The organism is Sphingobacterium sp. MYb388, from assembly GCF_037479535.1.
Taxonomy (GTDB): Bacteria; Bacteroidota; Bacteroidia; order Sphingobacteriales; family Sphingobacteriaceae; genus Sphingobacterium; species Sphingobacterium anhuiense.
In genome coordinates, this window is sequence record NZ_JBBGYV010000003.1 from 115,343 (window position 1) to 230,685 (window position 115,343).

Sequence of the window (115,343 nt, forward strand, 5' to 3'; positions counted from 1 at the left end):
CACGATAATTCTTGCCATCAGCACCTTTAACAGTTAAGATTTCTTTTTTCGCAGATTCTTCTGCTACTACAATTCGCTCTCTTGTTAATGAGACTATTTTCGGGTGAGATCCAACCGGCTGACCAGCAGGTAGAATTTTTAAACGAACAATTGTTCCTGCAGGACCTTTGATTTTAGCTACTGCTGCATCTAATCTCCAGCCAATGATATCCTCAAATTCGCCATCTTTCCCTTGTGCCACACCAACGATTTTGTCATCAATGGCTAAGCTTTTATCTTTAAATATCGGTCCGCCAGGAATGATTTCACTAATAGTCACCATTTCATTGTCTATTGTCAATCGTGCACCGATACCTTCAAATGTATTAGCCATACCTTCATTGAAAGCCTGTGCAAATGATGGGTTGAAATACGATGTATGTGGATCAACCGCATCAGTTAATGAAGTCATGATTACTTGGAATGCATCATTTGAATTTATTTTCTTTCCCTGAGAAATTAAATTGTTATATCTTTTGCGAAGGGTTTCCTTCTGTTTAGTTTCTGTACTATCTGTTTTTTTAACAGTTGTCATTTCCAGATTCAGCAAATCATATTTCACACGGTGTTTCCATTGTGTATCAGCTTCTGCTGTGTTTTTGAACCAGCCTAACTTCTCACGGCTTGGTAAATAGCTTTCATCGATCGTGAAGTCTTGTTTTACATCTACTTGCTTCAACGCATATTGCATGCGTTCTAAGTAGCGTTTAGAGTATACATTGAAAATATGAAAAGGAGCAGATAGGTCACCATTACGGAAATCCTGTGCGATTGAATTTCGGTATTGCTGAAACTCGTCGATATCAGATTGCAACAAGTAGTTTTTCCCCTGATCTAAAGATTTAATTAAGTTATCAAATACGATTTTAGATATGGAATCATTCAGCTGTACTTTTTTATAACTGGTCGATTCTAAAAGTCCAGCAACTTCTTTTGCTATGACTTCGTGTTGCGCGCTAGGCTTTAGACCTCCCTCTACTTCGCTTAAATTAACACGGGGCTTCGAGCCACAGGAGACAATTGAAATAACAAAAAGGGTGAATATTAGCTTTTTAAACATATTTTCTATAATTTTAATAGTCATTTTTATATATTGAGATAGCGCTTTAAATCCAAAGAGCTAAATTTAAATAATTTCAGTTCATAAATTTCAACAAATCAACAAATTTATTTGATATTTTAATTGAAAAATATGTACTATTTTATATTTCTTTTAATAATAACTCATTTTAATGAAGTTAAGTATGTTTTCTGAAAAACCAACCGTTCCTGTAATAATAATGTTATCTAATCAATCATTCCTAAGATAGCATCATTATATCTTGCGAATGATCGATTCAGTCTATACATAAAACTGTTTAGGAAGGCCCATTTATAAAACTGAAAACTAACACTAATAAATAACCGAGTGCAACGAGCTCATTTATACCATTGAAAACTAACACTAATAAATAACCGAGTACAACGAGCTCATTTATACCATTGAAAACTAACACTAATAAATAACCGAGTACAACGAGCTCATTTATACCATTGAAAACTAACACTAATAAATAATTTTTTCTTATGAAAGCCTTAATAATGACAATCATATGTTTTTGTGCCACAGAAACGAGTTTCGGTCAGCTTAAGCCTGTGCGTTACTCCGACGGAGACCAGGCATTAGCTGGTTTAGTAAATACAGATGCAGGCGAGGGTGCTCCTGGAGTTTTGATTCTCCCTGCTTGGATGGGTATTGACGATGAAGCGACACAGGCGGCAGTACAGCTCAGCAAGGAAGGTTATATTACATTTGTTGCAGACATCTACGGAGAAGGAAATAAACCCACTACTGGTGCTGAAGCGGGGCAACAGGCTGGAAAGTATAAGAACGATCCTGAAGCATATCAGAGAAGGATCCGTTTAGCACTAGAACAACTTGTAAAAGCTGGAGCAAGTCCACGTCGTTTGGCTGTGATCGGCTATTGTTTCGGTGGTACGGGAGCGCTTGAGGCGGCTAGGGCCGGTATGGAAGTGCAAGGTGTTGTTTCCATACATGGCAACCTTGGTAAAGGTAACCGTCCAGATGGCCCCATCAAAACCAAAATACTGGTTCTACATGGCGCTGCAGATCCTCATGTATCTCCGGAAGAGATCGCTAATTTCAGAAAAGAGGTGGAGCATGCAGGAGCAGATTGGCAAATGATCTATTATGCGGCCGCAAAACATGCCTTTACCAATCCTGCCAGTAGTGATTTCGAACCTTTAGCAGCGCAGCGTTCGTGGAAACATCTACTCATATTCTTACAGGAAATATTGAAATAAAAGCTTGAAATCTATTCAGATCATTCAAGCAGGTTACAGCTTCATTTATAAATCTTTAACCTGCTTGAATGTCGCTTTTAAGGTTGTGAAGTTTTGATAAGTTTTATCAGCCTCTTCAAAGTCTTTTAGATGTATGTACACTTCACCAAGTTTATCTAATACAGCGAGCTCAAGGGGTACATTTTTCCTTTCGCGGGCTAGTAGAAGCGTAGATAAAAATTCTTTTTTGGCTATTTTAAAGTTTTTATCTAACAATTTTGATGAAGCCAGCAGATATTCAATTGCCGGTAACTCATTTGTGATCTTTTTATTTTCTGCTAGTTGCTGTGCCTGAAGTAGAAACCATTGTGCCTCCGTGTATTTATTTTGCTCAAAATAAACCTGTGCTAATTGCTCCCAGGCAATTATTTTATCTTCATAAGCTTTCGCTTTATTATAGAGCGGTATCGCTTTTCTGATGATATTTTGTTCGGCTTCATGATAATTTCTCTTGCCACTTTTGGCTAATGCTATTTGCATCCAGGCATTTGCTTGGTCATGATAGTCTTTAGATTGAACTGCCAGATTTAAATTTTCCTGAGCTACAACACTAGCTTTTTCAAAATTACCGGAATAAAGTAGCACTGCCGCTAAGTTTTGATGTAAGACAATACGATCCAGTTTATTGCTTTCTTTTGCCGCAATCAGGATTGCATTTTCAAAATAGGAAATTGCTTGATCGGGTAAATTATTATTGATTGCAAATAGCCCTGCTTCATTTACTAGCGCGAGGTTTACTTGATCATCGTAATTTTGTCTGATGCGGTTCAAGAGTTCATTCCATGTTGCTAAGTCCGTAGGTTCTGGATTCATTAAATATTGAAACCGTCCTATATTCGGTAGACTATTAACTTGGGTGAGTAACGTTTTATAGCGAAGTTCTTGAGCAATCTTTTTCGCATAATCTTTTCTCATATTGCTATCAAATATGTCAATCAATTGCTCCGTTCTTGACTTAGGTGGCGGGACAAAATATACCTTTGGACCTATTCCTTTGAAATTACTGTTATACTTTGTTATTGAACCAGTATAATCTTTGGTTAATTCCTGCGCATAAGACACGAAGCATAATGCCACTATATAAGCACTACTGAGAAAGGCTATTTTCCAAAATTTCTTTTTAATCATGTATAATACCTGCTGTTGGTGAGGATATTGCAAATATGACGAAAAAATATGTGAAATATTGTTAAAGTGTTGTTCAGAATAGGTTTCAGTTTCTTTTTAAAGATACTCCAAACGATCTTTAGCTTGTTTTAGTTATAATAATGAAAAAGTCCTTAAGTACAATTTAATATGATTTGAGAAAAAATCATATTAAATTGTAACTTTTTGATGGATAACCGCAATTTGTAACGATCAAATTTTAAGCTTTCAAATGTGTTCTTTAATTTCGAATCCGGATCACCCATATGAACTATTAATCTGTATTGATGATTTGCAATCTAGGCGAGCAGTATGGCTTTTGCTCCACCATTTATCTATGTCTAAGATGTCCTCTTTTTTTCTGTATTAAACTAAGGACATGAATTATAAAAAACCACTAAAATGAAAAAACCAGCACTATTTGCGTTATTTTTTGCACTGAGTAGTATCGCAATAGCACAAAAGAAAACCGATCGCCCCAATATTGTATTTATAATGGCAGATGACCTGGGTTATGGTGATTTAGGAGCTTATGGACAGCAGATTATTGAAACGAAACATCTGGATGCTTTAGCAAAGGAGGGGATGCGTTTTGATAATTTCTATGCAGGAACTTCGGTCTGTGCTCCATCCCGATCTGCACTGATGACGGGCCAACATACTGGCCATACGCCTGTGAGAGGTAATAAGGAATTGGAACCAGAAGGACAGCAACCTTTAGCCGATTCGGTACAGACTATTGCTATGTTACTGCAAAAAGCAGGTTACGCGACTGGTGCATTCGGAAAATGGGGTCTTGGTATGGTGGATACTTATGGATCGCCTCGTAATAAAGGTTTTGATGAGTTTTATGGCTACAACTGCCAGCGTCAATCGCACCGTTATTATCCGACACACCTGTGGCATAATCAAGAGCGTATTGAGCTTGAGGGTAACGGTTTATTGGCAAAAGGGCAGTATGCTCCTGAATTGATCCAAGAAAAAGCATTGGAATTTATTGATAACAATAAGGATAAACCATTTTTCTTATATGTTCCCACCGTACTTCCTCATGCCGAGTTGTCTGGTCCTGATGATCAATATTATGAACAATATGCCAACAAGTTTGAAGAAAAAGCGCATAAAGGAAATGACTACGGACCAAAAGCTACGATTCCAGGATATGCTTCTGTTGCTAAGCCAAGAGCTACTTACGCCAGTATGGTAAGTCGTATGGATGCACAGGTTGGACAGATTGTTGCGAAGCTGAAGGACTTAAATTTGTCAGATAATACGATTATCGTTTTTACAAGTGATAATGGTGCGCATCGTGAAGGTGGTGCAGATCCCGATTTTTTCAACAGTTCGGCAGGTTTACGGGGTTATAAACGTGATCTATATGAGGGTGGTGTAAAAACTCCTTTCATTGTTTATTGGCAAGGAAAAGTTGCTCCTGGCACTACCTCCAATTATTTAGGAGCATTCTGGGATGTCCTGCCGACTTTAGCTGAAGTGGCAAAAGCAGGTAAACCACAATATACAGATGGTCTTTCTTTTGTTCCGACATTATTGGGAAAACCTAAAAAGCAAAAGCAGCATGATTACCTATATTGGGAATTTCATGAAGATGGCGGCCGTCAAGCAGTGCGTCAAGGTGACTGGAAATTGATTTTGCAAAAAGTGAGAAGTGGAAATCCTGTTGCTGAACTGTATAATCTAAAACTAGACCCGAAAGAACAAAATAACTTAGCGACAAGTAATGTGAAAAAAGTTGAAGAATTACGTAAAATGATTGCAAAAGCACATGTGGAAACGCGTGATTTTCCTTTAGTTTCGAAGTAACGAAGTAAATCGTGAAGTAGTAACGAAGCAATTATCTACTTCGTTACTACTTTACTTGTCACCTCTTTACTATCTAATCATCACATGTGGCTGTTGATGATAGGTTTCGCTTTTATAGAAACGGATCAGAAAATCAATCGTTTCACTGTTTAGTGGATAGAAAAACTGCTCATTGATTTCCTTTTCGTATAATTCGTAATAATGTTGTACAAGCCCAACGGAGTAAAATTTCTGAACCAGGAGCTGCAATAGATTTTGCGCATAACTGATCGGTTCGTTTTCATTTTCTACATAGTATGGATTATTCTGTAGCGGGAATAGCGTTTCTATTCCGCCGAAAAATTCTAGACCTATTTTCGAATTATAGAATGCTGTAACTGGAATAGCTCTTGCCTCATTCGGATTTGCAACCTCTTCGATTGGCGGTAATCCCACCTGCTCGCGGTACGTATTGGTCAGATCGCGGATATAGTTGCTGATTTCAGATTCTTCCATAAATGCCAGCTGACCCTGATGTTTTTTAACAAACAGCTCCTTCAGGTCTGCAACTTGTTGTGCCGCCTTTTCGATAAGTGTTGTTTTTCCGTGCAATGCTTCGACAACATATGCTTGATCCATTTCCTGATCGGAAGTTAGGTCAATCTGATCCCTTTCGACAGCAGACATCATACCCGATAGGTTCCAGGTTCCTTCCCATGGTACAATCTCCATATAAAAGAGTTGATCAGCAGTAGGTTCCTGAAAGTTCTGAATCGAATTTTGATTGACCAAGAAAATTTCTCCAGTTGTCAGGTGTTTCAATTCTAAACGGCCCTCTTCCACTTTTTTAAATTCAAAAAAGCTATCAATTCTGTTGCCGATGGTTCTTAGATTCTCATGTTGCGGATGGTTAGTATCTACAGTCGAAGCAACAAATTCACAGGATCTCAGCGCTAATAAGTGCAGGCGGAAAAAAGTGAAATGATTGTCTCGAACACGGAAAGTCATTTGATTTAAGTAGGCCGGGTCGTGCTGATAGCGTCCTAAGTCAGCGATATCCATATGCTGCATCAAACTGTTATAATAATAGCCACCGGTGATGTAATTGGTCGCAATTACCTTCTCAGCATAGTTGCGTACTTCAAGATAATTGGCATCTGTAGCTAGCGTATACTCTTTTTGTAACAGCGTATTTTCAGGTGCAGTCTCATAATATTCTTCCAAAACAGCATAAGCAAGATCGGTCACCAAAGCTAGTAAACGGCCTTCTTTATCCAAGAAAAGGTGCGGGTTACGCTCACTGAAAAACAACCATGAAAGGACCAATACATCTTGCGGATTGATATCTTCCGGGTAATAGTCTGTCAATGCTGCATCTTCGAAAAAAGGGAGCATTTTTCCATAAAGTGCCTGGTGTTCTTTTCTGAAAGCATCGAAAAGTTTTGTTCCGGAAACCACATCCTCCAGATAGCAGGTCAAATAAACACTGAGTGTTTTAATCATTTCAGGTCTTATCAGGGCATCGGTTTCTTCTTCATCAAACCAGAGTGTATTTAAGGCATCCTGTATATCATTGGCTACTTCTAAATAAAAACGATCGGCATCCGATCTTCCTTGATAAGGGTGCTGTCCCAGCCAATCCTGTATATAAATGCGGTTTTTTTTCATTTAATTATTTGTTTTAATAATGCGTGTTAGCACTTTATTGTATTATTGAGCTCGTTTTACTCGGTTTAATGGTAATGAGGCTATCATGAGCAGCGATTTAGAAATTTTGAAGCTCATGATGGTTTCATTAAATAATTTGTTTTAATAATGCGTGTTAGCTCTTCATTGTATTATTGAGCTCGTTTCACTCGGTTTTAATGGCAATGAAGCTAACCTAAGCCAAGTATTAAAGATTGCTTCAGCTCATGTGGGTCATATCGATTCAATGCTCATTCAAAAATAACCAAATTTTTGAATTCCATAAATTGATTGTGAAGTAAATGGACATTTGGCAATATCTTCTTACTTTTGATGTATGGCTACACGAATTCCACTGGCAGAGCGCATGCGTCCCAAGAAATTGGAAGATTATGTTGGACAGCAACATATTATCGGTCACGATGCGGTATTATATCATGCCATCCAGCAAAAAAATATTCCATCCATGTTACTTTGGGGTCCTCCGGGAGTTGGGAAGACCAGCCTTGCACTCTTGATGGCCAAAGAATTGGGGCGGCCCTTCTTTTCCTTAAGTGCTATTCAGGCCGGTGTGAAAGACATTCGTGAAGTTATTGATAAAGCAGAGCGACTGATGAATTTAAATCAGGAACAAGCAGCTATGAATTTTAATCAGGAGCAACCCATTCTGTTTATTGATGAGATTCACCGTTTTTCTAAATCACAGCAGGATTCTTTATTAGGTGCTGTTGAACGGGGTTTAGTGACGCTTATCGGGGCAACGACAGAAAATCCTTCTTTCGAAGTTATATCTGCACTATTATCGCGCTGTCAAGTTTATGTTCTTGAACACTTAAGTTCCGAAGACCTGATCGGCCTAGTGGAGAAATCATTGCATGAAGACGAATACCTGAAAGCATTAAATATTGAGATTGAAGAGTATGAGGCTATTTTACGTCTTTCCGGTGGCGATGCCCGTAAGCTCTTAAATGTGCTCGAACTGGTCAGTAATGCTGCAGTACTTCATCATGAACCGATTACGAATGCATTTGTGCTGAAGCAGGTACAGCAGAATATGGCTATTTATGATAAGACAGGTGAGCAACATTACGATATCATATCTGCTTTTATCAAATCGATCCGTGGATCAGATCCCAATGCAGCCATTTATTGGCTGGCACGTATGATCGAAGGGGGGGAAGATCCTTCTTTCATTGCTCGTCGTCTCCTGATATTGGCTTCTGAAGATATCGGCAATGCCAATCCCAATGCTCTACTGTTAGCGAATACGTGTTTCCAAGCTGTTAATGTCATCGGATGGCCCGAATCGAGGATTATTTTGGCGCAGGCCGTGACTTACTTGGCCAGCTCTCCTAAAAGCAATGCCTCTTACGAAGCAATCAATAAGGCACAAGCTATCGTGAAGCAAACGGGAGACCTTTCCGTACCCCTTCATTTGCGAAATGCGCCGACTAAATTGATGAAAGAGCTTAACTATGGAGCCGAATATAAATATGCGCACGCCTATCCTGGAAATTTTGTGTTGCAGGAGTTTTTGCCCGATCAACTGAGCGGTATGACTTTATACGATCCAGGTAAAAATCCACAGGAAGAAAAGTTAAGACAGGGATTACGCGATAAGTGGAAGGAAAAATATCGGTATTAATTAGGGCGTTATCGGAGTAAGTTGAAACTGTTTGTTTTCCTTAAGGAGTCTTTTGTAGTATTTCTGTCCACATTTTAAATCTCAGTGGATATTGTTTACCTTTGCTCGGATAGGAATATAGCATGACATCAGATTTAACATTTACAGCGATAGATTTTGAAACAGCAACAGGGCATCAAAATAGTGCCTGTGCAGTTGGTATCGTGACAGTGGAATCGGGTATCATTACAAATGAATTTTACTCCTTGATTCAGCCACCCCGCAATGAGTATATGTGGCAGACGACCCGTGTGCATGGCATCAAACCCCGTGATACGCAACATTCCCCAACTTTTAAGGAGTTATTTCCTTCCATTCAATCGCTTCTGACGAATAAATTGATGATCGCACACAACGAGTTGTTCGATCGCAATGTTTTACGCAAGACGATGTTACATTATGGTTTGTCTTACGAGGAACTGCAGCTTGCCGAAATGTGGGAGTGTACTTATAAGATCTATCGTAACAAAGGTTTTAAACCAGCCCGCTTAAATGCCTGCTGTGAAGTGTTGGGAATCAATCTCAATCACCATGAGGCTTTATCCGACGCGAAGGCCTGTGCCGAATTATATTTGCGCCATCCTTTTGTAGCGACATTGGTGGAGGGGTAGTAATTAGTACTTAGAAGTTAATAATTAGATTTGAGAAAATTACTTCGTTACTCCGTCACTACTTTACTTAATCACTGTTTCACTCCGTTACTGATCACTTCGTTACTTTATATTAGTATCACATCGATTTTAATTTGTTATTATTTATTTTATTGATAATAAGCTTGTTGTGTGTTTTGTCGTGCGATGTCTCCCTATTTGTCCCCTCTTTGTCCCCCCTTTAAAATCGTTCTAGGAGCAGTTCAGAATTATCTTTGCCTTTGTCATTTCAAAAATGCTTAAAAATTGCCTTTTTGAAAAGATTTGTCGCAAATGGATCTTATTTTTTAATAATATGTTTTACGTCTATCTTCTACTTACTGCTTTAATTTTAGTATCTGGTTTTTATTACTGGCGCAGGTCGCGCTTGTCAAATGAGTTTGTGAATCGTGCTACTTTACAGGTACACTATCGCTTTCACCATTTAGAAAATGATGATCGGGAATACGGTAAATCAAAAAATGGGGCACTCCTGCTTAAAGTAGAAAGGTTGGATGCGGATACACGTAATATTGTTGTGAAAGATGTGATCATGGATCATGCTTGTCTCAGTGTAAGTTTAGATCAGATCATTATGATCACTTTTCCTGCTGATTCGAACCAGGCCTATGAGGCTTCCGTACGTTTTAGAATACGGGGTGCGGTGCGTAAACCTGATTTCCTAAGCCACCATCATGCGACCGTCATCGGTTATATTACTTCCGAAAAATCAGGACGTGTGCCTTTCCGCATTAAAGTTGGAATGCTTGAGGCGGAGCAGGTTAGTCAAGTTTGATTTTAGTAGTTAGATTTTAGCAAGTGAGTGGGTTAGAAAGTTAGATTGTTAATGCGTTAGACTGTTCGTATCGCCTCCGTTGCTTCAGTAACTACTTTATAGGTTCGTTTTTTTTGTTACATTCATACTTAAGAAGGGGAGACACACGGTAATGCACGTGCTCCCCACTCTTATTATTTATGGATTGGAAAGTTAGAAATAGTTATTGGGTGAGCATGTTAGTGAGTTAGATTGTTCATATCACCCTTGTAACTCTGTTACTTCCCTCACTTGTCACTTCGTTACTGGTTACTCCGTCACTTCTTCACTCCGTTACTCAATCACTTCATTAGCCAATTAAATAATTGTATTATAATCAGCATCATGTTATTGTTTATGAGATACTATTTATCTAAGTTTGTTTAATATTATATTAAAAAATATGAAGATAGCGCTACAGCAACCTTTCGGAAAGTGGGTTGTTTTTATTCTGGTTGCATTTTTTTTCGTTAGCTGTAAAAAAAATACACCAGATCCAGAACCGGAGCCTGAACCAATTGTACGAACCACGGATCAAAAGATCCGGGATAGTATCTATTATTATTATAAACTGTACTCCATATGGGAAGAGAAATCCATTCCAAAATATGAGCTTCCATCCGAATTTACAGATAAGTACAATTCTGCTAGTAGTGTTCTCAATGCCCTGAAAGGTATGACTCCTGCCTATGCGAACTATGCACAGTATGGTGGTGTGTATGATCGCTTTTCTTTTATCGATGGACTTAACGGTTATAATATCAATGCTACAGCTAAGTTAAAAATGGATCGCAATGATGGTTATGGTTTATATATTTCCATGGGTACGGTTGATTCTAAAGTTGCAAGACCTGTTATCTATTTTATTGAAGGAGGTTCACCTGCAGATAAGGCCGGTTTAAAACGTTCGGATATGGTAACGGCTATCAATGGCGAGACCGACTTTACTGTTGCGATCAATTGTGATGCTTCAGGCTGTAAGCCTGTAGATCCCAATGCGCTTAATAATATGAGAAACCGTGTAGCCAATGCACTGGAAGGTGGCGGTCTTCAGCTCGCGCTCTTGCGTCAGGATGGGACGACTTATAATGTAAGTCTTTCTTATGGATCATATACCATCGATCCAATTTATCACGAAGAGGTTTACGAATATCCAAGTAAAAATGTCGGCTATTTTGCTCTTTCTTCATTTGAAGAGATAGAGCGCAATAATTATAACCAGCAGCGCGTAGATGCTTCTTTTAAAACGTTTGAAGATAAGCATATTGAGGATTTGATCGTAGATTTACGCTATAATACAGGTGGTTATGTTGATGCTGCGGTATATATTGCAAACAAGATTGCAGGAACAAAAGTTTCAGATAAGAACCTTATGGTGACCTATATCTGTAACGCTTATATGGAGCGCACTCAGAAAGGTGCCAATGGTATGTTCAGAGATACTTACTTCAGTCAGACAAGTACGTTGAATCTGCGTAAAGTATATTTTTTGGTAAGTGAAAAAACGGCTTCAGCTGCAGAGATGCTGATTAATGTCTTAAAACCTTATATGAACGTGCAGATTATCGCGACAGGAACACATACTTACGGTAAACCTGTTGGTTTTTTTGAACAGATTATTGAAGACCGTGTTTCCTTCTGGCCAGCATCTTTCCAGTTGAAAAACGCTGATGATTTCGCAGATTACTGGGATGGATTAGTGGCAGATAAACCTAATGTAAATGATTATATCTTTTTGCCGACAGGTGATACGCAAGAGACGATGTTAGAGACGGCTCTGGAAGATGCAGTACCGGGAAGTACAAAGAAAACGTCGGCCCGTGTTCGTGCAAGCCAACATGCCCGTATGTCACTTGGTGGTGCTGTCAATGCTCTACCTGAAAGAGGTCTTTTGAAAAACTAGTCGTGCTGTAACATATAGGGAGTGATCGATTGATCATTCCGATTTTATAAATGAAAAGCGGGATCGATATCGATCCCGCTTTTCATTTATAGGGGTGAAGCAGATCACCTCATTCAATGTTCAATCATGATACAGCAAGCTGGTACTAGTGTGAGGCATTATGACTTATGACGGCGTCTCAAAAATACGTTGATGACAGAGTTCTGCAGCCGCTTCATCCGGTAAGCATTTTAGAAAACCAACAGGAACCTGGCTGATTACTTTTTCCAATGTACTGTTCATCATTGCAAAAAGATCTTTATTCCATCTAATAGCTGTACAACTTGGCAATACAGCAATGAAGCCTTTCACGCCAGATAATTGTTCAAATATATTTTCTGGTCCCTGTTGCAGACGTACAAATGCTTTTAATGGTATCGCTTCATTTTTATAACAAGGCGTTTTACCGCTCCAAGGAGTACCATATATAATCACGCCGTTATCTGTAATCCGGATCGCCGGATTATCATCATTGAGCAATGATGTATTTGGGATATGTTTTAACCAAAGGCGGCTATGCGTACTTTTTCCTGTACCGCTTTTACCCAGGAATGCTATGCCCTGACCATTTCGGTTGATGACCGATCCGTGGATCATAATGACATCGTGTAGCAGGGCGGCCTGACCAAAAAGCATCATCAGCATCCAGCAGATAACTGCACTCTGTTCTGTTTCGGTACTTTCTGGGATATAAATGGTCGACTGAGCAAAATCTCTTTCACTGTACAGATACCAAAAGTCGTTACCCCGATCATTGGCTATTGTCGTGATAAATGTGTTTTCTTTTTCATAAAAACAGAAGCGGTCTCCCCATGATATGGACTGATCACTTAAGAGTTGCCCGAGGTCTTCACCTTGCGCAGCTTGCTCCATACTCAGGTTCACCTGGATGGTCCTGTTTTCTTTTGTTGTATTGTATTTAAAATCACGGAAAGAGGGTAATAATTTTTCCAGATCTAGGCTAGCCGGATAGTTGATCTCCAGTATTAGATCTGCTATTTTATAGCATTTTTTCGATATTTCAGTAGGGTTTGTTAAAGTCATAGCGCGTTCATTAGTCGAGATAGATACGCTGTACGCATGTATCGGCCAAGTTTAAGTCATGTGTTACAAAAAGGCATAATTTATCTTGCCCAAATTCTAAAAGTCTTTTGATCAGTGTGTCGGCCGTATTTCTGTCCAGTGCCGAAGTCACTTCATCAAATAACCAGATATCACCATTATGCATCAGCGCTCGGGCAATCGCAATGCGTTGTGCCTGTCCTTCGGATAGGCCCATTCCCGATTCACCGACCACGGTATCGACACCATCAGGCAGTTCCATTACAAATTCTGCACAAGCAATCCATAGGGCTTTTTCTAAAGCAATATGCTCGCCTTCTTTAACATGGAGCATCAGGTTTTCCCGAATAGTTCCACTGAAGAGTGAATTTCCCTGTGGAATATAGGCAAAATTGATGCGGTGTGCAGCAGTTAAGGGTCTGGTACCCTCGTGGTCCGTGAGTAATATCTGGCCTTTTTCTGCTTTGATCAGCGATAGCAATAAGCGTATCAGGGTTGTTTTTCCTTTACCGCTGGGACCTACGATCGCGGTAGGCTGACCCGCCATCAGGTTTAAATTCAGGTTATTTAACACCCATTTATCTTCATATCTAAAAGATAGATCCTGGATCTGTAGCGCTGTTGTTTGCAGTAACCTTTGCTGTTCGATCTGCGGTTCTATCTCACCTTCTTTAAGTTCTAAGAGGCGGTCGGCAGAAACTCTGAACCGTACAAAACCCGGTATATAGGTGATCAGTGCGAGAATCGGTGTTTGTATCCTTGCCACCAATTGCAAAAACGCTGTCATGGTACCAAATGAGATCTGTCCACTATGCAGTCTATAGATTCCCCAGATAAAGGTGAGCAGATAGCCCGCATTGATACAGATTTTCATGGCACTCTGGGTATAGGTCGAAAAATTGAGCTGTTTCATTTTCAAAATGAAAAGCTCCTGCTGGCTGGCGGTGAGTTTTTGCCTTCTTTTTGGAAAGATACCCATAGCCCGGATCAAGAGTCGAAAGCGAAGATTTTCTTGCAGAATGTTAGAGAAATTACTCTCTTCACTTTTTACTTCCCTGCTCAGCTTGCGCATTTTTTGGAAGTATATTTTCGAAAATAGGAATAGGGGCGATATGGCCAATATCATGAGTGCCAGCATCGGATCCATATACCATAAAAACGCCAGTGAAGCAAGTAATTGTATTACGGTAAGCAGAAATGAAAGTGCCGATTTTGCGATCATAGTGGCCACTTCTTCGCAATCCGTTTGGATTCGGATCTGGATATCACCTGTATGCCAGTTTTTGATCAGTTTCCAGACCGAGAGCATCTGTGCATCGAGCATATTCCGTTGCAGCTGAAAGGTCATCATCATTTTGATCCTTTCATTAAGCCAGCTGGTATATGCCCGTATTCCGATGCCAATAGCAACACTTGTCACAATTCCGATCAGTGTCCACTTCAACGGAAGGTCTTCCGGAGAAATGGCCATGTCTACCGCTTTTTTGGAGAGATACACAAAAAGTAGGGAGAGCACAATAGCAATAAGCTCCAATATAAAATACAGGAGCAGTTTCGATCGGTATCCCTGGCTTATCGACCAGGCCCAGCGGATATGCTGTTTCAAGTTATTATTATTGGTCACAGCTAGTGGTTCTTTTGGGCATTTATTTTTGCAGCAAACCTTGTTTTTCGAAATCCTGAATTAAAATTTCAGCATCAGCTTGTGCCTGTGTTTCCGTTACATCATAGTGTTCGCAGAGTAGCTCAACTACAGTAGCACTTGAGAATTCTATTCCTTTCAACTGCTCCCAAAGCCATGCTGCAGAATCATTTAATGTATATACTGTAGAAAGATCGACCATATCTTGACTAGGATCCACAATCATGTGATCCGAACCTATTGTTCTTAAAACTAAATCTGTTCTTAATTTCATTTATGTTAAAGTTAAAAAATTAGTAAAGTCAAAGTTAATCAATCCTTCGCATTCTAAGAAATTAGGTCAGATACCTTCTTTTTAGTGCACTGATTACCCTCCTAACGATCCTTAGTCGGTACCAGCTCATACCCCTAAACCGTGGCCAGGTGCTGTTGATATCTTTTGCTAGATCACTGTCTTGTGAATAATGTTTTGTAGCAATCGCTATAATATCGGATGATGTTACATACTCGTGCAATGCGATATTTCCATCCCCGGCAAGAACAATGTTTCCATTCTTTTTACCCACATAGCGATGAAAAACAAACTTTCCTTCATGCTTAGCCAGGATGTTTGCTCCTGAGGGTAAAGGAGTTCCATGATAAGCTTCAAGCAATACTCGGTCTCCATTCTTGATAAAAGGTAACATGCTATTGCCCTTTATGCGGATGCAAACTTCTTTTCCTTCGTGGAGTAAACGTTGTACTTCTTCAAAATACAGCTCATTCGTGATGATACGTGGTTCTGTTTTATCCATCTTTCCTAACTTAGGTGAGCTGGACGAAATATTGGAGAGCCTGTTGCAGTTCGGTATCTTTTAATATCACCTTTTTGTCCGCATCTAATAGATAGATTGTCGGCGAAGCTTTGGTATCGTAAAGTCGTTTTTTCTGAATGACAGATTCGGTATCAAAACCATTGATCCAATTTTCTGCCAGATGCGTTTGAAAGTTTTTCCATTTAGTACGGTCACCCCAAGGTTCGATGGTTACCATCTGGATCTGTTTCTTTTCAAAAAGATCGACAACTTGTGGTGTATCTTTAAGGGCAGCAATCATTTCCTTGCAGTGCGGACATTCCGTATCGTACAAGAACAGTAGTGTATATTTTGACTTCACATCCGACAACTTTTGGGTTTTGCCATCGCTGGTTTCGAAACTAAAATCTTCGGCTACTTGACCTACTTTATTCCGCTGTACCAATTTATAAACCGGGCGGTAGGCCTCTTTTTCAAGGTCTGTGAGCTGATCGGTTTTTATAAGGTAGCGCAGTACAGATTCATAGCGGTTATCATTACGCATAGGCGAATTACCTTCGTAAAGATAGTGTTCGTATAATTTAATAAAATGATCGAAAGTTACTTTGTTTACTTTTGCTTTATCCAACATGCGTGCTACAGCATGATCCGCTACAGTATCCGAAACCGAGTTGAGTGCCGAGATAAAGTCCGCTAATTTCTGCTCCCCAATATTCGGATCTTTTATTTTTGAGGTATCTTGCATATCAATTTTATCCCAGTAGCTTAATACAGCACTGTCCGCCCCGTTATAGGCTATATCTTTGTTGACCGTAGTTGCCTTGTCCTGTTGATCAGACTTTGGATTGTGGTTGCATGCTATGGACAACAAAGTGATTGCTATGCCTAGACACAGCACATTAAAGGGTACACATTTCATTATAATTAGCTTAATGATAACAAACTTAGCGATATTGTGATTGATATACAATATAATTGAGGTGAAGTTAAAAACAATTGCTTGATTTTTTTCATCTTTAGAATTAAATTTTAACACAGGTTTAGGGTATGACCGTAAAGGCTTAATGTTTGATGTTTTCTTAATGAATTAATAAAGAACTTGTTAATTGTATAGGCTGGAATATGGATAATCCGATGTTTTGTGTTAGCATAATTCAATATTAAATTTTTATGAACTTTTCGGAATGGCTTTTGTATTACAAATAATCTCTATCTTTGAGATAGTAATAAAACTGTACTTAATTCATGTTATTATAATTTTAAATATGATTACAATACCTGCTAAAGAAATGCGTATCGGCATTACTTTCAGTGCGTTTGATCTGTTGCATGCAGGTCATATCAAGATGCTGGAAGATGCCAAACGTCAGTGTGACTATTTAATTTGTGGCCTACAAACTGACCCAACCTTGGACCGACCTGAGAAAAATAAACCTACACAAACTGTTGTGGAGCGTTATATTCAGCTCAAAGGCTGTAAATATGTGGATCAGATTGTACCTTATGCGACAGAACAGGATCTGCAGGACGTGTTGCGTTCGTTCAAGATCGATGTGCGTATTGTTGGTGATGAATATCGCGAGCGTGATTTTACGGGACGCCAGTATTGTGAAGAGTCTGGTATCGAGTTGTATTTCAACAGCCGCGATCATCGTTTTTCAAGTTCAGGTCTGCGCCGTATCGTTGCCGAACATGAGGTGGAAAAAGGTTAGAAAGTATAAGAGTAAAGCAGTAACAGAGTAACGAAGTAACAAAGGTAATGAATTAACAGATAGCTCATAACACGTCACTAGTTCACTATAGTTACTACGTCACTAAAAAAAGAAAGAACACATTACATGAAGATAGGAATTACATTTGGCGTATTTGATTTATTACACGCCGGGCATATCATGATGTTGGAAGAAGCACGTCGCAATTGCGATTACCTCATTGTTGGACTCAATACGGATCCTTCGGAAGTTTCTCCTGAAAAATCAGCGCCGACACAAACTGTTGTGGAGCGTTATATTCAGTTAGAAGGTTGCCGTTATGTGGACGAGATTATTCCTTACGAAACAGAGCAGGACTTGATCGATATGATTAAAGCCTTGCCTATTCAGGTTAGGATCATTGGAGAAGAATACCGCGATATGGATTTTACAGGAAAGAAATATTGTGTTGAAGAAGCTATCGATATCTATTACAACAAACGCAGCCATCGTTTTTCAAGTACAGGCCTACGTAAAGAGGTTGCGGCAAAGGAAGCGGAGAAAGTCAGGTAATCGAGTAACGAAGGTAGCAGATAACTCGTCACGGGTTCACTATCGTCACTACGTTACTAAGAAAGTACTACTTTACTAGTCACTACGCCAATAACAAAAAAGATATATAAAAAATAGAATGAGCAATATAGTACATGTGATTTTATCGGGTGGAGTGGGGAGCCGCTTATGGCCGCTGTCTCGTAAAAGTTTTCCTAAGCAGTATCTTTCTCTATTTAAAGAAGGATCTTTGTTTGAGATGACTGTCAATCGTAATCGGGATTTATGCAACCAGGTTATTGTTGTGGGGAATAAAGATAACAATCAACTGAGTCGCGAGGTCATGGAGAGCAGCGGGGTGGAGTATATTGACATCGTGGAGTCTACTCCACGTAATACAGCTGCGGCGATTGCATTTGCGGCATTTGCGGCGAACGCTGATGATATTTTGGTTGTTACGCCCTCAGATCATGTTATCGTGGGTGATGAAAGTTATAATAAGGCCATTCAAGAAGGAATAGAAAAGGCAAATCAAGGCTATATTGTTACTTTTGGGATCCAGGCAACCAAACCGGAGACCGGGTATGGTTATATTGAGTATAAAGGTGATCAGGTACTCTCATTTCGCGAGAAGCCGAATAAAGAAACAGCGGAAGATTTTATAGAAAGAGGCAATTTCCTGTGGAACTCGGGTATGTTCTGTTTTCGGGCAGACACCTTATTGCAGGAACTACAGCAGTTTGAGCCACGTGTTTATGCCACCGCTTTGGCCGCTTGGCAACATAAGAAAGATGGTATTTTGGATGAGGCATTATCCAAAGAGATTCCCTCGATCAGTATTGATTATGCTGTGATGGAACGATCCAAAAAAATTCGCGTTGTTGCAACATATTTTAACTGGTCCGATCTGGGTTCATTTGAGTCGATGTATGATTATCTGAAGCATACCGGTCATCCTACGGATGAAAATGGAAACATGGTGATCGGAACGGATGTTTACAGTGCATTCGTTGGTTTAAGAAATACGATCCTGGTTTATACAAAAGATGCCTTCCTGATCTTACAAAAAGAAAGTTCTCAGGATGTTAAGAAAATATACAATACACTGGAACGACACCAGTCCAAACTGATCGATTAAAAATATACAACAAACTGAAAAGCGTTACGTGTTTTTTTGTAAGATTACGTTTTATTAAAAAACATACGGCTTTTTATATTTTATGCATTAATGGGAATTCTACTTGTATGTGGATTCCCATTTTTTTTAGCGATAAAGTACCTATATATGCTTGTGGTGATTTTGTGGATCGCTGATTATCAGTTGTCTGCAAAAATCAAAAATATCAATTTCGATCTGTAACTACAACAGGGACCGGATATCTTTTTTGACGTGGATATTATGAAACGAATACTCCGAAATCTGTTGATCAATGCGGTTAAATGCAGCCATGAACATTCTGTTGTTAAACTGACTTTACATCAAGATGGGAATTGGTCTGTTTTAGAGGTTATCAATTTTTATGTAAAAGGTGCCCGGTATTTCAAAAGAAAAACGGTGCAATCATATTTAAGACAGATTTTTAAAATAAGCAATGGTCTTTATAAGTCCTTCTTCCAGTTGGATTTTAGGTTCCCAGTTTAATTTTGCTTTTGCCAGATCAATATCCGGTTTCCTTTGTTTAGGATCATCAGAAGGCAAAGGCTGAAAGATAATTTTAGACTTGGAACCTGTCAGCGTGATCACCTTTTCTGCCAGTTCACGAATGCTGAATTCATTGGGGTTTCCCATATTAATGGGACCTATCGTTTCAACAGGGCTTTCCATCATTTTAATCATACCATCGATAAGATCATCTACATACTGGAAGCTTCGGGTCTGCGAACCGTCACCATCAATTGTAATATCTTTATTATTTAGCGCCTGAGTGATAAAGTTCGATACCACCCTTCCGTCATTCGGATGCATATTTGGTCCATAGGTATTAAATATTCTAATGATCTTTATTTTAACATCATTCATGCGGTGATAGTCCATAAACAATGTTTCTGCGCATCTTTTTCCTTCATCATAACAAGATCGGATACCGATGGGGTTGACATTACCCCAGTATGATTCCGTTTGCGGATGGATGATCGGATCACCATATACCTCACTTGTAGAAGCCTGCAAAATTTTTACGTTAAGCCGTTTTGCCAATCCCAGCATATTGATCGCACCCATCACCGAAGTTTTGACTGTTTTGATCGCATTAAACTGGTAATGTATCGGCGACGCAGGGCAAGCGAGATTATAAATTTCATCCACTTCAATAAAATAAGGCATGGTCACATCATGCCTGATCGCTTCAAAATATGGGTTTGATAATAGTGGAGCTATATTTTCTTTCGATCCTGTAAAATAATTATCCAAAGAAATCACCTCGTTTCCAGCGTCGAGCAATCTTCTGCATAAGTGCGATCCTATAAAACCTGCCCCACCCGTTATCAATATTTTTTTTTTCATGGATCTCTTTTTTATAAAAAGTTGAACATTACGAAGATATAGATCTCACAGTTGTCTGACAAATTTATTCCTCTTCGTATTGAATTGTAGCAAATAAATAAATAATTTCGGCATCCATATAGCTGCTTTAACTTCCTTATATTTTGTTGGTTAAGACTTATATGTCGTTGTATGCTATATTCAATCAATGCAATTTTCGGATATGTGAAGTGGTAGGTTCGAATGTTGATGAAGTGTCGCGTGCCATTGGTTATGACTCCCGGGTTGGATCTAAGTTCCTGAAAGCATCTGTGGGGTTTGGTGGTTTCTGTTTTCAGAGATATATTTTAAATCTCGTTTATATCGCCCGTTCCTACAACTTAACTGTTGTGGCCGATTATTGGGAGCAGGTCATTTTGTTAAATGATCATCAGAAAGAACGATTTGCACAGCATATTATTAAGACCATGTACAATACGGTCAATGGTAAGAAAATCGTATTTTTAGGCTGGGCCTTTAAAAAAGATACCGATGATACTCGGGAGTCTGCAGCCATTTATGTGGTCGATCACGAGGAGGCGAGTAATCGTTGTAGTAACCAATGTAATCACAGTATTAAGGCCCCATTTATCTCGTTTTTTTGTTTATAAGCATTTTGGTCTTGCTAGTTTCATCGAAACTTAATTTTAAAAGAAAGTACAGTTCACTTTTTAGGTCTAAATTTGTGCTATCGAAATGGCGCATGCGTAATTTTATGAGTGTATCCAAAACAGATCTAATTAATCTGCTTACATTCATACGATGTGGCTTTTCATTACGTTAATATATGCAAATCATGTTTACTATATGCAAAACCATTTTGAGCATTACAATGTTACTGTTTATCAGTTGAGATGGTTAGAAAGTTAGATTGCCACTACGTTACTTTTTACTACAGTCACTAGTTGCCGGTCACAACGTTACTCATCATTATAAATGCTCTTTTATTTTACAACCCTTAACCTTTACCCACAATGATTATTGTAATTATTTTAATTGTATTATTTTTATTTGGCAGTTATTATTTTTGGACAGCACAGCATTCGAAGCAACGATTAGCGGCTCATGGCACATTATCGGTCAGTTACCTTTTTCAAGAGCGTGCGGGACAGTATAGTGGCGATCGTAGTGTGAAGAGCGGTGTAATTGTGATCCATGGCAGCAGCAGTGATCAAAAATTAAAGCATGCTACACTAAAAAGTGTAAATTTAAAACACCCTGATGTCAATATACAGCTTGATCAGTCTTTATCACTTCCTTTTCAATACAATAGTTTAACACATCCTGAGGTATCCATCCGTTATAAGGTATTGAATAGAGACTTGACAACATTAGATTTAACTGGAGTACTTACCACTATTTCCGGGAAATTGCATTTTGAAGGTGGCAAGACTAAACCTTTTCGAGTTGCTGTACCGATATCTGGACTATACCAAGAGCAAGTAGAAAAATAGATTTTTGGCAAAGAATAAGCTGAAAACCTCATTTTAGCTTGTTTTGCTCGCTTGTAGTGATTGATTGTTCATAAAATCTTATTACTTTTGATGCTAATCCCTTAATTATCGTTAAGGGGCTTTAAGCTGTTAAGAAATATTTTACTCATATTATGAATAAAACAATCCTAATTACAGGTGGAGCAGGTTTTATAGGTTCCCATGTAGTACGAAATTTTGTTACTAAATACCCTGACTACCATGTTGTCAATCTAGATGCTTTGACGTATGCTGGTAATCTCGAAAATTTACGAGATATCGAAGAAGAGCCGAATTACACCTTTGTTAAGGCCGATATTACCGATGCCTTGGATATGTTCCGTGTTTTTGAAGAATATAAACCCGACGGTGTCATACATTTAGCCGCAGAGTCCCATGTCGACCGTTCCATTGCCGATCCTACCGCATTTGTGATGACGAATGTGATCGGAACGGTTAATTTATTGAATGCCGCACGCCAGATCTGGAAAGACGATTTTACAGGTAAGCGTTTTCATCATGTTTCTACCGATGAGGTATTTGGTGCGTTAGGAGCAGAAGGTTTGTTCACTGAAGAGACTGCTTATGATCCACATTCTCCATATTCAGCATCGAAGGCGAGTTCCGATCATTTTGTTCGAGCTTACCATGATACTTATGGTTTGCCTATCGTACTGACCAATTGTTCTAATAATTATGGTCCTAACCATTTCCCGGAGAAATTGATTCCATTATGTATTCATAATATCTTGAACGGTCAGCCACTACCCATCTACGGAGATGGAAAATACACCCGCGATTGGTTATTTGTAATTGATCATGCCACAGCGATAGATCTTGTCTTTCATGAAGGTAAGAATGGTGATTCTTATAATGTTGGCGGCTTTAACGAGTGGCAGAATATTGATTTGGTCAAAGAATTATGTAAACAGGTAGATGAAAAATTAGGTCGTCCAGCTGGTACAGCGGAACAGTTGATTACTTTCGTTAAAGACCGCCCAGGGCATGATTTGCGTTATGCTATTGATGCCTCCAAGATAAATAAAGAGTTAGGCTGGTATCCTTCAGTAACGTTTGAAGAAGGTCTTTCCAAAACAATCGATTGGTTCTTGAACAACAAGGACTGGCTAGAAAGTGTCACTTCCGGAGATTACCAAAAATATTACGATAAGCAGTATAAAGGTTAGTTAGTTAGTTAGTTAGTTAGTTAGTTAGTTAGTTAGACCATTCTCACTTACTAACCTTCTCACCATCATCTAACCGTCTAACTTTAAAAAGTTAATTATGATAGAATCTCACAAAGACTTAAAGGTCTGGCAGGAATCGATGATTCTTGTGGAGATGTGTATAAAATAACAGCTACATTTCCGAAAGAAGAGCTATTTGGTCTGACGAGTCAGTTAAAACGATCTTCAGCATCAGTACCTTCTAATATTGCTGAAGGAGCTGGACGTAGGGGTAAAACTGAATTTATGCGTTTTCTATATATTGCGATGGGTTCTTTAAGTGAATTGGATACACAACGTGAACTAGCAGAAAGACTTTCTTTTTGGAAACGAGACGAAGAAATATTTAAAAGAGTATATTATATAAAAAGTATGTTAGCGAAGTTGATTAAGAGTTTAGATAGTTAGACCGTTCTAGCCTACTAACTTCTTCACCTTCTAACCATAATAAAAAAATGAAATTTAACGAAACAAAATTAAAAGGCTGCTTTATTTTAGAACCGACAGTCTTTGAAGACGAAAGAGGTTACTTTTTTGAAGCCTTTAATGATCAGAAATTTGAGCAGATTGTAGGGTCGAAACCAGCATTTGTCCAAGATAACCAATCCCAATCGCAATATGGCGTGGTACGTGGTTTGCATATGCAAGCAGACGAGTATGCTCAGGCTAAGCTGGTTCGTGTTTTGGAAGGAAAAGTTTTGGATGTTGCTGTCGATGTACGTTCAGGGTCTGCAACATATGGTCAGTATGTAGCAGTGGAGTTATCTGCCGAAAATAAGAAGCAGCTCTATGTTCCACGTGGATTTTTACATGGATTTAGCGTATTGTCTGAAACTGCGGTTTTCTTTTATAAATGTGATAACCAGTATCATCAAGCTTCGGAAGATGGTGTTTTTCCTTTAGATCAAGAGTTTGACATTGACTGGGGTATTCCAGAGGCAGATATGATCTTGTCGCAGAAAGATCAAACAGCACAGACATTCGCATCATTTAAAGAGAAACATGGCATCGGTTAATCAGAAGCAACGTGTAGTTGTTACAGGTGCTACTGGTCAGTTAGGTAGCGAGTTGAAAGTGATTTTGGAGCAGGACCTAAGTAAGGAATGTTACTTTTTGGACCGTAAACAGCTTCCATTGGATCAAACAATGCTGATTCAAGATATCTTGGCGATGTATCAACCTGATGTGATTGTTCATGCCGGAGCGTACACAGCTGTGGATTTAGCCGAATCAGAACCGGTTCTTGCCGATCAGGTGAACCACCTTGCTTCAGACGAGATTGCGCAGTATTGTCGCTTGCATGGTGTGCAATTGATTGCGATTTCAACGGACTATGTATTTGATGGAAATTCCAGTACACCTTTAACGGAAGATGCTGCTGTAAGCCCAATTAATGTATATGGTGAGACCAAGTTAAAAGGAGAACAGGCGATACAGAAATGGTGTCCCGAGGCTATTATTATCCGTACATCATGGGTGTATGCTACTCATGGGAAAAATTTCGTCAAAACCATGTTGCGTTTGATGTCCGAGCGGGATTCCATCTCGGTTATTAACGATCAGATCGGTTCGCCTACATCTGCACATGATCTAGCCATGGCTATTGTGACGATCATCAACTCAGATAAATGGGAGGGAGGCCTGTATCATTATAGCAATGAAGGTGAGATCAGCTGGTATGATTTTGCCCTTGCCATTCGCGAACTGAAACAGCTGGCTTGTGATATTAATGACATACCAACCACGTCATATCCTACTCCAGCAAAAAGACCGAGCTATTCTTTGTTAGATAAAACCAAAATCAAAACCGTTTATGGTGTAGACGTACCATTTTGGAGAGATAGCTTAGCTGCTTGTTTGGATAGTTTGTAAGGAAAGTTAGTTAGAAAATTAGAAAGTTAAGAAGTTAGATCGTTAAGAGATTAGTTCGTTAGAAAAATTCTAACCTTCTCACCATCATCTAACCTTCTCACCATATAGAAAAAAAATTATGAAAGGAATTATTTTAGCAGGTGGTTCAGGTACACGTTTGCATCCGATGACACTTGCTGTGAGTAAGCAATTAATGCCAGTGTATGATAAGCCGATGATCTATTATCCGTTATCGACTTTAATGTTGGCGGGGATCAATGAGATCTTAATTATTTCGACTCCACAAGATCTACCGCAATTTCAAAGGCTATTGGGCGATGGTTCGCAGCTTGGCTGTCGATTTGAATATAAAGAGCAACCAAGCCCAGATGGATTGGCACAAGCTTTTATACTAGGAGAAGACTTTATCGGTGATGATAAAGTGGCATTGATTTTAGGCGATAACATTTTTTACGGCTCGGGTATGTCCCAGTTATTACAATCTTGTGTTGATATTGAAGGCGGAATGGTGTTTGCTTACCAAGTTACAGATCCTCAGCGATATGGCGTCGTGGAATTTGATGAAGATAAAAAGGCGATTTCAATAGAGGAAAAACCTGTAATACCAAAATCAAATTTTGCTATTCCAGGCTTATATTTCTACGATAATGATGTTGTAGGGATTGCGAAGCAGATTAAACCATCGCCAAGAGGCGAATTGGAAATAACCGATATCAATAAAGTGTACTTGGAACGCCAGAGGCTGAAGGTTGCTGTTTTTGATAGGGGTACAGCTTGGTTGGATACAGGTACAGTACAATCGCTTATGCAAGCGGCTCAGTTTGTTCAGGTAATTGAAGAACGCCAAGGGATGAAGATCGGAGCGATCGAAGAAGTAGCTTATCGTATGGGCTATATTGATAAAGAGCAATTATTAAAAATTGCTGAACCGTTGCGTAAATCAGGTTATGGAGAATACCTGTGCCTATCAATTAAATAAATTTACCTATTTTTGTGAAAATTTCAGGGGATATAATGAAAAGAGTATTATTGTGGTTGTTTGTTATGAGTCTGATTGTAGGAAGCATTTGTGCTAATCAATCGGTATTTGCCCAAGCTGTTGATTATAGCAAAATCAAGGTGGAGCAATTGAGCAGTGAACAGATTCTACAGATGATGACCCGTGCGCAGAGCCAAGGGATGTCCAATGTGGAATTTTACAATACTTTGCAGCAGCAAGGTATGCCTCAGGCTGAGCTTGTTAAGTTAAAGGCACGTATGTCCAAATTAAAGTCCAATGATGTCGGTGATCAAAATTTAACTGTTTTGGTTGATCCGGGTGAGCAGGGGCGTAGCATCGGTAATACTAGCGATTTATTAGAGACTTCTGTGGGTGAAGTTCAAGATGACGGAAAGCCTAAAATATTTGGTTCTTCTTTATTCAACCACGGTAATATCAAGTTTGAACCCAACATGAATATGGCCACTCCTGCCAATTATAGTATAGGTACTGGCGATCAGCTATTGCTGGATATCACTGGAGAGAATGAAGTGAGTTATAAGCTAAAGGTTAGCCCTGAAGGCACGATTAAGGTGGATTATGTTGGTATTATTCCCGTAGCGGGCCTAAGTATTGAAGCTGCAAAATCAAAATTGAGCAATCGATTGTCAAGTACCTATCCAGCACTTCGTACTGGGAGGACCACTTTGGATCTCAATTTGGGAAATATCCGTAGTATCAAAGTTACGTTAACCGGTTTCGTTAGACAGCCAGGGACCTATACCTTGCCATCTGTAGCTACGGTTTTCAATGCTTTATATGCTGCAGGGGGTCCTTCCGATCAAGGAAGCTATCGTGATATTCAAGTTATTCGTAACAATATTGTTATCGGGCATATTGATGCGTACAACTTCTTAGTCAATGGTATCCAATCTGGCAATGTTAGATTAGAAGATCAAGACGTCATCCATATCCCTGTGTATCAAACACGGGTTGAATTTCAGGGCTTAGTAAAGCGGCCTGGATTTTTTGAAGCCAAGCAGGGGGAGCATTTCTCTGATTTACTTAAATATGCAGGAGGTTTTGCGCCGAATGCTTATACCGCTAAAGTAAAAGTATTTAAGGTCACGCGCAGAGATCGTGAACTCCGTGATATTTATGCCGATGAGTTTACGGCATATGAAGCAAGTAATGGCGATCAGTATATTGTAGAAGAAATTTTGGATCGCTATGAAAATCGGGTTCAGGTTGATGGCGCTGTATTCCGTTCGGGTTTTTATGAATTGACTCCCGGTATGACTGTGATGCAATTGCTGGACAAAGCGGATGGCATTAAAGAAGATGCCTTTATGACTCGTGCTTATATCAACCGTCTAAATCCCGACAACACCCAACGATTGATTTCTTTCGATCTGCAGAAATTATTGAATGGTGAGATCGAAGATATCGTATTGCGACGCGAGGATAAAGTAATCGTGACCTCTATTTTTGATTTGCGAGATGAAATTAATATCAATATTGATGGCGAAGTCCGTAATCCCGGTAAATTTCAATTTGCCGATGATATGACCTTGGGCAATGCCATCCATATGGCTGGCGGATTGACCGATGCTGCCAATATAGAGCGCGTAGAGATTGCGCGACGTATCCGTAAGAATACCAATGAACGTGATTCTGTTCTTTCCGAATTGTTGCTGGTTAAATTTAATAGCAAAGAAGAAGCTTTAGAATCAGATTTCGAATTAAAACCTTTTGATATTATCAATATTAGAACAAGTACAGGATATCAATTTCAGCGACAGGTTCGTGTCGAAGGAGAGGTCAAGTATCCCGGGGTCTATACCTTAGTGACAAAAGGTGAGAAGATTTCCGATTTAATTAAAAGAGCAGGTGGTTTTACAGAGTTTGCTTATTTAGAAGGAGCTTCTTTACAACGTGTAGCTACGAGTTCGGAGATTGCGGTACAAACTTCACAAGCGAGCAAGACCGATACTTTGACCGATGAAATGGAAATACAAAGTGAAGAGATAAGAAACTCCATTTTGAACAAAGTAAAAGAAGGTAGCTCTAAAACTAATCTATATTTTAACAATCATATTGGGATTGAATTGGCTAGAATTGTGAAAAAATCCGACTCAAAATATAATATTTTATTACAACAAGGTGATATTCTAACTGTACCCCGTCAATTGCAAACGGTGAAAGTCGTGGGCGAAGTTTTAAGTCCTATTTCTGTTGTTTATGTAAAAGGTAAGAGCCTTAAATATTATGTCAATCAGGCCGGAGGATATACAGCCAAAGCACATAAATCAAAGACCTTTATCCAATACGCCAATGGTGCTGTTAAAGGTACCCAAAGAGGTATCGGTCGTATTTACCCAGAAGTAATGCCTGGTGCAGAGATTGTCGTTCCGCAAGAACCTGCTAAACAAAAAATGTCTACACAAGCTATCGTAGGACTATCGTCTGGTGTGGTATCCATGCTTGCTATTATCGTTTCTTTATTAAAATAATATGACGACATTAAAAAATAATCAAGACGATGAAATGTCCTTGAAAGAGTTGTTTCTTCAAGTACAGTATTATTGCCTTATTGTCTTAAAGAAATGGTGGCTTATCACCATAGTTGGAGGATTAGGCTTTGGTATCGCGTATTATTTTGAAAGTAAAAAACCAATACTCTATACCGCTACCACTACATTTGTGTTGGAAACGGGTAATGCAGGTGCACGTTCAAATGTATCTAATTTATCCAGCATGTTTGGTCTTGATGTTGGAGGTACCACCAACGACCTCTTTCAAGGAGAAAGTTTATTGGAGTTATATCGTTCGAATTCCATCATAAAGGAAGTTTTATTATCACAACTCGTTCAGGACTCCAGTACATTACTTATCCAAAAGTTATTTATGATTAATGAGGAGTTGAAAGAAGAAATCACAGCAGATGATCAATTATTAATTGCTAACAGCCATTTTTTGCTTCATCCAGAAAGCGAAGAAATGAGGCAACGCGATAGTATTTTGAATAATGCTGCTAAGGTTGTTCGTAATAATTACTTTAAAGTATTTTATCCCAATGCAAAGGCTAATATTATTCGAGTAGATGTCAATGCTGAAGATGAAGCTTTTGCTAAATCTTTCAATACCTATCTGGTTTCTAAAGTCAATGATCTGTATATGGAGATAAAAGCAGGAAAATCCTACCTCAATATTAAGACACTACAATTTAAAGTAGACTCGGTCCGGGCAGTTGTGAATAGTGCGATTTCTTCATCTGCCGTTTCGATAGACATGACTCCCAATTTAAATCCGACCAGAGGCGCATTGAGAGTTATTCCAACACAGGAAGCTCAAATGAAAGTCGAGACAAATAAAAGCTTATTAGCGGAGTTAAACCGCAATTTGGAAATGACCAAACTCAGTTTGAGTAAAGAAACTCCGTTAATCAAAGTTATCGACGAATCTTTTTATCCTTTAGATAAAACTTACCCTAAAGAAATACGCCAAGGCATCATTGGTTGCATTGCCGGAGTTATGATTACCATGGTGTTGATTTTATGTTTTTCCTTTTACCAAAAGGTAATGAAAGAAGAATAACTCATGAGAGTGATTTTTGATATTGGGGGTTAAATAATATAAGTAAAGTAGTATAGTAGCGTTGGTTTTTAAAAATGGCACAATTGGAGAAAAATATTATCGATAAGAAGTCGGATTGGGATGAGGTAATCACGTCTAAGACAGGACTTTTTGATCTAAAATTAAAGGAAGTATGGAAATATCGTGATTTAGTTGGTCTTTTGGTCAAGCGTGACTTTGTGACCTCCTTTAAACAAACCGTTTTAGGGCCTATTTGGTTTTTTATCAGTCCTATGTTGACTTCGGCAATATATATGATTATTTTCACGGTTATTGCACGTATTTCTACAGACGGAATTCCACCGATTTTATTTTATCTTTCAGGGATTACCTTATGGAATTATTTTTCATCTGCATTATCATTGACCTCCAATGTATTCACCTCTAATGCCAATGTTTTTGGTAAGGTATACTTTCCACGTTTAGTAATGCCCTTATCCATTATTGTTTCGCGTTTGATGCAATTTGGGGTACAGCTCTTATTGTTTATATGCTTTTGGTTTTACTATTGGTCGAAAGGTGCAGTTGAACCCAATATTTGGTTACTTGCAGTACCTTATTTTGTAATACTATGTTCAGTTATTGCTATGGGGTTGGGTTTGATTTTTTCTAGCCTAACGACCAAGTATAAAGACGTTGCGATGCTTTTGAGTTTTTGTATCCAATTGTGGATGTATGGTACCCCTGTGATTTATCCATCCTCTATTATGCCGGAATCTGTTAGGGTCTATTTGCAGTATAATCCAATGATTGGAATCTTTGAAGGTTTTAAATATGCCTTTTTAGGAAAAGGGAATTTTGAACCCAGTATGTTGATTTATCCGACAATCTTTGCTGCAGTTATTTTGGCTTTAGGGGTTTTGATATTTAATAAGGTTGAAAAATCTTTTATGGACACCGTTTAAAGGGAGGAGATTATTATCATGAGTAAAAATATAGTATTAGATATTGAAAATGTATCAAAACAATATCGCTTAGGTAAAGTAGGTACAGGCACCTTGTCCCATGATTTGAATCGTTGGTGGGCTTCTATCCGAGGGAAGGAGGATCCCTATTTAAAGATTGGGGAAACCAATGACCGGAGTAAAAAAGGGAGCTCCGAATATGTTTGGGCATTAAAGGATGTCAATTTTCAGATTGAACAAGGTGATGCTGTAGGTATCATTGGTCGCAATGGAGCAGGGAAATCTACTTTATTAAAGTTATTGAGCCGAGTTACAAAACCAACTTCTGGAAGTATTAAGTATAAAGGACGTATTGCTTCGCTTCTTGAAGTAGGTACTGGCTTTCATCCAGAGATGACAGGAAGGGAGAATATTTATTTGAACGGTGCTATTTTGGGTATGACCAAAAAAGAGATCACGCGTAAGTTTGATGAAATAGTAGATTTTTCGGGAGTCGAGCGCTATATTGATACGCCAGTAAAGCGTTATTCTTCAGGTATGTATGTCCGTTTAGCCTTCGCAGTCGCCGCCCATTTGGAGTCAGAAATTCTGATTGTAGATGAAGTATTAGCGGTAGGTGATGCTGAATTTCAAAAAAAGTGTCTAGGTAAAATGGGAGAAATATCGAAAGGAGAAGGACGTACTGTAATTTTTGTTTCCCATCATATGGCGAGTATCCAAAATCTTTGTAATACTGCTGTATATATGGAACATGGTACGGTAAAATTTTCTGGAAATTTGGAAGAAGCGGTTAATAGGTATTTAATTGGTAATGTAAATGTTAAATCATCTAAAAACCTTGCTAAAAAATTTAATTCGCCCTTTTCTAGCCACGTTTCTTCCATTAGTCTTCATGATGTATCTTCAAACGAAGAAAAATATTCATTTAGAATGGGGGAAGAAATTAAGGTAAGAGTTGAATGTAATATTCTCGACCCATTGGACAATATAGGGTTAAATGTGCGCCTTAATGATGCTTATGGTCAAGGAATAGCAGGTTGGAGAACTAGTGAGAGTAATATCCATGTGCCGTTTAGAAAAAATTTAATTGCAGAAATAGTAATAAAGGATTTGAATATTTTTGATGGAAATTATTACTTAACTGTAGCAATAACTAATGGAAAAGAGGCCGTTGATGTTGTTGAAAATGTATTGAATATAGAGATTGTACCTGAGCGCATTTTGAATTATCCATCAATAATTTCAAAGAAGTTTAATTTGATTTATACACCTTCATCTTGGTGTTTCCCTTCTTAATGAGTTTTTTGTAAAGACATTTGTAATGATAGTAAGAAAGTTTAAGAGTTTATTTTTACGCATAAAATGCAAGGTTAGAAAACTTGTTATTTTCTATAAATCAATTTATTGTCAACATGGAAACGAAATCCTTCTGATTCCACCAACGTTGCTGAATGGAAGTTTTGGCGATGAACTTATGGTGGTTTCTTTCTTAGAGAAGTATAAAGATAGACCAGTTACACTGTATACACAGAAAGTCATTATTCGTTCAGATTTATTCAAATCATATAGTAATTTGAGTTATCTTCCATGGTCGGTTACACCAAATTATTATAAATACAACTCATGTTATGTTTTAGGAGCTGACAACATGAGCGGTACTTATGGAAATGAGGAAGTGCTTGAAAAAACTTCAATTTTAAAGGAGGCCAATCGTCATAAGTTGTCAACAAGTATTTTGGGTTTTAGTTTGAGTTCTAAAACTACGGATATTGTGAAAAAAGAATTTAAAGAAATTAGCTCTTTTACGTCCTTTTACCTACGAGAAAGTGATTCATATGCTAGAGCATCAGAATTTCTACCTGAAGATAAGATTTCTTTAGTTGCAGATTTAGCTTTTAATTGTCCTCTAGTACCATGTGAAAATTTAGCATATACAGAATGGATTAAACATCAAAAGTTCGAAGGGAAACTTATTGTAGCTATTTGTCCCAATTCTATTCATATGCGTGGTTATCAAGATGAGGCCTATGTTGATCAGTATATTGATTGTTTAAAGATATTTGCAAAGATTGTTCCTACCGCTTTCGTTTTGCTTTATCATGACATAAGAGACTTAAATAAAGGGTGGGATGATAAGAAGATTTCAAATGCGATTTTTAAAAAAATAGGTAATTCCCTTAGTGTTTTCTTTCCGGAAGAAATCCAAAATGGAATTGAACTCAAGGCTTTTTTACCTTTTGTTGATATGACTTTAACATCACGTATGCATTTTGGCATCTCTGGAATATCTTTAGGCAAGCCCATGTTTGGAATTACGTATGAAAATAAATTTTCTGGATTACAAAGGTTTTTTGAAATCGATCCAGATCGGTCACTTGTAGATTATAAGAATCTGGAACAAGTTGAGCATGTATTACCATTATTCTTACAGGATTTGGAGCAAAATAGAATTAAGTTGCAAAATCATCTTTTGCGAGTACGTGAGCTTTCAAATCGAAATTTCCAACATTAAAAATATTGATGAAATCTATCTATTCTCTCTATCAGAGAGAATAGTCTTTTATGAACAAAAAGATGAAGCTTCTTGTATTAACATCCCATTTACCCTATCCTTTGGATGAGGGTGGGAAAATTTCCCAATATGCATTTGCTGAAAAGCTGCAAGATTTATTGGATTTACATTATATTGTCGTAGCGGGTAATTTATCGGAATTGGCACATGCAAATGCATTTAAAGATTCGCTAAAAAATGCAAAGGTGCATATTTTGGATATCAGTAAAATTGTAATTACAACTCCTACCTTAGGGAAAACACGAATTAAGAACTTAATTAAGGCATTCCTGCGTATTTTTAAACCGAGAAAAGATACGGTAATAAAGCCTTCATTGGTGAGAGATGATTATCAAAAGAAGTTTAATATTTTTAGAGAAATAGATGAGCGTTTCGTCAATGGGATTATGGATATTACAGCTCATTTAGCGCCTGACATCATACAAGTAGAGCATAGCGGCTTTTTGAGTATCGTAGAAGTATTGCCCGATGATATAAAAAAAATTTTTGTACATCATGAGATTCAATACGCTCGTCTTGAATCCTACAGAACACCTCAGACGGCCTATGAAATTTATAAAAGAAATTTTCTCAGAGATATTGAGTTAAATCTTCTGAGTAAATACGATCATGTACTGACCTTTAGTCAAGATGATAAATTGAAACTTTCATGCGTATTGGATATTCCAGTTATTTCTTCACCTTTTCCCGTTTTGGATGATTTTTTTGAAGAAAAAAAAATAGAAGATTTCGCAATCAATAAAATTGTTTTTATAGGACCAGAGGTTCATGAACCCAATTATGATGCTGTATTATGGTATCATGATACCATTGCAGAGCAAGTATATCTTGCCACTGGTTTGATTACTCATATAGTAGGAAAATGGAGTGAAGAAACTATCGTTAATTTAACAAAACCCTATCTTGTGTTTGATGGTTTTGTTTCTGATATTAAAATGCATAATAGAAATAGTCTTGTCATTGTTCCATTACGAATGGGAAGTGGTATAAGAACGAAAATTATTTATGCTATGGCACAATCTCTACCCGTAATCTCTACCTCTATTGGCTGTGAAGGCCTTGGCGCTCAGGACGGCTGCCAGCTTATCATTAGGGATGAAATCATGGATTTTAAGAACGCAATTGTTGATTTGGTTCAAAATATGGAATACGCATTTAAAATTTCTCAAGAGGGATATAAACTTACGAAGTTTAATTTTTCTCAAGATTCATTAGTGCAAAATAGGTTAAATATATATAAAGAAATTATTGAAAGTGAAGAAAAATAAAGTTAGACCTATTGCTATACACCTTCCTCAGTTTCATCCTTTTGAAGAGAATGATGCTTGGTGGGGAAAAGGGTTTACCGAATGGACGAATGTGACAAAGTCTAAGCCCTTATTTGAAGGTCACTATCAACCACATCTACCTGCAGATCTTGGTTTTTATGATTTACGTTTAGAGGAATCTCGCTTGGAACAAATTGCTTTAGCGAAGGAATATGGTATTTATGGCTTCTGTTATTATCATTATTGGTTTAATGGTAAACTATTGATGCAAGATCCTATAGAACGTATGATGGCAAATCCCAAAGAGGATTTTCCTTTTATGTTTTGTTGGGCCAATGAAAATTGGACGAGAGCATGGGATGGTGCTGATAGAGAGATTCTAATTCAGCAAAATTACAGTTTAGAAGACGATTTAGCTCATATTCAGTATTTCATTCCATTTTTTAAAGATAAGCGTTATATCTGTATCGATGGTAAGCCAGTTATTGCTATTTATAAGTCAGCGGATCTTCCAGAACCTCGAGAAACCATTCGTATTTGGCGTGAGGAAGCATTAAAACATGGGTTGGAATTATATATCTGTCGTATGGACAGGTGGAATACGCCTAATGGTCAGGAAATATTAGATTTGGGTTTTGATTCTGCGATTGATTTTCAACCATTAAGTAGTAATCTTTCAGGGTACCTGAGAGGTAAGGACCAAAAAATTAGGGAAGAAAAGGCCGCTGCTATTGCTTATATAAATCAATCTCTTTTTAGAAGAGCAAAGCGTAAAGTAAATACAATAGTACAAAAATTTGTCCCTGAAAAGTCTGAAAAAGATAGTTCAATTGATTTGAGACTCATTGATTATAATGAGTATGTCGAATATGATTTGGCACATTTAAATATTGGATATAAGCGGTTTCCATGTGTGACACCTTCCTGGGATAATGCAGCTAGAAGAAAAAATAATGCAACAATATTTTTAAACAGTACGCCAAGCATTTTTGAAAAATGGGTGAAAGGGAAAAAAAGGAACTTTGATCATTTTGAATCATCTGAAGAAAATCTGTTTTTTATTAACGCATGGAATGAATGGGCAGAAGGTAATCATTTAGAACCTTGCAAAAAATTTGGTTTAGAATATTTATCCTCATTAAAGAGGGGACTCGAAGATGTTTAATTTATTATATTTTAGTGAATTAAGTCGAATCTTTACAAATGTATAGTAATACTGAAATGGAAAAAAGACAAAAGAAAATATTGTTTTTAGGGAATGAAGCAAATTTAGATGGTGCTCCTTTGAGACTGGTAGAACTATTGGATTATTATAACGATAACAATAAAGATATCCTTCTGGATTTGCAGCTTCTTTCCAAAGGGAGTCATCCGGAGATGTATATCGGTAAAGTTAGGAAACTAAAAATTAAAGGAATCGGTATTGTCCAATTTCTAGATAGGCTGGCGAAACGTTTTTTACGGTATAATATATATGATTTTTTTGTAAAGAGGGAAAAATACACCTTATTTTATGCTAATTCTATCGTTTGTCTACCCGATGCGGTACATTATAAATCACTTACGCCAGGGTCCCGTGTTATTTTGCATTTACGTGAACTGGAGACTATTTGTCGTCGTGTCAAAGATATAGAAGAGCTCCTTAAGCAAGTTGATGAGTTTAATGTGATATCTGTTACTGTTGGCGATATGTTGATTAATCGTTTTGGTATTGACCGATCCAGGATAAACTTGACTTACAGCGGCACATATTTGAAACAAGTTGACTATACAAGTAAAGCTATTTTATCTCAACTTACCATTGGTACTTGTGGTGGTGTTTTTTGGCGTAAAGGGATTGAGCAATTTATTCAAGTAGCAAACATTATTGTAAAAAAATATCCCAATGTCAAATTTGAATGGTTAGGTCCTATTGGAGGGAATGAAAAAATTATCTACGGAGCTGATCTTAAAAAATTAGAATTAGTAGATCATTTTAAGTTTTTAGGCAGTAGTGGGGATGTATTGAATGTAATGAAAGATTGGTTTCTTTTTTTGAGTACAGCTAAAGAGGAAGCGTTAGGAGTATCTATCATAGAAGCAGGAAGTTTAGGTATACCCATTATTTGTTTTGAGAAAAGCGGCGGACCAGGGGAAATATTAGCACATGGAGGAGGAGTTGTGGTTCCTTATTTGGATGTTTCAGCTATGGTAGCTGCTATTGAAATGTATATCCATGACCAGGAAAAATACTTCCAAGATTCGCAGATTATATTAAGAGAGGTTCAAAAGTATGATATTTCATTGTCTTTGCCTAAAATAGAGGTTGTTATCAATAGAAATGTATAAAATGAGAAAAGTTTTTGCCATTATAGTGATTTATAATGGGATGAAGAATGACTGGATTCAGAAGTGTTTTGATTCGATTTTGAATTCATCTGTATCATGTGAGATTGTAGCTATCGATAATCATTCATCAGATGATAGTGTACAGTTCATTAAATCAAATTATAAAGAAGTTAGCTTAATAGAGTCCGATATTAACCTTGGTTTTGGCGGGGCAAATAATAAAGGTCTAGAAGAAGCTTTGCGAAAAGGAGGCGAGTATTTTCTTTTATTGAATCAGGATGCTCAAGTGTCAGAGGATACGATTGAGGTTTTGATTGAACAAGCACAAAATAATCCTGAATACGGTATTATTAGTCCTATGCATTTAAATGGTAGGGGTGATGCTTTGGACTTTAATTTTTCAGTTCAGATAGAACCAAAGAGATGCAAGCAGCTCTATTCTGATATCTTTTTAAAGAAAGATCTGAATAAGCTCTATGAAGCAAAATTTATTTGTGCAGCCTGTTGGTTGTTACCCAAAAGTACGCTTAAGCTCGTAGGGGGGTTCAATCCTACCTTTTTTCATTATGGTGAAGATGATAACTATTGCCATCGTATCATATATCATAAGCTTAAAATTGGTGTATATCCTTGTTCAAATATTTTTCACGATCGTGAAGATAGAGCTGCTAGCAAGTATGATGATAATTTTGAAATGTTGAAAAGACAATATTTGAGAGAATTGTCCGATCCAAACACGGCCAGAATTAACGAACGTAAACAAGTGTTAATGAGCAAGAAGATTATTTATGCCGTTTTGAGAAATGAAAGTCAAGTACAACTAATTGATTATAAATTACAATTAATAAAAAATGGATACATGAGGCAGGCTTTGGAACATAGAGCTGTTTCACAATCCTCCACTGCGTTCAATTTTTTGGCTTATTGATTGATGAAACGTATAATATGAGCAATAACATAACTTCTCTCGTTTCTATTCTCATTCCGTTGTACAATAGGGGGGAGATGATAGTCAAGACTCTTGACTCCATCAAGCAACAGACCCATAGGCATTGGGAATGTATTATTGTAGATGATGACTCTACTGACGATTCGTATGCTGTGGTTGAAGCCTATATTGCAGATGATACACGTTTCCGACTGTATCGGAGGCCGAGCCATCTGCAAAAAGGCGCAAATAATTGCCGAAACTATGGTTTCGAACAATCTAAAGGCTACTATATCAATTGGTTTGACAGTGACGATGTCATGCTGCCCGAATTTTTAGCTACCAAACTCAAGCATATCGAAGGGTTCAACTTAAATCTGTGTGGATATTATTTAAGTGATGAGCATTTCACGGTTATGAGCCGCTATGATGTCGAACCGGTAGCTGATATTCTACGGGAACATATTTTGTGGAAATTAAAGATCATCACCAACTGTGTATTCTTTAGACGGTCTTTTTTAATCGGTAAACCGTTATTCGACGAGAAGATCAGTAGAGGGCAAGAGACCGAGCTGTTTACGCGGTTGTTTCAGGGATTGGATCCATGTGAGGTCGGTTTTATAACAGAACCGCTATTTTATTACGTGCAACATGAAGGGTCGATCAGTAATGGTATGAGCAGCAATAGTGCCCGTCATATTGAATCGCGGTTATTTGTTTACCGAAAAGCGTTGAGCCTTTACCCTGGCGACAAAGAGATTTTACAAAAATTATATCATGGTGTCTTTATTTTAGCAGTGTACAGCAAAAAGCATGCACATCCAGCGCTATTGGAGGCTTGCTTTGATCTATTGGACCAGATTTTGGGTCACCTGCCAGGTCTGAAATACCGTGTACCATTGCTTATTATCAAATCAGCAATACCAAAAAGTACATCATTAGCCTACCGTCTTAAAGATCTGTTTAAAATCTAAATGAACATTTTTTTTATTCCATTCTTTTTTGGCTTACTTTTGTATGTCCATTTAAGGACAATTTTTCATTCTTTTCTATTCCGATTCGCCTTAACAGGCAGTCGGTTTAACCTAGAAAAATCAATATCTTAATATATCAATATGAGTAAGGTAGTTTATGTAATCGGTGTATTCGATTTGTTTCATCGTGGACATGTAGAACTGTTGCGTCGATCCAAAGCATTGGGCGACAAGTTAGTTGTAGCCATTAATGGCGACGAAATGGTAGCTTCTTATAAGCGTTTACCTTATCTGGACGAGCAAGACCGTTTGGCCGTTGTAGCAGCTTGTCGTTATGTAGACGAAGCCTTTATTATTCGTCAATACGACAATAAGGAATATATAGAAAAATACAAGGTCAATAAGATCGTTCACGGCGACGATTGGGAAGAAGATAGTTATATCGAGCAAATTAGGGTATCACACGCTTACCTAGAAGAGCACGATTGCGAGTTGGTTTTATTACCCTACACCGAGGGTATCAGTACTTCGGGTTTGATCCAGAAAATAAAAGGTAACTAACATGATCTACAAGCAACTTTCTTACTTACCTATCATATTTCAGGTCGACGAGGGTATTATTTTGGATGTCCAAGATTATCTGGTGCGCAATAAATTGTTATTCAGCAAGGTGCTGGTGGTGAGTGGACTTTCCCATTCCCATCGTATTGCTGTCGAGCTGGTCGCTAAAAATAATTGGGAGCTGTATACGCTTCCCAACAATACGATGGAAGACGTTGATGCTCTGAAAAACTATTGTTTACAGCATCATGTCGATTTGATCGTTGCATTAGGAGGGGGGAAAGTGTTAGATTCGGTTAAACGTGTTGGTTACCTCATTAATGTAAATAATCTAGCTGTGCCCACCATCATCTCCAATGACGGATTGATTTCACCTATCGCTGTTATTAAAAATGATCGGGGAAAGACCGAGAGCCTACCCGGTATGATGCCTATGGGGGTTATCATTGATATTGATGTGATCAAAAATTCACCGATCGATTATATTCGAGCGGCAGCTGGAGACATTCTTTCTAACATTTCTGCGACTCATGATTGGGTGCTTGCTTTTCAATCGGGGCATGAAACCATGAATGATATTGCCTTTCATCTCTCCAAAAGTGCCTCAAGCGCGCTCGTACATTATCACAATGTCGATCTGCAATCGAAAGAGTTTTTGCGATTGGTGGTACAGGGACAGATCAATTCCGGACTTGCTATGTCATTGGCAGGGACCTCCAGACCTTGTTCTGGTAGTGAGCATCTGATCAGTCATGCGATCGATTATTACGGACTTTCTCATAACGTGCTGCATGGTACACAAGTAGCCTCTATCAGCCTATTTACGTTATTTCTACAGGGTAAGCTAAAGTCTAGGTATATCAAATATGCCCAAGCAACGGCCATCCCTTTGGATTTCACCCGTTTCTTGAGCGATAGTTCTATTGAAACGCTGTGCAAAATCTATGAAAAGGCCAAAGAAATGCGCCCTGGACGCGTCACTATTCTCGATACGATAAGTCAGGATGAATTTATCACGAAAATTAAACAATTTCAACAATTAGAAATTACTTATGAAAAATGATCTTTTAATCAGACTTACAGTCTTTAAGGTCTATATCATGCACCTGCTCTTTTCTTTTCTTCGGGTATTTGTTCCCAAAAAGGAGAAAGAGCTGTTGTTTATTCCTTCCCATCAAGTAGATCGCTTTTCGGGCAATTTGAAGTCATTTTATGATTACATCGCTATCCATCAACCTGATTATAGCAGTTACATTTTTTTAACCAAGGAGGGTTCTAAGCAAGTAGCATACCCCACTGTCAGTGGAACTCTGTCCTTATTATGGCGACTTGTAAGAGCCGACTATGTCATTATAGATGGATCGAATCCTTATTTGATTTCAAAGCAGCTCTCGGTCATTCAATTGTGGCATGGATGCGGATTGAAAAATGTAGGATTATCCAATCAAAATACCGATAAAAATTTACTTCGTCTGTTTGAGCGACATTTTGCTACTTATCGATTGGTTACTGCACTTTCGGAGTACGATGCCAATAAGCATAATCATGATTTTAAGACCGATAAAGCTCAAGTAACCGGTATTGCTCGAAATGATGTTTTTTTCCAGTCAGAGTCCGGTTTAGAAGCGTTACGTGCCGCATTAGGAATCGTCGGGTTTAGACGGATCATTACTTATGCACCTACGTTCCGCGATCATTTTACGGTTGCTAATTTTACGGAACCGTTTTGGCAAGAGCTCAATTCGCTATTAGCCACTAATAACGATTGTTTGCTGATCAAAAAACATCCCTGGGATCGATTTTTAATCGTACCCGAAGGCTTGTCTCATATTCGGGATATTAGTTCAGTGGTGGATGATGTGCAGCAGCTGTTGATCGTGACCGATCTACTGATTTCCGATTACAGCTCTATCGTTACCGATTATGTCATTACCAAAAGACCTGTATTGTATTATTTGTTTGATCATGCGCTTTATTTAAGCACATGTAGGTCCATGAGCGATCCGATTGAAGAGCTACTCCCAGGTCCATTTATTTACGATGAACGTATGCTATTGGATTATTTGGCACAGGACACTTGGATGGAAGATCCTGAATTGAAATTAAGATCGACAGATTTTATATACAAGTTCCATCACTATTTTGACGGTCATTCTTGTGCACGTATTTTTGAAGCAATGGCTAAATTAAAGTAATTAGAACATGGTCAATTTATCAATTATAGTACCCGTCTATAATGTCGAAGATTTTGTCGAACGCGCATTGTTATCCATTGTCGCTAAGCAGCAAGGATTAAACGATTACGAGCTTATCTGTGTAGACGACGGTTCGACAGATCGATCAGCAGCGCTTATCCGAAAACTGGCGGAGCAATATCCCATGATCAAATTGATTCAACAACAGAATCAAGGCGTTAGTGTCGCCCGGAATACCGGGATCGACCATGCACGAGGGATTTATATGATGTTTATGGACCCCGACGATTTCTATGTTCCAGACAGTATCGTGTCCTTGCTCAATTGTATGGAGGAACATGACTTGGATCTGTTAGCTTTTGATATCCAGCGTACCACAGCAGATCACTTGGAGCGTGTGGACAAGATTCACTGTCAGGTATATTCACAAAAGTCATTCTATCAAAAAACAATTGCCCTACCCTTCTGTGTTGCCTATATCTATCGAAAAGCACTCATTGGATTCATACGTTTTCCGAAAGGTTTGATTGCTGCCGAAGATTTTGTTTTTGTTGAAAGTGTTAGTCTTCATGCTAAGCAGATTGGTGTTGTTGAACAGCGCTTATACGGTTATTTCAGCAATCAACATTCGGTGATGAACAAGAAAGATGATCAGGCGCGCAATCAACGGTTTGCGCAAGATTATTTAACGGCTATACAGTTGTTCAAGGAGTTGGTGGACGATAATAGAAATACAGAATTAGCACCTTATTTACGCTTTAGGCTGGAATTTCGCCTTTTTCATTTTTTGAAAAGAATGAAAGATCGAAATGTTCCTTTTCCGGAGGTCAATGCCTACCTCAAAATGCTTAAAATAGGGCCATTTGAAGCTATTGGAAAGGTTCAGTTGCAAACCAAATCATGGTTTTTTAGAACAATGATTTTAAATCATCCCCTGTTATTTGCGCTAGCCTATCGGATACCCAGTCGCATTCTTATTTAAAGTGAGAAGTTATCATTGGAGTGAATTGGCCGATCGACCTTCTTAACTGCAATTTTTAGCAATATTTAACGCTAAAATTAGCTGTTTTTTCTGAAGGTATAATTTGTTATTTTTGTTGCGTTGTATATAAAACCTATCTAGTTATCAATGAAATTAATAAACATATTTTTAGGGCTATCCTTACTCTTTATTTTCAGCTCCTGTCGGAAAGAAAATTTAATGGATAAAAAAGAAAAAGAGCTGGTCAGTAAGTTATTGCTTGAGCCTCGAGATTTTAAAGGAATGGAAATCTATGCCCACCGAGGCCACTGGAATACTGCCGGTAGTTATGAAAATACGCTAACTTCCATTCGAAAAGCCGCCAATATAGGTGTACACGGTGTTGAGCTTGACGTACGTATCTCTGCCGATAGTGTGCTGTATTTACACCATAATCCCGATGTGTTTGAAAATATCTCATTTTCAAGTGTATCCAGTAAGGATATTGATCGGGTCATATTGCCTAATGACGATCATATTCCGCGCTTGGATGCCACGTTGGACTTGTTAAAACAATATCCAAAACTCAAAGTGAATTTTGAACTAAAAGGAGATATACCAGCCAAATTTTTAACGATTTATGTCCGACGAATCAATGATTTGGTGATGCGTTCCGGTATTCATGAACGGATTTTCTTCTCCTCTTTAAGTTTACCCCTATTAGTCGCATCTAAAAACTACAATGCTAAGATCAAGACGCAATCCATCAATTACGCTGATTTCGATATGAGCAAATTGGTAGCTGCTAAGGTTGACATGATCAATTTTAGTTATGCGATGTCAATGAAGCGATCAGAACTGATCCAGAGAGCAAAAGAAAATAAAATAGTTGTTTGCTCAGGAGCAGGTAAATTTGTAGATGTGATGAGCCTTTTGGATAGAAATCCAGATGTACAGATGATCAATACAGACGAGCCCGATTTGGTGATGCAAGTATATATTAAAAGTGACGTAAAAGAGGGAAATGATTAATTTTATCCGCCAATTTTTTAGTTTATTAAATTATCTATTTCCGAAGCACCATCAGCGTGTGGTATTGCTTCCTTTTCCAAATACCGAACCAGGAAGCATCAATATTGCCAATTATTTAGCGGATTATTCTGATTTCAAGGTATATTTTATAGTTGAAAAAGAAGGAAATATCATCCCGCGTACGCTTCTTCGACCGCAGGTGCATATTGTTGTAAAAACCAATCGTTGGGACTACCGTTATTTGTGGCAGGTATACCGGTCCAAATTTGTTTTTTTGACCCACGGTTGTATCTTGGATCGTTTTCCAAAGCGTCAGGTGGTCATTAATTTGTGGCATGGGTTGCTTTATAAGCGAGTCGGTCTTTTAGCCGATGGAGTTGGCTTGGATGCAACATATACTATCGGGACCTCAGCTTTGACTGGCCCCATGTTGAGTGCAGCGTTTGGAGTTCCACAATCCAGCGTATTACGTACAGGCTATCCGCGTAATGACAATTTGTTAAAGGGGCTCGCCAATCGGATAGAAATCATACGCCAACTAGATCTTAAGCAGGACTATGATCGTATTATACTTTGGATGCCGACCTATAGACAGAGTATAAAAGGAGATATCCGCTTAGACGGGGTCGACGTTGGGAATCCATTTTATATCCAAGATTTTGATATCAAGCGCTTCAATACACTTTTAAAAGAACAACGGACCTTATGTCTTGTCAAGCCACATCCGATGGCTCCGAAATATACATTGGATATCGATTCTTCACATGTTCATTTTATAGATGACCAATGGGTATACGACCGAGGACTTGACCTATACAGTTTAGTTGGAGCCACAGATCTTTTGATCTCAGATGTATCTTCTATCATGATTGACTACCTGCTTTTGGATAAGCCAATCGTTTGTATCAGTGAAGATTTTGAAGCATATGGACAAACGAGGGGGTTTTATTTTGAGGATATTGAAGCTAAGATTCCGACGCAAGTCTTACGGAATCAACATGAGTTCTTTGCGTTTTTAACGCAATTATTGAGCACTGGAGTAGACCCATACGAGCAGAAGAGAATGGCGCTCAAAGGTTTGTTTTTTCAATATCAAGATGATCGAGCAACGGAGCGAGTCGTGGCTAGTACGATTGGATTTGAGACTAAAAGATAGGGTGTGAATGCGGCCATGCCTTCTCGTATTTGGAGGTGACAAAAGAATAAATTAGAGACATGCGTATCAATTTAAATAAATTATTTTCCTTTTCCTTTGCTTTACTTGCATTCTTGCTCAGTCTGTTTTTGTTGCATTTTTATACCAAAGGAGATCAGGTCCATTATACAGCCTTTTATAATGGTGTGCACAACTTTAATTTTTTCACAGGTTTTCTGTATTATAATCGTGCATTGGGGGCTTCCGAGCCGATCTATTATATTATTATCTATGTCTTCGGGGCCTTTCTAAAGAAAAACTTTTTGATTGCCCTGGTTAATGCCATTTTGGCCTACAACGTAAGTTTGCTATTGACCCGGCTTCAAGTTAACAAATTGTTGATCTTAAGTTTATTGTTGAACTTTTATATGATCGTGCTTTTTACAGGAGCAGAGCGATTAAAATTTTCATTAGCCATATTGTCTTTTTATTTTTTAGCTTCCGGTAGTATCAAGCAGAATTCACTCCTATTCCTGTCTGTATTTACCCATTTTCAAACGTCGCTTTTAGCCGTCGGTATCAAGTTTAAAGATATCTTGTACTTCATTCGCAGTATCTTCTTATTGCGGATGTCCTTTAAAAAAGTATTCCTGATGACGCTGTTTGTTATCGGCTGTTTAGGGACATTGGTGGCTCTTTATCTCTTGCAAAAACAGCTGATGCAAAAGTGGAATTATTACTCTTCCTCGCAATCTTTAATGAATATCATTAAGCCCAGTGTTTTTTTAATATTAACTTTATGTTATAGAAAAAAAATTAGTTTGTTGGAAATCTTTGGATTGTTCTTACCTTTGTTGATAATTTCGATGCTTTTAGGTCCTGAACGAATTGTGATTTTTTGTTATTTTATTTTCTTTTATTATGCATCCAGAGTTAATCATGGTGTTAATATTGGAATATTATTGTCGCAAAGTTACTTTATTTATAAGGGCGTTGATTTTATCATAAACATACTAAAACACAATACGGGTTTTATTTAAAAAAAGATTATGAAAAATATTTATTTAGTTGCTTTTTTAATTTTTTCTAGCGTTTTCGCATTCGCGCAGAAGAAAGATTTTAAGATTTATAATGCAATTCTTTTTGATGAAACGCCAAGTCTGGAGCAATATGGGATTCTAGATTTTAATATGATTTATGAAGATGGATTGATTACCACAAATTATAAAGTTAAAGAAGCCAAGGCGCCTACCCGCAGGTTTGTTGATGAACAAAAAGTCATCAAAGCTGCAAGTAAATCATTAGCACAAGATGTTCCTGTTTGTCTCGATGTCGAACATTGGGATTTAAATAAGAAAACTGAGAAAGCGTATTCTACAGCACGTTATCTGGAGCTGATCAATAACTATAGACAGATTGATTCCAAAAACTTGGTGTCAGTTTTTCATTATGGAGCAGTTGCCAAGCCTATTTATGATGCCTCCAATGTGATATACCCAGCGTTCTATATGCAGACGGATCAGATGAAAGACTGGTATGATAAAGTGAATTATTTTTTAAGGAATACTAAAAAATTTGGTGGAAACAAACCTGTTTATGCCTTAGTATGGCCACAATATAATACGACTAAGAAAAATGCAAATAAGCCTTTTTCGATGCTCGAGAAAAAGGTCTGGAGAGCACAATTGGAATATCTTTACCAGCGTTGTGATGGTCTAGTTATTTGGACACATTATCGCGATGAAAATGGCAAGCGTATTCAGTTTGACGAAAAATCACCTTGGTTTCAAGAGACACTTGCCTTTATTAAAGCAAAAAAATTAAATCGCTAATAACTCATTTCACGACATAATTAGACTATGATATTAATTGATGCTGTCTTTATAAATGATGGAGGGGGGAAAGTCTTATTGGACTATTTGATTCATTCACTTGAGTTAAAAAAAACGGATTGTTTTTACTTATTAGATGAGCGCATTATTGAAAATCATCCTGTTATTACCAATGATCGTCAGGTTGTCTATGTAAAAGCCACATTACGAAACAGGCTCAATTTCTACAAAGAAAATTACGATCGTTTTGGTCAAGTTTTATGTTTTGGTAACATTCCGCCGCCAATTAAACTGGCGCGTGCGACTGTTTACACTTATTTTCATCAGCCTTTATTTTTAAACATTCCTGCAGACCATGGTTTTAAGTTGAAACTGTTGTATTCTCTTAAAATGTTTTATTTGAACAGAAAAAAATTAAACACATCTTATTGGCTCGTTCAGAATGTAATCGTGAGAGATAAATTATTATCTAAGTACCGTTTAAAACCAGAAAAGGTGCTGGTTCTTCCTTTTTATCCACCTTTCCATGAAGATACTTTGATAGCTTATAAAAGAAAATCGTGTTCATTTATTTATGTCAGTAATGATACTCCGCATAAGAATCACCTGCGTTTAATTTCGAGCTTTTGTCAGTTTTTTGACCAAACTCGTCAAGGGAGTTTAACGCTAACCCTTCCAGATTCAGCTGTTGGCCTGCTTGAAATGATCAAACAGAAACAAGATTTGGGTTATCCGATTATTAATCTAGGCTTTATTCCTAGAGCAGCGTTATATAAAGCATATAAGAGCCACGAATACTTAATCTTTCCTTCTCTAGCAGAAAGTTTTGGATTAGGATTGGTCGAAGCTATCACATGTGGTTGTAAAGTCATTGGAGCAGATTTACCTTATACCTATGCAGTATGCGAACCGAGTATCGTCTTTGATCCATTCGATGGAGCCAGTATGGTAGCAGCGATGCTTAAAGCCACACATTATGATGATGTACCCTTTTCAAATCAGAAGATTAAAAATGAAATCGACGGATTGATTTCGTTATTAAATACTTCACCTCAAATGCAGATTAATTAAATGCTTATTTCAATGAACAATAAGCAAATGATGAATCGATAGACAAAAAATTATGCAAATAAAAGATAAAATACTTTTAATAACAGGAGGTACCGGTTCCTTCGGTACAGCAGTTTTGGAGCGTTTTTTAGAAACGGACCATTTTAAAGAGATTCGTATATTTTCACGTGACGAGAAAAAGCAAGATGATATGCGTAATCTTTATCGCAATGATAAGGTGACGTATTATATTGGCGATGTACGCGATTATCGTTCCGTAGAGCCCGCAACAAGGGGTGTAGATTATATATTTCACGCTGCCGCACTTAAGCAGGTTCCCTCTTGCGAGTTTTTTCCCATGCAAGCTGTAAAAACCAATGTAGAAGGAACCCAAAATGTTATTCGTGCCGCCGCATACAATAAAGTTAAGAAAGTTATCTGTCTCTCTACCGATAAGGCAGCATACCCGATCAATGCCATGGGTATCTCCAAGGCTATGATGGAGAAAGTTGCTGTAGCAGAATCTAGAAATCTGACCGATACCATTGTTTGTTTGACACGGTATGGCAATGTAATGGCATCACGTGGTTCTGTTATTCCGCTGTTTCTAAGACAGATTCAAAATGGCGAACCCATTACCATCACAGACCCCAATATGTCTCGTTTTTTCATGTCGCTCGATGATGCCGTTAATTTGGTTTTATTTGCTTTTGAGCATGCTCATGCCGGAGATTTATTTGTTAACAAGGCACCAGCAGGCAAAATCGGTGATTTAGCCCAAGCACTTATTGAATTAACAGGCAAACCAGTACCTATTAAGGTAATCGGAACGCGACACGGCGAAAAGCTTTACGAAACATTATGCACCCGTGAAGAGATGATGAAAGCGGAAGATTTAGGCGATTTTTATCGTATACCTGCAGATAATCGTGATCTTAATTATGCTAAATATTTTTCAGTTGGCGAAAAAGATATCGCAGAAATTGAAGACTATCATTCGCATAATGCCGAACAACAAGGTATATCAGGGTTGAAGGCACTGGTTTCGACCTTGCCATTGATTCGGAAGTCTGTGTTTGGAGAACATATCAAAGCGTACTCGTACTAATTTTTTTTAGCATTTTGTGATAATTAGGACATGAAAAAGATTGGAATTACCGGTCAATTTGGATTTGTAGGACGTCATTTAAGTAATAACTTAGGGTTATTCCCAACTGAATTTCAGCAGATCCATTTTGATCGGAGTTATTTTGACGACTCGAATCAACTGGATGCATTTGTCAGTGATTGTGATGTTATCGTACATTTGGCGGCATTGAATCGTCATGATGATGAACAGGTAATCTACGATACGAATATTTCGCTATCAGAAAAGCTCGTTGCAGCTTTCATCCGAACAGGAGCGAAGCCGCATGTGTTGGTTTCGTCTTCGACACAAGAAGAGCGCGATAATGTCTATGGTAGGTCAAAAAAAATAGGTCGTGAATTGCTCGTTAATTGGGCAGAAAAAGTCGACACACAAGTAACTGGCTTTATAATTCCCAATGTTTTTGGTGCATTTGGAAAACCTTTTTATAATTCGTTTATTGCTACGTTTTGCCACCAATTGACGCATGGTGAGCAACCCACTATTGCGCAAGATGGTCAGGTACAGTTAATTTATGTGCAAGAACTCGTTGAGCAGATGCTGGTCGAAATCCGTCAAGCTACTTTTCAGGCAAGTTTATATATTCAAGCCACAGCCGTCAAACAGGTCAGTACTGTTCTGGCTTTATTGCAAAGCTTTCAAAAGAGCTATTTCGAACAGGGTATTGTCCCAGTTCTTGCGGATAAATTTGAGTTGGATTTATTTAATACTTTTTGTACATTTATAGATCATCGAACCTATTTTCCAGTCAAGTTTCAGCAGCACATCGATCCAAGAGGCATGTTTGTGGAAGTCATCCGTATGGGAGTACGTGGACAATCATCTTATTCAACAACCGTGCCAGGGATCACTAGAGGCAACCACTTTCATACCAGAAAGATTGAGCGTTTTGCAGTTATTAAAGGGAAGGCTTTGATACAGCTTCGGAAAATAGATAGCGATGTGGTGTTGGATTTCTATTTAGATGGAACCGAACCCGCTTATGTAGATATGCCGATATGGTATACCCATAATATTAAAAATATTGGTGATGATGAATTGATCACTTTATTTTGGATCAATGAGCCTTATAATCCTGTTGATCCAGACACTTATTTTGTAACCGTTTAAGAAAAAAAGAACGTATCAGGAATGAAGAAATTAAAAGTAATGACGGTAGTCGGTACACGGCCCGAGATTATTCGACTTTCACGTGTGTTGGAGGCATTGGATCGTTCAAGTGCGATAGAGCATATTATTGTGCATACAGGTCAAAATTATGACTACGAACTGAACCAGATTTTTTTTGACGATCTAGCCTTGCGCAAGCCAGACTATTTTTTGGAAGCTGCAGGTAAAACCGCTACAGAAACCGTTGGTAATATTTTGATTAAGATAGACCCCTTATTGGAGTCGGTTCAGCCCGATGCCTTTTTAATTCTTGGCGATACCAATTCGTGTCTATGTGCTATTCCGGCAAAGAAACGACATATCCCTATTTTCCATATGGAAGCCGGTAACCGTTGTTTTGATCAGCGGGTGCCCGAGGAGACGAACCGGAAGATTGTCGACCATACGGCCGACATCAACCTAACCTATTCCGATATTGCACGAGAATACCTGCTGCGAGAGGGACTTCCTGCAGATCGGATCATCAAGACCGGTTCGCCTATGTTTGAAGTTCTTCACCATTATTTACCGCAGATCATCGCCTCTGATGTGTTGACGAAGTTGGATTTAACTGCAGGTCAGTTTTTTGTTGTTTCTGCACATCGAGAAGAGAATATCAATTCGGAGCGTAATTTCAAAGGGCTCATTGATTCGCTCAATGCGATTGCCGAACGTTATCAGATGCCGATCATTGTGTCTACCCATCCACGTACACAAAATATGATCGATAAGATGCAAGTAGAAGTGCGTTCCGAAGTTCAATTTTTGAAACCTTTGGGCTTTCATGATTACAATGCGTTGCAGATGCATTCTTATGCAGTTTTATCCGATTCGGGTACGATTTCAGAAGAATCATCCATCTTAAATTTTCGTGCCTTGAATCTCCGTCAGGCACATGAACGCCCCGAAGCGATGGAAGAAGCATCCGTGATGATGGTTGGCCTATCGCCAGAGCGTATTCTACAAGGGTTGGTACAGGTACAAAGCCAAGCAATTGGTGAAACACGTAATTTTAGAACGGTTGCCGATTATTCGATGCCCAATGTATCCGATAAAATGGTGCGCATCATCCTTTCCTATACCGATTATATCAAAAGAGTTGTCTGGTCAGAAGAAGTTTAGTGCGGTGGTAAAAAGAAAAAAAATTCTCATACATAGTATTGTATTCAGTCCAGATGCGGTGTCAACGGCCTATCTCTATAATGATATTGCGCGACGATTTAAGCAAGAAGGCTACGAGGTGGCTGTACTGACTACTACGCCACATTACAATAAGGTCAATCATGAATTGAAAAAGCAAGTTTTGACCAAACATTGGGGGGGCTTGTATTACACCAGTGATTTTGAAGGCATCCCGGTCACACATATATACCAAAAGAAGTCTACCAACGTTTTTTTGCGTTTGCTCGGGTTTGTCTATTGGCATATCATGTCCTTTTTTTTAGGTCTATTTGAGCGCCGTGTTTCGGTCATCCTATCGCCTTCACCACCCTTGACAATTGGTTTTGTCAATATTCTGTTGGGTAAGTTGAAAGGCTGTAAAGTGATCTATAATGTACAAGAGATCTATCCTGATATTTTGGTGGATCATACCAACTTGCGTTCAAAGCCTATTATTTATATATTAAAGCAATTGGAGCGTTTTGTATACAACCGCTCTTCAGCTGTCACCACGATTGATCAGGTTTTTTACGACACGATTTCGACACGTTTTGATCAGCCTGAAAAGCTCCATATCATCCCTAATTTTGTCGATACCAGTTTGTATCGGCCCTTAGCGAAAAGTGAAATCAACTTAGATTCCACTCTATTTCCGGATGACAACCGTTTGAAAGTGATGTATGCCGGTAATATTGGCCATGCTCAGGATTGGGCGCCATTGATTGAGGTCGCAAAACGTCTACTTGGGCAGCCTATCGTATTTTTTGTAATTGGTGAAGGTGTGCTAAAAGAAAAGCTCGAAGCCGATGTAGAGGCTTATGATTTGACCAATGTCATTGTATTACCTTACCAACCTCGGAGTTTGATGCCGCAGCTATTGGCTTATGCCGATCTGCAATTTATTTTCATGACCAAAGGAATGGACGGGAGTGGATTTCCCTCCAAAGTATACACTATTATGGCGGCTTCAAAGCCCCTTTTAGTTGCGTCGGGAGCACATACTCCTATATGTCGTTTTTTAAAGGATGTCGGTTGTGCGCAATTGATTGATGAGCATTCGTTTGCAAAGCAAGTGGTTGGTATCGAGCGTTTCTTGCTGCAATCAGATAAGCAGCAATTTCAAGATATGGGTGCCAAAGGCCGCCTATTGATAGAAGCACAGTACAACAAAGATATCGTTACGCAATCTTATGTTTCTTTGGTGGATACTGTACTACATGTTAACAATACTGCATTATGATAAACAAATTGACGCGTCGGTTATTGGGGTTCTTGTTATTTTCTTGCCTTTCGTTATCGGTTATCGGTCAGGAGCGGCTATTTGATATGCATATCGTCAGATTAAATGCGCTGCCCTTGGCTATCGGCAGTTACAATGTAAGTTATGAAACTCCTTTCAGCTCACAATGGTCGGCTGTGATGAGCGCCAATTTTCGTCCTATGGGCAGCATACCCTTTGAGAAACGAGTGAGCAACTATTATACCGACAATGAAGTCCGTTTCAACACTATTAAGGGCTCTAATTTTTCCATCACGCCAGAGATACGTTATTATTTTTTACCATCTTCTGCTTTACGCGGTTTTTACTTCGGTACATTTATGCAATATGCACAATATGGACTGGATATACAGCTGGATTATGTCGGCGGAAAGTATAAACATAATCCATCTAAGTTTGATTTAGACGGCACTATTAATACCATTACGGTAGGAGCAGCTGTTGGGCATCAATGGCGGATCAGTGAGCTTTTTTATCTGGATTGGCAAATTATTGGCCCCAACTTTGGGCTGAATAAAGGTCATGCTCAAGCCGTTAATACCAATGGAAGGCCATTGGATTCGGGTCAAGAGCAGGATATTCATGATAAATTTAAAGAATTCAATATTCCAATGCTAGATCTCGATATTCAGACGAGCAGTACACAGGTCGATATCAAGACAAGTGGCGCATGGGCAGGAGCACGGATAGGTTTATCATTAGGTTATCGATTTTAATATGACAGGAATCAACTTGAGTCAAGCTGACTAGATCATGCTAAGAAAGGGAGCAATTATAGCATGTGTAAACGATGAACTCAAAAAAAATTGTAAGCTACAGCATACCAGACATATATCGCTAAACACCTTTTTGTTGAATATTTTGGGGACACAGGCTGCATATGCATTCTTCCCAAAAAAAACTTCACTAAAGATTAAGTTTGAAAAACAAGATCACCAATTATTCTTGACCGCTTAAACCGAAATTACGTTAATTAATAAATTTTAAAATTAATTTGAGATTATAATAGAATGAGAGAAATTAAGAAAATAACCTGTATCGGGGCAGGTTGCGTAGGTAGTCCTGCCATGTCGGTCATTGCGCAGAAAATAAGAATGTCACGATTACAGTTGTTGATTTAAATCAATAACTCTTTTCATTTTACATTGATTTGTTTTTTAGACAATTGTTCATCTATTATTGCCAGTACAAATAACAGCTTTTGGCCCATGCACTATTATGCAAATGTTCTCGGAAATTTCTCTTGATATTTTTGTGTATGCCGTTTTGAAGCCTGCTGAATACCACTCCACTTATTATCGTAATAATAACCAAACAATAAACTAGGAAACGACGTGTATAGCTGCAGTTCTATTCGGTATATTAAGGAAACAAATAGGCGATTTAGCATTGCCAGGTAATTGCCCTCAACCGGTAAAGAGCTAGCCTTGAAAAACCAAATTTGATAAAACATTTACACGAAGCTTTCAGTATTTCTTTTTATTCTCCGTGATTTGTGCTCCTATTGTACTGGACTATACATCTTTTTTCACGTTTTCAGAAGTGTTAATGTATGTTAAACCATAAAAGTAGGCATATTTATTGCGATTAGCGAATCAGCCTTTTACTTTATATCAATGAAATTGTTACATTTCAATATGAAACTGTTTCAGCCAAGTTTATAAGTAACGGGATCATCAATTTAATATTAGCATCGCAATGACGCTAATTTTAAAGCAGTAATAACATAATAATTTGAAAAACGATGAATGATAATAATACAGGTACCTTACAATCCGTAGTTGCAGATACTCATATCGCTGTCATTGGCTTAGGCTATGTTGGATTGCCATTGGCTATAGAGCTTTCAAAAAAGTACGATGTTTTGGGTTTCGATATCAATGAGGCGCGCATCAGCGAGCTTCGCCAAGGAAAAGATAGTACAAAAGAAGCTGATTTAGCAGATCTAGCCGCAGTTATGGAATTGCAGAAAAGTGCTACCATCGGATTATCATTTTCTAGTCAAGTAGAAGATCTCCGTCGCTATAATACCTTTATTATTACGGTGCCTACACCAATAGATAAATTTAAAACACCCGATCTGCGGTTATTGCTTCGTGCTTCTGACATGATCGGTAGTGTATTAAAGGTAGGCGATATTGTCATTTATGAGTCTACCGTTTATCCGGGCTGTACCGAAGAGGACTGTGTCCCTGTTTTAGAAAAAACCTCTGGATTGGTTTTTAATCAAGATTTTTATGTAGGTTATTCTCCAGAACGTATCAATCCTGGAGATAAAGTCAATACATTGACCAAAATCAAAAAAGTAACTTCTGGTTCCACACCTGCTATTGCTACGCGGGTCGATCAATTGTATGGATCTATTATCGTTGCAGGCACACATATGGCACCCAATATAAAAGTTGCAGAGGCATCCAAGGCTATTGAAAATGCACAGCGCGATGTAAATATTTCGTTTGTCAATGAGCTATCACTTATTTTTGATCGGATCGGTATCGATACCCATGATGTAATAGAAGCCGCGAGTACCAAATGGAATTTTTTAAAATACAAACCCGGATTAGTAGGAGGGCATTGTATCGGTGTAGATCCCTATTATCTTGCACATAAAGCTCAGGAACTCGGTTATGATCCACAGGTTATCCTTTCAGGACGAAGAGTCAATGACAATATGGGAGCATTCGTTGCCGATAAAGTTATTAAATTGATGATTCAAAAAGATCTAAAGATCAAGGGCTCCCGTACACTGATCTTGGGCATCACTTTTAAGGAAAACTGTACCGATGTGCGCAACACCAAAGTGGTCGATATTTATCACGAATTGCGATCGTTTGGTGTTGAGGTCGATATTTATGATCCTTGGGCTAATGTTGCCGAAGTCAAGAAAGAGTATGATTTGGATTTACTTCATGACCTCGAAGCAGCTAAGACCTATGCTGCAGTCATAATTGCTGTTGCACATGATCAATTTATCGAACTTGATTATGAAACCATAAAACAGAAAAACGGAATTATTTTCGATACCAAAGCATGTGTAGACCGTTCAATAGTAGATGGTAGATTATAGGTCAACCATGACCTATAATTGCAGTACTATAATGGATATGCTTTTATTAAAAGAAAAGCATATCCAATCAATTATTTTCAATACAACATGAAAATGGATGACACTTATTTAATAAAATGTGTCATATCTAATAAACCTACTCTATAAAGTTATTATTTCTTAACAAAATTTTAATTTGTGCATTTAAATTAGATTGAGTACTTTTGTTACTCAATATCTAATCAACTTCATGCTAGATTCGCTGATCACTTCAAAAACAAGACTCAAATTACTGATCAAATTTTTTGTATCAGCCAGCAACCGTGGCTATTTGCGAGGTATGGCAGATGAATTTAAAGAGTCAACCAATTCCATTCGTAAAGAGCTCAATCAATTGACCGAAGCCGGTTATCTGCTTCGGGAAGATAGCGAACACAAAGTTTATTATCGTGCCAATATTGCTCATTCCCTGTTTTCCTCACTTCAAGGTTTAATCCACAATTTTTTGGGTATCGAAGTTTTTGTAGATCAAGTATTAGCACGTGCTGGCGATGTACATGAAGTGGCTCTGCTGGGCGATTATGCTCAAGGTTTGGATTCTGGACATATTGAGGTTTTGGTCCTAGGGTTGGAACTCAATATGGACTATTTAGAGCGGGCAGCTTTAAAAGCTGGCACAATCCTTGGTAAGGAGGTCTCGATTTATACCGAGTCTTTAGACCAAGTCAATGGTAAGATTATACTCTATCAAAAAGCTTAGAAGCTTTACTATAAGAAAAACATAATTAACAGATTTTAAAATTAATTTGAGGTTATAAAAATGAGAGAAATTAAGAAAATAGCCTGTATTGGAGCAGGTTATGTAGGCGGGCCTACCATGTCGGTTATTGCTCAAAAAAATCCGAATGTTACGATCACTGTAGTCGATTTAAATCAGGTGCGTATTGATGCCTGGAATGATGCCGATCTAAGCAAACTGCCTGTTTACGAGCCGGGTTTAGATGCTGTGGTTGGTGAAGCAAGAGGACGCAATCTGTTTTTTTCTACCGATGTAGACAAAGCGATTGATGAAGCAGACATGATCTTTATTTCGGTCAATACCCCAACCAAGACTTACGGAAAAGGTAAAGGACAGGCAGCAGATCTAAAATATATCGAGCTATGTGCCCGTCAGATAGCCCGTGTGGCCAAAGATGATAAAATTGTCGTCGAGAAGTCTACCTTGCCCGTACGTACGGCCGATGCCTTAAAAAGTATTTTGGGTAATACTGGAAATAACGTCAATTTTCACATTCTTTCCAATCCCGAGTTTTTAGCTGAGGGAACAGCTGTTACCGATTTACATAACCCAGATCGTGTTTTGATCGGTGGTGAAGATGCAGAAGCAATCGAAGCCTTGGTGCAGATATACGAAGCTTGGGTACCACGCGAGCGTATTTTGACGACCAATTTATGGTCATCCGAACTGTCCAAATTAGTAGCCAATGCATTTCTTGCGCAACGTGTTTCTTCTATCAATGCCATTTCAGAGCTCTGTGAAGTAACAGGAGCCAATGTCGATGAAGTTTCACGAGCTATAGGTTACGATTCAAGAATTGGATCCAAATTCTTAAAAGCATCCGTTGGTTTTGGTGGATCATGTTTTCAAAAAGATATTTTAAATCTGGTTTATATAGCACGTTCATATGGCCTTACTGCTGTAGCAGATTATTGGGAGCAGGTTATTATTTTAAATGATCACCAAAAATCAAGATTTGCGCAGAACATCATTAAGACCATGTACAATACCGTCAATGGTAAGAAGATTGCATTTTTAGGTTGGGCTTTTAAGAAAGATACCAATGACACGCGTGAGTCTGCCGCTATTTATGTTGCAGATCATCTGTTAGAAGAAGAGGCTGAGATCGTTGTTTACGATCCGAAAGTACCAGCAGAGCAAATTTATAGAGATTTAGATTACTTAGGAACACGTTCACCAGAAGATAACCGTCGTTTGGTAACTGTGGTGAGCGATCCTTATTTAGCGTTAGATGAAGCACATGCGGCAGCAGTACTGACCGAATGGGATGAATTTAAGCAATACGACTGGTCTAAAATTAAGGCAACAATGAAAAAACCTGCATTTGTGTTCGACGGTCGCAAGCTATTGGACAGAAAAGAATTAGAGGGTTTAGGGTTTGATTATTACGCGATTGGCGAGTAGATAGTAAAATTAAGATTTATTTAGCAGTAATAGTTTAATGGACAAGAATAAGGAAAATATAATTCATGTTGTTTTATCTGGGGGTATTGGAAGTAGGTTGTGGCCATTATCTCGAAAGCATAGTCCAAAGCAGTACTTAGGTTTATTTGACGGACAATCTTTGTTTGAAATGACAGTTCAAAGAAATCAGCAAATTGCTGATCAGGTTATTGTGGTTGGAAATAAAGATAATACACATTTAAGCCATAAAGCCATGGTAGCTTGTGGTTTACCTTATAAGAATATCGTTGAGGCAACTCCTCGTAACACAGCAGCTGCTATAGCTTTTGCAGCATTTAGTGTTGATCCAAGTGATATACTTATTGTAACGCCTTCCGATCACATGATTTCAGGTGAAGAAGGATATAAGGATGCTATGGAAAATGGCATTCAAAAGGCAAAAGATGGTTATATTGTGACTTTTGGGATTCGACCCACTCGTCCAGAGACAGGTTACGGATATATTGAATACGTAGAAGATGCAGTAAAATCTTTTCGTGAAAAGCCAAATCAAGATACAGCAGAAGATTTTATTGAAAGGGGAAATTTCTTGTGGAATTCGGGAATGTTTTGTTTCCAAGCTTCAGTTTTTTTAGAAGAATTAAAAAATTATGAACCACTTGTCTATGAAAAAGCATTATTGGCTTGGACATCTGCAAATGAAGGATTTTTAGATGAATCTTTATCCTTAAATATTCCGTCGATTTCTGTTGATTATGCCGTTATGGAACGGTCAAAAAAGATCCGTGTGGTTCCTACTACTTTTGAATGGTCTGACTTAGGCTCTTTTGAGTCTTTATATGATTATTTTATTTCAAATGGTTATCCCAAAGATGAGTATGGAAACATTGTTATTGGTACAGATGTTTTTACCGGCTTTGTTGGTTTGAAAAGAGCAATTTTTATTTCTACAAAAGATGCATTTTTAATTGTTCAAAAAGAGAAATCGCAAGACGTAAAAAAAATCTATAATATGCTTGAAAAGCATCAATCTAAATTATTAGACTAACTATATGCAGTATAAAAAAGTACTTGTAACCGGAGCCGCAGGATTTATCGGCTTTTACTTATGTAAAGCCTTACTTGATCAGGGAGTCGAAGTTGTTGGTATTGATAATATCAATGACTATTACGATATCAACTTAAAATATGCCCGTTTAAATGAGCTCGGTATTATGCGCTCATCAGCCGAGAGATTTGGTGAAAAGGTAATTTCCAGCACATATTCGAATTTTCATTTTATTCGCATGAATTTAGAAGATCGTACATCACTGCCGGCGCTTTTTGCCAATGAAGGGTTTGATGCCGTAGTCAATTTAGCTGCACAGGCAGGAGTGCGTTACAGTTTGGAGAATCCAATGGCTTATGTAGATAGCAATGTCGTCGGTTTTGTAAATATTTTGGAATGCTGCCGTCATCATAAGATCCAGCATTTGGTCTATGCTTCCAGCTCTTCTGTTTATGGTGAAAATGCAAAAGTACCATTTTCCGAAGATGATCGTGTAGATTATCCCGTAAGTCTATATGCGGCGACTAAGAAAGCAAATGAGTTGATGGCACATACATATAGCCATTTATATCAGATCCCGACTTCAGGTCTTCGTTTTTTTACGGTTTATGGACCTTGGGGACGACCAGATATGGCGCCCATCTTATTTGCGTCGGCTATTACTGAAGGGCGTTCCATTAAAGTGTTCAATAATGGAGAGATGAGTCGTGACTTTACCTATGTCGATGATATTGTAAGTGGGATTATTATCACATTAAATAATCCACCAAAATTAGAAAAAGAACAACCAAATTATCAGGTGTTGAATATTGGCAATGGATCTCCGGTTTCTTTAATGGAATTTATCGGAACTTTGGAGAAGCACTTAGGTCAGGTAGCAGAGAAAGATATGCTACCTATGCAGCCAGGCGATGTACCACGTACTTGGGCAGATACTAAATATTTAGAAAGTCTAGGATATGAAAGTTCTACAACAGTTGACGTGGGAGTTCAGCGATTTGTAAACTGGTTTATAAATTATAAAAATTAATTTTAGTTAATAAGTATTGATGAAAAAATCGATCATGTTAATGGGATCTTTTTCTGGAGGTAATTATGGAGATTCTATTGTCTTAACATCATTGTTATCCTACCTAGAAGAAAAATCTTTTACTGAAGTATATATTCCTTCTGCTAGTCCTGTAAATACTGAAAAGTTACTGACTAATTATTCAGGAATTTTGAAAGTGAACTATATTGATATTAATATGAGAAGAACCTACGGTTACAGGTTTTTTAATACTAAGGTTATCAAATCACTGAAAAATATTGACTATTTAGCTTTTACAGCTGGAACTATTTTCTTTCGTGATTTGTTCAATCCTAGAAAGAATTTTGTCTTTTCTGTATTTTTATTGTTATTGTTTTTAAGAAATTATAAGATCAAATTAGTGGGTTTATTTGTTGGAATTAATGAACCAATACTTGAATATAAAGGATTTAGAGCTACAGTCGCGAAAATTTTCTTTAATTCATTCAGCCACATTATAAGTAGAGATTATGAATCTTTTATAAATGTTAAAAATAGCTATCCTGATGTAAAAATATCACGTTCTTACGATATTGCATTTTATGATCTCCTGAAAAGAAATAAGAATAAGTTGAATAATGATTTGATTAGCATATCTAATCATGAAGATTCATCCGTTATTGGTTTAAATATTTGTGAGTATTTAGGAAAGCAAGTTGGAAAAGAAGTCAATATTTTAGATCTTAAAATTTTTTTAGAGACTGCAAGTAAGGATTTCAATAAAGTTGTATGGTTTCATACCACAAAAATGGATGAGGAGTTTGTAAAAAATAATCTTTTAAGTGAGGGACAAGATCTTAGTAAGAAAAGCATTCATCTTGCTTTATATGAGGACCTAAGCCATGAAGAAGAGTATGAAAACATTCACTATTTTATTGGCATGAGAATGCATAGCATTATTCCGGCACTAGCCTTTAAAGTTCCGTGTATAGCATTGAATTATAATGACAAAGTAAGATCGCTTTTTCGTCAATTGGATGGTGAAATGTTTGCACTGGATTTGGATTTGATTAAAAGCATTAATGTATCAGAACTTGTAAAAAATGGTTTTGTCCTAGATGATGACCAAAGAGCTCAAATTATTCAAAATGTTGAAGATATCGAAATTTAAATCATTACTATCTGGTAATTTTGGTTTTACGGCTCTAGCAAAAGCGTCGGATCTTGTCCTAAAATTTGGAATTCTTCTTTTTTTTATGACATTTCGTGGAAATGAAGATTTAGTTCAATACACTTATTTTTTATCTTTAGGTGGTATAATGGGGGCAATATTTGATTGGGGTGGAGCTCGATATAATGTTAGGCAAATGATTGATAAGGGAGTTCTACCTTTGAATTTTTTATCTGTTGTTTTATCTGCAGTATCTTTTCTTATAATCTATAAATTTCAATTTATAAAAATATATAATTTATCATTTTTAATACACTGTATAGTATATGGTGTAACGCTAGGATGGATAAATACATTTGTTAAGTATTATGAATATATAAATAAGAATAAAGTTCTATACAAGTTTCAGGTCTTTATAAATTTAACCTGTTCCGTGTTAATATCAATATTAATTATATTGGGTCTAGACTTATTGTATGCATTCGAAATTCTAATTATTGGAAATATAGCTATTATTGTTATATGTTTTACTATTAATAAAGGAAATGTAAAATTTATATTTTCTCCAACGTTACTATATAATGGTTTACCTTTTTTGATAAATACATTAGCGGTAATGGCATTTTCTCAGATTAATATTGTTATAATAAATCAGTTTGGTACAGATTATGAAATTAGTAATTTTGTTCTTGCGCAACGCATAATGGAAGTTACTTTGATGCTTCCAAATTCATATACTAGTAGTGTTATTGGTAAATTCTTTAAAGGAGAGGTGATAATGAAAGAAATTCAAGGAAAAACTCTAAAGCTTTGGTTGGGATCATCTTGTTTGTGTTTTATTATTACTTTGGCTGTTATGTATTTATATCCAAAGTATAACATTGTAGTATATTTATTTGTTCTGCTCCTACCACTTGGATTTGTCCGTTCGATGAGTATGTCTTACAGTGTTATACTCGATTACACTAAATATTATTTAGTTCGCACAGTTAGTATTTGTTTTATTCTAATATTAAATCTATTACTTGCTAAATATATTATTCAACTTCCGTATGGCCTTTATTGGTTTTCTATTTATATTGGTGTGTTGATATCTTTACTAATAATTGTATATAAAGTAACTTTTAAAAAGTATAATATTTATGAAATGTTTCATAGTTGATTTTAAGTCGGTTTCATTTTCGAAATTTAAGGCTCATGGTGGAGGTGATTTTGCATTGAGGATTATTGACTATTTCTTGATGAATAATGTTTCTTTTTTTATTCTAAATAATACAACAGAATATTATCAAGAATATTCAATAAAGAATCTTAAAGAGCAAGTAAAAATTAGTGAAACTTACTCTGATTTTCAGTATTTCAACCCTTTGTATCACGGAGGGGATAATAATGATTTCATCTATTCATGTAAATTTCTTTATGTCCATGGAGTGAGGATGTTGGAAATGCCATATGATAAGTATTCATATAAATATTATACATTCCCTAATAATTTTGTTAATTTTATTAAAAATGCTTTTTTAAATAAATATTATAAATCGAAGGCGACAGATTTATTAAATAGTACTGAGAAACTAGTCGGGAATGTTAAATTATTAACGCCAAGTGAGCATTCTAAATATATCTTTCTCAGTCAAAAGAATTTTAATAGAGAAATTTCCGTACTTCCTCCATTTCTTAATAAACCTATACATCCTGAAGAATTGAGATTAGATTTTAATGAGCCTTTTATTCTTTTTTTAAATGCTGATAGATGGGTGAAGAATTCTTATCGATTTTTAAGAGCTTATGATGAATTAATTAAACAAGGTAAAATTAAGAATATTAAGTTAGTAATGGTAGGAAAACCTATTTTCCATGAAGACTTTTCAGATGAAGTAGTTTATTTTGATTATTTGAATAGGGGTAATTTAGAATGGTTAATGAAAAATGCGCTTTTTCTTGCGTACCCTTCTCTAAATGAGGGGTTTGGGTATCCGCCTGTTGATTGTCTGAAATATAATACCCCTGTGCTTTGTACGGCTATATCAGCGACAAATATAGTCTACAACGGGAGTGTTGTTTTTGTTAATCCATTTAATATAGATGAGATAAAGTCCCGTATTCTTTATATGATCGATAATTTAGATCATTTGAAATCACAAAGCTTAGAAAGTAAATATTTTCAAATTGAACAAGAAATCAATAATAAATGGATGAAATTAATATCATAACAACTTGTTTTTCCATTGTTTACGGACTAATTATACTCAGTGGGATTCAATATTTATTATTTAAGAATATTTATAGATCTGTTAATAAAACATTTTTATTTTATGTTTTATTATCGATCGTTTATTATTTTCTTAACTTATTGGTAGTTCCAGATTTTTATGGATTTACCGGTGGTTTTAAAGTTGGGACTGATGATTTGAAATATTTTACCCAAATAAAGGATGAATCTGTATTACTTAAGAATACTCTTTCATATGGAGTGTTGAGTCATACTCATCAATTTAGTATATTTTTAAAAATATTATATCCTTTTCCAATCTATAGTCCACTTCAAATAATAACTTTTAACTGTTTGGGAATTACTTTAATTCCAATACTAGGGAAAAGAATTTTTGATATATATTTTACTGATGAATTTTATAGGACAAAGATCTTATTTATTTTATTGCTTCTTTGTCCTACTTTATTAATGAATGGACTTATCTTAATTAGAGATGGGTGGACAACTCAATTTTTTATGATTTTTTGTTACTTGTTATTAACAAAAAGATATAACTTTTTAATGTTTTTGTCTGCTGGTTTGCTAATTTTTTTACGTCCTTCATTTATCGTATTTCCTTTTTTGTTTGCTTTTATTGAGCTAAACTTTCATAAGAAGTTCTTTTGGTCAAGGAGTATAGCTTTGTTATTAATTCTGTTACCAATCGCAGCTATTTTTTTAAAACAAATTGAAGGAGTAGATTTAAGTGAAGGTGTAACTAGAGATGGATATGTAGATAGTTTCTTAGGGAAATTTGAGGATGAGTCTATCTTCTATAAAATCATGAAGCTTCCCTTTCCTTTAAATATTTTGGTTAGTTATATCTTCTTTTTAACGAGTCCTTTTTTAAAGTTTAGATTTTTTTATGAGGATACATTTATTATAAGAAATGTTTTTTCAATTTTAGAAGCAGTAATGATGATTATTTTAATGCCTGTTTTTTTTAAAAATCTCAAATCTAATGTTTCAAATTTATCATTTCAAAAATTATTAACTTTTGTCAGTGTATCAATTTTAGTGCTTTCCACTATTAGTCTTCAATTTAGACATAAAATTATATTACTGCCATTTATATATATGCTATTAGTTTTTTCATTTAAGAAAAGTTCATTAAATTTTATACTCATAACAATTTATCTGCTATTGCAATTGATGATAGTACTGTAAAATATTTAGAAATGAAAGGAAGAGACAAATTTAAAGCGCTGAAACCCATTTTTACGATATTAATTTTATTCTTTAAAATTTTACCAAAAGTTATTTGTGAAATTTTTTGGTCTATAATTATGCCTTTCAATGGCCTTTTAGCGAAGGGAATAAGATATTCCATACTGAAAGCAAATGCTAAGGAAGTTGGAGATAATCTATCGGTTGGTGCTAATACTATTATTAAAAATTGGCAGAATTTTTCTTGTGGAAATAATGTTAGTATTCACGAAAACTGTGTTGTAGATTGTGATGGTGAAGTGAAGATAGGAAATAATGTTTCCATCGCTCATGCTTCGTCACTTGTAGCAGCAAATCATACATGGAGTGATTATAGTGTTCCTATAAAATATAATCCACTTACGGTAATCGGTATTATTATTTACGATGACGTATGGATTGGTTGTGGAGTTAGAATTCTAGATGGTGTTAGAATACATAGTCGCTCGATTATTGCTGCAGGCGCTGTAGTAAATAGAATTGTGGAAAGTAATTCACTTGTTGGCGGAGTACCTGCCAAGTTAATTAAAAAAATATAGATGAAAGCATTATTTGTACATGATCATATTTTCTATAAAAAGAGTAATGACTTTTATAGTCCCGGTGGATTGCCAGTAGTGGCATGGGATCGTTATCTTGCCAGTGTCGATCAATTATTTGTTGTTTCAAGGGGGAATGTAGATGATCACAAAGAAGGTCTTGTAAAGTCTTCTAGACCTAATGTTGAGTTTGATTTGCTTTATAAAGTAAAAGGTGGATTAGATTATTATAGATTTCGGAAAGAAATTGAAGCTAAACTTCGATATTATATTCAAAAAGTCGATTTTGTAATTATTAGATTACCATCAACAATAGGTTATTTTGCGTATCTTTTATGCAAGGAGTTAAAAGTCCCATTTGTAAGTGAGGTAGTTGGCTGTGCTTGGGATAGTACATGGAACTACGGAACGTTTTTAATTAAATTACAAGCTCCCATCAGATACTTTCAAATGAGGAAAGTTGTTAAGGAGAGTTTTGCTGTTACGTACGTAACTGAATTTTTTCTTCAAAATAGATATCCTACTCAATCTAATATAGTAATATCGGCTTCCAATGTGCAAATTCCGGAAATATTAGAAGAAACTAAATTAAGCCATATTAATTTTTTGAAAAGAAGTGAGGATGAACGCATAATAAAAATTGGCATTATAGGGAATTTAAATGTAAAGTATAAGGGCTTTGATGTTGCTATGCGTGCGCTTCATGAATTGAAAGTAAAAATGCCTGAATTGAAATTTGAATTTTATTTAGTTGGCGGAGGAGTTCAGGATTATATCCTTTCGTTAATTGAGAAATTTAATTTGAATGAGGAATGTAAGATTGTCGGTCGATTAAAAGCTGGCTCCGAAATTTTTCAATTTCTCGATGGTTTAGACCTTTATATTCATCCTTCAAAACAAGAAGGGTTACCTAGATCGGTAATTGAAGCAATGAGTAGAGCCTGTCCTGTTTTGGCATCTAGTGTAGCAGGAATTCCAGAATTAATTGCGGATAAATATTTACATCATCCAGGTGACTATCGTAAATTATTGCAAGACTTAATTTACGTCCTTACAGATTTAGAAGTCAGAGTTTCTATGTCCAATAGTAATTTTAAGAAATCTAAAGATTATGTTCAGTCTAGATTAGAAAGTATAAGGAAAGATTTCTTTCAACGAATAGTTGATCAGGTCAAATTAATTAAAGAATCTGAAATTAGTAATAGATGAAAATCGCTTTAGTAGAAAATTTTGGATCAGATTTTTTTGGTGCAAGATTAAGATATGCTCAATTTCTTAAAGATAACGGGCATCATGTAGTTGCAGTTGTTCCTGATGACGGTTATGCTGATAAAATAGTAGGAGCTGGTATTGAAACGATAAGTATTAAAGTTAACATTCGAAGCAGAGATGTGAAGACAATGTTTGCTTATGGCAGTAAATTAGGAGAAATATTTAAAAAAGAAAAATTTGATATTATCCATTTTTATCGTATGCAACCGAATATAATAGGAAGCCCGATAGCTTATTTTGCTTCAAGAAAAAGTAAGATTATAAATCATATTACTGGACTAGGTGTTGCTTTCACAAAATCATCCTTTAAGTACAATGTTATTAGATTTATAATAAAAAGTGCTTATAATTTAAACAGTCGAATTTTTAATGCACAATTAATTTTGCAGAATAATGAGGATAAGATAGAACTTGGAAATCTTCAAGAATTTTTGGTTGTTAAAGGGAGTGCTGTAAATGAAGATAGGTTTAGACTTGGATTACCTAAAAATATTGAGCTTATAGATGAATTGAAGAATACCTATGGTATGACGGAGGGCATAACTTTAATATTTGTTTCTCGTTTATTAAAGCAAAAAGGACTTTCTTATTTAGTCGAAGCTGTAAGGGTTCACAATTTGAATCATATAAATAATAAAGTTAATTTACTAATAGCAGGGTGGTTAGATTTTAATAATCCTGATTCCTTCACTAAAGAAGATATTGAGAAATTTAGTGATGTAGATGGCGTTATATTTTTAGGAAAGAGAAATGATATTGATCAATTGATCAATATATCTGATATAGCTGTCCTGCCTACATATTATAGGGAGGGTACGCCGCGCTTTCTTCTTGAAGCAATGGCCATGGGAAAACCGATATTAACAACAGATATGCCAGGTTGTAATCATCTTGTTAAAGATAATGAAAACGGTATTTTAGTTCAACCTATGGACCAAAGTGCATTAACAGCTGCGATAGAAATATTATCTAAAAGAGATCTGAATAATTTAGGTTCAGTAAGTCGAAAAATATATGAAAACGAGTTTTCTGAAAACGTAGTGTATAATAAATTGTTGGAGACCTATTTAAAGAAGTAGATCAAGCAAGGATATACAAACAGTATAATTTGTTTTTTGTTATAGTATAAGTAATCTTATCTATAATAAAAGGTAAGATTAAAGTAAAATCATTTACGAACACATTATTTATTAATTATTATATAGCATGTTAAAATTCAGTTTGATATTATTGATAATTTTTGGTGCTTCACTGAAAAATAATGCATTAGAAAATAGAAGAGAGAATGGTCCTGATTTACAAAAATATATCGGTAAACAAAAGAAATCTATTGATACAATTGACATTCGTACATTTGGTGTTTTAGGAAACGGTGGGGACGAAACAAAAAAGATACAAGAGGCATTAAATAAGTCTGTGGGGAAAACATTGTATATCCCAAAACAAAAGGGTAGCTTTTACCTTAGTGGCCAATTGATAGTACCAAGCAATTTAGAAATTATATGTCACAAAGAAGTTGTTTTTAAAGCTAAAAATAATTTGAAGCAAGATATAGAGAATTTTGAAGTATTATTTCGGTTTGAAAATTCAAAAAATGTAGTTTTTAATGGAAATGGGGCTAAATTCTTTATGGAAAGAAAATTTTATAAAAGTGAATTTAATCATTTGTTTATGATAAATGGTGCATCAAATATAACTCTAAAAAATATTTTAGCTGAAAATTCTGGAGGTGATGGTATCTATGTAGGTGCGTACAAAACTAGAAGCAATTATTCACAAAATATTAATATCATAAATTGTAAATCAAAGTATAACAGACGACAAGGGCTTAGTATTACAAGTGTATCGAGTTTTAAAGCAGAAAACTCTGAATTTTCATATAGTAGGGGAAGTGCTCCGTGCTCAGGCGTTGATATAGAGCCTAATAGTAGTAATTCTGTTTTAAAAAATATTCATTTTAAAAACTGTTTGGCTCAAGGAAATGAGCGAAGAGGATTTTTAGTTACTTTAAGTCGTCTAAACAATAAAAGCCAAAGTGTTGATATTACTTTTGAAAATTGTAGAGCCCTTAATAACTATAATGGTTTCACCTCTATGTATTTTTCACCCACTTCTTCTGGAGAAGTTCGCTTTATTAAATGTATTGCTGAAAATTCTGCTAATTCTGGTTTTACAGAGCTCTCAAGCTCTGGTTTAGGTGCAAAAAAAATATATGATAGTTGCATCTCAAAAAATAGTTCAAAAAATAGTATTAATTCTAATGAAGTTAATAACTCTGGGTTTTCTATTTACAATGTTAGAAATCGTAAAGAAAAATATCTAGGAAATTCGCAATTTATAAATTGTGAAGTTATTAGTGAAACAAAGGGAGTTAAGTGCGGTTTTTTTGTTGAGTCAGGAGGTAAAGTAATTAATGTTGATGTGAAGAATTTGCAGTTTAAAGGTGGTATAATAAAAAAAACCAACTTATTAATTAAAGACAATTTGAAATCAACAAGGAGTTTATCCGTTGCTCGAAATGATTTTTAATTTAATTACAATTAGGATAAATAAAATATCGAATATTTTAAAAAAATGAAGATAACTATTACAGGAGCAACGGGATTTGTAGGGCAAAATCTTACTAAATATTTAAAAAATAGTCATTGCTTAACACCAGTTTCACTACGTAATCAAAATTGGACAGATAATTTTAATATTGATATTGACGTTATCATTCATCTTGCAGGAAAAGCGCATGATACTGCAAATACATCAAATGATTCTGTATATTTTAAAGTAAATCGTGATTTAACTATTCAGTTATTTGATGTTTTTTTAAAATCTAATATTAAAGACTTTTTCTATTTCTCTTCTGTAAAAGCAGTCGCTGATACGGTTGATGGTGTTTTATTTGAAGATATTGATGCTAAGCCATTGACTCCATACGGCAAGTCTAAATTTGAAGCCGAGGAGTATTTGCTCAAGCAAACTCTTCCTGAAGGAAAGCGTCTTTTTATTATTAGACCTTGTATGATACATGGACCTGGTAATAAAGGAAATCTCAATCTTCTTTATAAAGTCGTAGAAAAGGGTATCCCTTGGCCTTTAGCAGCATTTCATAATGAACGTTCCTTCTTGAGTATTGATAATTTGAGTTATTTGATTGAAACCATGATTGCAAAAAAGGATCTATCGTCTGGTGTATATAACTTTGCAGATGATGATGCACTGTCGACCAATGATGTGGTTCAATTAATCTCGATGACACTTGGACAGAAACCCAGATTGTGGTCGATTTCGTCTTCATTTATTAAAACGGTAGTTAAAATCGGAGATATACTTCCATTGCCTTTAAACTCAGAACGTTTGAAGAAATTAACCGAATCGTACGTAGTCTCTAATTCGAAAATTAAAAAAGCTTTGGGAATTGAGAAATTACCTACCTCGGCCAAGGAGGGATTAATTAAAACAATTCGATCTTTTCAATAATTGCTGATAGAGTAGATTGATGGTGTAAAGGGGAAAAATTTAGTTTTACAAACTTATGAAATTATAAGAGTATTAATGTCTTTATATAAGATGCATAAAATCGAAAATAGTTTTTTAAAGATAGAAGTATCTGAAATGGGAGCAGAGCTAAAATCTCTCATTGATAAGAGGGTTGATTTCGAATGTATTTGGCAAGGTGATAATAGATTTTGGGCAAAATCGAGTCCAATATTGTTTCCCATTATTGGACAATTAAAAGAGAATTGTTATCATTATGATAAACAATCTTATTATCTTAATCGTCATGGTTTTGCTAGAGATCTTCTATTTGGCCTAGTAGAGAAGTCAGATAATAGTTTAACTTTTGAATTAAAATCTAATGACGCGACAAAGAAAATCTATCCTTTTGACTTTACACTAGCAGTCACCTATGAATTGTACGAAAATGAATGTATGGTAACTTATTGTGTTATCAATGATAGCAATATAGATCTGTTATTCTCAGTAGGTGGGCATCCTGCTTTTAATTTGCCTGAATATTCTCAATGCTTAAATGAAAATTATATTGAATTTCCATTGGATCATTCCTTAAATCGTTTTTATTTGAATGGTGGTTTATTATCAATAGAATCTGATCAAATTGAATTAGACGCTAAGAGGTTATTTTTGGACAATAAAATGTTCGATCAAGATGCTTGGGTACTAAAAGAAGTACAGTCAAAAGAAATCTATTTAAAAGAAAGATCTTCAGGAAATGGTATACTTTTTTCTTTTGAGGGATTTCCTTATTTAGGTCTATGGTCTGCTCCAGAAGCACTCTTTATATGTCTAGAGCCGTGGGCTGGTCTTCCAGATGATGAAAAACATAATCAAGATTTTCATGAAAAGGAAGGAATTATAAAATTGTCTTCATTGTCCAATTGGTCTGCGAAATGGAGTGTACGAACAATAAATCAAAATTTCTTAAATTCGACAATATAAATTTGTGATGGAAAGTCAAGAAGAATACCACTGGACAAATATGTTAAGAAAGCATGGCCCCCGTTGGTTAGTGTTGCTAATCGACTTTTTATTGATGTGGTGTAGTTTTATATTTACCTATATTGTTATATTCAAGTATCGTGGGCCGATATCATTCTCTAGTTTATTGTTAGAGTCTTTAATCATATCCCTGGTCTATCTTTTGATTTTTATTCTTTTTAAACCCTATCAAAGTATTGTTAGACGAACTGGTCTAAGAGATTTAAAACTAATGGGTAACTGTATCGGTACCGCTTTTTTGATTTCGATCTTATTTTCTTACTTCTGGGAGTTATTCCTCGGAAAAGCATTTGTAAATAATTTTGGTAATAAATGGGAAATTCATTTCTCGCAAACCCAATTGCTCTTTCATGCCCTGCTTACTGGATGCGCACTGAGTTCCGTGCGGTTATTATATAAAACGGTATATCATTCCTTTTTTTGGAATAACCGGCAGAATATGATACCTGTTATTCTCTTTGGTGCAGGTAATATGGGACATAACGCTTTTAATTTACTACAACTGGGATCGCGCAATCGTTACAAAGTAGTGGCTATTATAGATGATAATGTAACCCGTATAGGTCGTTATATCCAAGGAATACGTGTTAGATCTTTGAGTGACTTAAATATGGATCTTTTGGAGCGGATCGGCGGAGCACAAGAATTGGTTATTGCTATCGATAACTCTTCTCCCGAGCGATTGGCAAAGATTTCTGAAGTGGCCGAACTGCTTCCTTTAAAACTAAAGGTGATGCCTAACTCTGTTAAAATGTTGGAAGGGGCGGTAGCAACCCGGCAGATTCGTACCCTAAAAATAGGCGATCTATTGGGACGTAATCCCATTGAGCTCAACAATCCAGTTATTGCTAATGCTTTAGCTAATAAAGTAGTCTTGATTACAGGTGGGGCAGGTTCTATAGGTTCGGAACTGGTTAGACAAATTGCTAGAACAGACTGTAAGTCCTTGCTTATACTGGATCAAGCCGAATCGGCACTTTACGATCTACAGCAGGAGCTTAAGAGCTTGGATAATTTCGATCGTTTTGAATTTGTCGTTGGAAATGTGCGGGATCATGGATTTATAAAAAATATCTTTGAACGCATTCATCCTCATTTTGTTTTTCATGCAGCGGCTTATAAGCATGTACCTTTGATGGAAGCTAATCCTTATGAAGCGATTCTAACGAATGTCTGTGGTTCTTATCAAGTTGCGAAATTGGCAGATGCTTACCAGGTTGAGAAATTTGTAATGGTTTCTACAGACAAGGCTGTCAACCCAACTAATGTGATGGGAGCTACTAAAAGGGTGGCTGAAATTGCTATATCAGCCATTAACAAGCATTCTAATACTAATTTTATCGTGACTCGTTTTGGAAATGTACTGGGGTCGAATGGTTCTGTGATTCCATTGTTTGAAAAGCAGATTGATCAAGGAGGTCCAATTACCATTACACATCCAGATATAACACGTTATTTTATGACCATACCAGAGGCTTGTCAACTTGTTCAAGAGGCTGGAGTGATGGGGAATGGTGGTGAGATCTTTGTTTTTGATATGGGAGTATCGGTTAAGATTATGGATCTGGCAAAGAAGATGATTAGTCTCAAAGGTTTATCCTACCCCGATGACATCGATATTAAAATCGTAGGATTACGTCCTGGAGAAAAGATTTACGAAGAATTGCTGGCAAATGATGAAAATACAATGAAGACACATCATGAAAAGATTATGATTGCTCAAGTCAATAATGTCGATATAGAAGAAAAGAAGAAGAAAATCGATGAGTTATGTTTTATCGTTCAATCGGGCGATAATTCCATTAATCACATGAAAATGGTTTCCTTGATTAAGGAGATTGTACCGGAGTTTAAATCTCAAAATTCGGTTTTTGAAAAGTTAGATTTTACACAGCCTAAGTTTGAGGCATAATTGTTGTTAGTGACGTGATGTCATTTAAAAATCAGGATTAATTCAGTATTACTGATAATAGTATGGAAAAAAAATATATTTTTGTGATTAAAGTTATGGAACCAATCTTAATAATAAAATAGAGTATGCGATTTAGTTTAAAGCACAGTCTTGCATTAGCAATGTTTGCATTAATGTTAGTAATATTTAGTTCTTGCGGATCCCGTAAGAATATGGTGTATCTGCAACAGGATTCTACCCAGATCAATACCCTATATAATCAACATGTGCCCCGTATCCAAAAGAATGATATCCTGACCATTGTGGTGACCGCAGCCGATCCTAAAGTAACTGCGCCATTTAATCCTGTTAGTACAATGACTACCAGTAATATGACACAGGCTGTTGATATGGCTTTACGTCCTACTTATACAGTAGATGAAAATGGCGATATTACCTTGCCAATGTTGGGAAAGGTAAAGGTAACAGGCTTAACGCGTATTGAGGCAATTGAAAAAATTAGGACCGAATTGAGCCAGTACATTAAGGATCCTGGAGTCAATATCAATTATAACAACTTTAGAGTATCTGTACTAGGGGAAGTTAGTAAACCAGGGTCATTTACTTTACCTACAGAGCGGATAACAGTTTTGGAAGCATTGAGTATGGCTGGAGATCTGACTATTAGAGGTGTACGAGAAAATGTATTATTAATACGTGAAGTGGATGGTCAAAAAACTATGCATCGTTTAGATCTCACTAAGCAAAATACCTTAAACTCTCCTTATTATTACTTAGCACAGAATGATGTGATCTATGTAGAACCAAATAAGGCTCAGATCAATAACTCTAAATTAGGCGCAAATACAAATATTATTATTTCAATTGCAGGTCTTATTATTACCGTAATTTCAGTATTGACACGATAGAATCATCCATGGAACAACCGATACAAAATAAAGAAAACAAAGAAGAAGAATTCAATCTTAGACAGATATTTGAGCAATATGCTTTCTATTGGAAGTGGTTTGTGCTAGCTGTGATATTAAGCGTTGGTATTGCTGTGGTATATTTACGATATGCGCAAAAGACCTACAATACTACAGCTAAGATTTTATTAAGAGATGAACGTAGTGCTTCTGCAGGAGAATTGGCTGGTATAGCAGAATTGACCAGTAGTATGGGCTTAGGTGGTGGAGGCCGCTCTGCATTTGTAACTGATCAAATTGAAGTTCTTACGTCACGTAGATTAATGCGTAAGGTTGTTGATCAACATAATCTAAATGTTATTTATTCTTCGAAGGGTAATATTAGATCATCGGAGCAGTTAGAAAGAGATATGCCTTTTGTGGTACAAACTTTGGGTACCCAAGATTCAATATTATTGAAGATAAGAGTTACTGTCGTGAATGATAGTCAATTACAGCTGACTGATTTGAGTTCTGGAGAGAAAAAGGTGGGTGTTTTCGATCAACAAATAAAAATTGGTAATTATAGTGTTCTTTTTAAAAGAAACCCAGCGCACAAAATTGAATTGAGTACAGATTATGAAATTTCTGTTATTCCTAAAGATTGGGCAATTGATATGATTTTGGGAGCGATTACTATTATGCCAAATAAAGAAATGCAATCGTATATTGTTAATTTCGGAATGGTATCTAGTTCAAGTAAGAAAGCAGCATTAATATTGAATTCATTAATTGAGATTTATAATCAAGATTTGACGTATGATAAAATGCGGATGACCAAAGCAACCTCCGATTTTATCAACAATCGATTGGTGTTAATTTCTAAAGATCTTTCAGGAGCAGATGAGCAAGTGGCCGATTTTAAATCGAACAATGCCATGGTCGATATGCAAGCTGAAGCAGGTGTGTTTTTAAATAATGCTTCTGATAACGATAAGAAAGTATTGGAGTACCGGACACAACTACAGTTGGTGGATCATATGAATGATTACCTCAAAGGGGAAACCGAAGGAAAATTATTACCCTCCAATATTGGCTTGCAAGATGCTTCAATAGGAACTGCGATAGCAGCTTACAATAAATTAGTAATGGAACGCGACGATTTATTGAAATCGGCATCGGATATGAACCCTGCTGTAATTGCCTTAAATGAGAATATTGCCGATAATAAAAACAATATCCGTCGCTCGCTGGAGAACTATCAACAGGTGACGAAATTGGCCTTGAATAGTATTGAACGTAAATCGAATGAAATAAAAGGACGTATCAGTTCAATCCCGAATCAGGAGCAGGGCTTTAAGAAGATTTCGCGTCAGCAACAGATTGTCGAATCCCTGTATTTGCTTTTATTGCAAAAAAGGGAGGAATCTGAGGTCAGAGCGGCAGCTACACCGGATAACTTAAAAATTATTGATGCAGCTTATGGCAATGGAATACCTGTTGCTCCTCGAAAAATGATTATTTTATTAGGAGCATTAATGTTCGGTTTTCTAATTCCTTTCATTATTCTTTATCTGAAATTTTTATTGGATAATAAGATCCATTCGCGCAAGGATATTGAAGATATCGTCAAAGCGCCTGTACTGGGTGAGATCCCATCTGCTGAGGATACCATTATCCATCAGAACGATCGCTCATCGCTGGCAGAGGCTTTCCGGATTTTGCGTACCAACATGAACTTTATGTTCGGTGCTGATAAAAAGGATAAGTCTAAAGTGGTATTTGTGACCTCAACCATATCGGGTGAAGGAAAGTCTTTCGTAACGACCAATCTGGCGCAGATCTTATCCATGTCTGACCAACGTGTCTTACTAATTGGTGCAGATATCCGGAGTCCAAAAGTATTGGATTACCTAGGACTATCCCATTTACAGCATACCAATGTCGGTATTACTCAGTTTTTAATCAATCCTGAGATGGATGTGGATAATATCATTATCAAAAAACCTGGTAATTATGATTTTGATGTGGTGTATTCAGGGTATATTGCTCCTAATCCAGCAGAGTTATTGATGAATGGTCATTTTGATGATGTGATCAAATACGCTCGTGAACATTATGATTATATATTGGTCGATACAGCTCCTGTGAGTTTGGTAACCGATACGCTATTGATTGCACATAATGCCGATCTTACTTTATATGTATCGCGTGTCAATTTCTTGGATAAACGCTTGCTTCAAGTGCCACGTGAATTGTATGTCGATGGTAAATTGAAAAACTTAGCGGCTGTTGTCAATGATGTTGACTTTGCTCGCGGTTACGGTTATGGCTATGGTTACGGTTATGGTTATGGCGACAAAGGTGAAAAGAAAACAGGCTTAAGTAAATTGTGGTATGATTTACAAAGCAAGTTTAAAAAGAAATAAATTATAATTCAATATCAATTGGCGCATTTCTTTGTAGAATTGCGCCAATTTTTTTAGATCCATCAAAGGATATTAACGCTATTTTTACATTGATATATCGGTCAGCCTTACACGGACTGCCGATATTAACCTACTGCTTATAACAATGAATTATTTAATTGTCCTTATCATATTATTTGTTCTGGAGCTTCTTTATTTTAAAGTCGCCGACCGTTTTAATATTATTGATAAACCAAATGAGCGCTCATCGCATAGTACAGTAACTTTGCGTGGTGGCGGCATCATTTTTTATTTTGGTGCATTCATCTACTTTATCCTGTCAGGTTTTCAATATCCTTACTTTTTCTTGGGTCTAACATTAATGACTGCAGTCTCTTTTTTGGACGATGTATTTACATTGTCCAACAAAATTCGTTTGGTTATTCATTTTAGTTCTGTCCTATTGATGACCTATCAATTGGACCTCTTCAGTATGCCTTGGTACTATCTGCTGATTACTTTTATTATTGTCGTCGGTGTTATCAATGCCTATAATTTTATGGACGGCATAAATGGCATTACCGCTTGCTATAGCTTGGCTGTCGGGGCGCTATTAATGATTGTCAATCATCAGCTCAATTTTATCCAACAAGATTTACTTTCGTATACGTTACTTGGTGTATTGGTCTTTGCATTTTTTAATTTCCGAAACAAAGCAAAATGTTTTGCAGGAGATGTGGGGGCGGTTGCGATTGCTTTTGTTCTGTTATTTGCACTTGGTGCTTTAATTATCCAAACCGGAAATTTGATCTATATCTTATTTTTGTCAGTATATGGTATTGATGCCGTCTGGACAATCGTACGTCGCTTATTGCGTAAAGAAAATATCTTTGAAGCCCATCGATCGCATCTGTATCAATTTTTAGGGAATGAAGCTAAGGTGAATAAATTGGTGATTTCTTTCTGTTATGGATTGATCCAGTTATTAATCGGATTATTAGTAATCCAATTTTCAGATCAGGAAGCAATGGTTCAAATTATATTTGCAATGAGTTTATTAGTGGGATTGAGCGCCATTTATCTGATATTAAAAACTTACATCATCAAAAAATATGTTCATTAATATGATACAAACTATACAAGGAGGAATAGCCCAGGATCAACGTGGACAGATTCGTTTTGTTAATGACTTTGATATGTCTCTGGTAAAGCGGTTTTATATGATCAAAAATGCCGATGTTGAACTGGTTCGAGGTTGGCGTGCCCATCGCATCGAACAGCGCTGGTTCTATGTCGTCGCTGGTGCTTTTGAAGTTGATCTGATTCAAATCGATAGCTGGGACAAGCCTGCACATGATCTTCCTGTTGAGAGAATAAAACTAGAATCTACTGCCATGCAAGTTTTGCACGTGCCTAAAGGATATGGCACTGCTTTTCGTGCCCTACAGCCCGACAGTGAGTTACTGGTATTTGCCGATCATGGAATTGAGCATGCGCCATTAGATGACCACACTTGGCCCTTGGAATATTTTGTAGGAAGGTTAGACTGTTAGTTAGTTAGTTAGTTAGTTAGTTAGTTAGTTAGTTAGTTAGTTAGTTAGTTAGTTAGTTAGTTAGTTAGTTAGTTAGTTAGCTAGCTAGTTAGACCATTCTCACTTTCTAACTTCAATATTAATCGTTATCTATTCCCAGAAATTTGGAATAGGTATGAACGATAGGAAAAAAGAGTACTTCCTGCGGAGCATATCTTAAATAGCGTTTAAAATTTAACCACATTCGATATGCTCCTTCCGGATGGACGGATATTACGGATATTTTTCCACCTTCAAAGCGCTCATCATGCTGTCCAAAATTTCCGGAATACCAAATTTCGTCCATCATCCAGCCTGCATCGCAGTTATCGGGATATGGAAAGGGTAGTGATTCTTTAGGTAGACCTAAATAGTTTACCAAAATCTGGTGTAGTAGATGTGTCCAGTCCAATATTCCGGCAGCTCGATAAATGTTTTTTAATGCTTGCGGATCGATCTGTGTTGATACATGTGCATATAAGCGCGCAGAGTCACATAATTGCCTTAGTCCAATACCAAATGTGATCAAGTGTTTTAAAATATGTGCATTCACCTGTAGCAATTGTAATTCTGGAGCGAGTAATTTAATCGAAGTAGCATTGATGGTCAGCTCTTGTTGCTGGTTTTTATAACTATTTTCAAGCTTTTTCAACAAATTGCTTTTGAGAGGACTGCGGATATCAAAAAGCTTTTTATGATGCTCAATATGGATACCTTTCCAATCATAATCTAAACTAAATCCTGCTGTATCTTGAAATTCTACTTTTTTGTCTTTCAGTATTTCCCGTGCTTGTGCATAACCTTGATCTTCGAAATACCAGTCGATATCTCCTGAAATACGATGCTGAGGGACTTTATAGCACGCTGCAACGCCTTGCCCTTTTTGCAGAATAGGTTTAAGGCCTTGTTTGGTAAATGACGTATATTGCGCGGCAATCACTTCATTCATTTTGCTATTGTGACGTTCTATTTGATCGACCCTAACTGTCCATTTTATTCTTAATGACTGCGGAGGTAGCTGATCCTCTTCTAAATAAGAAAAGCTATCATATATAAGACCTTCTAAGGTATGATTAATGGCATACGCTCGGATTTTTATCCAATCCGCCTCAGCTAATGGCTGCGATAACAAAAGTGTTTCTTTACCCCATAGTCCGATACGTAATAACTGAAAAAAAATATCCTTATGTCGAATGTCCATATTTTCTTTTTTATATTTATAGATCAAAAATAGCTTTTTTTAGCGATTATTATGCTTTACAAGGTTGGATATATTGGTTCAATATTGAAATTTAATAAGCGGTAATCATGTATATGGCTCAAAAATTGCTATGAACCTCCATGAAAAACAGAGTTTGGTCTGCATCCAATTTTTGCAATTGCAACAACAATGTGACCTAAAATTTCGTTTCTAATAACAAATCAACTTATACAATGAAAAAACTATTTTTTACCCTTATTATGTCTGGCTGTCTTGCGACTGCTTCAGCCCAGTTTTCCCGTCCTATCAGTATAGGTGCTGGTGCAGGAGTTTCTTTTGGCTTGACAGATCTGAAGAATTCAAAAGTAAATTTTGCATGGTACGGAGAAGGGGATTATTTATTAACCCCATTTGTATCTGTCGGATTGCAGGCTCAGAAAGGTGAATTGACGGGTAACAGTGGCGATAATTCGTTTAAGAATAGCTATTATGCAGGTAACGTGAACGCAAAGTTAAGATTAGGTCAATTTATGGATCTGCCCGATAATTATAGCTATTATACTTTAGGAGCGAGTACGTTTCAACGTATTTTATCTAATGTTTATATCGGAGCTGGCGCTGGATTAATGAAAAATCGGATTTCAACTGATTTTACAACGACCTACAGAGATGCTGTCGTTAATATTGGAGGAGAAATTGCAGATGATCGTTCTGGCATTCATTTCGTCGTTCCATTAAATATTGGCGTGGATATTCCTTTTGGACGTACCTTATATGGTCCAAAATGGGCAGTAAATGTAAACTACCAACACGGTCTTAGTTTTAATGATAATCTGGATGGCGTCATGAATAAAAATAATGATCAATATGGCGTGATGACTGTTGGTGTGAAATATGCCTTTTTCAACCGTAACTAATTTGATAATAAAACATACTCTTCTATAAATAATAACAACCGCAATTATGATTAAAATGAGAAAACACTATCCGACATTTACATTCGGGCTGTTTATTTTAGCAGTTTTAGTGTCTATGCAGGCTTGTAAATCAAGCTCATCCATATATAAAGCACCGAAAGTTTCCGCATTCCGTGCAGGCGAAATGCCAGCGCCTCCGGGAATGGTTTATGTACCTTCTGGAACGATACTTTTTAAAAGCTCCCTTGACACTGCTGATACAGGTAAAAACGTAAGCTTAAGTGCTTTTTTTATCGACGAAACAGAAGTGACCAATAAACAATACCGTGAATTTATCAATTGGGTAGCAGATTCGATTGCCGTAACGGATTACTTACAGGATGATCAGTACTTTTTAGAGACTGGTGAACAAGGAACTGAGAGAAGAATTAATTGGAAAAAGGTAAAGAAAGCTTCTCCAATTTGGAAAAGCAATGATCCCACTATCCGTGAGCGCTTAGCGCCAATGATCGAAATGAGAGGTTCTCAGCGCACTTTAAATCCAGAGGTATTACGCTACCGTTTTTCTTATCAAAAGACAAAAGGGAACATTAAAAAGGTCTATGTGACCGATACGGTTCCAGTGATGCCGGTTGAAGAAATCTGGTCTTCTGATTTTCCAAATGCACAACTCGCTTCCCTTGATGTCAATTATTTTACACATCAATCTTTTGATTATTACCCGGTAGTGGGTGTCACTTGGAGACAGGCACGTGCATTTACTGACTGGAGAGGTAAAGAAATTATGGCAACTTTAATGAAAAACTCGTATTTGAGCGGTTACCAATTGACTTTAAGTCTTCCTACGGAAGCGCAATGGCAATATGCCGCTGAAGGTAAATTGGACCCCCGTGATACTTCGTCAACGAAACGCATGACAATCGATGGATCTGAAGGTAAAGAAAAGCTTGCAGTAAACTTTAAGCAGGGGGATGGTACCTATTCTCGTGATGGAGCAACTTTCACCCTTCCGGTAAAGTCTTATACGCCAAATGCTTTTGGAATCTATAATATGGCCGGTAATGTTTCGGAATGGACATTAGATGCTTTCAGTCCTTCTGCAATGGTTTTTGTAAACGATTTAAATCCTGCTCTTTTATATGATGCAGATGAGAAAGATGCGGATGCACTGAAAAGAAAGGTCGTACGTGGTGGTTCATGGAAAGATAATGGTGAGCAATTGAATACCGATACCCGTAACTATTCAGTGGACTATGAACCGCATTCATACATCGGTTTCCGTTGCGTGATGTCGGCATTTGAGATGCCAACGATCCAAAGTAAGACTAGAAAATTTTAAAATATAAATTCAGATGAAGATATTTATAACAATGGCAATGGCTTTAGGATTTATACCGGTCTTTGCGCAACAAGAAATACCGGATAGTTTGAAATCGCAACAGGTTACAACTGCCGTACAAGGAGAAGTTTTAATGGATACCATACCGACAACGGATGGTTTTTATCAGGCCAATAACCTGGAAGATGCGGTTCCTTTCGCTTATCCGGAAATTAACATGAAAAATATTCGCTTTTATAAGCGAGTGTGGCGTGATATTGATCTGAAAGATGAAAAAAATGCATTACTTGCTACTCCTGGTAATTCATTAATGGAGATCATTATGAAATCTATCGAAACGGGCAAGTTATCCCTATATAGTCCTGATGATGATTCTTTTAAAGGTAGAATGAGTGCCAACGAAGGTATGGCCCGTTTTACGGATAGTGTATTGGTTCCAATTTTTGATGATGAGGGAAACCAGATCGATTCAAAGATGACTTTAAATGAATTTGATCCAACTCGTGTGACGAAATTCCGCATTAAAGAAGATATCTTTTTTGATAAACAGCGTAGCCGTTTGGAAAGCCGTATTATCGGCGTAGCTCCGCTAATGAATATCACAACTTCGGCTGAACTTGCGGAATCGGTCGGTTCTACTCCTGCATTTTGGTTGTATTTCCCGCAGTTACGTTACAGTCTGGTTAAAGTTGATATTACAGATCCGGATAAGGGTCTATACGATATGACGATGGATGATTTATTCGTTCAAAAGAAATATGCAAGTACCATCATCCGTGAATCATCTGCCGGAGCTTTAAAATTAGGTGATGAAGCACAGCAGGCGCAAGATGCGCAACAGATCGAACAAAAGATCGATGCATATAAAAAGAAACTTTGGACAAGCCCGAAGGGGGTGAAAGAAGAAAACTTGGAAGAGTTTATTCCCAATGCTCAGAAACAGAAAAAAGTAAAGAAAAAATAGGCTTAGCTTAATACTAAAAACATAAAAAAAGCATTCTCAATTTTTGAGAATGCTTTTTTTATGTCCTGTATTTAACGTTGTCTGACATATTTAGGTTTATTTAAGATGTTGCGTAATTCCTCTTCGGTATAGTGCCGTTGACCTTTGGCATTTAATTCAAAACCGCAAACCAGACGGAGGCCGCCCATGCAATGAAAACGCTTTTCATAAACTTCCCTGGAGTATCCGGTCAGTTCTAGCAGCTTGCTACGGGGCATACCATTTTCAAAACCATGCAGAATACTTGCTGTCTTGTAAAGCTCTGCCAATTGTTTTTTACTGAGCTTACAGCGCTCAGGGGTTTTATGGGCAGGTGTCTGACCGATGGAATGAATAAAATCATTTAAACGTTGATTAAGCTTCCAGGTCATAGCACCTGAAGTTGCACCCATTTTAGCTTCTAGTTCTTTTACTGTGGGCGTTCTTCCTAATTTCTTGGCCAATAGAAGGTAATGATCTTTTATACTGAATTTCGTTAATGGGATTTTCGTCCCAGCCATATAGCATAAGTTATTCCACCCAAATTTTTCCTTAACGTACCATGCCGAAGGATAGTTTTCTGGTTTTAAATGTTGATAATCTTTTAAGAATTTGATTCGATGCTTTTTGATCAGTTTAATAACCTTTTCTTTTGCTTCTGATTCGGTCAGCGTAGTGATCCTGAAGTATGGTGGTAATCCAACGTATTCCAATACATCAGCCCAGGTGCTGACATTGAAATGGGTCAAATAAGACCGATCATTATAAAGTCCATTACTTTTTAGACATTCTGAGATCGCAGGCGACCGCTGGTGCTTGATGTAATAACGGACCAACGAGTTTTTTAGTTTCCCTTTCGAAGGGATGCGCCGATCGTTTGCATCATATCCTGCTGCAATGATAAATTTATTCCAGGATCCGAAATACTTGTGGATACTTCCTGATTTTGAAGAAAATTCTCTGCGCATAGGGATACGCTTATTCGTTTGATAGAAATCATGTAATTGGGCCAATAGTTCTGCTTTGACAATAGCTTCTGTTTTTTTTACGTTAGGCTGTAGTCCTGCGGCTGCAATAAAATTGTTCCAGGTGCCAAAATAACGGCGGCTCATCGTATTGAGGTTTTCCATTTCACGACGTACGGGAGTTCTTCCGTTTTTAGTGTAAAATTCGTTCACGATCGAAAAAGCTTCTGCGATGATTTCTTCTTGTGTTGGATTCAAATCGTACTGAAAATATTAGTTGATAGAATAAGTTCATAAATGCGAATATTAAAGATAATATTTTTCTTTATTAAAATGAAATGTTGCTGTGGAATGAGGAGAAGGTTAGGGGGTGAGAAAGTTAGAAGGTTAGTTGGTTACTCTATAGTAATTAGATTATAGTATTTAGTAATTAGACAAGGTTGACTTTTTCTTTACGGCAAAGTTGAGATGATTAAAAGGTGAGGTAGTTAGAAGATCAAACGCAGGCTTTTTTTTGATTGCATGCATTATGGCTCCGTGGCCAGCGGTGGTTGAACAGACGATCCAAAATCTAAATACCACTATTGGACACCTGAATGACACCATCGGCCGGCTATTGAAAGAAAATCACCTTTTAAAAGACCGTAAAAAGAACAGCGGTAATAGTTCGGTTGGTATATTATAGGATTAGAAGAAAACATCGTGGTAGCTGAGATTGGATACGGGATTAAAAATTATATGATTTTTTTCCAAAAGTTGAGCAAACCTCTACATGCAGTATGTTCAAGATCAAAACTAGTTGGTATCTCCTCCCATCCACTCCAATAGGAGACAATTCGGGTTCCTATTGGTAATTGTCTAAGTTGTTGTCTAAGGTATTCGGTATATGAATAATAGAGTTCTTGGTTTGGTAATATCGAATTATCTATCGGACAACTTGTATCTATATTTTCATAGAAAGAATTGTAAAAATAAAATGCATCATAATCAGAAAAAGTGATTTGATCAATATTGGCATGAATAAATTCTACGTTATTTATTTGATGTTTTTGGGCTATCTCAGTAGAAATTTCAACAAGTGATTCCCGCTGTTCAACGCCATAAAAAATACCTTCCGTACATGTAGCACCCACAAGACAAAATTTACCAGCACCAGCACCAATGTCCAGTATCTTATCATTGGGATGTTGAACTAAATAGGTGGCAGCCATCTTTGCGACATCGACAGGAGTCCAGTGACGGTGTCCCAATATTTTTATATTTGAAGGATACAAATCGTCAAATGTACTGTCGTCAACACGTATGTTAGACCTTAATGCTTTAAAAATCATTTTTTCTTTTATGTGGTTATCATTAAATGGATAGGCTAATGTTTAGCAAATAAAAACGAGCTGTTTAATTATATACTCCTGCACGGTTAAAGTTCTTTTAGAAAGTGGATCTTGCCTGATTCAACATTTATTTCCACAAGAACCTTGCGGTGATTTCCATATTCGTAAATGTACCAATTGGGATGATCTGGATCTTTCGCCGAATATGATTTTAAATGCTCATCATCGATCTCTTCTGATATTTTAATAGACTTATTTTCCAACATGATTTTTTTTACTAAATTACAATAATCTATTTTTAAATTATAACTGCTCGATGGAATTACGAGATAGAAACATTTTAGTTCGTAACGATTAGTTTTATTTTCCCCTATTTCAATTGACACATCGTTTTGAAATCACGTTACGGTACATCCATACTTACAAGATAAGGATTGCTGGAATTTTTCAATACTTTCAATAAACGGTCATGCGAGACAAGGAAATTGATCTTGACTTAAATTATTTTGTACTTATTGAATAAATAAGCGATATTTAACATATTCTTTAATTATATTCCATTACCTATATTTAATGTACCATGATATTGCGTGAAGTTACTCCTTTATCCGAAGAAGATTGTTTTATGGTATTCGCCAGAGAAAAGTGTAATTTTGATTTTCCAATACATGTGCATTCCGAATACGAACTCAATTTTATAGAGAATGCCGCTGGAGCACAGCGTATTGTTGGAGACAGTATTGAAGAGATAGATCATCTGGAGCTGACTTTAATTGCCAATTCTAATCTTGAACATGGTTGGTTTGACCACAACTGCAAATCAGAAAAAATTTCAGAAATTACCATTCAATTTCAGCCCGATCTATTGAGCGAAACTTTGCTCAATAAAAATCAGTTTCGCTCCATTAGGCAACTGTTTGAAAAAGCGGCTTATGGGGTTACCTTTAGTAAAACGACCATCATTGCTGTACGGGATGAAATTAAAAAGCTGATTACCGAGAAAGACGGTTTCTATTCGGTAGTTGGCCTTTATGATATTCTGCATATCTTGTCGCAAGATGAGCATATGCGAGAATTGAGTAGCCGTTCATTTCATAGCAGCATAGGGAGGCAAGACAGTAGACGTGTAGAAAAGATATTGATATATCTTTCTAAAAACTACCAGAAAGATGTATCCCTGAATGAGGCCGCAGACCTGATCGGTATGACCGAAGTATCCTTAAGCAGATTTTTAAAGCAGCGTACAGGAAGGACTTTTATAGATACACTAAATGATATAAGGCTTGGGCATGCCTGCCGGATGCTGATCGATACCACGCATAGTATAGCAGAGATAGCGCTTCTTTCGGGTTTTAACAACCTCTCTAATTTTAATCGGATTTTTATGAAAAAGAGATCTTCAACACCAACAGTTTTCAGAGATAAGTATAAAAACTCAAAATTCTATTTATAAGAATATAAAAATTTATGAGCTAAAATAATATAGATGGTTATTTGTTGTAATTGTCTGTACAGGATTGTTTTGGCTTATTTTATATAAGGAAAAGATAAAAAAGTATTATTCGTATAAGTGGTTTCTTCTTAGTTTTGGTAGTAATTGAAAGGGATTAAATAACCAATTTTAAGGGAACCAAAAAATGATGAATAAAATCTTTTATGCATGTCTGGTTGCGGGGTTTACACCTATGATTACTTTTGCACAAAAGTTTCAGGTGTCGGGGACTGTCACAAACCAGCAAACCAATTTAGCCATAGTCGGAGCTACGGTGCGCAATGGCGCTGGCCAAACGACGCTGACCGATGAAAAGGGTAGTTTCAAGCTGAATACAACGATAGGCGACAATCTCTATGTTTCATTCTTGGGTATGGAAACTCGTGTGCTGAAAGTTAATGATCAGCAAGTACTTCGTGTTGTATTAAAACCAAAGCAGGATGTGCTGGACGAAGTCGTGGTTGTAGGCTATGGTAAAGTCAAAAAAAGGGATCTTTCAGGTGCTGTAAGCCAAGTAAAGGCCTCGGAAATATTAGCTGGCAATCCTGCGCCGAGTATCAATCAAGCACTACAGGGCCGAATGGCCGGAGTAACTGTCAATCAAAATGATGGGGCACCAGGAGCCGGGATCTCCATCAATATACGCGGAACAAACTCTTTCTCGACCAATTCTCAACCACTCTATATTGTGGATGGTATACCCTACGATATGGCATCCATGCCCAGTAGTACTGCCAATGAAAATAACAACCAGACAGCCAATGCTTTGGCTTCAATCAATCCAAATGATATCGAATCGATAGAAGTGCTCAAAGATGCATCGGCAACTGCAATATACGGATCGAGGGGAGCAAATGGTGTTGTAATTATTACCACAAAACGTGGCGAAAATGGTAATGAAAAAGTTGAACTGAATGCAAATTTTGGACTTGCAACGCGGGGAAGAAAAGTAAAGATGCTCGGCCCATATGAATATGCTAATTATATCAATGAGCAAGCAATTAACAGTAAGTATTATGATGGATTAGGGTATCAGATATTACCTTATCCAGGCAGTTGGTCTTATCAGACAGTAAATGGTGAGCCTATTACTTCATCTGGTAAATATCAACCTGCTCCCGAAGATTTTCTCAATCAAGGTGTGCGCACGGACCAATATGGCAATCAGACCTTGGTTCAAGGTGCGGATTGGCAGGATGAGATTTATCAAAACGGTTTTACACAAGAATATAATCTCAGTGTATCTGGCGGAAGTGAGAAAGGTTGGCATATGTTTTCCGGAAACTTTTTGAATCAGAGCGGTATTATTAAAAAATCGGATTACCAGCGTGTGGCTCTGCGAACAAATATCGGAAGGAAAGTAAGATCCTGGTTGGAGTTGGGTGCAAATATCAACTATACCAATGGTCTTACCAATTTTGCTAAATCAAATGCCTACGATTATGGAATCATCCGCTCGGCATTGATTTTTCCCGTAACCTACGGACCTGATATGAATACTATTGAATCGGATCAGCTAAATTGGCTGGCTTCAAATCCAGGTGTCTATGTCAATACCGCAAAAGATCAGCTTAAAGCAAACAATATATTTAGTTCGTCATATGCAAGTGTTAAGCTGTTGCCTTTTTTGACTTTTAGACAAAACTTTGGATTCTCTTACTCCAATAATAACCGTAATACCTATTATAACCGGAATACGCAGGAGGGGCGTTCACCAATCAATGGCAGCGGAGGCCAAAGTGATAACTGGTATCAAAGTCTTACCACAGAGTCTTTATTGACTTTTGATAAAACTATTTCACAGCATCATACTATAAATGTAGTCACAGGTTTTACCTATGAGCAGGCGAATTATGCGGCAAAAGCCATAACAGCTACAAATTTCCCCAATGATATCACAGGTGAGTTTGATATGGCAGCAGGATTAAATCCAGGACCTTTAGTCAGTAGCCGGGGCAGAACACAACTGGCCTCGGTTTTGGCAAGAGCAAACTATTCCTATAAAGGAAAATATATTGCTACGGCCTCTTTTCGTCGGGATGGCTCTAGCCGATTGACAATGGGACAGCAGTTTGCCAACTTCCTGTCGGGAGCCTTAGCTTGGCGACTTTCTGATGAACAGGTTATCAAAGATCTTGGGATCTTTAGTGACCTAAAATTACGCGCCAGCTATGGGCGAACTGGTAATCAGGGGGTCAATGCCTATCAGACCAAAGCATACTTAGGTGTGGCCAATTATCCATTAGGAGGGGCTTTGAGCAGTGGTTTTGCTGAGGTCGACTGGCGTGGAGCGCTAAATAAGGATCTCAAATGGGAAACTACAGACCAGTACAATCTAGGGTTGGATTTGGCTGTGCTCAATAACAGAATCCAATTTACAATCGATGCCTATTATAAAAAAACAAATGATCTGCTGCAAAATGTGAATATTGCTTCGAGCAATGGTATGAAAACACAATGGGTCAATTCGGGATATGTCACCAATAAGGGGATCGAGCTGACGGGAAAGTTTGCTGCAATGGATAAAGAAAACTTTAAATGGAATATTGATGCAAATATCTCATTCAACCGCAATGCCATAGGAGGGTTGACAGCCGACCGTTTTTCAGAAAGACTCTGGTACAATGCCGATAATATCTTTATCCAACGTAATGGCATGCCAATCGGTACAATGTTTGGCTATGTGGAAGATGGATTTTATGACAATGAGGCTGAAGTGCGTACCGATCCGACATATGCCAATGCAAGTGCCGCAGTTGTTCAATCAAAAATTGGAGAAATCAAATACCGTGATCTGAACGGTGACGGTGAGTTGACTGCCAGCGATCGTACTATTATCGGTAATACGAATCCAGATTTTGTTTTTGGTATTACCAACAATTTTAAATACAAAAATTTTACACTTGGTTTCTTTTGGCAGGGATCTATTGGGAACGATATTTTTAACGGAAATCTTATCGACATGAAAATGGCCAATATCGGGAATATCACAGAAGACATTTACAATAGTAGATGGACGGAAGAAAATAGGGGAAATGCTTTATGGCCAAAAGCTGTTGCAACTTACAACCGTACCATGCTCACCTCCGATCGTTATGTCGAGAACGGATCGTATGTCCGCCTTAAAAATGTAAACTTAGGATATACGTTTAAAAGTCCATTCAAGGGGCTCAATGCATTATATGTCTATGCTAGTGCAAACAATTTGCTAACAATAACTGATTACAGTTGGTTTGACCCTGATGTTAATGCTTTTGGAGGAGATGCCTCGCGAAAAGGTGTCGACATTTATTCTTACCCAAGTAGCAGAACATTTTCGATCGGATTGAAAGCTGATTTTTAAGTTGACCTAAAATAAGATGATCATGACTCGTAAAAATTATACACATTATATAAAATTTGCCTTGATGGCAACAATCTGCACTTCTGGACTGAGTTCCTGTGAAAAGATGGTAGAAGAAAAGAAATTTGATTTTGTAGAACCTAATGATATTCCTGATTCGGATGAGGGTGTCAATCAATGGACAATGGGAACCTACAGTAAATTGCTGGACGATATGTTTCGATGGAATCTTTTTCCACCAAGCCTAGAGTTTGACTGCGATTATATGAGCGGGCCAGACTGGTCATTCGGTACGCTGGGGGCAGGAAACTTTCAGAACAATGAATACACATCGGCTATGTGGGAAAAGCCATATGCGATCATCCATCGTGCTAATCTGGCTCTGGAAAATATCGAACCGATGACAAAAGCCTCACAGGCCGTAAAGAATAATGGAATGGGCGAGCTTTATTTTTTAAAAGCTTATTCTTATTTTCTTTTGGTACGTGCCTTTGGTGAAGTACCTATTCGTTCTGCATCGGTCAATTCAGGCGCAGATCTTAATGAACCCCGACAGCCAGTAAGTAAAGTATATGCGCATATTATTGAGCTGCTCACAAAGGCAGAAGAACTTCTTTATAAGAATACAGACAATGGTTTTCATGAAGGTCGTGTTTCAGCAGGTGCGGCAGCAAGTTTACTGGCCAAAGTGTATGTAACAATCGGTTCGTCTGCATTGCAGTCTGGTAATGTTTCGGTAAGAGGTGGCCAGCCCTATACGATGAATGGAAGTGAAAAAGTATACACTAATCCAGTATCTTTTACTGTAGCTAAAAAACAGGTTGCTGGATATGAAACATTCAATGCGCAAGAGTATTTTTCAAAAGCTCGTGATAAGGCTCTGCAAGTGATTAATGGTGAGTATGGCAACTATGGCTTGTTAAGCTATGATAATCTTTGGTCTAGGGCCAATAAAAATAAAACTGAACATATCTGGACGCTACAGTCTGTCACCGGTGACCAAAAATATGGGGTAACTTTTTCTCAGGCTTACGGCGGAAATTTCAATGATCAGGGATTTGTGCAGACCGGGTTATGGTGGGGTATGCGTGACCATTGGTATAAACTTTTCGAAAGTAAAGATTACCGTATTGTGAAGGGGGTGATGCATCGTTGGGTTCGCCAGGGTGGAGATACCAATGGCTGGGTCGGAGGTTCTTATTATCCTGATAATACCGAATGGAGTCAAAAAGCACAGGGATATGTAGATGCTAACGGACAAAATGTAGCTCCTGTTGCTCCATTTAATGATGGACGTCAATATCAAAACCAAAAAAATGCTAATTATTTAGCATACCTGACCAAATATAGTGATGTCAGTAACAACAAACTCGAGCGTACAGATGCTCCTTGGTATTTTTTGCGCTTTGCAGATGTTTTACTCATCTATGCCGAAGCAGCTAATGAAGCAGACAACAGTACTGCAGCACGTACACTTGCGTTGGCAAAACTTAATCAAATACGTGAACGCAGCAATGCGACGCCCCGTCGTCTTGCCGGAGATGGCAATATCGATAACCAAAGCGCATTCCGTTCAGCCGTTTTGGAAGAAAGAGCAATGGAGCTAGCACTTGAAGGTGACCGTCGCTGGGATCTGATCCGTTGGGGTATATACCTTGATGTGATGAACAGAATCGGAGGTACTGATGAAGTTGGCGTTGTTAAAGTCCGTTCGGAGAAACACCTGCTCTACCCAATACCAATTTCTGAAGTAGGTGTCAATACAGCAATTCTGTCAAATAATCCAGGCTGGAACTAATCTATTTATCGCGTATAGCGTTTCTTGAAATAATTGTTTTTATGAAAAAATTGAATCGTTCTATTATATATTTTATACTGTTGAGCAGCATGTCTGCAACAGTAATTTCTTGTCAAAAGGATATCGTCAACTTTAAAGAAAGCTATGATGGAGAGTTAACCTCCAATGGTGCCCCTCTCATTCAAAAAGTCTCTACTGCAGGCGATCTGACAACAGGAATCAGTAGCGGAGCGTTGACGGATATGATTGTGCTTCAGGGGGAAAACCTCGCAGAGGTAAAGTCCATCAAATTGAATGATGTCGATGTGGATCTCAGTACCGTATATGCCGTAAGATCGCGGATTACATTACCGATCCCTCGTGTAGTTCCTACTGAGATCAACAATAAGGTGACTGTAGTGACTACCAAAGGGAGTGCGGAGTTTCCGTTTGAAGTTAAAATACCCGATCTGGTAGTGGAGGGTTTATTCAATGAGTTTGTGGCGGCAGGAGATACGGCAATACTCGTCGGTAAATATCTGGACCTGTACAAATTGGATACCTTGGAGGGCGTGTTTTCGATCAATAATATACCTTTGAAACCGATACGTAGCGTTGCCGACTCGGTCTATTTTGTCATACCTACGGCAACAGCCGAGGGCGCTACGCTCGCATTGTCCAGTCCCTTAGTGGCGGTTCCAAAGCAAGTTCGCTTCCGCGAAAAGGGGCTCTCTATGTTAGATATAAAGTCGCTTTCTGCCTATGTAACGGATGGGAAAGCTAATGGTGACCCACAATTATTGCCTGGATTTGACCGGTTTTTACGAATACAACAATCTTTTGCTGCCTGGTCTTGGAATGGTGTTTTTTGGTCTGGATTTGATTTGAACGATGCTGCGGTATTGGCAAATCCCAAAGATTACTATGTTAAATTTGAAATTAATACCAAAAGTACGGCTTCCATTAGTCAGGGTAATTTCATTCTTGGAGGTGATAGGCAGGAAACCCGCTGGAACCCAGCTGAAAATGGTGCCTTGAATACCTATGGTAAGTGGAAGACCATGCGTGTAGATCTAACTGATTTTTATAAAGATGTTTCCCAGAGTAATGGTACTTACCTCAATACAGGCTGGAATGGATTTGTGTTTTCATATCAACCAACAGTGGATGTTGAAGACGATTTCAGTATATGTAATTTTCGGATAGTCAAAAAATAGATAAGTCTTATGCGAAAATATATAATCAGTAGTTTTATTGGGATTTGCTTATTGCTGTGCGGTATCTCGTGCAATGTCGCTCAGGTTATATCAAATAAGACAGGCGATGATATGGTATCTCTTCACGGTAAACTTCGGGTTTCAGGAACGACACTTGTAGATGCGAAATCCGATACGATCTCCTTACATGGAGTGAGTTTAGGGTGGCATAATTGGTGGCCACGTTTTTACGACAGCGCGACAGTGACATGGTTGAAAGATGACTGGAAAATTAAGGTGGTTCGTGCTGCTATTGGTGTTGAACCCGATGGTGCTTATCTGCAAAATCCAGAAGTAGCGATGCAAAAACTTTATGAAGTGATTGATGCCGCTATTGCAAATGGGGTATACGTAATCGTGGATTGGCATGCGCATCATATACATACCAGTGAAGCTAAATTATTCTTCCAAACGGTGGCCAGAAAGTACCATGCTCATCCAAATATAATCTATGAGATTTATAATGAACCAATGGATACAAGCTGGGAAGAGATAAAGAAATATGCCGAAGAGATCATACCTGCCATTCGTGCCATTGATCCTGATAATATCATATTAGTAGGTTGTCCCAATTGGGATCAGGATATTCATCTGGTAGCAGATGACCCTCTAATAGGATTTGATAATTTAATGTATACCGTACATTTTTATGCAGGGACACATAAACAGTTTTTGCGCGATCGTGCCGACTATGCACTTAGCAAGAGCATACCAATTTTTATCTCCGAATGTGCGGGTATGAATGCCGATGGTGACGGCGATATTGATTTGGAAGAATGGCAACTTTGGAAAGAATGGGCACAAAAAAATAAGATTAGCTGGGTTGCCTGGTCAATAGCAGATAAAAATGAAAGTTGCTCGATGATTGCTAACAGTCATGTTCCAAGTGCTGGATGGTCCTTAGAACAACTTAAGACATGGGGGAAACTCGTAAAGCAGGATTTAAGAAATATGAAATAATGAATATATATAGTAGGATTGCAGTAGGTATCTTATTGGCAGGGACTTCTCTGTTGCAAAGCTGCCACGTAAAGAGGCATACAAGTGCTGTTTTTGATTTTGGTGCCGATTGGAAATTTCACGCAGGCGAAGGTCTGGACAGCAACTGGAGTAAGAAGGACTATCAGGATAAGTACTGGAAGGATGTCATATCCAATAAAACACTGGTAGAGCAGGGCCAATCGCTGCAGCAGGGATTTGGATGGTATCGCAAGACATTGAAGTTCTCGAATCAAGCACAACGTAACATCAGGAAAGCAGAGGGAGTTGTGCTTGATCTGGGTAAATTTGCCGCTTGTGAAGAAGTTTATGTGAATGGAACACTGATCGGTAAAACAGGTGAGTTTCCTAACAATTTTGCGGGATATTTTGATCATGAACGTACCTATTTCGTACCTATCAAATATCTTGACCTCGATAAAGAAAATAGTATAGCAATCAAGTTTTTCGACGGATGGAGCAGCGCAGGAGGCTTTTTAAATGGTGCTATCATGAAAGTTCAACCTGCGTCCACTGCTGATAAGTTGATCTTGAATGTAAATGTTCGCGATGATGATTATGTCTTTCTCGGAACTGACAGTATTGCAATAGCGCCGGCTATCGTCAATAAAGGAAAGGAGGCTGTCAAAGCATATCTAAATATTACTTTGACGACCGATGATGGGCAGCTTGTCAATACACAGCAGGTAAATGTCGCTATTCCTGGAAATGGATCGTTGAATGCCGGTGTATTTGGGTTAAAAAATCCGAAGCCAGGGTTCTATCAATATAAGGTGAGCCTGCAGCTGGATAATGGACAAAAATTGGAACAACAATGTAACGTTGGCTATGAGCCCGAAAAGATCAGTTCTCCGAATGATGCCCGAGCTGATTTTGATGAATTTTGGAAAGCGAACAAACAAGCGCTGGCAGCAATAGAGCCAGATTATCAGTTGATATTACTCCCTGAACAGTCAAGATTGGATTATGATATGTATCAGGTTTCTATGCGTTCATTGGACAATGAGCTGATTATGGGATACTATGCCAAGCCGAAAAAATCTGGAAAACACCCTGTTATTGTCGAGTATATGGGCTATGGTTCGAAACCCTATTTTCCAAACCAAAGCTGGGATGGCTTCGCTTATTTTGTACTGTCTATCCGTGGACAGGCACTTAATGAAAAGACAAACCGTTTTGGGACCTGGTTTACACATGGTATTTTTAGCCAAGATGAATACTATTACAAAGGAGCTTTTATGGATGTAGTGCGAGCACTTGATTTTGTAAGTTCCAGAACTGAGTTGGATGCAAACCGTATTGCCGTACGTGGATCGAGTCAGGGCGGAGCTTTATCGGTAGTAGCGGCTTCACTGGATACGAGAGTAAAGGCTCTGGCAATAGGAATTCCTTTTTTGTCGGATTATAAAGATTATTTTAAGATTGCTCCTTGGCCAAAATCTGATGTAGATAATTATCTGAAACAACATACTGATATCAGTTTGGATCAAGTGTATAAAACGTTGTCTTATTTTGATATTAAAAATTTAGCATCACGTATTCGCGTACCATTGATCATGGGTATCGGGATGCAGGATCATGTATGCCCACCACATATCAACTTTGCAGCTTACAATCAAGTGCAATCAGAAAAATCCTGGATAGCATTTCCAAAATATGGACACAGTACTGGTAATGAATTTCATGTTGCCGGCCTTGATTTATTCAGACGAATTCTTTCCGTGGAAAAACCAGATTAAAGCAAAAGTTAACATTATATTTTATTAAAATGATGAGTACATTATTTAAGCAACGTCTAGAAGAGGTTGAAGCAGCTCACTATGCCTTATTACAACGTGAAAATACAGCAATAAGTGCTGGAAATGGAATCTATGAGCGTTATGAGTACCCAGTGGTCACAGCCGCACATACACCGCTATTCTGGCGTTATGATCTGGATGAAGTGACAAATCCATTTTTGCTGGAGCGCTTTGGTATAAACGGTACTTTTAATGCTGGAGCAATCAAATGGAACGGAAAGTACTTGCTTGTGGTTCGGGTTGAAGGCAATGATCGTAAATCTTTTTTTGCCATAGCGGAAAGTCCAAATGGAATCGATAACTTCAAATTTTGGGATTTTCCGATTGACCTGCCTGAGACTGCAGACCCGGATACCAATGTCTATGATATGCGCCTGATAGCACATGAGGATGGATGGATCTATGGTATTTTTTGTTCAGAACGTAAAGATCCAAATGCTGTTCCTGGAGATCTGTCTTCGGCAGTTGCCGCCGCTGGGATAGTACGAACAAAAAATCTGAAACAATGGGAGAGGTTGCCAGATTTAATATCAAAAAGCCAACAACGTAACGTCGTTCTCCATCCGGAATTTGTGAATGGTAAATATGCCCTCTATACAAGGCCTCAAGATGGATTTATCGATACCGGAAGCGGAGGTGGAATTGGTTGGGGACTTGTCGATTCAATGGAAAATGCTATTTTGGATGAAGAAACGATTATTAATCATCGTTATTATCATACGATAAAGGAACTGAAAAATGGGGAGGGGCCAGCACCCATCAAGACCGAAAAGGGATGGTTGCATCTTGCTCATGGCGTTCGTGCCTGCGCAGCAGGACTTCGCTATGTTCTGTATGTATATTTGACTGATTTAGAAAAGCCAGAAAAGTTGATTGCTGAACCTGCTGGTCATCTGATGGCACCACGAGGTGATGAGCGCATAGGCGATGTCTCGAATGTTCTTTTCACGAATGGTTGGATTGCAGATGAAGACGGTAAAGTTTTTATCTATTATGCATCCAGTGATACACGCATGCATGTTGCAGTATCATCTGTCGAACGTTTATTGGACTACTGTCTAAGCACAGCCCCAGATGGTATGCGTTCAAAAAAATCTGTCGAAACATTGAAAGATATCATTTCTAAAAATTTAAAAATTTAAATTACTCAAAACTTAATGTAAGACGAAAATGAAGATCACTACTGAGAATATCAGCCTCAAAGAAAAAATCGGTTATGGACTGGGTGATGCCGCCTCTTCTATGTTCTGGAAACTGTTTGGTATATACCTGATGTTTTTTTACACCGATATATTTGGTATGGAGGCTAAATTGGTCGGTACGATGTTTTTGATAACGCGTGTCTGGGATTCGTTATTCGATCCGATTATCGGTATAATTGCTGACCGTACAAATTCTAAATGGGGTAAGTTTAGACCTTATATTTTATATGTAGCGGTTCCATTCGGAGTACTCGGTGTTTTTACGTTTTACACCCCTTCATTTGGTGAAGAGGGAAAGTTAATTTATGCTTATTTAACATACTCACTAATGATGATGGTCTATTCGGCTATCAATGTGCCATATGCTGCTCTTTTGGGTGTAATGAGTGCTTCACCAAAAACGAGAAGCATATTGGCTACTTTTAGAATGAGTTTTGCCTACATCGGTAGTTTTGTGACCCTATTGCTTTTCAATCCTATGGTCAATTACTTTAGCGGCCATAGTAATGATATCGAGGCACAGAGGCACGGATGGGTTATGGCTGCGGCTGTTATAGCCATATGTTGTATTGTTCTTTTTTTACTATGCTTTGCTTGGACAAAGGAGCGTGTGCAGCCTGCAAAGGAATCAAATTCCAGCTTAAAAAAGGATGTAAAAGAACTTTTTAATAACGGCCCATGGTGGGTCCTGTTGGGCGCAGGACTTTCTACTCTGATATTCAATTCGGTACGAGACGGAGCGGCACTTTACTATTTCAAATACTATATAGATGAAGAGCATTATGGTAAAATTATGCTAGTCAATGTACCTTTTGTACTGAGTGGATTGTATCTGGCATTGGGACAGCTCGCCAATATCGTTGGTGTAATCATTGCCGCACCTTTGAGCAATTTTATCGGCAAGAAAAATACTTTTATGCTGACGATGCTGATCGCAACTTTAGGAAGTATACTTTTCTATTGGATGGATAAAGATTATTTATGGGGAATTTTTTCGTTGCAAGTATTGATCAGTATATGTGCGGGGGCTGTGTTTCCATTACTCTGGTCTATGTATGCAGATTGCGTCGATTATTCGGAATTTAAAACCGGCAACAGAGCTACCGGTTTAATTTTTAGTTCCTCTTCTATGAGTCAAAAGTTGGGCTGGGCTTTTGGTACCGCGATAACAGGATGGTTGCTCGGATACTACGGTTTTCAGGCAAATCAGCTACAGTCGCAAGAGACAATAAGTGGAATTAAGATGTTTTTAAGTTTTTTTCCCGCAGTGGGCACAGTATTATCAATCATATTCATTAGTTTTTATCCATTGAACGAACAAAAAATGCAGGCTATATCTGTCGAATTGGATAAACGTAGAAATTAAATTGGTCTGAAGAAAATGATGAAAGGGTTTAAAGAAGAACTGGAAAATAATATTCTCCCATACTGGATGAAAAATATGGTAGATGAAGAGCATGGTGGTTTTTATGGGCAGATTGACGGAAACAATAAAGCGCATAAAAAAGCTAACAAAGGAGCAGTAATGCATGCGCGCATATTGTGGACATATTCGGCAGCTTACCGACTATTTGGAAAAGATTGTTACCGTAAAATGGCTGATAGGGCTTATTTATACTTTAGAGATTATTTTATCGATCGCGTGTACGGGGGGGTATTTTGGGAACTCGATTACCTTGGTAATCCTGTTAATCCAAAAAAACAGACCTATGCACAGGGATTTGCTCTGTATGCATTTGCCGAATATTATCGAGCTACAGGAACACCAATGGCGCTGGCATATGCAAAAGAATTTTTTTATCAAATCGAAGCATGTAAGGATACTATTTTAGGGGGCTATTGGGAGGCTTTTACGGAAGACTGGCAACCAATTGCAGATATGAGATTGAGCGATAAGGATCAGAATGAAGCCAAGACTATGAATACCCACCTCCATATTTTGGAACCTTACACGAACCTGCTCAGGATATGGGATGATGAGTCTCTTAAAAAAGCACAAAAAGAATTGATCTCCTTATTTATTGATCGTATATATAATGCTGAGACAGGGCATCTACAATTGTTCTTTGATGCAGATTGGCATGTTCAAGGAGATATTCAATCTTTCGGGCATGATATCGAGGCGGCCTGGTTGCTGTTGGAGGCAGCACAGGTCCTGGGCGATGCTATGTTGGAGGATCAGATTAGATCGGTTGTGCCCAGTATTGCAAATGCTGCCATGGAAGGACTGTTATCCGATGGTAGTATGGCTTATGAAAAAAAAGATAACCATTGGGACCGCGAAAGGCATTGGTGGGTACAGGCAGAAGCGGTAGTAGGTCTGTCGTATTTAGGAAGACTGTTGAACAACACGTCTTATCAGAATAAGGCTGCTGCTGTCTGGAATTATATTCAGCATAATTTAGTTGATAAACATGAAGGTGAATGGTATTGGAGTAGGCTGGAGAATGGTGATATAAACAGAAAGGAAGATAAAGCTGGTTTTTGGAAATGTCCTTATCATAATGGGCGTATGTGCCTTGAGATGCTTGAAAACTTTGATAACATATGATAAAACAAATTGTAACATGGTTCGCATTATTAATCATGCAAACGGTTAATCTGGTTGCAGCAAAGACTATATTACCGATTGATTCCATGGCAACAATCGAAACTGTTGCGCTATACAACAATCTAATAAAGATACAATCTCAACGCGCTGTGATCTTAGGCCAGCAGGATGCCCTTCTTTATGGCAGGTCGTGGCAAGGAGAAAAAGACCGTAGTGATATAAAGGATGTTGCTGGAAGCCACCCGGCTTTACTGGGTCTTGATTTTCAGGTGTTAACGCATTCGGATAGCAATTATAGAAAGACTGAAACGGACAAATTAGTGAACGCAGTAAAAGATATGTATCAAAGAGGTGGTATTATTACCTTCTCTTGGCATATGTCCAATCCGATAAACGATGGATCATATGAATGGAAAGAAAATCCACAAATCGCAGTACGGGAGATGTTGCCTGGCGGAAGTGCCAATCGGAAGTATCAACATTACCTTCAACTCATGCGCGATTTTCTAAGACGTTGTACAGGTAGCAAGGGAGAGGCAATTCCCATTATTTTTAGACCTTTCCATGAATTTGATGGCGATTGGTTCTGGTGGGGTAGGGGGCATGCTTCTGCATCTGAATTTATTCAACTGTGGCGATATACGGTTGATTATTTAAAGAATGATCTTGATGTCCATCAACTGCTGTATGCATTTTCCCCAGATTGTCGTTTTCAAAGTGAGGAGGCTTATCTTGAGCAGTACCCAGGTGATGATTATGTAGATATCTTGGGTATGGATAATTATTGGGATTTTCGTCCTGATGGTGCGAATGATCCTATTGCGGCAATGAAAAAGTTAGGTATTGTTTCCACTATTGCTCTTGAAAAAAATAAACTGGCCGCACTTACTGAGGTAGGTTTGGAACAAATTACAGATCCAACGTGGTTTACAAATGTATTGCATCCCATTTTGAAAAAGTGGCCTCTAGCGTATTGTATGTTGTGGCGCAATGCTCATGATATACCTACGCACTATTATGTGCCGACGACAGAGCATCCGGCAGCTCATGATTTTGGCGTATTTTGCAAATCCAAAGATATGATACTTTTGAATGATCTTCCATTAATCTATATTCCCACAAAAAGATGAAAATAAAAAAGAAGTTATTCCATTTCACTGAAATAGTGGTCTGCTTTGCTTTTATGGCTGTAAGCATGGATGCATGGGGCCAAAAACCAGCAGACCCAAAGGCAACCAAAGAAACTCAGGACCTTTACGATATGATCAACCAACAACGCATTAAAGGTATTGCTGTAGGGCATCAAGATGCCCTAGCCTACGGACATGGCTGGTATAAAGTAAAAGGAAACAGTGATGTGAAGACAGTAACAGGAAAATATCCAAAAGTTGTCGGCTGGGAAATTGGGGATGTGGAACTCGGGAAAGCTTATAATTTGGATTCAGTATATTTCGATGATATGAGCAACTATATTCAAAATACATATCAACGTGGAGGTATTACAACGCTGAGCTGGCACGGAAACAATATTGCTACGGGTAATAATGCGTGGGATTGTGGCCAGGATACTGTAGTAAGATCGATTTTACCTAATGGTGTGCACCACCGTGAATATTTAGGATGGCTGGATAAGGTGGCCGATTTTCTGTTGAATCTTAAAGATCATGATCAAAAGTTAATTCCGGTTGTACTTAGGCCCTATCACGAACATACCGGCGCATGGTTTTGGTGGGGAGCAAAACAATGCTCTCCCGATGAATACAAGAATTTATGGAGAATGACTGTGGATTATTTTCAAAAGCACCATGATATCCATCATGTACTGTACTGTTATTCTCCTTCGGAAACCGAAAATGAAGCACATTTTCTAGAAAGGTATCCTGGAGATGATTATGTTGATCTTGTTGCCTTCGACTGTTATGTGCCTGGCAAAGGAACGTCTGATGATATTGCAAATTATAAGATAGCAATGGCTAAAAATATTGAAATAATAACGGGCTATGCAAAGAAATCAGGTAAGATCCCAACGATCGGCGAAACTGGTCTGGAGTCAGTGAAAGATCCCACTTATTTTACAGAAGTGGTTTATCCTCTGGTAAAGGGAAAAGAGTTAGCATGGATATTATTTTGGAGAAATGCCTATGAAGCGGACAAACCTGAACACTATTATATTCCGTTTAAGGGCCATCCCGCTTCGATAGATTTCAAGAAATTTGTGAATAAAAAAGATGTATTCTTAGTCAAATAGATGGTGACCAGGTGCGATCATTTTATTGTCTGCTTTGCGCCATTTTATGAAATTTTGGACTGTAGTGCACCATGTGTAGAACCTTTTTAGGTTTAATCAAAGTAAGCTTAGATTAAATGTAGTTGACCTTAATAGCGTGCTTTACTTTTTTCTGGACGGTATGTACAGCTAGAACCTAATGCACGAATAAAAAAAATAGGAAAAGTTTTTTTTCAATTTTTTGAATAAAGTAGGCCTTTATTGTAAGTTTGAATAACTTCCTTTTCTTAAATATAAAAAATGAATTTGCTTAAAATTGTTGATTATAAGTCTAATTACGCTCCTGTATTTAAAGAGTTGAATGAAAGGTGGATAAAAAAATATTTCACCATTGAACTGCAGGATATAGAGACTTTAAATAGCCCTCAGGAGATTATCGATCACGGAGGATTTATCATAGTTTGTTTATATGATCATATTCCTGTTGGAGTCTGTGCCGTAAAAAAGATCACTGATATCCGTTATGAACTATGTAAATTTGCTGTTGATGAACAGTATCAAGGTATGGGTATTGGAAAATTAATTCTTGAACATTGTATTTCTGGGGCAAAAATTAGAAATATTCCTACATTGTTTTTGGAGGGTAATACTAAATTAGGATCTTCCATTCATTTATATGAAAAGTTTGGATTTAAAAAAATTTCTTTGGCAGAGCATGCTCCACATTACTCTCGCGTTGATATTATTATGGAATTAAATCTAATTTAACCATATAAATACTTAAAGACTGGGACGATTTACAGCCGATATTGATACAAAAACTATACTTTGTATCTATTTTGACTAAATACCTCTCCTGGAAATTCGGAGCAGCATACAATTTTTAACAAATTAAATCACCAAAAATAATCCAAGTAGATTATTTCACTTATCACTATGTGTGACTTCTTTCTCTCAGAATTAAAACAACATCGTTTAGCTATATTATGTTTAGTCATGAATTACTTTTTAACTGGTAATGTTATGGCGGAACAAGTTATCTCTGAACCCGATAGTAATTTGATAAACCAACTGAATGAGAGATCATTATCATTATGGTCTTCTAAACCAGATTCAACGATTATCTTAGCCAATCAAGCTTTCGAAATTAGTAAACGGAATTTATACAAAGCAGGAGAAATGCGTGCATTAGGAAATTTAGGAATTGGTTATTACGAAAAGGGAGATTATAATAAATCTATCAAATCGTACAACATCGCAATTGCAATTGCAGATTCTCTGAATGACAAAAGTTATATTGCACGTATGCTCAGCAACCTGTCAATGCCCTACCTTGCACTCGGTGCCCATAATGAAGCATTGAAAAATCTCTATAAATCCCTTGCTCTTGCTGAAGAAAATAATCAATTCAAGACGGTTGCACATGCTAACCATAATATTGGGATGGTATATCATTATCAATCTAAAAGTGAACAAGCTATTCAGTATTATCAAAAAAGTTTGAATATTTACGAAGCTGCTGGCGATACCACCCGCTCGACTTTTATTTTGGGCAATATGGCTCATCTTTATCTTAAAAAAAAGAATTTTGAAAAAGCTAAAGCGTTATATGTACAATCTCTGATGCTAGCAGAAAAACAGCAAAATAAAAAAGGAGTTGGAAATGCACTTCAATCATTAGGTGCTTTCTATTTAGAGCAAGGAAATATAAAAGAGGCATTATCTTATCTTTTTAAATCAAAAAAAATATTTCATGAGACCGGAGAAGGAACAGAATATCTTAGACTTTTAGATAATTTAGTAGCATGTTACCTCGTATTAGGAGATAGAACCGCAGCTTCCAATTATGCCAATGAAAATTATAAATTAGCAAGTAAACAGCAGCAATTTTATTACATGAATACGGCAGCTGAACAGCTTAGTAAGTTGTATGAAGAAAGTGGTGACTATTACGCTGCTTTGGACTATTTTAAAAAAGCTACTTTAGCATCCGACAGCCTCAACAGCCGACAAAATAAAGATGCCTTAGTTAGGATGGAGGAGAAATATCGATATCAAGAAGATCAAAAGCAGGCTATCTTCGTGCACGATATGCAATTGAAAAGAAAAAATCTGGTGATATACAGTGCTGTGGTCCTGATATTCGTTCTTATTGTTATTGCTCTACTTTTTGCAAGCAACATCAGGCAAAAAAGGAGAATAAATAAAATATTGAAGGAAACTAACGATTTTTTCGAGGAGCAGAATACGATACTCGAAACCTCAAATCATTTTAAAGAACAGTTATTGTCATTGGTAGCACATGATGTACGGCATCCTATAGCTAGCCTGCAAAATGTACTATACTTATTTGAAAATAAGCATTTATCGTCTAGGGATATACAACAATTAATGTCTTCTTGTCACCATGAGTTAAGTAAACTAATACTCTTACTGGATGATCTGCTACTGTGGGTCAAACTTCAACTCAATTATACATTATCACAAAAAATCCACTTCCGATTAGAAGATCTTCTACATCCTCTTCTCGAAATATATCGACGTAAAGCAGATGATAAAAAGATTCAATTAAAAATAGAAAATGCGAGCGATATTATAATAAATGCCGATATGGAAGCTATATCAACGGTTATACGGAACTTGGTCCATAATGCTATAAAGTTTTCCAATCTTGGTGATACTATTTGTATATATACTAGCCCCGCAACAACCAATGGCCGTATCAGGATTTGTATACAGGATACAGGAATAGGAATGTCTGAAGAAATCTTAGAAGACATATTTACTGTACCAAGTGAAATACGACGATCTGGGACAAACCATGAAAATGGATCTGGCCTTGGAATCCAAATATGCATGCACTATCTTCAATTGGAGAATAGTAAGTTAATGGTAGAAAGCCAGCAAGGAAAGGGAACTACTTTTTGGTTTGAAATAGATCTTGCATAAAATTTATTGGTGAAATTTCTTAAATTAATTCATGATCTCGTGCATACCTTAGCATCTGGGTAATCGTCTGGCAATTTGTTTTTGCCATCATTTTGCGGCGGTGTGCAACTACAGTATGCGGGCTTAAAAACGTTAGAGATGCTGTTTCAGCAACACTATGACCTTGAGAAAAGTATTTTAGCATCTCTAGTTCTCTCGCTGTAAATATTTGTGTATTTTCTATGTCGATGGGTTTCATTTGTTTAAATTCAGGAATAATATAATTTCGTCCTTGATTTATAGCGGTAATGCAATCCATTACATGGTGAATTTGACATGCTTTACTAAGCATACCATCAGGCCGATATTGTAGTATACTTTTTATGACAGAGGGAGCAATAGCACCAGTAACTACTATAACTTTAGCCAATTCATTGATCCTTCTTATTTCTGTTAATAATGAAAGTCCATTTTCATTAGGAAAATAATAGTCTAAAAAAACATAGATCTTATTTCTTCCAAAAGTACGTAAAAATGAAAAAAAATCCTTCGAGGCATCAAATGACTGAATCAAGTCAATATCACATTCCTTTTTTAGTAATAAGGAAAAAGAATCAGCAAAGAGCCGATGGTCATCTAGAATTACGGCGTGGGTTAATACTTTCATATATGAAACAGTAGCATTTATGGGTAGATCAAATATACATATGTTTCAATATGCTTTTTTAAAAAGACTTGAAATAATTATATTTTTTTGTTGGATGTAACATGTTTATGTTATTCTATGCTATTTTATAGCGTAAATATGCTATAAATCTGTTTACATAGCGAAGTGCAATTTTAAAACTATTTATTTTGCAACATTAATACATTTTATCTTGATTAGTCAGCTTGTTAAAACTGACTATAGTTGACCTCAAATTTTAGAAAAAAAATATTTTTTATATAAAAAAACAATGAAAACAGAGAAAAAACATTTTATAACTAGTAAGGGCGGGAAGTTTTATGAAGCACCTTGTTTAAAGGTAGAGCAAATAGAAATGGAACAAGGAATTGCCGCAGGTTCTGCACCCTCACTTCAAGAAGAATACGAAGAAGGCGATGATGACAACAGAACGTTTTCATTCTAAACAAAATCACTAACTTTTTAAATTAAGGAAAAAATGAAATATAAATATTTTGTTGTTTTAATATTATCAGGATTTTTTTTAAATTCTTGCCAGAAAGACAATCAAACAATTTCACCAGATAGTACAGCAATAGAGGCAGGTAAAGGTCGATTAAAAATTAACTTATCAGGATCCGATTATGCAGATATAAAAAGCAATAAAAGTGAAATTCAAAATCAAGAAATCGAACTAGGAAGTGGTATTAAAGCATTCGTATCTCTTGAAAGAATTGATAGGCAGTCAACAGTTGTAAAACGTGCTGCAAATCGTATGGCTACGGCTGTAGAAAAGGGCTTGCCAAATGAAACATATTACGGAATACTAACTTATAACGGAAATTCCCCTTCAGTCAAAACGCTACAAGTAGGAGGGGCAAATCAAAGTATTGATCTAGCTCCAGGAACTCATGAAGTTATATTATACTCTAGAGGTTTAAAAAATGAAACAACTTTAAATACTATTAACTGGGGACCAAAAGGATTTTACGATGTATCTGCTAAAGATGGTGCTTTTATGGCAACCACAAAAACGTTACAAATCAAAGCTGGCGAAGAAACTGCAATAAATGCCACTTTAATTCATCAATTTAGCGAAATCAACATTAATGTTAAATTGCCATCGACAGTTGCAACTGCAGTAACCGGGTCAATTTCAACAAGTAAAATAAATTACAAGCCATTTGAAAATCCAACTGTTGACTTTCAATCTGATGGTAATCAGAATTTTACATTGGTTGCTGCTGGTGCAACAGCTTCTGGTAAAGTTATTGTAGGAGGTAATACTCCAAGAGATTTGACTTTAAACGTAGGGGGAAAAACAATCACAGTACCTAACGTGCGTGTTATACCAGGAGAGCGTTACAATTTAAATATAAATCTCGTTAGCGATAATGAAATAATAAAAGTTCCTACAGGTACACATACTCCAGGTGAAAGTATCGTACTTTACGAAAAAGATCTTTCAAGTACTAATGGCTTCGAAATTGACATTACTGATTTAGATAATTCTTTTGCTGTAGAAGTTAATGGAAAACAAGTATTTACAGCAGATATCGCATCTAATGGTATTGATAATCAGTTCGAATACCATGATATGCAATTTCAGGGTCGTGAAACAGGGGAATTAGTCGCTTACCAGAACAAAGCTTATCCAGCTAATATTAAATTTGCCGATGGTTCAGTTTGGGGATCTAATGGTGTATCATCAATATGGAGTATGGCGCACACGAATTGGAACAAACCGACTGTAAAATTAGTAGTTGACGGTAATGGCAATGTAAAACTATTTGCTTCGAAAACAGCGCAAGGGGAGCTATTTGAGGTTGTGGCTGTAACTGGAGAAACTGGCAGAAATACATCTCGTTTAGATGGTTCACGAGAGTATTCCTATAACGTTACTTCACAATTTAACACTGTTAATTGGGTTAAGTCCGGAACTAACGAGGTTAAAATCAGTATGATATCTTACGATACAAACAGATTTAATGGTATTTTGTCTTTAAAAAGTAATTAAGATTACTTAGTTGTAAAAAACATCAAAAAAGGATTTTTATAAAGAGGATAATATAAGGAGGCTGTAATACAAAATTACACTGCTCCCAAAAGTTATACTAAATTAGAATCTAATTATTAATATGATGAGCTCGATATTTTATCGGGCTCATTCCTTTTAGATAGAGTTTTATTCGATCGTTGTTATGGTATTAAATGTAGTTCTTATTATCCTGTTTAAGGTCATTGATTTCGATGTATTTCTTAAGATAGAACAGTTTAGATTTAATGATGCCAATGAAATTCTCAATAAGGGGTTTGTTTCGGTAACAACCTTTTCTGGACATACTCGGCCTAATGCCTTTCTTTTTCAGATACCGGTGATGTGTTTGACCTGAGAAGGCCATTTGATTATTTGGATAAAGAGTTTGAGACTTTGTTTCCACCGGAACCCAATGGTAAGGGCGTTCGTTTTGTGCGTAAACTGGTCAAGGTACTTCTTAAAAAATGGGAACGAGAAGTATGTGCTGTGTCATATCGAATTCCAGTCCAGTAAGAGGAAGGGAGATCTCGCCGAGCGCATGTTCAATTATTATTACAAAGTATATACGGTAATAGGTAAGTCTACCTAACTTCCGTAATTTAATAAGAGTAAAAATAGCGAAAATTTACTCTCGTTTATCAATCACCTTATCCTTCACTTTCATCTCCAACAGCTTATTGCGGTAATAATAACAAATCAACTTATCATGAACGACTCCTCTTTATCACCAACATTAAATCCTATCTTTTTCCTTTCTTTAGGGATGGGTTCCTCTATTTCCTTCGGAGAGTGCTTCGCAGTTTTATCTTGGCTACTAACTCGACAATTCGACTCTTAAAATTAAAAGTTGACTTTAAAATTTCAAAAAATAATGAGAAAAATAGCTCTAAGGGGAATCTTAGCGCTATTAACCAATATATATTTGTGATAGCATGCTCATAAGAGCAACACTAAAAAATAAATATTTCTAGTAGATTTCAAAATAAAAAAGCTCTCTCAAAAAAATGAAAGAGCCTTCAAAACCAGATAAACATGATAACATTAAATTAAATCTAATATGAAGATAAAATAAATCTTTCAGATCTAATTAGAAAAAATCAAATCCAGTGTTTTTACTTGGTGATAGTAAGTACTTTTTACTTTGATGTTATGGCTTTTGCAGGAATTATAAACGAGCTTAATAACTCGAGGCTAAAGTATCGCTTTTTTTCATTTCGGTATGGATAGGCAGTTTCAACATTTGTTTGTTGCATTTTTTCAACAGCGAAGATTTCTCTAATCTTTATAGCTTGAAAAAAAGAATGAAGTTTTAAAAAAAGCGTATTATGGTATTGATATCTTCTTAATTTACAATTCGAAATGGTCGATATTAAGCTCATTATTTGTTTAAGTAAATTTTAAATTATTATTTGGATTGTATCTAAATAAGATTAAATTTGTCCAGTAATCATACGATATGGACGTTCAAAAGAATTTAATAGATTGTCAATCAATTGATGAGAAATGTTTCGAATTGATTTATAAACGCTATTGGGATCAGGTGCTAGCATATGCGACCTGTATTGTCCATGATCAATCGTTAGCTGAAGATATTGTACAACATGTGTTTGTCTCCCTGTGGGATAAAAGAAGTGAACGACATATTGAAAATATCGAAAATTATCTCAAAAGGGCAGTAAAATATACTGCTTTCCATGAAATCAAAAAAAGACTTAATATAGACGATAATATGAATCTTAGTGATGTTGATATTATCGGTGATCAGGAATCCGATCAAGACATCCTGTATAAAGATTTACATCAGCGACTAGATGAAATCATTACAAAACTTCCTTCCAAAAGTAAAGATCTGTTTGTACTTAAATTTAAAGATGGGCTGGACAATAATGCGATTGCATCTGCTCTGGATCTTTCCGAGAAAACAATTCGTAATAAGCTCTCTATCAGTTTAAAATCAGTAAGAGTAAACCTTAAAAAAGTTGGTTTTTAACCACTTTAATCTCCTTATTTATATTTAGTATAAATAAATCGGGACATTTTGTATTAAAACTACACTTAGTACTATGGATGTTCATATGTAATCCTCAACAGACATCCTTTTTCTTCTTATGATAATGAACAAGAATATGCAATGTGCTATTCAAGAATTCAGCTAAAAAGATAGTTTAGATGCTGATATTATAGTAATGAGATTACTGAGTGAGGTGTTTTTAATATGGAGGTTTGAAAAATTAAGAACCTTTTAAAGTGATAATAAAACAGTAAATGCAATCTAAACAATTATTTTTAACAGTATTTTTTTTACACATCTCTCTTTTGCTATGTGCACAAAAAATAGAAACGTTTAATCTATCTGGTTACGTAAAAGATACTTTTGGAAAACCTATCTCTGGGGCAACTATCTATATAAGGGAATTGGATAAGGGAACGACAAGTGATGTGGATGGATCCTATCAATTCTTAAAATTAAAAAACTCTAATTTAAATGTACGCGTATCAAGTGTCGGTTACCATTCGGAAACGAAAACCTTAAATCTTTCCACTAATGAAAATTCTTTTTTGGATTTCCAGTTGCGCCGTGATGAGAAATCACTCGCGGAGGTTTCTGTGGTTGGACAAAGCTTAAACCAGCGAAAGGTACAGGAAATAAAACAATCGGGCTATGCTGTCAATGTCATTGACCTGACTACACAAGTAGATAAGGTTGCAGATCTGAACCAATTATTAAGACGATCTCCTGGAGTAACTATTCGTGAAAATGGTGGAATGGGATCGGATTTCTCGTTTAAAATTAATGGTCTGGATGCGAAAATATTTATTGATGAGGTGCCCATGGAAAATTATGGAAGCTCCATGACCTTGAATAATATTCCGGTCAACTTAGTTGACCGTATTGAAGTTTATAAAGGTGTTGTGCCAGCCTATTTACCTACAGACGTACTGGGAGGTGCTGTAAACATTATCACAAAACGTAGAAACAAACAGTTTTTTGATTTCAGTTATGGATATGGTTCTTTCAATACACACCAAGCATCATTGATCGCAAATATGAGAGATGCCAAAACGGGCTTGATGGTCAAAGCGGATGCTTTTTTTAACCATTCGGACAATAATTATATGATGTACAGTAATCCCAAATATGGTATTAATCTGGACGGATATTTTAAATCATTTGTCGATGAAGAAACTGGAATTGTGCAGAATCAATTGGTAAAAGTAGATAAAGCCCGCCGTTTTCATGATGCCTATACTTCGGGAATGGGAAAATTGGAGGCTGGATTTGAAAATGTGAAATGGGCAGATCGATTACTTTTTGGCCTAAGCTATTCTGAAAATAATAAGGAAATACAAATGGGATCAAATATAAAATCGGTATACGGCGGTCGATGGTCCGAAAATAAATTCCTTACACCTAGTATACAGTACCGGAAAAATGGCCTATTTCTTCCGGATCTTTATGTTGATGTTTTTGCGAGCTATGGTGATAGTCGTACAGAGGTACGTGATACTGCAAAGTATCTCTATTACTGGTCCGGAATACCGCAAAGCAATGGCACATTCAAAGAAGAGGCTTACGATCAGATTATTAATAAAAGTTATATTGCAAAGACAGATTTTTCTTACAACCTCAATAAGAAAAAATCGCAAGTAATTAATTTGAGCTATAACCTCAGTACCAATCAGCAAAAGAATTTTGATATGATGAAAACTGAGGAGTATCGAGAAATCAATAGCAGACCAAAGCGTCTAAACAAACACCTGATAAATTTGGCTTGGCAAGGGCAATGGTTAGATGAAAAACTAAGTTCTGTGGTATTCTTTAAATATTATGGGATGGATAATAGCTATACTGCAGATGAACGAAAATACGATAGCGACGGAAAACTTATATCAGGCGATGTGGTCCAGTATAATAACTATAAAGACTACAAAAGTGGTGGCTTGACCTTAAGATACCTTTTAAAGAAAGATGTAGGTATCAAAACCTCGCTTGAGAAGTCATATAAATTACCTTCCGTAGAGCAGTTATACGGAAATGTCGTATATGTATTACCAAATGTTGATCTAAAGCCTGAAGAGTCCAATAATGTCAATCTAGGCATGTTTTATAACGGATATTTTAATGATCAGCATTTTATCAATGTAGATGTCACCACTTTCTTACGTAATACCAATAATTATATACAGATGGTCAGTGCCGGGAACTATTATCGATACTCCAACCTCGACGGAGCAAGATTATATGGTATCGAGTTTGATGCGAAATACGGCTATAAAGATCTGTTTCGGGTCAATGTGAATGGTAGCTATGATAAAGCAATAGTAACGAAATTACAAACAGGAGAATCTGTTGATAAGGAAGGATCGATCTTGCACAAACAACTGCCAAATAGACCTTATTTATATGGAAATCTGGATGTTTCAATTGGAAAAAATGATTGGTTAGGAAAAGGAACCCGGATTGAATTGACCTATATGAATCAGTATATCCATAAATTTTATATGAGCTGGGACAATTTGGCATCTCAAGAGACAAAACTATATATTCCCAGTCAAGACGTTCATTCTGCAATCCTTTCCTACTCTTGGAAGCATAATAAATACGGAATTTCTATGGAAGCTAGAAACTTTACCGATGAAAGACTTTACGATAATTTTGGACTGCAAAAAGCAGGTCGTGCATTCTATACCAAATTAAGAATGTCCATCTTTTAATTTAAATTTTAACAATATATACTATACAAATATGCGTTTTATGAATACTTATTTTAAAAAATCATGCCTGATGGCCGGTGTGGCTTTGAGTTTTGCGGCCTGTAAAAGCTCTTCTGATAATACAAATACAATACCTGATGAAATAGCTAAAGCTTCAAAATATGGTATTACGATTCAGGTGGAAGCTGCGGGAGAAAAACATGATTATATTTTGCCGGTTGAAGACCTGATGAAAGAAGGATCGGTATCTCCTGTAGGATTCGGGATTGACGTGACTGGAAAGATAGATCAAACTTACGGGGTAAGAGAAGGGTCTAATATTTTTATAACAGAGGGTAATGCTGTATTTAAATACTCTGTTTCAACTGGCGATATAGTCGAAAAAGGGAATGCTGTCGTGTCTAATCCAGGAAACTATTTGGGGATGATGAAGTCGGCATTTGTTGATGGACGTGTAAATTTTATCAATTGGTCGGCATCATATAATGCTGCTACAGAAGCTATCGATAAACGTTTATTTATTATCGATACCGCGACTATGATTGTGAAAGGTGAATCGGCATTAAATTTTAAAGTTCCTGCAATCGCTAAAGCTGGTAAACCAAATGAATTTTATGACAAGTCAACGATTCAATTATCTCCAACAAGTTTAGGAATCAAAAATGGTAAAATCTATGTCGGATTCTTGTATCTAACACCTGAATGGGCCGCTCCAGCAAAACAGGTCGCTTATGTGCTGACTGCGGACTATCCAAGTTTACAAAATCAAAAGATTGCTTCTAATGATAAATATGGACATACAACAGGTACCTGGTATCAAACAAAATCGAGCTTTTTCGATGAAAACGGAAATTATTATTTCACGACTATCCGTGAAGGAAAGTATTACACTTTATTGCGTATGAAGGCCGGTACTACAGAAATAGATCCAGATTATGCATTTGATTTATCAAATTATAGCTTATTCTCTGAAGGTTATATGGGACAGCAATCGGATCAGCACACCTATTTAAAAGATGGTAAAGCATTATTGGGCGCTTATGTTTTTGACATCAATAATAAAGTGATGGTCAAAAATCTAAATGATTCTGGATTAGGGAAAGTTCAGATCGTGCCTTCAAATGGCGTATTAGTCGATGGTGGTAAAGCTTATGTATTTGTGAAAACTGTAGATTCTCAGTGGTACATAGCTTGCTATGATACCGATAAAAACGAATTTAAAAGAGGTATTCAAATCAAAGGGGGAATTACTTCTGCTTATGGTGTGGTTAAATATTAAGACCGCTATAATTTTCTTTGTTATATTTCATTACTCTTAGTGTTATGGAATATAAACTAGGTTTTCTAGCTTAAACAGTTGAAAAATGAAAAGCGTGAATGATAATTATGTTATTAGCAACAAATTAAAGATCATTTAAACAATAAGAGCCGTTTCAAATTGAAGCGGCTCTTGTTGTTTATGTAATTCTTAAAGCTATTGTGCTTTTAAAGTGTTCTTTTGCGTATGCATGACTATCCATTTCTGGATGATCACCATCACAGTAGAATTGTTGGTGCAGATCTTCTTCCTCCACAACTTGAGGTCGCATTTTACGACTTCAAATTCTCCATTCTTCATGGTTAGGTAAAAACATAAATTCTGAGTTTCATTAATTAATTTTTTTATATAATATTCTTTCACTATATTAAAATTTAAAAATAAACCTCCTTATATTTTGAGACAGTAAGCTCACCTATTTAATCGAATTTTCAAGTAAACTATATTTAAATGGCTAGAAGGAAAGTATCTAAAAAGTATGTATCACCCGCAGGAAATGAAATTTTGGCTCAAAAGGCCTTTTTTGAAAGATTACGAATAGCCTTGGAAAAATTGATAGGGGCTGGGTATTTTGAAAAGATTCCAAAAACAACTTTGCTTAAATGTTATAATGTAAGATATCCTACGGTGAAAATTGTAGTGGATCATACAATCATCGTTGATGAAAAAGAGCGTAAAAAATATAAAGAAGATTTTAATAACAGACTAAAGACATTTCAACTGAAAACGATGACTGGTGAATCAATCAGTTATGCTAGTTTCTTTACAGAAGTCTTACTTCTTATTCAGGTATTTAATTTTCTGCCTGAAAATGAATATAAAAAAGAAACAGATATTAAAGCTTTATTGAAACCTTATTTTGAAGGCGAATGGTACAACAGAAATGTTTCGGAGGTCTATTCAAATCTGAATTTTTACAATTATGAGTACTTTGATTTTTACAAAGGATCAGTTCAATTTATTCTTTCAGAATTACGTACTATTAAACCGGGCGGTAGTAATGTGTTGCAGTTATGTAGAGTTCCGCATCAACTTGCTTCAGAGGAAATAGATCATGCCATTCGCCCCATCTCGCGACTAGGCTATCTACCACCAAATGGTACTGATTGGAATAAATTAGCCTTGATATCTGCAGAACAGTTAGGCCTTGAGAATTTTGAAACACAAGAAAAGTTACCTATCTATATACAACACCATGCTCTAAGACGTTACCAAGAGCGGAGTCTTTCTTCCATGGGGCTTGCTTTTATTCATCTAGGCCACATATTGGTTTTTGCGCAAAATCATACTACCGTCGTGCGCAATTCACATATCCTATTAGCATATTATGCTGGGAGACATAAGATCGGTTATTTTGTGGTTACTCATCATCTCGACAAATGGATTGTGCGCACATTTTTATTATTGACAAACGAAGGAACGCCCGAGGGCGAAAAACTGAAAGAGCTTACGGCAATAAATAAAATTGATGCGCAATATTTGAAAATAGATACTATGGAGGCCTTTATTAATTATGATATTGAAGGGAATGAGAAGCTGTTTGCTATTTTCAAAGAGGCAGGTTGTGCCTCCTTATTTGAATATGCTAAATTCTTTGATCGCACAAATAAACAAATTAAAAATGCAGATTTTATATCTAAATATTTGTCTATTGCAGGAGATCAAGATGAATATTAAAATTACTATTTTTCCTAAATCAGGCTTGCTCATGAAATCGTAACAGTCCTGATTACGCCATTTTGCTAAATAGCTTTCCGGATATTAGTATTTAGTAATTAGACAAGGTGGACTTTTTCCTTACTTCGCCACTGCCCCAAGATCGGATTGTTGTGGATCTAATTACGTGATAAATGTTTGTTATTTCAATCAAATTTATTAAATTTGTCTATAATATCAAACAATATTGAGGTATGAGTACCAAGAAACAAGTCGTTTTTCCTAAGTTAGCCAAACTTATGGAGCAAGTAGGCGAAAATATAAAACTGGCAAGAAAGCGTCGCAAACTAACAACTATTCAAGTTGCAGAGCGGGCTGGAATTGCGCGCTCAACTTTATACCTTATTGAAAAAGGAGATACAAGTGTCGCATTTGGTGCGTATTTAAATGTGCTCCGAGTATTAGGTTTACAAGATGATGTCTTGCAATTAGCATCAGACGATGATTTAGGAAGAAAATTGCAAGATCTCGAATTATTAAAGTAGACAATGGCACAAAATAAATATCAAGAGCAGAAAAAGAATTGATGAGTAGTGCATTTAAAACACAAGTTTAAATGACTAAATATTGGGGTTAAGACAAAGGGGATTTAGGAAAATGCTTTATGATTGATGTCATCATATTATGAAGAAAAAAATAGATATTTATGGAAATTAAAAGTTGGAAAGATATTAAAGATACCGTTTACGGTGAGGTTGGTACATAGAGAAGAGATGAGCTTGAAAGAGATTTTTCATCACTTCAGATTGGGTTATTACTAAAAAAGGCGCGTGAAGAAAAGCATCTAACGCAATTAGAACTTGCTGAATTGGTTGATAAAAGGCGAGAGTATATTTCAAAAATTGAAAATAATGGAAGTAATCTCACACTTAAAACTTTATTTGATATTGTAGAGATGGGCTTAGGTGGAAAGGTTAAGATTTCTATTGGACTTTAACATACTTATTTTGAGAAGTATTTAACGATTAAAAAGCAGTGAACATGTTGAATAAACTTGACAAAATAGCAGATAATATTTCTTTTTCTGAGCGAGTACGATTGGGTATTCAAAAGGCTTTAATCAAATTAGCTCATGAAACTGCGGAAAAGAATGGTACATTAGTTGTAAAGATTAATGGCGAGATCAAAGAAGTCGCCGCGAAAGACCTTTTAAATACCTTGCCAAAAGAATAAAATATATTGTCTTTCGCATATTAACTGAACCTTATCCCTCACTTTCCTTTCGTTCATCTGCGACAGGTAATCTTGTTACTGGCGTTTGCAAGTTTTGAACAGGCAGGAATGCCACCAAACTGCGTTTTTTCTAAACACTATTTTTTGGAGGTTTGCGCAAGGGCGATATTAAAGATTATCTAACGACAGGATATTTCCCTTATCATCCCTGCTGTAGTAGATCAGTAATCTTAACAGCTTAAATATGATTTTTAAAAGATAGTAAAATCTCCTAGGCACGAAAATTGTAAAAGCCTAGATTTAAAATTAAATATATGAAAAAGCTAAAAAATTTATTTTTGTTAACATTGTTAGTTGGTGCTAC

General features: G+C 36.9%; 102 protein-coding genes and 2 pseudogenes (2 of these 104 running past the window's edge). 88 read left to right on the plus strand and 16 right to left on the minus strand.

Translation table 11 applies throughout. The features are described 5' to 3' along the window. A protein-coding gene (locus WH188_RS11075) for a carboxy terminal-processing peptidase (RefSeq protein WP_132770105.1) crosses the window boundary here: on the minus strand, positions 1-1,099 show its 5' portion. Its footprint begins 1,022 nt before the window's first position; the window shows 1,099 of its 2,121 coding nt (coding positions 1-1,099); the start codon lies at positions 1,097-1,099; its stop codon lies off the left edge, out of view. Between the two features lie 506 nt (positions 1,100-1,605). Between WH188_RS11075 and WH188_RS11080 the strand changes: the two genes are divergently transcribed. After that, on the plus strand, positions 1,606-2,343 hold the full coding sequence (locus WH188_RS11080; RefSeq protein WP_021188630.1) for a dienelactone hydrolase family protein: 738 nt from the start codon (positions 1,606-1,608) through the stop codon (positions 2,341-2,343). A gap of 45 nt (positions 2,344-2,388) precedes the next feature. On the opposite strand, the gene WH188_RS11085 is transcribed toward WH188_RS11080, so the two are convergent. Continuing rightward, positions 2,389-3,510: a tetratricopeptide repeat protein gene (locus WH188_RS11085; protein WP_339423920.1), complete on the minus strand. Its 1,122-nt coding sequence runs from the start codon at positions 3,508-3,510 to the stop codon at positions 2,389-2,391. 420 nt (positions 3,511-3,930) lie between these two features. On the opposite strand from WH188_RS11085, the gene WH188_RS11090 reads away from it, so the two are divergent. Beyond that, entirely contained in the window at positions 3,931-5,349 is a 1,419-nt protein-coding gene (locus WH188_RS11090) for an arylsulfatase (protein ID WP_339423921.1), read from the plus strand. Positions 5,350-5,418: 69 nt separating this feature from the next. Here the strand turns inward: WH188_RS11090 and WH188_RS11095 are convergent, their stop codons facing one another. Next, positions 5,419-6,996, minus strand: a complete 1,578-nt coding sequence (locus WH188_RS11095; protein ID WP_168127799.1) for a DUF3843 family protein — start codon at positions 6,994-6,996, stop codon at positions 5,419-5,421. Between the two features lie 355 nt (positions 6,997-7,351). Between WH188_RS11095 and WH188_RS11100 the strand changes: the two genes are divergently transcribed. From WH188_RS11100 to WH188_RS11115, 4 genes are all read left to right on the plus strand, one after another. After that, positions 7,352-8,659 carry a replication-associated recombination protein A gene (locus tag WH188_RS11100; RefSeq protein WP_132769894.1) on the plus strand — a complete coding sequence of 436 codons (1,308 nt, stop codon included), beginning with the start codon at positions 7,352-7,354 and terminating at the stop codon, positions 8,657-8,659. A gap of 122 nt (positions 8,660-8,781) precedes the next feature. Further along, positions 8,782-9,309, plus strand: coding sequence for a 3'-5' exonuclease (locus tag WH188_RS11105; RefSeq protein WP_132769892.1), 528 nt, complete (start codon positions 8,782-8,784; stop codon positions 9,307-9,309). Positions 9,310-9,643: 334 nt separating this feature from the next. Continuing rightward, on the plus strand, positions 9,644-10,123 hold the full coding sequence (locus tag WH188_RS11110; protein ID WP_132769890.1) for a hypothetical protein: 480 nt from the start codon (positions 9,644-9,646) through the stop codon (positions 10,121-10,123). Between the two features lie 421 nt (positions 10,124-10,544). Further along, complete coding sequence (locus WH188_RS11115; RefSeq protein WP_168127798.1) at positions 10,545-12,044, plus strand: S41 family peptidase; 1,500 nt, start codon at positions 10,545-10,547, stop codon at positions 12,042-12,044. Positions 12,045-12,209: 165 nt separating this feature from the next. On the opposite strand, the gene WH188_RS11120 is transcribed toward WH188_RS11115, so the two are convergent. The 5 genes from WH188_RS11120 to WH188_RS11140 form a co-directional block, all read right to left on the minus strand. Beyond that, complete coding sequence (locus WH188_RS11120) at positions 12,210-13,127, minus strand: hypothetical protein (RefSeq protein WP_339423922.1); 918 nt, start codon at positions 13,125-13,127, stop codon at positions 12,210-12,212. Positions 13,128-13,137: 10 nt separating this feature from the next. Further along, positions 13,138-14,769: an ABC transporter ATP-binding protein gene (locus WH188_RS11125; protein WP_339423923.1), complete on the minus strand. Its 1,632-nt coding sequence runs from the start codon at positions 14,767-14,769 to the stop codon at positions 13,138-13,140. A 22-nt stretch (positions 14,770-14,791) separates the two neighbouring features. Beyond that, positions 14,792-15,061, minus strand: coding sequence for a PqqD family protein (locus WH188_RS11130; protein ID WP_132769884.1), 270 nt, complete (start codon positions 15,059-15,061; stop codon positions 14,792-14,794). Between the two features lie 61 nt (positions 15,062-15,122). After that, positions 15,123-15,581 (minus strand): S24 family peptidase, encoded by a 459-nt coding sequence (locus WH188_RS11135; RefSeq protein WP_132769882.1) that lies wholly within the window; start codon positions 15,579-15,581, stop codon positions 15,123-15,125. A 10-nt stretch (positions 15,582-15,591) separates the two neighbouring features. Then, positions 15,592-16,500 (minus strand): DUF5106 domain-containing protein, encoded by a 909-nt coding sequence (locus tag WH188_RS11140; RefSeq protein WP_132769880.1) that lies wholly within the window; start codon positions 16,498-16,500, stop codon positions 15,592-15,594. A 265-nt stretch (positions 16,501-16,765) separates the two neighbouring features. Here WH188_RS11140 and WH188_RS11145 point away from each other — a divergent pair, with 265 nt between their 5' ends. From WH188_RS11145 to WH188_RS11155, 3 genes are all read left to right on the plus strand, one after another. Then, positions 16,766-17,293, plus strand: coding sequence for an adenylyltransferase/cytidyltransferase family protein (locus tag WH188_RS11145; protein WP_237682844.1), 528 nt, complete (start codon positions 16,766-16,768; stop codon positions 17,291-17,293). 126 nt (positions 17,294-17,419) lie between these two features. Further along, complete coding sequence (locus WH188_RS11150; RefSeq protein ID WP_132769879.1) at positions 17,420-17,845, plus strand: adenylyltransferase/cytidyltransferase family protein; 426 nt, start codon at positions 17,420-17,422, stop codon at positions 17,843-17,845. Positions 17,846-17,963: 118 nt separating this feature from the next. Further along, on the plus strand, positions 17,964-18,962 hold the full coding sequence (locus WH188_RS11155; protein WP_339423924.1) for a mannose-1-phosphate guanylyltransferase: 999 nt from the start codon (positions 17,964-17,966) through the stop codon (positions 18,960-18,962). 429 nt (positions 18,963-19,391) lie between these two features. Here the strand turns inward: WH188_RS11155 and WH188_RS11160 are convergent, their stop codons facing one another. Then, positions 19,392-20,327, minus strand: a complete 936-nt coding sequence (locus WH188_RS11160) for a UDP-glucuronic acid decarboxylase family protein (RefSeq protein WP_132769875.1) — start codon at positions 20,325-20,327, stop codon at positions 19,392-19,394. A gap of 161 nt (positions 20,328-20,488) precedes the next feature. Between WH188_RS11160 and WH188_RS11165 the strand changes: the two genes are divergently transcribed. The 52 genes and pseudogenes from WH188_RS11165 (at position 20,489) to WH188_RS11415 (ending at position 77,027) form a co-directional block, all read left to right on the plus strand. Then, the gene (locus WH188_RS11165; protein WP_339423925.1) at positions 20,489-20,956 is read left to right on the plus strand and encodes a hypothetical protein; all 468 of its coding nucleotides are present in this window, start codon (positions 20,489-20,491) and stop codon (positions 20,954-20,956) included. Between the two features lie 363 nt (positions 20,957-21,319). Continuing rightward, the gene (locus tag WH188_RS11170) at positions 21,320-21,799 is read left to right on the plus strand and encodes a hypothetical protein (protein ID WP_339423926.1); all 480 of its coding nucleotides are present in this window, start codon (positions 21,320-21,322) and stop codon (positions 21,797-21,799) included. A gap of 152 nt (positions 21,800-21,951) precedes the next feature. After that, positions 21,952-23,004 carry a dTDP-glucose 4,6-dehydratase gene (gene rfbB / locus WH188_RS11175; protein ID WP_339423927.1) on the plus strand — a complete coding sequence of 351 codons (1,053 nt, stop codon included), beginning with the start codon at positions 21,952-21,954 and terminating at the stop codon, positions 23,002-23,004. A 156-nt stretch (positions 23,005-23,160) separates the two neighbouring features. After that, positions 23,161-23,451, plus strand: coding sequence for a four helix bundle protein (locus WH188_RS11180; protein ID WP_339423928.1), 291 nt, complete (start codon positions 23,161-23,163; stop codon positions 23,449-23,451). A gap of 47 nt (positions 23,452-23,498) precedes the next feature. Then, complete coding sequence (rfbC, locus tag WH188_RS11185; protein WP_339423929.1) at positions 23,499-24,059, plus strand: dTDP-4-dehydrorhamnose 3,5-epimerase; 561 nt, start codon at positions 23,499-23,501, stop codon at positions 24,057-24,059. Then, a complete protein-coding gene (rfbD, locus tag WH188_RS11190) occupies positions 24,046-24,915 on the plus strand; it encodes a dTDP-4-dehydrorhamnose reductase (RefSeq protein ID WP_339423930.1) in 870 nt (289 codons plus the stop codon). Before rfbC ends, rfbD begins: the two co-directional genes overlap by 14 nt. Before the next feature lie 118 nt (positions 24,916-25,033). Beyond that, positions 25,034-25,894, plus strand: a complete 861-nt coding sequence (gene rfbA, locus WH188_RS11195) for a glucose-1-phosphate thymidylyltransferase RfbA (protein WP_339423931.1) — start codon at positions 25,034-25,036, stop codon at positions 25,892-25,894. 35 nt (positions 25,895-25,929) lie between these two features. Beyond that, positions 25,930-28,407, plus strand: coding sequence for an SLBB domain-containing protein (locus tag WH188_RS11200; protein ID WP_339423932.1), 2,478 nt, complete (start codon positions 25,930-25,932; stop codon positions 28,405-28,407). A 1-nt stretch (position 28,408) separates the two neighbouring features. Beyond that, on the plus strand, positions 28,409-29,491 hold the full coding sequence (locus tag WH188_RS11205) for a lipopolysaccharide biosynthesis protein (protein WP_339423933.1): 1,083 nt from the start codon (positions 28,409-28,411) through the stop codon (positions 29,489-29,491). A 74-nt stretch (positions 29,492-29,565) separates the two neighbouring features. Next, complete coding sequence (locus tag WH188_RS11210; protein WP_339423934.1) at positions 29,566-30,435, plus strand: ABC transporter permease; 870 nt, start codon at positions 29,566-29,568, stop codon at positions 30,433-30,435. Between the two features lie 18 nt (positions 30,436-30,453). Then, a complete protein-coding gene (locus WH188_RS11215; protein ID WP_339423935.1) occupies positions 30,454-31,731 on the plus strand; it encodes an ABC transporter ATP-binding protein in 1,278 nt (425 codons plus the stop codon). Between the two features lie 25 nt (positions 31,732-31,756). After that, the gene (locus tag WH188_RS11220; RefSeq protein ID WP_339423936.1) at positions 31,757-32,947 is read left to right on the plus strand and encodes a polysaccharide pyruvyl transferase family protein; all 1,191 of its coding nucleotides are present in this window, start codon (positions 31,757-31,759) and stop codon (positions 32,945-32,947) included. 50 nt (positions 32,948-32,997) lie between these two features. Beyond that, the gene (locus WH188_RS11225; RefSeq protein ID WP_339423937.1) at positions 32,998-34,275 is read left to right on the plus strand and encodes a glycosyltransferase; all 1,278 of its coding nucleotides are present in this window, start codon (positions 32,998-33,000) and stop codon (positions 34,273-34,275) included. Then, entirely contained in the window at positions 34,262-35,440 is a 1,179-nt protein-coding gene (locus WH188_RS11230) for a glycosyltransferase WbsX family protein (protein WP_339423938.1), read from the plus strand. Before WH188_RS11225 ends, WH188_RS11230 begins: the two co-directional genes overlap by 14 nt. A 56-nt stretch (positions 35,441-35,496) precedes the next feature. Further along, positions 35,497-36,603 (plus strand): glycosyltransferase family 4 protein, encoded by a 1,107-nt coding sequence (locus WH188_RS11235; RefSeq protein ID WP_339423939.1) that lies wholly within the window; start codon positions 35,497-35,499, stop codon positions 36,601-36,603. Between the two features lies 1 nt (position 36,604). Continuing rightward, positions 36,605-37,531 (plus strand): glycosyltransferase family 2 protein, encoded by a 927-nt coding sequence (locus WH188_RS11240; protein ID WP_339423940.1) that lies wholly within the window; start codon positions 36,605-36,607, stop codon positions 37,529-37,531. Between the two features lie 17 nt (positions 37,532-37,548). Beyond that, entirely contained in the window at positions 37,549-38,505 is a 957-nt protein-coding gene (locus tag WH188_RS11245; RefSeq protein ID WP_339423941.1) for a glycosyltransferase family 2 protein, read from the plus strand. Between the two features lie 141 nt (positions 38,506-38,646). Further along, positions 38,647-39,066: an adenylyltransferase/cytidyltransferase family protein gene (locus tag WH188_RS11250; RefSeq protein WP_339423942.1), complete on the plus strand. Its 420-nt coding sequence runs from the start codon at positions 38,647-38,649 to the stop codon at positions 39,064-39,066. 1 nt (position 39,067) lies between these two features. Then, positions 39,068-40,129, plus strand: a complete 1,062-nt coding sequence (locus tag WH188_RS11255) for an iron-containing alcohol dehydrogenase (protein ID WP_339423943.1) — start codon at positions 39,068-39,070, stop codon at positions 40,127-40,129. Continuing rightward, complete coding sequence (locus tag WH188_RS11260; protein WP_339423944.1) at positions 40,119-41,261, plus strand: CDP-glycerol glycerophosphotransferase family protein; 1,143 nt, start codon at positions 40,119-40,121, stop codon at positions 41,259-41,261. Before WH188_RS11255 ends, WH188_RS11260 begins: the two co-directional genes overlap by 11 nt. 7 nt (positions 41,262-41,268) lie before the next feature. Next, positions 41,269-42,243, plus strand: a complete 975-nt coding sequence (locus WH188_RS11265; protein ID WP_339423945.1) for a glycosyltransferase — start codon at positions 41,269-41,271, stop codon at positions 42,241-42,243. A 219-nt stretch (positions 42,244-42,462) separates the two neighbouring features. Further along, positions 42,463-43,254, plus strand: a complete 792-nt coding sequence (locus WH188_RS11270) for a glycerophosphodiester phosphodiesterase (RefSeq protein WP_339423946.1) — start codon at positions 42,463-42,465, stop codon at positions 43,252-43,254. Beyond that, positions 43,247-44,410 carry a CDP-glycerol glycerophosphotransferase family protein gene (locus WH188_RS11275; protein WP_339423947.1) on the plus strand — a complete coding sequence of 388 codons (1,164 nt, stop codon included), beginning with the start codon at positions 43,247-43,249 and terminating at the stop codon, positions 44,408-44,410. Before WH188_RS11270 ends, WH188_RS11275 begins: the two co-directional genes overlap by 8 nt. A 59-nt stretch (positions 44,411-44,469) precedes the next feature. Further along, entirely contained in the window at positions 44,470-45,429 is a 960-nt protein-coding gene (locus WH188_RS11280; protein WP_339423948.1) for a hypothetical protein, read from the plus strand. 9 nt (positions 45,430-45,438) lie between these two features. Further along, positions 45,439-46,221: a hypothetical protein gene (locus tag WH188_RS11285; protein ID WP_339423949.1), complete on the plus strand. Its 783-nt coding sequence runs from the start codon at positions 45,439-45,441 to the stop codon at positions 46,219-46,221. Positions 46,222-46,248: 27 nt separating this feature from the next. Further along, positions 46,249-47,292, plus strand: a complete 1,044-nt coding sequence (locus tag WH188_RS11290) for a glycosyltransferase (RefSeq protein ID WP_339423950.1) — start codon at positions 46,249-46,251, stop codon at positions 47,290-47,292. 52 nt (positions 47,293-47,344) lie between these two features. Next, the gene (locus tag WH188_RS11295) at positions 47,345-48,379 is read left to right on the plus strand and encodes a polysaccharide biosynthesis protein (protein WP_339423951.1); all 1,035 of its coding nucleotides are present in this window, start codon (positions 47,345-47,347) and stop codon (positions 48,377-48,379) included. Between the two features lie 30 nt (positions 48,380-48,409). After that, positions 48,410-49,528 (plus strand): polysaccharide biosynthesis C-terminal domain-containing protein, encoded by a 1,119-nt coding sequence (locus WH188_RS11300; protein WP_339423952.1) that lies wholly within the window; start codon positions 48,410-48,412, stop codon positions 49,526-49,528. 21 nt (positions 49,529-49,549) lie between these two features. Next, a complete protein-coding gene (gene wecB, locus WH188_RS11305; protein WP_339423953.1) occupies positions 49,550-50,689 on the plus strand; it encodes a non-hydrolyzing UDP-N-acetylglucosamine 2-epimerase in 1,140 nt (379 codons plus the stop codon). Next, a complete protein-coding gene (locus WH188_RS11310; RefSeq protein WP_339423954.1) occupies positions 50,610-51,968 on the plus strand; it encodes a glycosyltransferase family 4 protein in 1,359 nt (452 codons plus the stop codon). Before wecB ends, WH188_RS11310 begins: the two co-directional genes overlap by 80 nt. Further along, the gene (locus WH188_RS11315) at positions 51,965-52,723 is read left to right on the plus strand and encodes a DUF3575 domain-containing protein (protein WP_339423955.1); all 759 of its coding nucleotides are present in this window, start codon (positions 51,965-51,967) and stop codon (positions 52,721-52,723) included. Before WH188_RS11310 ends, WH188_RS11315 begins: the two co-directional genes overlap by 4 nt. Then, a pseudogene (locus tag WH188_RS26330) lies at positions 52,722-52,964 on the plus strand (transposase); the annotation flags it as partial. The gene WH188_RS11315 and the pseudogene WH188_RS26330, both read left to right, overlap by 2 nt. Before the next feature lie 787 nt (positions 52,965-53,751). Further along, positions 53,752-55,074, plus strand: coding sequence for a nucleotide sugar dehydrogenase (locus WH188_RS11320; RefSeq protein ID WP_339423956.1), 1,323 nt, complete (start codon positions 53,752-53,754; stop codon positions 55,072-55,074). Between the two features lie 229 nt (positions 55,075-55,303). Then, a complete protein-coding gene (locus WH188_RS11325; protein WP_339423957.1) occupies positions 55,304-55,813 on the plus strand; it encodes an ArsR family transcriptional regulator in 510 nt (169 codons plus the stop codon). A gap of 60 nt (positions 55,814-55,873) precedes the next feature. Next, a complete protein-coding gene (locus tag WH188_RS11330) occupies positions 55,874-57,256 on the plus strand; it encodes a nucleotide sugar dehydrogenase (RefSeq protein WP_339423958.1) in 1,383 nt (460 codons plus the stop codon). A gap of 37 nt (positions 57,257-57,293) precedes the next feature. Then, positions 57,294-58,304 carry a mannose-1-phosphate guanylyltransferase gene (locus WH188_RS11335; RefSeq protein WP_339423959.1) on the plus strand — a complete coding sequence of 337 codons (1,011 nt, stop codon included), beginning with the start codon at positions 57,294-57,296 and terminating at the stop codon, positions 58,302-58,304. Between the two features lie 4 nt (positions 58,305-58,308). Continuing rightward, a complete protein-coding gene (locus WH188_RS11340) occupies positions 58,309-59,334 on the plus strand; it encodes an NAD-dependent epimerase (RefSeq protein WP_339423960.1) in 1,026 nt (341 codons plus the stop codon). Positions 59,335-59,353: 19 nt separating this feature from the next. Next, complete coding sequence (locus WH188_RS11345) at positions 59,354-60,484, plus strand: polysaccharide pyruvyl transferase family protein (protein ID WP_339423961.1); 1,131 nt, start codon at positions 59,354-59,356, stop codon at positions 60,482-60,484. Next, positions 60,462-61,646, plus strand: a complete 1,185-nt coding sequence (locus WH188_RS11350; RefSeq protein ID WP_132769815.1) for a hypothetical protein — start codon at positions 60,462-60,464, stop codon at positions 61,644-61,646. Before WH188_RS11345 ends, WH188_RS11350 begins: the two co-directional genes overlap by 23 nt. Then, the gene (locus WH188_RS11355; protein WP_132769814.1) at positions 61,627-62,697 is read left to right on the plus strand and encodes a glycosyltransferase; all 1,071 of its coding nucleotides are present in this window, start codon (positions 61,627-61,629) and stop codon (positions 62,695-62,697) included. Before WH188_RS11350 ends, WH188_RS11355 begins: the two co-directional genes overlap by 20 nt. Beyond that, positions 62,676-63,905, plus strand: coding sequence for a hypothetical protein (locus WH188_RS11360; RefSeq protein ID WP_132769812.1), 1,230 nt, complete (start codon positions 62,676-62,678; stop codon positions 63,903-63,905). The genes WH188_RS11355 and WH188_RS11360 overlap by 22 nt, the downstream gene beginning before the upstream one ends. An 11-nt stretch (positions 63,906-63,916) precedes the next feature. Next, positions 63,917-64,483 (plus strand): acyltransferase, encoded by a 567-nt coding sequence (locus WH188_RS11365; RefSeq protein ID WP_132769810.1) that lies wholly within the window; start codon positions 63,917-63,919, stop codon positions 64,481-64,483. Then, positions 64,484-65,692, plus strand: a complete 1,209-nt coding sequence (locus tag WH188_RS11370; RefSeq protein ID WP_339423962.1) for a glycosyltransferase — start codon at positions 64,484-64,486, stop codon at positions 65,690-65,692. Continuing rightward, positions 65,689-66,834, plus strand: coding sequence for a glycosyltransferase family 4 protein (locus WH188_RS11375; RefSeq protein ID WP_168127774.1), 1,146 nt, complete (start codon positions 65,689-65,691; stop codon positions 66,832-66,834). The genes WH188_RS11370 and WH188_RS11375 overlap by 4 nt, the downstream gene beginning before the upstream one ends. A 127-nt stretch (positions 66,835-66,961) precedes the next feature. Beyond that, complete coding sequence (locus WH188_RS11380; RefSeq protein ID WP_132769804.1) at positions 66,962-68,284, plus strand: right-handed parallel beta-helix repeat-containing protein; 1,323 nt, start codon at positions 66,962-66,964, stop codon at positions 68,282-68,284. 45 nt (positions 68,285-68,329) lie between these two features. Further along, complete coding sequence (locus tag WH188_RS11385) at positions 68,330-69,226, plus strand: NAD-dependent epimerase/dehydratase family protein (protein ID WP_339423963.1); 897 nt, start codon at positions 68,330-68,332, stop codon at positions 69,224-69,226. 90 nt (positions 69,227-69,316) lie between these two features. After that, positions 69,317-70,207, plus strand: coding sequence for an aldose 1-epimerase family protein (locus tag WH188_RS11390; protein WP_339423964.1), 891 nt, complete (start codon positions 69,317-69,319; stop codon positions 70,205-70,207). A 7-nt stretch (positions 70,208-70,214) separates the two neighbouring features. After that, positions 70,215-72,179: a polysaccharide biosynthesis protein gene (locus WH188_RS11395; protein ID WP_339423965.1), complete on the plus strand. Its 1,965-nt coding sequence runs from the start codon at positions 70,215-70,217 to the stop codon at positions 72,177-72,179. Between the two features lie 173 nt (positions 72,180-72,352). Beyond that, on the plus strand, positions 72,353-73,087 hold the full coding sequence (locus WH188_RS11400; RefSeq protein ID WP_237682838.1) for a polysaccharide biosynthesis/export family protein: 735 nt from the start codon (positions 72,353-72,355) through the stop codon (positions 73,085-73,087). A gap of 8 nt (positions 73,088-73,095) precedes the next feature. Then, entirely contained in the window at positions 73,096-75,495 is a 2,400-nt protein-coding gene (locus tag WH188_RS11405; RefSeq protein WP_132769796.1) for a GumC family protein, read from the plus strand. 145 nt (positions 75,496-75,640) lie between these two features. Beyond that, entirely contained in the window at positions 75,641-76,597 is a 957-nt protein-coding gene (locus tag WH188_RS11410; RefSeq protein WP_339423966.1) for an MraY family glycosyltransferase, read from the plus strand. 1 nt (position 76,598) lies between these two features. Next, the gene (locus WH188_RS11415) at positions 76,599-77,027 is read left to right on the plus strand and encodes a WxcM-like domain-containing protein (RefSeq protein ID WP_339423967.1); all 429 of its coding nucleotides are present in this window, start codon (positions 76,599-76,601) and stop codon (positions 77,025-77,027) included. Positions 77,028-77,145: 118 nt separating this feature from the next. On the opposite strand, the gene WH188_RS11420 is transcribed toward WH188_RS11415, so the two are convergent. Continuing rightward, the gene (locus WH188_RS11420) at positions 77,146-78,246 is read right to left on the minus strand and encodes a nucleotidyltransferase family protein (RefSeq protein WP_132769790.1); all 1,101 of its coding nucleotides are present in this window, start codon (positions 78,244-78,246) and stop codon (positions 77,146-77,148) included. A gap of 233 nt (positions 78,247-78,479) precedes the next feature. On the opposite strand from WH188_RS11420, the gene WH188_RS11425 reads away from it, so the two are divergent. The 3 genes from WH188_RS11425 to porN are packed head-to-tail and all read left to right on the plus strand — an operon-like array spanning position 78,480 to position 81,466. Next, complete coding sequence (locus tag WH188_RS11425) at positions 78,480-79,163, plus strand: outer membrane beta-barrel protein (protein WP_132769788.1); 684 nt, start codon at positions 78,480-78,482, stop codon at positions 79,161-79,163. A gap of 55 nt (positions 79,164-79,218) precedes the next feature. Then, positions 79,219-80,502 (plus strand): type IX secretion system lipoprotein PorK/GldK, encoded by a 1,284-nt coding sequence (gene porK / locus WH188_RS11430; RefSeq protein ID WP_168127773.1) that lies wholly within the window; start codon positions 79,219-79,221, stop codon positions 80,500-80,502. Between the two features lie 13 nt (positions 80,503-80,515). Continuing rightward, complete coding sequence (gene porN, locus WH188_RS11435) at positions 80,516-81,466, plus strand: type IX secretion system ring protein PorN/GldN (protein ID WP_084825435.1); 951 nt, start codon at positions 80,516-80,518, stop codon at positions 81,464-81,466. Between the two features lie 71 nt (positions 81,467-81,537). On the opposite strand, the gene WH188_RS11440 is transcribed toward porN, so the two are convergent. Then, positions 81,538-82,707, minus strand: a complete 1,170-nt coding sequence (locus WH188_RS11440; protein WP_339423968.1) for a homing endonuclease associated repeat-containing protein — start codon at positions 82,705-82,707, stop codon at positions 81,538-81,540. A 271-nt stretch (positions 82,708-82,978) separates the two neighbouring features. On the opposite strand from WH188_RS11440, the gene WH188_RS11445 reads away from it, so the two are divergent. After that, a complete protein-coding gene (locus tag WH188_RS11445; protein ID WP_021192172.1) occupies positions 82,979-83,134 on the plus strand; it encodes a hypothetical protein in 156 nt (51 codons plus the stop codon). A 49-nt stretch (positions 83,135-83,183) separates the two neighbouring features. Here WH188_RS11445 and WH188_RS11450 read toward each other — a convergent pair whose 3' ends face one another. Both WH188_RS11450 and WH188_RS11455 read right to left on the minus strand, forming a co-directional pair. Then, positions 83,184-83,780, minus strand: coding sequence for a methyltransferase domain-containing protein (locus WH188_RS11450; RefSeq protein WP_339423969.1), 597 nt, complete (start codon positions 83,778-83,780; stop codon positions 83,184-83,186). An 86-nt stretch (positions 83,781-83,866) separates the two neighbouring features. Beyond that, positions 83,867-84,046, minus strand: a complete 180-nt coding sequence (locus tag WH188_RS11455; RefSeq protein ID WP_339423970.1) for a hypothetical protein — start codon at positions 84,044-84,046, stop codon at positions 83,867-83,869. A gap of 314 nt (positions 84,047-84,360) precedes the next feature. Here WH188_RS11455 and WH188_RS11460 point away from each other — a divergent pair, with 314 nt between their 5' ends. The 13 genes from WH188_RS11460 to WH188_RS11520 all read left to right on the plus strand — a co-directional run bounded on the left by WH188_RS11460 (position 84,361) and on the right by WH188_RS11520 (position 103,375). Further along, positions 84,361-85,233: an AraC family transcriptional regulator gene (locus tag WH188_RS11460; protein ID WP_132769780.1), complete on the plus strand. Its 873-nt coding sequence runs from the start codon at positions 84,361-84,363 to the stop codon at positions 85,231-85,233. A 184-nt stretch (positions 85,234-85,417) separates the two neighbouring features. Beyond that, positions 85,418-88,615 carry a SusC/RagA family TonB-linked outer membrane protein gene (locus WH188_RS11465; protein ID WP_207902412.1) on the plus strand — a complete coding sequence of 1,066 codons (3,198 nt, stop codon included), beginning with the start codon at positions 85,418-85,420 and terminating at the stop codon, positions 88,613-88,615. A gap of 64 nt (positions 88,616-88,679) precedes the next feature. After that, complete coding sequence (locus WH188_RS11470) at positions 88,680-90,413, plus strand: RagB/SusD family nutrient uptake outer membrane protein (protein ID WP_207902411.1); 1,734 nt, start codon at positions 88,680-88,682, stop codon at positions 90,411-90,413. 41 nt (positions 90,414-90,454) lie between these two features. Next, on the plus strand, positions 90,455-91,609 hold the full coding sequence (locus WH188_RS11475; RefSeq protein WP_132769778.1) for a glycan-binding surface protein: 1,155 nt from the start codon (positions 90,455-90,457) through the stop codon (positions 91,607-91,609). 9 nt (positions 91,610-91,618) lie between these two features. Further along, on the plus strand, positions 91,619-92,608 hold the full coding sequence (locus WH188_RS11480; RefSeq protein ID WP_339423971.1) for a glycoside hydrolase family 5 protein: 990 nt from the start codon (positions 91,619-91,621) through the stop codon (positions 92,606-92,608). Continuing rightward, positions 92,566-94,386, plus strand: a complete 1,821-nt coding sequence (locus WH188_RS11485) for an acetylxylan esterase (protein ID WP_132769776.1) — start codon at positions 92,566-92,568, stop codon at positions 94,384-94,386. The genes WH188_RS11480 and WH188_RS11485 overlap by 43 nt, the downstream gene beginning before the upstream one ends. 32 nt (positions 94,387-94,418) lie before the next feature. After that, the gene (locus WH188_RS11490; RefSeq protein ID WP_339424107.1) at positions 94,419-95,588 is read left to right on the plus strand and encodes a glycoside hydrolase family 130 protein; all 1,170 of its coding nucleotides are present in this window, start codon (positions 94,419-94,421) and stop codon (positions 95,586-95,588) included. A 28-nt stretch (positions 95,589-95,616) separates the two neighbouring features. Beyond that, on the plus strand, positions 95,617-97,014 hold the full coding sequence (locus tag WH188_RS11495) for an MFS transporter (protein WP_339423972.1): 1,398 nt from the start codon (positions 95,617-95,619) through the stop codon (positions 97,012-97,014). Positions 97,015-97,029: 15 nt separating this feature from the next. Then, positions 97,030-98,199 carry an AGE family epimerase/isomerase gene (locus WH188_RS11500; RefSeq protein ID WP_339423973.1) on the plus strand — a complete coding sequence of 390 codons (1,170 nt, stop codon included), beginning with the start codon at positions 97,030-97,032 and terminating at the stop codon, positions 98,197-98,199. Then, entirely contained in the window at positions 98,196-99,329 is a 1,134-nt protein-coding gene (locus tag WH188_RS11505) for a glycoside hydrolase family 26 protein (RefSeq protein WP_339423974.1), read from the plus strand. Before WH188_RS11500 ends, WH188_RS11505 begins: the two co-directional genes overlap by 4 nt. After that, entirely contained in the window at positions 99,326-100,447 is a 1,122-nt protein-coding gene (locus tag WH188_RS11510; RefSeq protein ID WP_339423975.1) for a glycoside hydrolase family 26 protein, read from the plus strand. The genes WH188_RS11505 and WH188_RS11510 overlap by 4 nt, the downstream gene beginning before the upstream one ends. 279 nt (positions 100,448-100,726) lie before the next feature. Then, positions 100,727-101,194 carry a GNAT family N-acetyltransferase gene (locus WH188_RS11515; protein ID WP_339423976.1) on the plus strand — a complete coding sequence of 156 codons (468 nt, stop codon included), beginning with the start codon at positions 100,727-100,729 and terminating at the stop codon, positions 101,192-101,194. Between the two features lie 255 nt (positions 101,195-101,449). After that, positions 101,450-103,375 (plus strand): tetratricopeptide repeat-containing sensor histidine kinase, encoded by a 1,926-nt coding sequence (locus WH188_RS11520; RefSeq protein WP_339423977.1) that lies wholly within the window; start codon positions 101,450-101,452, stop codon positions 103,373-103,375. A 19-nt stretch (positions 103,376-103,394) separates the two neighbouring features. Here WH188_RS11520 and WH188_RS11525 read toward each other — a convergent pair whose 3' ends face one another. Further along, positions 103,395-104,021, minus strand: coding sequence for a response regulator transcription factor (locus WH188_RS11525; RefSeq protein ID WP_339423978.1), 627 nt, complete (start codon positions 104,019-104,021; stop codon positions 103,395-103,397). Positions 104,022-104,310: 289 nt separating this feature from the next. Between WH188_RS11525 and WH188_RS11530 the strand changes: the two genes are divergently transcribed. Together WH188_RS11530 and WH188_RS11535 are read left to right on the plus strand one after the other, a co-directional pair. Then, entirely contained in the window at positions 104,311-104,484 is a 174-nt protein-coding gene (locus WH188_RS11530; RefSeq protein WP_339423979.1) for a hypothetical protein, read from the plus strand. A 33-nt stretch (positions 104,485-104,517) separates the two neighbouring features. Next, entirely contained in the window at positions 104,518-106,035 is a 1,518-nt protein-coding gene (locus WH188_RS11535; RefSeq protein WP_339423980.1) for a hypothetical protein, read from the plus strand. Between the two features lie 109 nt (positions 106,036-106,144). Here the strand turns inward: WH188_RS11535 and WH188_RS26335 are convergent. After that, a pseudogene (locus WH188_RS26335) lies at positions 106,145-106,219 on the minus strand (IS3 family transposase); the annotation flags it as partial. A gap of 1,293 nt (positions 106,220-107,512) precedes the next feature. Between WH188_RS26335 and WH188_RS11540 the strand changes: the two are divergent. The 3 genes from WH188_RS11540 to WH188_RS11550 all read left to right on the plus strand — a co-directional run bounded on the left by WH188_RS11540 (position 107,513) and on the right by WH188_RS11550 (position 112,051). Next, complete coding sequence (locus WH188_RS11540) at positions 107,513-108,046, plus strand: sigma-70 family RNA polymerase sigma factor (protein WP_021192159.1); 534 nt, start codon at positions 107,513-107,515, stop codon at positions 108,044-108,046. A gap of 275 nt (positions 108,047-108,321) precedes the next feature. Further along, entirely contained in the window at positions 108,322-110,772 is a 2,451-nt protein-coding gene (locus WH188_RS11545) for a TonB-dependent receptor (protein WP_339423981.1), read from the plus strand. Positions 110,773-110,812: 40 nt separating this feature from the next. Further along, positions 110,813-112,051 carry a hypothetical protein gene (locus WH188_RS11550; protein ID WP_339423982.1) on the plus strand — a complete coding sequence of 413 codons (1,239 nt, stop codon included), beginning with the start codon at positions 110,813-110,815 and terminating at the stop codon, positions 112,049-112,051. Between the two features lie 178 nt (positions 112,052-112,229). Here the strand turns inward: WH188_RS11550 and WH188_RS11555 are convergent, their stop codons facing one another. Continuing rightward, positions 112,230-112,361 (minus strand): hypothetical protein, encoded by a 132-nt coding sequence (locus WH188_RS11555; protein ID WP_339423983.1) that lies wholly within the window; start codon positions 112,359-112,361, stop codon positions 112,230-112,232. A gap of 179 nt (positions 112,362-112,540) precedes the next feature. Here WH188_RS11555 and WH188_RS11560 point away from each other — a divergent pair, with 179 nt between their 5' ends. The 5 genes from WH188_RS11560 to WH188_RS11575 all read left to right on the plus strand — a co-directional run. Continuing rightward, on the plus strand, positions 112,541-113,767 hold the full coding sequence (locus WH188_RS11560; RefSeq protein WP_339423984.1) for a hypothetical protein: 1,227 nt from the start codon (positions 112,541-112,543) through the stop codon (positions 113,765-113,767). Positions 113,768-114,000: 233 nt separating this feature from the next. Continuing rightward, on the plus strand, positions 114,001-114,291 hold the full coding sequence (locus WH188_RS11565) for a helix-turn-helix domain-containing protein (RefSeq protein WP_339423985.1): 291 nt from the start codon (positions 114,001-114,003) through the stop codon (positions 114,289-114,291). 260 nt (positions 114,292-114,551) lie between these two features. Further along, positions 114,552-114,743, plus strand: a complete 192-nt coding sequence (locus WH188_RS26340; RefSeq protein WP_410528505.1) for a helix-turn-helix transcriptional regulator — start codon at positions 114,552-114,554, stop codon at positions 114,741-114,743. Positions 114,744-114,787: 44 nt separating this feature from the next. Beyond that, entirely contained in the window at positions 114,788-114,979 is a 192-nt protein-coding gene (locus WH188_RS11570; protein ID WP_339423986.1) for a hypothetical protein, read from the plus strand. Positions 114,980-115,293: 314 nt separating this feature from the next. Then, a protein-coding gene (locus WH188_RS11575) for an MmpS family transport accessory protein (protein WP_168127765.1) crosses the window boundary here: on the plus strand, positions 115,294-115,343 show its start. 340 nt of this gene lie beyond the right edge of the window; only the first 50 of its 390 coding nucleotides appear in the window; it begins with the start codon at positions 115,294-115,296; its stop codon lies beyond the right edge, outside the window.

What these genes read in the sequence shown, in the direction of transcription:
- WH188_RS11450 (WP_339423969.1), bottom strand. Translation starts at nt 83,780, where the DNA reads ATGATTTTTAAAGCATTAAGGTCTAACATACGTGTTGACGACAGTACA.
- WH188_RS11100 (WP_132769894.1), top strand. Translation starts at nt 7,352, where the DNA reads ATGGCTACACGAATTCCACTGGCAGAGCGCATGCGTCCCAAGAAATTG.
- WH188_RS11330 (WP_339423958.1), top strand. Translation starts at nt 55,874, where the DNA reads ATGAGAGAAATTAAGAAAATAGCCTGTATTGGAGCAGGTTATGTAGGC.
- WH188_RS11475 (WP_132769778.1), top strand. Translation starts at nt 90,455, where the DNA reads ATGAAAAAATTGAATCGTTCTATTATATATTTTATACTGTTGAGCAGC.
- WH188_RS11470 (WP_207902411.1), top strand. Translation starts at nt 88,680, where the DNA reads ATGGCAACAATCTGCACTTCTGGACTGAGTTCCTGTGAAAAGATGGTA.
- WH188_RS11105 (WP_132769892.1), top strand. Translation starts at nt 8,782, where the DNA reads ATGACATCAGATTTAACATTTACAGCGATAGATTTTGAAACAGCAACA.
- WH188_RS11250 (WP_339423942.1), top strand. Translation starts at nt 38,647, where the DNA reads ATGAGTAAGGTAGTTTATGTAATCGGTGTATTCGATTTGTTTCATCGT.
- WH188_RS11300 (WP_339423952.1), top strand. Translation starts at nt 48,410, where the DNA reads ATGAAAAAGATTGGAATTACCGGTCAATTTGGATTTGTAGGACGTCAT.
- WH188_RS11485 (WP_132769776.1), top strand. Translation starts at nt 92,566, where the DNA reads ATGGGGGAAACTCGTAAAGCAGGATTTAAGAAATATGAAATAATGAAT.
- WH188_RS11255 (WP_339423943.1), top strand. Translation starts at nt 39,068, where the DNA reads ATGATCTACAAGCAACTTTCTTACTTACCTATCATATTTCAGGTCGAC.
- WH188_RS11220 (WP_339423936.1), top strand. Translation starts at nt 31,757, where the DNA reads ATGATAGTAAGAAAGTTTAAGAGTTTATTTTTACGCATAAAATGCAAG.
- WH188_RS11080 (WP_021188630.1), top strand. Translation starts at nt 1,606, where the DNA reads ATGAAAGCCTTAATAATGACAATCATATGTTTTTGTGCCACAGAAACG.
- wecB (WP_339423953.1), top strand. Translation starts at nt 49,550, where the DNA reads ATGAAGAAATTAAAAGTAATGACGGTAGTCGGTACACGGCCCGAGATT.
- WH188_RS11500 (WP_339423973.1), top strand. Translation starts at nt 97,030, where the DNA reads ATGATGAAAGGGTTTAAAGAAGAACTGGAAAATAATATTCTCCCATAC.
- WH188_RS11205 (WP_339423933.1), top strand. Translation starts at nt 28,409, where the DNA reads ATGACGACATTAAAAAATAATCAAGACGATGAAATGTCCTTGAAAGAG.
- WH188_RS11320 (WP_339423956.1), top strand. Translation starts at nt 53,752, where the DNA reads ATGAATGATAATAATACAGGTACCTTACAATCCGTAGTTGCAGATACT.
- WH188_RS11415 (WP_339423967.1), top strand. Translation starts at nt 76,599, where the DNA reads ATGATACAAACTATACAAGGAGGAATAGCCCAGGATCAACGTGGACAG.
- WH188_RS11545 (WP_339423981.1), top strand. Translation starts at nt 108,322, where the DNA reads ATGCAATCTAAACAATTATTTTTAACAGTATTTTTTTTACACATCTCT.
- WH188_RS11085 (WP_339423920.1), bottom strand. Translation starts at nt 3,510, where the DNA reads ATGATTAAAAAGAAATTTTGGAAAATAGCCTTTCTCAGTAGTGCTTAT.
- WH188_RS11405 (WP_132769796.1), top strand. Translation starts at nt 73,096, where the DNA reads ATGGAACAACCGATACAAAATAAAGAAAACAAAGAAGAAGAATTCAAT.
- WH188_RS11315 (WP_339423955.1), top strand. Translation starts at nt 51,965, where the DNA reads ATGATAAACAAATTGACGCGTCGGTTATTGGGGTTCTTGTTATTTTCT.
- WH188_RS11170 (WP_339423926.1), top strand. Translation starts at nt 21,320, where the DNA reads ATGATTATTGTAATTATTTTAATTGTATTATTTTTATTTGGCAGTTAT.
- WH188_RS11525 (WP_339423978.1), bottom strand. Translation starts at nt 104,021, where the DNA reads ATGAAAGTATTAACCCACGCCGTAATTCTAGATGACCATCGGCTCTTT.
- WH188_RS11540 (WP_021192159.1), top strand. Translation starts at nt 107,513, where the DNA reads ATGGACGTTCAAAAGAATTTAATAGATTGTCAATCAATTGATGAGAAA.
- WH188_RS11215 (WP_339423935.1), top strand. Translation starts at nt 30,454, where the DNA reads ATGAGTAAAAATATAGTATTAGATATTGAAAATGTATCAAAACAATAT.
- WH188_RS11210 (WP_339423934.1), top strand. Translation starts at nt 29,566, where the DNA reads ATGGCACAATTGGAGAAAAATATTATCGATAAGAAGTCGGATTGGGAT.
- WH188_RS11520 (WP_339423977.1), top strand. Translation starts at nt 101,450, where the DNA reads ATGGCGGAACAAGTTATCTCTGAACCCGATAGTAATTTGATAAACCAA.
- WH188_RS11110 (WP_132769890.1), top strand. Translation starts at nt 9,644, where the DNA reads ATGTTTTACGTCTATCTTCTACTTACTGCTTTAATTTTAGTATCTGGT.
- WH188_RS11095 (WP_168127799.1), bottom strand. Translation starts at nt 6,996, where the DNA reads ATGAAAAAAAACCGCATTTATATACAGGATTGGCTGGGACAGCACCCT.
- WH188_RS11420 (WP_132769790.1), bottom strand. Translation starts at nt 78,246, where the DNA reads ATGGACATTCGACATAAGGATATTTTTTTTCAGTTATTACGTATCGGA.
- rfbD (WP_339423930.1), top strand. Translation starts at nt 24,046, where the DNA reads ATGGCATCGGTTAATCAGAAGCAACGTGTAGTTGTTACAGGTGCTACT.
- WH188_RS11445 (WP_021192172.1), top strand. Translation starts at nt 82,979, where the DNA reads ATGGCTCCGTGGCCAGCGGTGGTTGAACAGACGATCCAAAATCTAAAT.
- WH188_RS11155 (WP_339423924.1), top strand. Translation starts at nt 17,964, where the DNA reads ATGAGCAATATAGTACATGTGATTTTATCGGGTGGAGTGGGGAGCCGC.
- WH188_RS11370 (WP_339423962.1), top strand. Translation starts at nt 64,484, where the DNA reads ATGAAAGCATTATTTGTACATGATCATATTTTCTATAAAAAGAGTAAT.
- WH188_RS11265 (WP_339423945.1), top strand. Translation starts at nt 41,269, where the DNA reads ATGGTCAATTTATCAATTATAGTACCCGTCTATAATGTCGAAGATTTT.
- WH188_RS11135 (WP_132769882.1), bottom strand. Translation starts at nt 15,581, where the DNA reads ATGGATAAAACAGAACCACGTATCATCACGAATGAGCTGTATTTTGAA.
- WH188_RS11345 (WP_339423961.1), top strand. Translation starts at nt 59,354, where the DNA reads ATGAAAAAATCGATCATGTTAATGGGATCTTTTTCTGGAGGTAATTAT.
- WH188_RS11200 (WP_339423932.1), top strand. Translation starts at nt 25,930, where the DNA reads ATGAAAAGAGTATTATTGTGGTTGTTTGTTATGAGTCTGATTGTAGGA.
- WH188_RS11160 (WP_132769875.1), bottom strand. Translation starts at nt 20,327, where the DNA reads ATGAAAAAAAAAATATTGATAACGGGTGGGGCAGGTTTTATAGGATCG.
- rfbC (WP_339423929.1), top strand. Translation starts at nt 23,499, where the DNA reads ATGAAATTTAACGAAACAAAATTAAAAGGCTGCTTTATTTTAGAACCG.
- WH188_RS11285 (WP_339423949.1), top strand. Translation starts at nt 45,439, where the DNA reads ATGAAAAATATTTATTTAGTTGCTTTTTTAATTTTTTCTAGCGTTTTC.
- WH188_RS11380 (WP_132769804.1), top strand. Translation starts at nt 66,962, where the DNA reads ATGTTAAAATTCAGTTTGATATTATTGATAATTTTTGGTGCTTCACTG.
- WH188_RS11550 (WP_339423982.1), top strand. Translation starts at nt 110,813, where the DNA reads ATGAATACTTATTTTAAAAAATCATGCCTGATGGCCGGTGTGGCTTTG.
- WH188_RS11375 (WP_168127774.1), top strand. Translation starts at nt 65,689, where the DNA reads ATGAAAATCGCTTTAGTAGAAAATTTTGGATCAGATTTTTTTGGTGCA.
- WH188_RS11225 (WP_339423937.1), top strand. Translation starts at nt 32,998, where the DNA reads ATGAACAAAAAGATGAAGCTTCTTGTATTAACATCCCATTTACCCTAT.
- WH188_RS11150 (WP_132769879.1), top strand. Translation starts at nt 17,420, where the DNA reads ATGAAGATAGGAATTACATTTGGCGTATTTGATTTATTACACGCCGGG.
- WH188_RS11140 (WP_132769880.1), bottom strand. Translation starts at nt 16,500, where the DNA reads ATGAAATGTGTACCCTTTAATGTGCTGTGTCTAGGCATAGCAATCACT.
- WH188_RS11480 (WP_339423971.1), top strand. Translation starts at nt 91,619, where the DNA reads ATGCGAAAATATATAATCAGTAGTTTTATTGGGATTTGCTTATTGCTG.
- WH188_RS11460 (WP_132769780.1), top strand. Translation starts at nt 84,361, where the DNA reads ATGATATTGCGTGAAGTTACTCCTTTATCCGAAGAAGATTGTTTTATG.
- WH188_RS11530 (WP_339423979.1), top strand. Translation starts at nt 104,311, where the DNA reads ATGAAAACAGAGAAAAAACATTTTATAACTAGTAAGGGCGGGAAGTTT.
- WH188_RS11165 (WP_339423925.1), top strand. Translation starts at nt 20,489, where the DNA reads ATGTCGTTGTATGCTATATTCAATCAATGCAATTTTCGGATATGTGAA.
- WH188_RS11280 (WP_339423948.1), top strand. Translation starts at nt 44,470, where the DNA reads ATGCGTATCAATTTAAATAAATTATTTTCCTTTTCCTTTGCTTTACTT.
- WH188_RS11245 (WP_339423941.1), top strand. Translation starts at nt 37,549, where the DNA reads ATGAGCAATAACATAACTTCTCTCGTTTCTATTCTCATTCCGTTGTAC.
- WH188_RS11570 (WP_339423986.1), top strand. Translation starts at nt 114,788, where the DNA reads ATGTTGAATAAACTTGACAAAATAGCAGATAATATTTCTTTTTCTGAG.
- WH188_RS11355 (WP_132769814.1), top strand. Translation starts at nt 61,627, where the DNA reads ATGAAATGTTTCATAGTTGATTTTAAGTCGGTTTCATTTTCGAAATTT.
- WH188_RS11465 (WP_207902412.1), top strand. Translation starts at nt 85,418, where the DNA reads ATGATGAATAAAATCTTTTATGCATGTCTGGTTGCGGGGTTTACACCT.
- WH188_RS11360 (WP_132769812.1), top strand. Translation starts at nt 62,676, where the DNA reads ATGGATGAAATTAATATCATAACAACTTGTTTTTCCATTGTTTACGGA.
- WH188_RS11565 (WP_339423985.1), top strand. Translation starts at nt 114,001, where the DNA reads ATGAGTACCAAGAAACAAGTCGTTTTTCCTAAGTTAGCCAAACTTATG.
- WH188_RS11455 (WP_339423970.1), bottom strand. Translation starts at nt 84,046, where the DNA reads ATGTTGGAAAATAAGTCTATTAAAATATCAGAAGAGATCGATGATGAG.
- WH188_RS11515 (WP_339423976.1), top strand. Translation starts at nt 100,727, where the DNA reads ATGAATTTGCTTAAAATTGTTGATTATAAGTCTAATTACGCTCCTGTA.
- rfbB (WP_339423927.1), top strand. Translation starts at nt 21,952, where the DNA reads ATGAATAAAACAATCCTAATTACAGGTGGAGCAGGTTTTATAGGTTCC.
- WH188_RS11260 (WP_339423944.1), top strand. Translation starts at nt 40,119, where the DNA reads ATGAAAAATGATCTTTTAATCAGACTTACAGTCTTTAAGGTCTATATC.
- WH188_RS11275 (WP_339423947.1), top strand. Translation starts at nt 43,247, where the DNA reads ATGATTAATTTTATCCGCCAATTTTTTAGTTTATTAAATTATCTATTT.
- WH188_RS11395 (WP_339423965.1), top strand. Translation starts at nt 70,215, where the DNA reads ATGGAAAGTCAAGAAGAATACCACTGGACAAATATGTTAAGAAAGCAT.
- WH188_RS11290 (WP_339423950.1), top strand. Translation starts at nt 46,249, where the DNA reads ATGATATTAATTGATGCTGTCTTTATAAATGATGGAGGGGGGAAAGTC.
- WH188_RS11560 (WP_339423984.1), top strand. Translation starts at nt 112,541, where the DNA reads ATGGCTAGAAGGAAAGTATCTAAAAAGTATGTATCACCCGCAGGAAAT.
- porK (WP_168127773.1), top strand. Translation starts at nt 79,219, where the DNA reads ATGAGAAAACACTATCCGACATTTACATTCGGGCTGTTTATTTTAGCA.
- WH188_RS11295 (WP_339423951.1), top strand. Translation starts at nt 47,345, where the DNA reads ATGCAAATAAAAGATAAAATACTTTTAATAACAGGAGGTACCGGTTCC.
- WH188_RS11120 (WP_339423922.1), bottom strand. Translation starts at nt 13,127, where the DNA reads ATGACTTTAACAAACCCTACTGAAATATCGAAAAAATGCTATAAAATA.
- WH188_RS11115 (WP_168127798.1), top strand. Translation starts at nt 10,545, where the DNA reads ATGAAGATAGCGCTACAGCAACCTTTCGGAAAGTGGGTTGTTTTTATT.
- WH188_RS11325 (WP_339423957.1), top strand. Translation starts at nt 55,304, where the DNA reads ATGCTAGATTCGCTGATCACTTCAAAAACAAGACTCAAATTACTGATC.
- WH188_RS11145 (WP_237682844.1), top strand. Translation starts at nt 16,766, where the DNA reads ATGGCTTTTGTATTACAAATAATCTCTATCTTTGAGATAGTAATAAAA.
- WH188_RS11510 (WP_339423975.1), top strand. Translation starts at nt 99,326, where the DNA reads ATGAAAATAAAAAAGAAGTTATTCCATTTCACTGAAATAGTGGTCTGC.
- WH188_RS11090 (WP_339423921.1), top strand. Translation starts at nt 3,931, where the DNA reads ATGAAAAAACCAGCACTATTTGCGTTATTTTTTGCACTGAGTAGTATC.
- WH188_RS11235 (WP_339423939.1), top strand. Translation starts at nt 35,497, where the DNA reads ATGGAAAAAAGACAAAAGAAAATATTGTTTTTAGGGAATGAAGCAAAT.
- WH188_RS11410 (WP_339423966.1), top strand. Translation starts at nt 75,641, where the DNA reads ATGAATTATTTAATTGTCCTTATCATATTATTTGTTCTGGAGCTTCTT.
- WH188_RS11385 (WP_339423963.1), top strand. Translation starts at nt 68,330, where the DNA reads ATGAAGATAACTATTACAGGAGCAACGGGATTTGTAGGGCAAAATCTT.
- WH188_RS11490 (WP_339424107.1), top strand. Translation starts at nt 94,419, where the DNA reads ATGAGTACATTATTTAAGCAACGTCTAGAAGAGGTTGAAGCAGCTCAC.
- WH188_RS11335 (WP_339423959.1), top strand. Translation starts at nt 57,294, where the DNA reads ATGGACAAGAATAAGGAAAATATAATTCATGTTGTTTTATCTGGGGGT.
- WH188_RS11495 (WP_339423972.1), top strand. Translation starts at nt 95,617, where the DNA reads ATGAAGATCACTACTGAGAATATCAGCCTCAAAGAAAAAATCGGTTAT.
- WH188_RS11350 (WP_132769815.1), top strand. Translation starts at nt 60,462, where the DNA reads ATGTTGAAGATATCGAAATTTAAATCATTACTATCTGGTAATTTTGGT.
- WH188_RS11130 (WP_132769884.1), bottom strand. Translation starts at nt 15,061, where the DNA reads ATGAAATTAAGAACAGATTTAGTTTTAAGAACAATAGGTTCGGATCAC.
- rfbA (WP_339423931.1), top strand. Translation starts at nt 25,034, where the DNA reads ATGAAAGGAATTATTTTAGCAGGTGGTTCAGGTACACGTTTGCATCCG.
- WH188_RS11505 (WP_339423974.1), top strand. Translation starts at nt 98,196, where the DNA reads ATGATAAAACAAATTGTAACATGGTTCGCATTATTAATCATGCAAACG.
- WH188_RS11365 (WP_132769810.1), top strand. Translation starts at nt 63,917, where the DNA reads ATGAAAGGAAGAGACAAATTTAAAGCGCTGAAACCCATTTTTACGATA.
- WH188_RS11425 (WP_132769788.1), top strand. Translation starts at nt 78,480, where the DNA reads ATGAAAAAACTATTTTTTACCCTTATTATGTCTGGCTGTCTTGCGACT.
- WH188_RS11555 (WP_339423983.1), bottom strand. Translation starts at nt 112,361, where the DNA reads ATGCGACCTCAAGTTGTGGAGGAAGAAGATCTGCACCAACAATTCTAC.
- WH188_RS11310 (WP_339423954.1), top strand. Translation starts at nt 50,610, where the DNA reads ATGTATCCGATAAAATGGTGCGCATCATCCTTTCCTATACCGATTATA.
- WH188_RS11240 (WP_339423940.1), top strand. Translation starts at nt 36,605, where the DNA reads ATGAGAAAAGTTTTTGCCATTATAGTGATTTATAATGGGATGAAGAAT.
- porN (WP_084825435.1), top strand. Translation starts at nt 80,516, where the DNA reads ATGAAGATATTTATAACAATGGCAATGGCTTTAGGATTTATACCGGTC.
- WH188_RS11400 (WP_237682838.1), top strand. Translation starts at nt 72,353, where the DNA reads ATGTTAGTAATATTTAGTTCTTGCGGATCCCGTAAGAATATGGTGTAT.
- WH188_RS11270 (WP_339423946.1), top strand. Translation starts at nt 42,463, where the DNA reads ATGGATAAAAAAGAAAAAGAGCTGGTCAGTAAGTTATTGCTTGAGCCT.
- WH188_RS11390 (WP_339423964.1), top strand. Translation starts at nt 69,317, where the DNA reads ATGCATAAAATCGAAAATAGTTTTTTAAAGATAGAAGTATCTGAAATG.
- WH188_RS11535 (WP_339423980.1), top strand. Translation starts at nt 104,518, where the DNA reads ATGAAATATAAATATTTTGTTGTTTTAATATTATCAGGATTTTTTTTA.
- WH188_RS11340 (WP_339423960.1), top strand. Translation starts at nt 58,309, where the DNA reads ATGCAGTATAAAAAAGTACTTGTAACCGGAGCCGCAGGATTTATCGGC.